The organism is Enterobacter sp. MGH120 (genome assembly GCF_001037725.1).
GTDB classification, from domain to species: Bacteria; Pseudomonadota; Gammaproteobacteria; order Enterobacterales; family Enterobacteriaceae; genus Enterobacter; species Enterobacter hormaechei_C.
Genome location: NZ_KQ089940.1, coordinates 2,092,292 through 2,207,634, shown reverse-complemented (window position 1 = coordinate 2,207,634; position 115,343 = coordinate 2,092,292). Strand labels below are relative to the sequence as shown.

Here is a 115,343-nt window from a genome sequence, read left to right as displayed (position 1 = left end):
CATCTGGCTGTTGGCGCTGAAGCCGCCCGTTGCCACAATCACGCTTTTGGTTGCCACGGTGAGGGTTTCGTTCTCTTCGGTGGTCAGACGCACACCGGTCACTTCGCCGTTCTCGAAGATGATGTCGCTCACGGAGGTATCCAGCATCACCTCGATGTTACGCTTGTTGACGTTACGCACCAGGCCGCTGATCAGATACCCGCCCACTGCGGAACCGTCTTTCGGACGGTGCGTACGGTCGATGCTCATCCCGCCGGTGGTGGTAATGTCGTTCAGCATAATGCCGCGCGTGGCCAGCCATTCGATAGCCTGCGGCGCGTTCTCGACAAAGCGACGCAGCAGTTCAGGGTCGTTCTTGTTGCCACCGCCTTTCAGACTTTCCTGGTAGAACAGCTCTTTGCTGTCCTGAATACCTTTCACGCGCTGGAAGCGGGTCTCCGCCGCGTTCATCCCGGCCGAGGCTTTAATGGTGTTCCCGCCGATGGTGGGCATTTTCTCGACGATCAGCACGCTCGCGCCTTCGTCATGCGCCTGAATCGCCGCCGCCAGACCGGCGCCGCCGCTGCCGACCACCACCACATCCACGCTTTTAGTCTCATTCGGGTCAGCGCCCTCTTCCGCCGCCAGCGCTTTGCTGGATTTCAGCATCGCCTTCGAGACCGCTTTTTTCACCGCCTCGCTCTGGCTGGTCGCGCCCGTAATCGCGTCCACGTGCGGGGTGTTGGCATCCAGAATACGGGTACGGATCTCTTCGAAGCTGGTGACAAACTCGACGTCTTCACTCGGGCCGGAGGCCAGTTCGATATCGGCGATGCGGTCGGTTTCGAGGCTGACGTTAATCACCAGCTCGTTAGCATCGTCCTGCACTTTTTCAATAAAGGTGCCCGGTTTGAATTTAGATTCGCCCATGCTCATGTCGCGGATCATCGCTTCCACCAGCGAGAAGCGCCACAGCGGTTCCGGGATGCTCAGTTCTTCGCGTCGGGTACTGTCCATAAACAGCTCCAGGCTTTCGCCCGCCGCGATGCGATCGGTCCAGTCCGGATAGGCGATGGTGGCGCGGCCAACGGCAATCAGGTCGTAACCGTGATCCAGCGCTTCATTCACATCCGTGGCATTCACCACGCCGCCAACGCCCATCACCGGTACCTGCGCCAGCGTGTCAGAGCGCATGGCGCAGTATTTTTCGATAAGTGGCGTCGGGTCCTGAGTATCGACGATAGAAGGACGCAGGGCGGCGCCAAGGGAGAAGTGGAGATAATCTACCCCGCGCGCGGCCAGTTTTTCCAGCAGATACAGGGTGTCTTCGAAGCGAATGCCCGGGACTTCAAGCTCTTCCGGAGAGAAACGGTAGCCAATGATAAACGCGTCGTCCGCGTACTGGCGCACCATCTTGTGGGTAATGTCCAGCACCGCCAGCGGGAATTTCGCGCGGTTTTCGCGGCTGCCGCCCCACTCGTCGTCGCGCTGGTTAGAGTTCGGGGAGAAGAACTGCTGGATCAGATAGGTATTCGCCCCGTGGATTTCGACGCCGTCGAACCCGGCCTGAATTGCGCGGCGCACGGCTTCGCCGAACTTGCCGATCATGCCTTCTACCTCTTCCGCGGTCAGGGCAACCGGCGTGGCGGCACCGTCACGCGGCGCGGCAACGGCGCTTGGGCCAACCGGCGTGCGGCCCCCAATCAGTTTTGGGTCGACCATGCGGCCGCCGTGGTAGATTTGCAGCAGGGCTTTGGAGCCTTTTGACTTAATGGCGTCAGCGATTTTTGCCAGCCCGGCGATTTTCTCGTCGTTATCAATACCAATTGCGCCCGGGAACGCCAGGCCGAGATCGTCAACAAAACAGCACTCAACGATGATGGTGCCGATGCTGCCCGCGCGGGCGCGGTAGTACTCCACCAGCTCGCTGGTCACGGTGCCATCGTAATAACCGGTACAGGTTGTCATCGGGGCCATTAACAAACGGTTTTTCAGTTCAGTACCATTCGGTAATGTGAAGGGGCTTAAAATACGTTCGTTAGTGCTCATAATAGAAACTCCAAACTTTAAAAATTAAGAATTCGTTATCGGGATGATTTTTTATTTCGTGTTTTTTGCCGATGTCATGATAGTAATATAAAGCTTTTTTAAGTTTCTAAAGTCATTACGTTAGTTAATAAACTATTTAATCCCTTCGATAACATTAATAACACATTGGTGTTAGCAGGAATGTTTCACTCGTTCACAAGAATTTAAAAAAAGTTAAATTATAAAAGGTCAAACCAATACACCAAATCTAGCAAAAAACCCTATAAAACAATGATAAACAAAAACACCAGAATTTAAATGTTATAGTTTTGATACATAAAATGCGTAAAATTAGCGAATAACCACACTACTCAGAGTGGTTATTATAAAAAATATAAAAATAGCCATTCAGTTCCGTTTTTTTGATCGCGATCAATAGTTATGGCATTCAAAAGAGCAATATAAAAACATCATCATTTTTTATTTAGCGCAAACCAAAATGCGTTAAATCGCTATTAGTGAAAACACAAATCCGCACCTTAAATAACTAAAAAAAGCAAAAAGGATATTTCAATCGAATTTGTGTTTTCGCCGGGCGACGAATTTTTGACAACTTAAGACGTGAAACTATGAATACAAAAACTGCTGTAACGCCTCCTGCGGCGAATCTGGCATCAAATGGAACAGCAAAACGACTGCTGATGATGGCTTTGCCCGTCATTGTTGCCGTCCTGCTGTTGTTTGTCCCCGTTCCGGAAGGGCTGCCGCCTTATGCGTGGCACTACTTCGCCATCTTTGTCGGCGTCATCGTCGGCTTAATTTTCGAACCGCTGCCGGGCGCCGTGATCGGTCTTACCGGCGTCGTGGCGATTGCGCTGTGCAGCCAGTGGGTACTCTTTAGCCCGGAACAGCTGGCTGACCCAAAATTCAAGCTGGCGGGCGCCTCCTTTAAATGGGCGGTCAGCGGGTTTGGTAACTCCACCGTCTGGCTGATTTTCGGTGCCTTTATGTTCGCCGCAGGCTACGACAAAACCCGCTTCGGCCGCCGTCTGGCGCTGATTCTGGTGAAGTACCTGGGCCGTCGCAGCCTGACGCTCGGTTACGCCATTACGTTTGCGGACCTGCTGCTGGCCCCGTTCACTCCGTCCAACACCGCGCGCAGCGGCGGGACCATCTACCCGATCATCGCCAACCTGCCGCCGCTGTACGGTTCAAAACCCAATGACCCAAGCGCGCGCAAAATTGGTTCGTATCTGATGTGGGTAGCCATCACCGCGGCCTGTATCACCAGCTCGATGTTCCTTTCCGCTCTGGCACCTAACCTGCTGGCGCTGGCGCTGGTAAAAAGCACGGTTGGAATTGATATCTCCTGGGGGACCTGGTTCCTCGCCTTCCTGCCGCTGGGCATCCTGCTGATCCTGACCATGCCGCTGCTGGCCTACTGGTTCTACCCGCCGGAAGTAAAAGTGAATAACGAAGTACCGCTGTGGGCGACCCGTGAACTGGAAAAACTGGGCAAACTGTCGCGCAATGAGATCCTGCTGCTGGTGTTCGTGTGCTGTGCGCTGCTGATGTGGATCTTCGCCGCGGCGTGGATTGAACCGGCCATGGCTGCCCTGCTGATCGTTGGCCTGATGCTGTGGACCGGCGTGCTGGAGTGGAACGATATCACCGGTAACAAAGCCGCGTGGAATACCTTCGTCTGGTTCGCCACCCTGGTGGCGCTGGCGGATGGCCTCTCCTCCACCGGTTTTATCAGCTGGCTGGGTAAAGAAGGCGGCCTGCTGATGAGCGGTATTTCTCCGGGTGTCGCCACCATCGTGCTGCTGCTGGCGTTCTACCTGCTGCACTACCTGTTCGCCAGCACCACCGCGCACACCACGGCGCTGCTGCCTGCGATGCTGACCATCGCCTCCACCATTCCGGGCATGAATATGGAAGTGTTCGTTCTGCTGATGGTGACCTCGCTGGGCGTGATGGGGATCATCACCCCCTACGGTACGGGTCCAAGCCCGATTTACTACGGTAGCGGCTACCTGCCAACCAAAGACTACTGGCGCCTCGGCACCATCTTCGGCGCCATCTTCCTGGCAGCTCTGCTGCTGATTGGCTACCCGTGGATGTCCATGATGTTCTGATTCCTGACCGCCGGGCTAACCCTCCGGCGGTTTTATTTTTATGGAGCAATACGCTATGTCGAACAAACCCTTTTTCTACCAGAACCCCTTCCCCCTCGCGCATGACGACACCGAATATTATCTGCTGACCAAAGAGCACGTTTCCGTTGCCGAGTTCGACGGTCAGGAAGTGCTGAAAGTCGAGCCAGAGGCGTTGACCCTGCTGGCACAGCAGGCCTTCCACGACGCGGCATTTATGCTGCGCACCTCTCACCAGAAGCAGGTTGCGGCTATTCTGAGCGACCCGGAAGCCAGCGAGAACGATAAGTACGTTGCCCTGCAATTCCTGCGCAACTCCGAGATTGCGGCGAAAGGCGTGCTGCCCACCTGTCAGGATACCGGTACGGCAATCATTATGGGTAAGAAAGGCCAGCGCGTCTGGACCGGCGGCGGAGACGAAGCGGCGCTGAGTCAGGGCGTGTATAACACCTATATTGAAGACAACCTGCGCTACTCGCAGAATGCGGCGCTGGATATGTATAAAGAGGTGAACACCGGCACCAACCTGCCCGCGCAGATCGACCTCTACAGCGTTGATGGTGACGAGTATAAATTCCTGTGCATGGCGAAAGGCGGCGGTTCCGCCAACAAAACTTATCTGTATCAGGAAACTAAAGCGCTGATCACCCCGGCGAAGCTGAAAAATTATCTGGTTGAGAAGATGCGAACTCTGGGTACCGCGGCCTGCCCGCCTTACCATATCGCCTTCGTTATCGGCGGCACCTCAGCGGAAGCCACGCTGAAAACCGTCAAGCTCGCCTCTGCGCGCTACTACGATGGCCTGCCAACCGAAGGCAACGCGCACGGCCAGGCGTTCCGCGACGTCCAGCTTGAGCAGGAACTGCTTCAGGAAGCGCAAAACCTCGGCCTTGGCGCGCAGTTCGGCGGGAAATACTTCGCGCACGATATTCGCGTGATCCGTCTGCCGCGCCACGGTGCCTCCTGCCCAATCGGCATGGGCGTCTCCTGCTCCGCTGACCGCAACATCAAGGCGAAGATTAACCGCGAGGGGATCTGGATTGAGAAGCTGGAGCACAATCCGGGCCAGTATATTCCTGAATCCCTGCGCCAGCAGGGAGAAGGCGACGTGGTAAGCATTGATCTGAACAAGCCGATGCCCGACATTCTGGCGCAGCTTTCCTCGCACCCGGTATCCACCCGCCTGTCGCTGAGCGGCACCATCATCGTGGCGCGCGATATCGCCCACGCGAAGCTGAAAGAGCTGCTCGACAACGGGGAAGAACTGCCGCAGTACGTTAAAGATCACCCGATTTACTACGCAGGCCCGGCGAAAACGCCAGAAGGTTACGCGTCTGGCTCCTTAGGCCCAACCACCGCCGGGCGTATGGACTCCTACGTAGACTTACTGCAATCCCACGGTGCGAGCATGATCATGCTGGCCAAAGGTAACCGCAGCCAGCAGGTCACCGACGCCTGCCATAAGCACGGCGGCTTCTACCTCGGCAGCATCGGCGGCCCGGCGGCGGTGCTGGCGCAAAACAGCATCAAGAGCCTGGAGTGCGTGGCGTATCCTGAACTGGGAATGGAAGCCATCTGGAAAATTGAAGTGGAGAACTTCCCGGCGTTTATCCTGGTGGATGACAAAGGCAACGACTTCTTCCAGCAGATCCAGAATAAACAGTGCAAAGGGTGCTCACAGCGCTGAGCGTTTCCATAACGCCGGAAGCAGCGACAGCGTATCGTTGATCAACCCGCGCTTGTCGCTGCCCGGCTTCCAGATAGTGACCATCGTCTGGCTTATCCCCTGGCTGCCCACTTCGGTGGGCAGCCTTTTTACATTTTTCCACTGCGTTGCCTGAAGATGGGTCGGTAAAAACCCCCAGCCGCAGCCCTGCTCCAGCAGGCCGCGCAGCATCTCCAGTTCGTTAGTGAAAAGCGTGTGCCCTGAAATTTGCAGGCGACGGGCAACCGGCTCGTCTGACGCGGGATGCATAATCACCTGTGGCACCAGAGAGAGATTGAGCAGCGACACCGGCGACGCAACCTCCGCAAAAAGCGCCGTTGCGGCGTAAAAATCCATTTCGATCGCCCCCAGCGCCCGCCACTCCATCTCATTGCCCACGCTGCGGTTGCGCGCCTGGCAGATCCCCAGATCGGCCTGACCGTTTGCCAGCATCGCTTCCGCCTCATCGCGCGATGCGCTGGTCAGGCTCAGGCGGATCTTTTTCGTCGCCAGTGTGGCAATCAGCGCCTGTAAAAAAGCTCTGGGGGTGAACGGATCGTAAGCGAGGGCGATGTCCTGCGTCGCGCTGTCCGGTACCGATCTGGCAAACGCCTCAAACGCTTTGACCTGGCGCATCAGCAGGTGCGCCTGCCGCTGAAGCTGCTCCCCCTCCGGCGTCAGGCGCAGGCTGCGCCCCTCCCGCAGGAACAGAGCATAGCCCAGCCCATCCTCAAGGAAATCGATCAGATCCCGCAGGGTAGTACGATCTTTGCCGAGTTTACTGGCCGCCTTCATCAGGCTGCCGTGTTCAGCGACGGCAGTGAACGCCTCAAGCTGGGCAAAGGAATAGATCAGTGATGCCACGCCATTCTCCACGCAATTTTTACGGGGGATTTTCCCCCATAACGCGTTTTTTATTATAGGCCGCAGGTTCTTAAACTGAAGTCCTTCCTGAGCCAAACGAGATAAATATGAAAATCAAAACAAACCGCACGCTGCTCGCGGCGCTGGTTGTCAGCAGCCTGCTCTCGCCCGCCGTTATGGCGGCCTGCAACGGTACCGACCTCACCACCTGTCCGGCGCCTTTCGATGCCAGACTCCCGGACGCGCATACCATGCTCACCTGGAGCCAGGCCGATCGCGTGGTGGGCTTTCGCAATGACTACCGCAACTACGCAGGGGATGTGTTCCGCCACGGCAACGCTACGCCGCTGCTGCCCGCAGAAAAACCGCTCACCGATGCCCGCTATCAGGTGAAGGGTAAGAGTTACACTCTTCAGGATTACCTGAAACGCCAGAACGTCAGCGGCATGCTGGTGCTGAAAAACGGCAAAGTGGCCTATAAATACCTGGGTGAAGGCAATACCGACTCAACGCTCTGGACGTCGCGTTCCGTGGGCAAATCGGTGGTCTCCGCGCTGGTGGGTGCTGCAATTAAAGAAGGGAAAATCCACTCCCTGGACGACCTTGTCACCCAATACGAACCTGACTTAAAAGGCACCGCCTGGGAGGGCGTAACGCTAAAACAGCTCATCACCCACACCTCTGGCGTGGCGTGGAACGAAGATTACACCAACCCGCAATCTGACTTCGCCCGGCTTACCGAATGCGAAGCGAAGCCGGGCACCTACAACTGCGTGCGCACCCTGGTGAAGGGGTTACACCGTGAACACCCGGCGGGCGAAAACTGGTCCTATTCCTCGGGTGGCGCCTGGCTGCTAGGCGATGTGCTTGAGCGCGCCACCGGCATGACGCTCGCGGCGTATCTGGAGAAGACCATCTGGCAGCCGTACGGCATGGCGAGCGACGGCGTGTGGCATGCCTACAGCAAAGGCCAGCACGACGTGGGTGCGCATGGGTTCAACGCCACGCTGGAAGACTGGGGGCGTTTCGGGGAGTTTATCCTGCATAACGGTACGCTGCCGGACGGGAAGCAGATCCTCCCCGAGGGCTGGGTGAAACAGTCCTCAGCCTGGACACAGGCCAAAGGATCGGTGTCCGACGCGCATCCGAAGGGGTTATACGGCTACCAGTGGTGGAACAACGAAGTACCAGCCACCGCCACACACGTGGAGCCGAAAGTCGAAAATTCGCTGAAGGATTCCCTGTGGGCGCTGGGTATTTTTGGTCAGATGATCATGGTTAATCAGAAAGAAAATCTGGTTATCGTCCAGTGGTCCACCTGGCCGCAGGCAGAGCCGTCATTCAGCGCCCAGCCGCTGGAAGCGTCGCTGATGTTTAGCGCGATTGCGAACGCGCTGCGCTAATAATCCCGAGCCAGGCCCCGCCTGGCTTCTCATCTGCGCGATGTCACAAAACTGATATATCAGCAACTTAGCGAAATCGAGTAAATAAAAGATCACCGAAATGTTAAGTTATTGTTGAATATGTAAATACTGGTCAACGCTTTGTCATTAATGCACCACACGCATCGGTTCATGCGCTATTTGCGCTTATTAATTTCCACTTCCTGATCCAGTTTTCAGAAACAGACGAGCATAACGTCACTATAAAACTGGAGATAATCATGGTTTCCTCAACCTCACCTGCAACGCTTCGTGCCAAAGCGGGCGCGATTTTCCGCGTCACGTCGGGCAACTTTCTTGAGCAATTCGACTTCTTTCTGTTCGGCTTTTATGCCACCTACATCGCCCATACTTTTTTTCCGGCAAGCAGTGAATTTGCGTCCCTGATGATGACCTTCGCCGTCTTTGGCGCGGGCTTCCTGATGCGTCCGATCGGGGCCATTGTGCTGGGGGCTTACATTGATAAAGTGGGTCGCCGTAAAGGGCTGATCGTCACCCTGTCAATTATGGCCGCCGGAACCTTCCTGATCGTGCTGATCCCTTCTTACCAGAGCATTGGCCTGTGGGCGCCGCTGCTGGTGCTGACCGGCCGCCTGTTGCAGGGTTTTTCGGCAGGCGCCGAGCTGGGCGGGGTTTCGGTTTATCTGGCGGAGATCGCCACGCCGGGCCGCAAGGGTTTCTACACCAGCTGGCAGTCGGGTAGCCAGCAGGTCGCCATTATGATCGCGGCGGCGATGGGCTTCGCCCTGAATGTGGTGCTGCAAGAGAGTGCCATTCGCGAATGGGGATGGCGTATTCCGTTCCTGTTTGGCTGTCTGATTGTGCCGTTTATCTTTTTCCTGCGCCGCAAGCTCGAAGAGACCGAGGAATTCAGCGCCCGTCGCCACCATCTGGCAATGCGTCAGGTCTTCACAACGCTGCTCGCCAACTGGCCGGTAGTCGTCGCGGGCATGCTGATGGTGGCGATGACCACCACCGCGTTTTACCTGATCACCGTTTACGCGCCGACCTTCGGTAAAAAAGTCCTGATGCTCAGCGCGTCGGACAGTCTTCTGGTCACGCTGCTGGTGGCGGTGTCCAACTTCATCTGGCTTCCGGTGGGCGGCGCGCTGTCGGATCGCTTCGGGCGTAAACCGGTGCTGATCGCCATGACGCTGCTGGCGCTGGCGACCAGCTATCCGGCGCTGACGATGCTTGCCGCAGCCCCGAGCTTCTCCATGATGCTGACCGTGCTGCTGTGGCTCTCTTTCCTCTACGGCCTGTATAACGGCGCGATGATCCCGGCCCTGACGGAGATCATGCCAGCAGAGGTGCGCGTGGCGGGCTTCTCACTGGCTTACAGCCTGGCAACGGCGGTCTTTGGCGGTTTCACGCCGGTGATTTCGACTGCCTTAATTGAGTACACCGGCGACAAAGCCTCTCCGGGCTACTGGATGAGCTTTGCCGCCGTTTGCGCCCTGCTGGCAACGCTTTATCTCTATCGTCGTCGCACGTTAATCCTGCAAACTGCCGTTAAGGAGTGATCCCTCATGCTTACATTCAGAATGGTGATTGCCGCCCTGACCTTCGCCACCCTCAGCGCGGGCGCGCTTGCGCAGGATGTGACGGTGATGATTTCTGGCGGCTTCAAAGCGGCGCTGGAGAAGCTGACGCCGCAGTACGAAGCGCAAAGCGGCGACAGGCTCATTGTGATCTCCGGCCCGTCGATGGGCAAAACGCCGCAGGCCATTCCGGCCCGGCTCGCCCGGGGCGAAAAAGCGGACGTGGTGATTATGGTGGGCGATGCGCTGGCGAAACTGGAACAGGATCGCAGGACGGTGGCGGGCTCCCGCGTGGAGCTGGCGGATTCGCCCGTCGGGATGGTCGTCAAAGCGGGCGCGCCGGTGCCGGATATCAGTACGGTGCCTGCCCTGCGGCAAACGCTGCTGAAGGCGCATTCCATAGCTTATTCCGACAGCGCCAGCGGCCGGTATGTAGAGAGTCAGCTGTTCCGTAAGCTGGGCATCGACGGCCAGGTTCACGATAAAGCGCACCGGGTTGAGCGCATCCCGGTGGCGTCTGAAGTGGCAAAAGGGAAATACGATCTCGGCTTTCAGCAGGTGAGCGAGCTTCTGCCGGTCCCGGGGGTGACGTTTGTGGGTAAGTTGCCTGACGACATGCAGTACATTACCCGTTTCGCCGGAGCCGTAACGCAGAAGGCTGACCATCCCGAACAGGGAAAAGCGCTGCTGGCCTTTCTCTCTTCGCCACAGGCCGCCAGCGTCATTACGGCAACGGGCTTAACGCCCGTCAGTGCACCTCGCGATACTGCTCGGTAATCAGCGTTTCGAGTTCGGCAGCAATATAGGACTGGATCCGCCCGCGGCGGCGGATCAGCCCCACGGTTCGCCTGACCCCAGGCTCGGTTAAAGGTACCGACGTCAGCAGCGAATGCTCTGCGCGGGGCATTGACATGGCGGGAACGGCCGCAATGCCGATCCCGGCTTCAACCATCCCCAGCATGGTCGTCACGTGCCGCGTTTCGCAGATGCTGGGGCGCTCAGGCCGAATATGCCCGACCCGCTGGTCGAGAAGATTGCGGTTGCCGGAGGTCTTATCCAGACCGATATAATCCTGCTGATAAAAAGCCTGCCACGTCAGGCTTTTTCTTTTTGCAAGCGGGCTGTCGCGCCGGCAGGCAGCCACGTAGACATCCTCCACCAGCGGGACAAACTCGATGTCGGGCTGCAAACTCCGGGCAAAGCAGATACCAAAATCCGCCTGTCCGCGGGTGACGGCCTCGATAACATTTCCGGCGCTGCTGTCGATCAGTTTTATGCGCACGCGGGGGTAACGGGACTGAAAGCGGCGGATAACATCCGGCATAAAGTAACAGGCGGCGGACGGCACCGTCGCCACGGTGATTAGCCCCGTACGCTCCTCGCTGGCCTTATCGATATCCGAAAGCATGGACTCCACATCAGCAAGCAGCTGTCCGCATCGGTCGGCAAAGGTCTGTCCATACAGGGTCAGCGTGACGCGCCGGGTGGTTCTGTCGAACAGTTTTGTCCCCAGTGCCGCCTCGAGCTTTTCAATTCTGCGACTCAACGCCGACTGGGAAAGGCAGATAGACTCCGCCGCAAGACGGAAATTGCCATATTCCAGTAAAGCGCGGAAGGCATAGAGATCGTTGAGGTCAAAATTGACGGGCATACTGACGGGATCCTTAAGCACGGTAGGGTAAGAAGAGATTTATCATAGTCGTGCACGACATACTTCACAAAATGAAGGGGATACCCCTAAAGCGCTATCAACCTGACGGCACATAGTGATAGTTTATGCGGGCTGGATTCCTCTTAAACAGGCTGCCAGTCTGCATGCAGCCGAAGAGGAGTGTCATACTGCTTAACAGAGTATGTTGGCATGCTAACAGCCCCTGACCTTTCCATTTTGTTCACGTGCGAGTAACGAGCAAAGCGATGATTAAGTGGCCCTGGAAAACGAACGACGCTGGTCGAAATATGGCGCTGCCCTGGGATGAGGCTCTGGCGATCCCCGTGCTGGCGAATCTCTTGCCTGAAGAGCAATCAAAGCTGATTCAGCTGGCCGAGCGTTTTTTACAGCAAAAACGGCTGGTACCGCTACAGGGCTTCGAACTGGATCCGCTTAAAAATTCCCGCATCGCCCTGCTCTTCTGCTTGCCGGTGCTGGAGCTGGGTATCGAATGGCTGGATGGCTTCCACGAAGTGCTGATCTACCCGGCGCCGTTTATCGTCGATGATGAGTGGGAGGATGACATCGGGCTGGTGCACAACCAGCGTATGGTGCAGTCCGGGCAAAGCTGGCAGCAAGGGCCAATCATCCTCAACTGGCTGGATATTCAGGACTCGTTCGATGCCTCGGGCTTCAACCTGATCATTCACGAAGTGGCGCATAAGCTGGATACCCGCAACGGCGATCGCGCCAGCGGCGTGCCGCTGATCCCGCTGCGTGAAGTCGCGGGATGGGAGCACGACCTGCACGCGGCGATGGAAAACATTCAGGATGAGATAGACCTGGTGGGTGAAAGCGCGGCCAGCATTGATGCCTATGCCGCGACCGATCCCGCCGAGTGTTTTGCGGTACTGTCCGAGTATTTCTTTAGCGCACCTGAGCTTTTCGCTCCGCGCTTCCCGGCGCTGTGGCAGCGTTTTTGCCAGTTTTATCAGCAGGATCCGCTCCAGCGTCTGCGGCAAAGTGAGGACGCAGCCAGCACATCCTCTCATCCGTTCCACTAATGTTCAGCAGAGGTACGATCGGTCGATCGTACCCACACGCTCACCGCGAGAAACAGCAGCGCCATTCCCCATGCGGCAGTAATCAAAAACTGCTCACCGTAAAAGCGCGTCACCACGGGTACCAGCAGCGCGCTGGCCCCGTACCCCAGCGTATGGCTGGTGGCGATCACCCCTGCGCCTTTGCCCGTCGTCAGCCGATCGTTGAGCAAAAGCTGGTATCCCGGCGTTGCCATGGCGGCCCCCAGCGAAGTGATGACAATTCCCACGTAGAACAGGGCTAAACTGGCGAGACACATCAGCCCAAGACCCGCCACCATCAAGACCGCGGCAATTAAGAGTAAAACTCTCGGGGTAAAATGCTGCGGGCGTACCACCAGAAACTGCGCCGCCAGGGTCGCCAGCGCGGCCAGGCTCAGCAGCAGCGCGACATGATGGCTGATTTGCACGGCATCGCCATTAAATAACGGGTGAAGATGCGGCGATAAACCAAGCTGCATCAGGCTGACCAGCGCCGCCAGCAGCAGTGCCAGCACCAGGAAAGGCAGCATGGAGGCCTGTAACCGCGTCGACTGGTGCGCCACTGGCGGCAGCGGGGGATCGGCGGCTTCGCGCAGCACCAGCAGCAGCGCGATAAACGGCGCCAGCGCCATCAGCCAGAGCGGTGCGACCGGGCTGACGCTGAGCATCAGCGCGGCCAGGGGCGGTCCCAGCAGACGCCCGCAGCTAAGGCCAGAGCTTATCGTCGCCAGCGCCGCCATCCTTTTATCCAGCCCCGCGCGTTGAATGGCCCACGTCTGGGCCGCAGGCACCAGCCCTGATACCGTCAGGCCGTACAGCATGCGCGACAGCACCAGGCCTGCCATTCCCCAGAGAGCATTCAGCGCGCCGTTCGCCATCGCCCACACCACCAGCGCCATCACGACAAAGCTCGCCAGATAGCCTCCCAGCGAGGCCAGCATAACGATCTTACAGCCGTGCCGCTCGCTCTGGCGTCCCCACCAGGGCGATGCGGGTAAAAAGAGCATCGAGCCGAACATCAGCAGCCCGGCCCAGACGGAGAGCGACAGTCCGGTCAGGGAGACCAGCTGCGGCAGCATAACCAGCAAACCGTTTTGCCCAATACCTAATAAACCGGCGCCCAGTGCCAGGGGCCAGTTAGTTTTAGGGGTCACAACGTCAGTGAGATTCTCAGTACGGGTGCGCATAAAATTGTGAAGATAATGTCAATAAATGTGTGGAAATTATGAAGTTTATGAAAACAAATATTGCAAAAATAGTTGCCACTGTAAACAGAATGAATATCATAACGAGAATTATTATCAGTCATGGAATGAGGTACAACTATGCGTACTCTGCCCCGCTCCGCCGGTACAGATGTTGCGGCCCAGTGTTTTTTGAACGCGCTGCTGCGCGAAACGAAGGACTGGCATTATCTTCCCGCAACCCGTGCGGATGAGTTATCACAGATTCATATCCCGCTCTCCCCAACCCAGGCCATTCGGGTTCCGGTACGCTATTTCTCCCCCACGCAGCATCACCAGTATCGTTTTCCGGCAACGCTGATTCAGGCCGACAGCGACGGCGGTGACACGGTCACATTTCATCAACTGATTGATTTCATTCTTCAAAAAGAGACGGTAAAAGGCGAGCTGGATGCCGATACGCTGGCTCGCTTTAAGCAGCGCGTCCTGGAAAGCCATACGCACACCTGGCAGGCCATTGATTTACGCCACAACTGGGCAAACCTGCGCGATAAGCCGCTGACGTTTGCCGAAGCGGAACAGGCGCTGCTGGTCGGCCATGCTTTTCATCCTGCCCCAAAGTCGCACGAGCCGTTCAACGAGGCCGAGGCGCGTCGCTATCTGCCGGATTTCGCCTCCCGCTTCCCGCTGCGCTGGTTTGCGGTTGAGCATGAGCTGATTACCGGCGACAGCCTGAATGTCTCCCTGCGGGAACGTCTGCTGCGCTTTGCAGCGCAGAGCGCGCCGGCCCTTCTCGGTCACTTCACCGACACCTGCTGGCTGCTGCCGATGCACCCGTGGCAGGCCGACTATCTGCTGGAGCAGGACTGGTGCCAGCGTCTGGTAGAAAAAGGCGCCCTGCGCGATCTGGGCGAAGCCGGTGCGCAATGGCTGCCCACCAGCTCTTCCCGCTCGCTGTACAGCGAAACCAACAGCGACATGATTAAGTTTTCCCTGAGCGTGCGGCTGACCAACTCCGTGCGCACGCTGTCGGTGAAAGAGGTTAAGCGCGGCATGCGCCTGGCACGGCTGGCGAAAACGGCACGCTGGCAGGAACTCCAGGCGCGCTACCCGACCATGCGCGTGATGCAGGAGGATGGCTGGGCGGGGCTGCGCGATGAGCACGGCGTCATTCAGGAAGAGAGCCTGATGGCCCTGCGCGTCAACCTGCTGTTCGATACCCCTGAAACGCAAACCAACGTGCTGGTGAGCCTGACCCAGGCCGCGCCGGACGGCGGCGACAGCCTGCTCGCCGCGGCGGTGCGTCGTCTGAGCCAGCGTCTGGATCTCCCGCTCGCCCAGGCCGCGCGCTGCTGGCTGGACGCTTACTGCGACCGGGTATTGCTTCCGCTGTTCAGCGCCGAGGCGGACTACGGTCTGGTCCTGCTGGCGCACCAGCAAAATATCCTCGTTGAGATGCAGCAGGATTTCCCCGTTGGGCTGATCTACCGCGACTGCCAGGGCAGCGCCTGGACCGAAGGGGCCGACGCGTGGCTGAAAGAGGCAGGTGAAACCGAGGTGGAAAACCGCTTCGGTGAGAGCCAGCTGCTGCGCTACTTCCCTTATTACCTGCTGCTGAACTCTACCCTTGCCGTCACCGCCGCGCTCGCCGCCGCCGGTTTCGACAGCGAAGAGAACCTGATGTCCCGCGTGCGTGACGCGCTGGCCGAACTGCGCACCACGGCGAAGCAGACCCGCTGCCTCGATTACGTGCTCGACAGCCCGACCTGGAACTGCAAAGGCAACTTCTTCTGCTACCTGCACGATCGCAACGAAAACACCATCGTCGATCCGGCGGTGATCTATTTCGACTTTAGCAACCCGTTTTATAAGGAGAAGGCGTGATGGCAAACGCGAATATCGTCCATTCCGGCTACGGCTTTCGCTGCACGGTCACGGAACAAAACCTGCCGCTGACGCTGGGTCTCGACGGCAGCGCGGTGCTGGAGCGGCTGACCGGGCTCCCGGACGGCTGGCTGGTGGACGCCCTCGACCAGCTGTTTGTTGCCGCGCCCGCCCTGACCGGCATTACCCTGCCGTGGGCAGCCTGGCAGGATGAACCTCAGGCGCAGGCACTGTTTAGCCTCGTTCACGGGGATTATCTGGCGCGTGAAAACTTCTGGCAGCTGCCGCTGTGGCTGAAAGGCGAACGTCCGCAGGCGAGCGGCGGAATGCAGTTTGACGAAAGCCGTCAGCTGTACTTCCCGCTGCGCCCTCGCCGCCCGCAGGGTGAGGTGTATCGCCGTTACGATCCGCAAATTAAACGCACCCTGAGCTTCCGCGTGGCCGATGTGGCCCAGGACGGCGAGCGCTTTACCCGCTGGATGAATAACCCGCGCGTGAACGCTTTCTGGGAGATGGCGGGACCGCAGGCCGAGCAGGAGAACTACCTGCGTCGCCAGCTCGACTCGACCTATTGTTACCCGGTGATCGGCTGCTTTGACGATCAGCCGTTCGGCTATTTTGAACTCTACTGGGCGGCAGAAGATCGCATTGGCCGCCACTACCGCTGGCAGCCGTTTGACCGCGGGCTGCACATGCTGGTGGGTGAAGAAAACTGGCGCGGCGCGCAATACATCCGCAGCTGGCTGCGCGGCCTGAGCCACTATCTGTATCTCGATGAACCGCGCACCACGCGCATTGTCGCCGAGCCGCGCTTCGACAACCAGCGTCTGTTCCGCCATCTGGCGTCCGCCGGTTTCGACACGGTGAAAGAGTTCGACTTCCCGCACAAACGCTCCCGTCTGATCATGAGCGAGCGTCATCACTTCTTCCACGAGGTGGAACTGTGAACGCACTCTGGCAGAAAGTGAACCGCGAGATGGTGGCGAAGATCCTCGCCGAACTGGAATATGAACGCACCCTGCGCGCCGAGCCGGTTTCGGCGGACAACTGGCGCATCAGTATAGGCAACGCGTGCTGGCAGTTTCGCGCCACGCGTGGGATATGGGGCTGGCTGCATATTGACCCTGATACCCTGACCACCACCAGCGGCGCGGCGGTCGAAGCGGAAAACGCGCTGCTGCAACTGGCCACCGTGCTGGAGATGAGCGACGCGCAAACGGCGGAGCACATGGAAGATCTCTACGCCACGCTGCGGGGTGACATGCAGCTGTTGCAGGCGCGTGAAACGCTGGATGCCGATGCGCTGATCCACCTCGACCCGGACGAACTACAGTGCCTGATGCGCGGTCACCCGAAGTTTATTTTCAACAAGGGACGCCGCGGCTGGGGGCTGGATGCCCTGCGCCTGTACGCGCCGGAATATCGCGGGCGTTTCCGCCTGCACTGGGTCGCCGTGCAGCGCGAGCGTCTGGTCTGGAGCAGCGACGCCGATTGCGATATTAACGCCCTGCTCTCCAGCGCCATGGACGATGCCGAGCGCGAGCGGTTCGACGCCCGCTGGCAGGAGCTGGATCTGGACGACAGCTGGCTGCCGGTGCCGCTGCACCCGTGGCAGTGGCAGCAAAAAATTGCCATTCATTTCCTGGCGCAGCTCGCGCGCGGTGAGATGGTAGAGCTGGGTGAGTTCGGCGATGAGTATCTGGCGCAGCAGTCCCTGCGCACGCTGACCAACGCCAGCCGTCGCGCGCCGTATGACATCAAGCTGCCGCTGACTATCTACAACACCTCCTGCTATCGCGGTATTCCGGGCAAGTATATCGCCGCCGGTCCGCTGGCCTCGCGCTGGCTACAGCAGCAGTTCGCCAGCGATGCCACGCTGATTCACTCCGGGGCGCAGGTGCTTGGCGAACCCGCAGCCGGATATCTGTCGCATCCGGGTTATGCCGCATTGCCTGAGGCGCCGTACCGCTATCAGGAGATGCTGGGGGTGATCTGGCGCGAGAACCCATCCTGCTATTTACAGGATGGCGAACAGGCGGTGCTGATGGCGGCGCTGATGGAAACCGATAACCAGGGGCGCCCGCTGATTGACGCGTGGATAAAACGCTCGGGGTTAACCGCTGACGCATGGCTGGAAAAGCTGTTTGAGGCGACGGTGATCCCCTTCTACCACCTGCTCTGCCGCTACGGGGTGGCGCTCATCGCCCACGGCCAGAACGTCACGCTGGTGATGAAAGATTACGTTCCGCAGCGCATTTTGCTGAAGGATTTCCAGGGCGACATGCGCCTGGTGGATGAAGATTTCCCGCAGATGCAGAGCCTGCCGGAGCAGGTAAAAGCGGTGACGGCGCGCCTCAGCGCGGATTACATCATCCACGACCTGCAAACCGGCAACTTTGTCACGGTACTGCGCTTTATATCCCGCCTCACCCTGCAATGCGGCGTGAGCGAAACCCGCTTCTATCAGATCCTGGCGCTGGTGTTACGTCGCTATATGGCCGCCCATCCGGATCTTGCGGCGCGCTTCGCCAAATTCGACCTGTTTAAGCCGCAGATTATTCGCGTGATCCTCAACCCGGTCAAACTGACCTTCTCTGAACACGACGGCGGCAGCCGCATGCTGCCGAACTACGTCTGCGATCTTGATAACCCTCTTTTTCTGGTCTCCCAGGAGTCAGCGCAATGAAAACCTATGATTTCATCGGCATTGGTATCGGTCCGTTCAACCTCAGTATTGCCGCGCTGGCAGAGGGGCTGGACGGTTTTAGCTCGCTGTTTCTTGAACGCAAGCCGCACTTCTCCTGGCACCCGGGGATGATGGTGCCGGACTGCCATATGCAGACCAGCTTCCTGAAGGATCTGGTCAGCGCCGTGGAGCCTACCAACCGCCACAGCTTTCTGAACTATCTGGTACAGCGCAAAAAGTTCTACCGTTTCCTCACCACCGAGCAGCGCACCGTGTCGCGCGAGGAGTTTGCCGACTACCTGTGCTGGGCGGCGGATAACCTCACTAACCTGGCCTTCAGCCAGCAGGTACAGCAGGTCAGCTTTGATGAGCAAAACGGCCTGTTTGAGGTCGTGACCCAGCGGGATCGCTTCCTGGCGCGCCACGTCTGCGTGGGGATTGGGAAGCAGATCAATCTCCCAGACTGCGTCACCGCGCAGGACGACACCTGCTTCCACGCCAGCGAAATGATGCTGCGCACGCCGGATTTAGCGGGCAAGCGCGTCACCGTCGTCGGCGGCGGCCAGAGCGGTGCGGATCTGTTTTTAAATATCTTCCGTGGGGAATGGGGGCAGCCGCTGAGCCTCAACTGGGTGTCGCGCCGCAACAACTACAACGCGCTGGATGAAGCCGCGTTTGCTAACGAGTATTTCACGCCGGAGTACGTGGACAGCTTCTCGACCTTTGGTGACGACGCCCGACGTCAGATGTTGCAGGAGCAGAAGATGACCTCCGACGGGATCACCACGGAGTCGCTGCTGGCCATCTATCGCGCCATGTATCACCGCTTCGAAGTGCTGCGCGAAAAACCCTGGGCGCATCTGATGCCGTCCCGCTCGGTGACGGCGCTGACGCGCCAGGAAACCGGACATCGCCTCAGCATCCAGCATCACCTGGACGGCGGGCGCGAACAGCTGGAGAGCGACGTGGTGATTTTCGCCACCGGCTACCGCGCCGTGCAGCCCGCGTTTCTCGCCCCGCTCTCTTCCCGACTGCGTCTGGATGAGAATGAAGCCTTCTGCATCAACAACGATTTCACCCTTGAATGGGACGGCCCGCAGAGCAACCGCCTGTTTGCCGTCAATGCCGGGATGCACCGTCTCGGTATTGCCGAACCCCAGCTCAGCCTGATGGCCTGGCGCGCGGCGCGAATTTTGAATCGCGCTCACGATGACGAGCCGTTTGAGCTGGCAACCACCCCCGGCGTGATCCACTGGCGGAGCACCACCAGCCCGGAGAGCAGCCAGGTTTTTAAAACATTAATGAAGACCACCGAGTACTGACACACACATTCAGGATCAACATAACAATGAAACGTTCTCATCTTTGGGTTTTAAATCCGTGCTTGCTTGCCATGCTTTCTACCTCTGCGTGGGCGGAAGAACAAAAGGAAGAAGATATTGTGGTCTCCGCCAGCCGGGCACATCGCAGCGTGGCAGAGATGGCGCAAACCACCTGGGTTATTGAGCGGGCGGAAATTGAGCAGCAGGTTCAGGGCGGGAAAGAGATTAAAGACGTGCTGGCCCAGCTGATCCCCGGCATGGACGTCAGCAGCCAGGGACGTACCAACTACGGCATGAACCTGCGCGGTCGCTCCATGATGGTGATGGTGGACGGCGTACGTCTGAACTCTTCCCGCAGCGACAGCCGCCAGCTCGACTCTATCGATCCGTTCAACATTGACCGCATCGAAGTGATCTCCGGCGCCACCTCGCTGTACGGCGGCGGCAGTACCGGCGGTCTGGTGAACATCGTCACCAAAAAAGGCCAGCCGGAGACCGAAGTGGAATTCCAGACCGGGGCAAAAAGCGGGTTTAACAGCCATAACGACCATGATGAGAACGTCTCCGCAGCCGTGAGCGGCGGCAATGACAACGCCTCTGGCCGTCTGTCGGTCTCCTATCAGCGCTACGGCGGCTGGTATGACGGCAACGGCGACGAGGTGATTATCGATAACACCCAGACCGGCTTGCAGTATTCCGACCGTATCGACGTGATGGGGACAGGCACCATCAACATCGACGATCATCAGCAGCTCCAGTTAACCACGCAGTACTACAAGAGCGAATCCGACGGCAAGCACGGCCTGTTCCTTGGGGAGAATTTCGCTGCGGTCACGGGCGATGCCAAAGCCTATAATAAAGATAACCTGAACTCTGACCGTATCCCGGGCACAGAGCGTCACCTGATCAACCTGCAATACTCGAACACCGATTTCTGGGGTCAGGATCTGGTTGCGCAGATTTACTACCGTGACGAGAGCCTGACCTACTACCCGTTCCCGACGCTGAGCAAAGGCGCGGTGACCAGCATTGGCGCGTCCCAGCAGAAAACCGATTTTTACGGCGGCAAGCTGACGCTAAACAGCAAGCCGATGGACGACCTGACCCTCACCTGGGGTGTGGATGCCGACCACGAAACATTCGATGCCAACCAGCAGTTCTTTGACTTGAGCAAAGCGGCGGCGAGCGGCGGCATGGAGCTGGACAATGCCTACAACGTGGGCCGTTATCCGGGTTACAGCATTACCAACCTCGCGCCGTTCCTGCAAGCCAGCTATGACATTGACGCCATCACCCTGAGCGGCGGCGTGCGTTACCAGTACACCGAAAACAAGGTGGACGATTTTGTCGGCTACGCCCAGCAGCAGGCAATCGCCACGGGCAAAGCGACCTCCGCTGACGCGGTGCCGGGCGGGAAAACCGACTACAACAACTTCCTGTTTAACGCCGGGATCCTTGGACGTCTTACCGAACAGCAGCAGCTGTGGTTTAACTTCTCCCAGGGCTTCGAGATCCCGGACCTGGCGAAGTACTACGGCTCCGGCACCTATCAGCTGGTCGATGGTCACTATCGCCTGCAAAACAGCGTCAACGTGAACGACTCAACGCTGGACGGTATTAAGGTCAATGCCTACGAGCTGGGCTGGCGCTTCACCGGCGATAACCTGCGTACCCAGGTGGCGGCGTACTACTCGCTCTCGGATAAAACCATCACCATCAACAAGAGCGACATGACCATCAACCTGGAGGACGACAAACGTCGTATCTACGGGGTTGAAGGCCAGGTGGACTATTTCTTCACCGACAGCGACTGGAGCACCGGGGCGAACTTTAACGCCATCAAGTCCGAAACGCGTGAAAACGGGAAATGGGAGAAGCTGACGGTCGACAGCGCCAGCCCGTCTAAAGCCAGCGCATGGGTTAACTGGGCGCCGGGCGACTGGGCCCTGCGCGTGCAGAGCACACAAACCTTCGACGTGTCTGACGCCGACGGTAAGAAGATTGATGGCTATAATACCGTTGATTTCCTGGGCAGCTACGCCCTGCCGGTGGGCAAAGTCAGCTTCAGCGTGGAAAACCTGCTGGACAAAGACTACACCACCGCCTGGGGCCAGCGCGCACCGGGGCTGTATAGCCCAACCTATGGCTCACCGGGTCTTTATACTTATAAAGGCCGTGGACGTACGTTTGGCCTGAACTACTCCGTTCTGTTCTGATCCTGCGCGCCGCCTGCGGGCGGCGCATTTTGCTGTGCAATTTGAAAGCAAATTTGCTATTAAATCATCGGTTTGCTGAAATTCTCGGCAAACGAACAAAAACGATGTTTTCCCCTTTGACAAGGCGCACGCAGGTCGATAATATGCGCCTCGTTCACACGATTCCTCTGTAGTTCAGTCGGTAGAACGGCGGACTGTTAATCCGTATGTCACTGGTTCGAGTCCAGTCAGAGGAGCCAAATTTGAAAAGCCTGCTTTTAAAGCAGGCTTTTTGCTTTTCAGCGCATGAGAAATGCAGGACGGCGCCCGTTGCCGTTTTAGTGTTTACCCCCACCTCCTCACCTGTCCCTGTTATATATTCCACTAATAAATAGAATCATTAATATTAATAACACATAACTATCATTCATCAAATATCGATCGGCAAAAACTATTAATTACATTCCGTGTGATATTCATCACAAAACGGGATTGCTCAACGTTTATTATTTACCGCATAGCAAAAGCAAATCGTTAGACCAGGAAAAATAATCTCATCAAGAGCTAAAGTTTTTTACTTATATACCCTATGGAGGTAATTGCTTTGCCATGGAAAGACCCATCATCAAATGCATTTTTTAGCTGGCTTTACATAATATTATTTGGCGCGTGGGGAGGACTTGTCAGATATCTCCTTGACGTTAAGTCTGGCCAGTCGGGAAGAAGTTTATTTTCTGCGTTAGCACAAATTATTGTATCAGGATTTACCGGTGTACTTGCTGGGTTGATGTCACAAAGCCTTGGTTCAGTATTTCATACTTCACTTGCAGTCAGCGGTATATCAGGTGCAATGGGTGTTGTTGCTCTTAATTATTACTGGAAGAAAATCTCTGGAGATAGTAATGATAAATCATGAATTTAGTAGAAAGACTGAAAAGAACCTTAAAGGAGTACATAAAGATCTTTCGGAGGTGATGAGAAAAGCATTGAAATTATCGCCTGTTGACTTCGGTATTTCTGAAGGGGTAAGAAACCAAAAACGACAGCTTGAGCTATTAGCATCAGGGAAATCCTTAACGTCTAAAAGCAGGCATTTAACGGGGCACGCCGTCGATGTATTCGCGGTCATCAACGGTACCGTTTCATGGGATTTTAAACATTATCAGACAATTGCAACGGCTGTTTTTCAGGCCGCTAAGGAGTTATCAGTTGATATTGAGTGGGGTGGCAACTGGACGGAAATAAAGGATGGCGTTCATTTTCAGCTATCACGAAAGATGTATCCTGAATAGAACCTAACACTTTTGACATGTATATTTCCGCAGAGAATACAGCGCATCGTTATTTTCCGGATGATTAACCATGTTCTTTTTACATAAATTTTATAATAGGAGAATGAGAATACAAAATCGCTTTTAATTATCACAGCACAAAATTATCCGTCAGGCGTTTATTTACTCGTTATTTATACAGGCGATGCTTAATTGCGCTGACAAAAAAACCATATATCTTATTGAATGAAATAAAAGGAATACCATCATGACAATTACTTATATTAAAACTGAACTTGCACCAGCCGACAACCAGCTCGCTGCATACCTTTATTTTACCTCAGATACCCCGGTAAGTTATTCTTACACTGTTACAAAAAGGACGACCAGTCCAACCAGCGTAGATTTTACCTATACATCGGATCTCATTTATGGTGTTACTCAAACCATTAAAATCCCTGTTATTGGTCTTTATGCGCAATATGCAAACAGTGTGCAGGTCGTATTTAAGGATGACACGGGTACTGAAGTTTTCAATCAGCCATTTATCATCAGTACAGAAGATCAGGAATATGATACATCTGTCATCTTCCACCTCGATATTGAGCAAACCGATCCTGCACTATTTACCTCTGTATGGGGAAACAGTTGGTTAATGGAATCCACTGGCCGAGGTTATGACCAAAATGGTGACCTGCGTTTTAACTTCTTATCGGTTTATCATCTCCAACCGCTGCGGATCCACAATGGCTACCTCTATACCGGCAGCGACGAAGATATGGCGTGGTACGGCCGTCGCTTTTTCAAAATTGATATCATGGGCAATGTCGTCCTTGAATTCGACATGCGTGATGCTGATGGCAATCACTATGCAAATACTCATGATGTAGTCTGGGACTCCGCGGGCGACATTTATATGTTTGGCACCGATAGCCCTAACCGACTAACCAACACGATGGCGCAAGATGCGCTGGTTCTGAAATTTAACGATCAGACAGGGAAAATGATTTGGGCGAAAAACTATACCAGCGAATATAGTGGTTCTCAAATTCTGAATAACAATACGCCTAATGATGTCCATTTTAACTCTCTTACATGGATTGCAAGCAGCCCAAATAACGAAGAAGCCATTATTGTCCATTCTCGCACAACGAGTACAACTTTTGGTATCTCTATCGTTGATGGCAGTATCTTGTGGGCAATCGACACAGGTAATTTCAACCCTCAGTTCCCGGCAAAACAAGCGACTATTCATATTGATAATTCGGGTATTACTCATTTTGAAAATGGTGCCCATACGGTGTGCATTACGAATAATAGTGCTTTTTCTGCCAGTATCGATCCTACCGCAGGAAAATTTGTCTTATCAGTGTTCGATAACCGATCTTGCGTAGATGAAAATGGCAACCCCGTTATTCGTCCGATAAATGACGCAGCGACGTCGGACCCCTATCAAACAGATCCAGCCCGCATTCTGTTCTATGCGGTCGACTTAGCAGCAGGCACCGCTGTTGAGATTCATGCGCCTGTTGAACTCCCAACGACGCCTATCCTCCAATGGACCGACTTTATGGGAGGCGTGTTTGATCATGGTGATTATTTCACTATTTTTACCTGCCATGCGCGCTCATTCTTTATCAGTGACGTAGACGGTAATATGGTTGCCTCTATCTATGATGTGATTTCTTTATCTGATGGCGCTCCTCAATACCCTGGGGAGGCCTACCGTGCAAGATTATTTAATGAAACGGAGCTTACTGACGTCATCACTGCGGCATCTATTTATGCAAATTAATCAAATGATGTAACAATCTGGAACAGATGCAATTGATCACTGCATATGTTAATAGGGGGTCATGTCGAGCCATGACCCCTTGATGCTATATACGAAGCGCACAGGTCATGACTTCATCGCCGAAAAGATTGAGCCATTATTCATACCTGAAGGCGCTAATGTAAATTTATCGTTATAGTCTTGCGCCAGGGAAAGTAGTATTTGCGTCACCCGCCCTGCGGATAGTTGCGCGCTGCGACTAAAATGCGTTTGTTTATATAGCCAGTTGATAAAGCACCTGCTGGCCGTTAAAGAGAGCCTTTTAGCGTTACTGCTATCCCCCCCTGTTAATGAGCAAACCATCTTACGGTTTCTTCCCTGCTCCCAAAGCTGCCACTGACTTTGCCACCAGCCATGCTGTGACGTTCTCTGAAAATTCCAGGGTATATCACTATCATTATCGTTGATTTCTTCTTCTATAAACCACATTTCACCTTGCCCCAGGCGAAACAAATTTGCCCAGGCGGTAATGACTGCTCCCCGAAGAAAACATTCGTGTGAAATAACATGCATCTTTACCTCAGGAAAGAGGAGATTCAGTATTCGAAAATGCCCGTGAGCCGCTATCACCGGGCGCACAATCGAACCTCTGGCGTTACATTTCAGAGCCGCGCTTCCATACTGTATTTCATCGAACTGGCTCCGGCGCAGAAACTGTGTCTCTCGCATATCAACGCGTTTTACAATATCAGCGTGTTGCAAATCAGGCTCGATATTTCCCTTCCAGTGATAACGTAATGTTTCCCCACTTTGATGCTCAGTAAAATTAGTGGAGAGATGAATAATATTACCGCGAATGGCATCAAAACTGATCAGGACATACAATTTCTGTTCTGCAATTCTCCCCTGGAACGGTACAACCAGTGACACAGTTTCAATACGTTCTGGAGACACTATTTTTCTTTGCTTTTGCTGTTTGGGTGTCCAGACTTTTTTGCAGGCGCGGCACTGAACGCGCTGTGTCCCCCGTGGGTTATAACCATAACAAATAGTTTTCGCGCAATAACATTCAGGGCAAAAATAACCGTTTTCTAAGGCATAGGCGCTTAAGCAAGAAAAAAGCCATTCATTAAATTGTTGTTCATTAAACAGAGGGGGATAACTCCCACATGCCCGGCAGTGCAATGCTGGATATCCCAGCCTGTAGTCTGGCCAACTGTAATCTTCAGATGCTGAGACTGGCAGCCCTAAATTACGGCAACCAAACGATTTACAGGTATTAATCGTAAACAGAATCAATATTAATCACCAACGATTTGAATGGGTCGGTGATTTTGCCGCATAACTCTTGCATAAGTGTGTGAGCAGGTTCGCATAAAAAATCCTTTCAGAACGTAAAGTAGCGAATCTTTATATGACTGAAAGGAACGACTTATGAAGATAAAGTTAATCGCTGCGGGTATTCTGACGACGCTACCATTTTGGGCCTGCGCTAAGGATGTCACCATCCTTTATACCAATGATCTCCATGCTCATGTAGAACCTTATAAAGTGCCATGGATTGCTGACGGCAAACGGGATATTGGTGGCTGGGCGAATATCACTACTCTGGTAAAAGAGGAAAAATCAAAAAGTAAAGCGACATGGTTTTTTGATGCAGGTGACTATTTCACTGGCCCTTATATTAGTAGCTTAACGAAGGGAAAAGCAATTATTGATATTATGAATACCATGTCGTTTGATGTTGTAACGATAGGTAATCATGAATTTGATCATGGCTGGGATAATACATTATTACAGCTAAGCCAGGCGAAATTCCCTGTCGTACAGGGCAACATATTCTATGAGAACAGCAGCAAATTATTCTGGGATAAACCTTATACCATCGTCGAAAAAGATGGCGTGAAAATTGGCGTCATTGGTTTGCACGGCGTGTTTGCCTTCAATGATACCGTCTCCGCGGCAACGCGCGTAGGCATTGAAGCGCGGGATGAAATTAAGTGGTTACAGCGCTATCTGGATGAACTGAAAGGCAAAGTCGACCTGACCGTATTGCTGGTCCATGAAGGTACACCGGCGCGTCAGTCCAGTATGGGAGGGACCGACGTACGACGTGCACTGGATAAAGATATTCAAACTGCAAGCCAGGTGAAAGGTCTGGATATTCTGATTACGGGACATGCGCATGTCGGTACGCCGGAACCGATTAAAGTTGGCAATACGCTGATCCTCTCGACCGACAGCGGCGGCATTGATGTGGGGAAACTGGTACTGGACTACACGAAGCCGCATCAGTTTACGATGAAAAATTTTGAGCTTAAAACCATTTACGCCGATGAGTGGAAGCCCGATCCGCAAACGAAACAGGTTATAGACGGCTGGAATAAGAAACTGGATAAAGTAGTTCAACAAACGGTGGCGCAGTCGCCGGTTGAGTTGACGCGCGCGTATGGTGAATCAGCCCCGCTGGGTAATCTGGCTGCGGACGCTCTACTGGTGGCTGCGGGTAAAAATACTCAGCTAGCCTTGACCAACTCGGGCGGCATTCGCAATGAGATCCCGTCGGGCGCAATTACGATGGGTGACGTCATCAGTACGTTCCCCTTCCCTAACGAGCTGGCCACAATGGATCTTACGGGTAAACAATTACGCACGTTGATGGAACATGCCGCAAGTTTAAGTAATGGCGTCTTGCAGGTTTCAAAAGGCCTGGAGGTGAAGTATGACAGCAGTAAACCAATCGGTCAGCGGGTCGTCGTATTTACCCTTAATGGCAAGCCGATTGAGGATGCGACAGTCTACCACATTGCCACTCAGAGCTTCCTTGCTGACGGCGGCGATGGTTTTACCACCTTTACCGAGGGTAAAGCGCGTAATACAACAGGCGGTTACTACGTTTCTAATGCCGTGATCGATTACTTCAAAGCGGGCAACACTATTACGGATGAGCAGCTCAACGGCATGCGCGTTGCTGATGTGAAAAAGTAAAGGTTCTTACCATACAGGCTTTTGGCGCCGCATTGGTGATGAATGCATTGAAATAAAATAAACGTTTAAGGGTTCATACCTCTACATGGACCCTTTTCAAGCTATTATTTTTTCAAGGGAATTGATTATGAAGAAAAATATAAAGCTGAGCCTGATTACGTTATGTTGGTTCGCAACGTTAACCGCCTCAGTTCATGCAAAAGATGTAACAATTTACTATACCAACGATCTACATGCTCATGTCTCTCCTGGGAAACTACCCACCATTGACAAAGAACGTCTGGTAGGAGGTTTTGCGAATATAGCGACCATCGTCAATGATGCTAAGAAAATAAGTAAAGATGTTTTTTTCTTTGATGCAGGTGATTACTTTACCGGGCCCTATATAAGTACCCTGACCAAAGGCGAAGCCATTATTGATATCATGAACACCATGCCCTTTGATGCTGTGTCAGTGGGAAACCACGAATTTGACTATGGCGTTGATAACATGGTTAAGCAGTTATCAAGAGCACACTTCCCCATTTTGTTAGGTAATGTTTTTTATACCAACAGTGAAAAGCCCGTCTGGAATACCCCCTGGACGGTTGTCGAAAAAGATGGCATCAAAATTGGCGTAATCGGGGTACATCAGAAATTTGCATTTTATGACACGATTGCAGCTAAGGCTTACGCTGGTTCAGAGGCGCGTGATGAAGAGCCTTATATTCAAAAAGGGCTTGATGCCTTAAAAGGTAAAGTGGATATCATCGTGCTGCTTATTCATGAAGGTACGCCAGCGCGCCAGTCAAGCTATGGAAACAAAGACGTAGCCAGAATGCTACAAGCTGATATCGATACCGCGAAGAAATTTAAGGGTATTGATGTATTAATCACAGGCCATGCCCATGTAGGGACGCCAGAACCGATTAAAGTTAATGACACTCTCATTGTTTCAACGGATGCCTATGGTACTGACATTGGTAAATTAGTATTGGATTTTAACCCTCAGACGAAGAAAATTGAGCGTTACAAAGGTGAATTAATCACTGTATTTTCTGATGAATATAAACCTGATCCAAAAGTACAGCTTAAAATTGATGAGTGGAATGCCAGTCTGAAAAAAATCACTGGCCAGGTTATTGGTTCGACAACGGCGCACTTTACGCGTTCATATGGGGAATCATCACCCGTCGGTAATTTGATAATTGATGCCATGATGGCAAAAGTGCCGGATGCCGTCGTTGGATTACAAAACAGCGGAGGGATACGTGCTGATTTCCCACAGGGAAATTTAACCTACGGCGATGTTATTACCACCTTCCCGTTTAATAATGACCTGGTTGAAATGGATCTTACCGGAAAAGATCTCACCGATTTAATGATCCATGCGACTAATCTCACCAATGGTATTTTGCAAGTATCAAAAAGCGTTCATGTTGTCTATGACAGTACAAAACCGCTGGGCAAACGTCTCATTAAATTCACTGTCAATAATCAACCCATAGATCCGACCAGGATATATCGGGTTGCTACACACTCATTTTGTGCGACAGGTGGCGATGGATTTGAAGCATTTTTAAAAGGGAAAAATATTAAAACTATTAACAGCACTACCTCTGCCGATTCAATTATTGATTATGTGAAGGCGCATAGCCCAGTTAAACCCGATCATGAAATGAGGGTGACTGATGTAAGCGCAGCAAAATGAATTAAACAAGAAGTGATTAAATACTGACATGTATTTTAAATACCACTCGCTTTTCAACATACTCCCATTAAAGGAAATACACGCATGAAAAAAATGAAATATCTTTTACCAGGCGCATTGATAATGCTCCCCATGATTGCGTTTGCGGACTCTGGTAATAATGAATATCTATCAGACTGGTGGCATCAAAGCATTAATATAGTCGGCAGCAACTCTACTCGCTTTGGGCCACAAAAAAGGTCCGATCTCTATCCAGAATACCGTGCGTGGGCACATGTGGATTGGTTTGATTTTTACGGCTATGCGGATTTACCTAAATTTTTTGGTTTGGGAAATGACAACGACATTGGTATTTGGGACAATGGCTCGCCATTCTTTACAGAAATAGAGCCACGTTTTAGTATCGGTAAATTAACGGGACTTGATCTGAGCGTTGGTCCATTTAAAGAATGGTATTTTGCTCACAACTATATTTATGATGCGGGTACTAACGAAGGACAGCGTCAAAGTACCTGGTATATGGGAATTGGGACGGATATTGATACGGGATTACCGATGACTTTATCTGCAAACATCTACGCTAAATACCAGGGGAATAATTATAACGTCGCCAACGAAAACGAATGGGATGGATATCGCTTTAAATTAAAATATGCTATTCCTTTAACTACACTGTTTGGCGGCAAGCTAAATTACATCGGTTTCACCAATTTTGATTTTGGCTCAGACTTAAAAGACGAATCAGGTGGCGAGCAACCCTTTTACTCCCGTACTAATGATTCAATAGTTTCTACCCATATCCTCAGCTTAGTTTACTCTCACTGGAGCTATGGCGCCACCCTTCGTTATTTCTATCATGGTGGGCAATTTGAAGAAGGCAGTAAAGCATATAATAGCAAAGGGCAGATCACCCGTATAGACTCTACGGGGTGGGCCTACTATTTAACTGCCGGATACACTTTTTAAATATGTCTAAAAGGAATTAGCCATTAAGAAATAAAATAATAATGCCATTCATTTATGGATGGCATTATTTTATTTAACCCGGTACACGTATCACCCAGGAAGACTTAGAGCCACTCTTACCGTTCCCGGCAGACAATGCGCCGCCGGGCAAAAACTAAATCTGATAATCAATCGCCACCTCTTCCGGCTCCATCACCTGGCGTTTGATCTCATCTACAGAGAGCCCCGCATTGCACAGCTCGATAAAACGCCACACATAGTTACGCTGAAGCTGCCCGCGCTTCAGCCCGAGCCAGACGGTGTTCGCATCGAACAGATGACGTGTATCCAGACGCACCAGATTACCAGCCTCATATTCTCCGCCAGACTGCTCGGCCACCAGGCCAATCCCCAGCCCTAACTCGACGTAGGTTTTGATCACGTCGGAATCCTGCGCGCTCAGCACCACGTCCAGCGTGAGCCCTTTACGCTTGAACGCTTCATCTATGCGCGAACGCCCGGTAATGCCCTGCCGGTAGGTGATAAGCGGCCATTTGACGATCTCTTCCAGCGTCAACGGCGAAACCTGATTCAGCGGGTGATCGGCGGGTAACAGCAGGCTGTGGTGCCAGCGGAACCACGGGAACGCCACCAGCAGCGGGTCGTTGCTCAGACGTTCACTGGCGATACCGATATCGGCCCCGCCGTTATGCAGCAGCACCTCAATTTCCTGCGGCGTGCCCTGGATCAGTTCGAGACGTACGTCAGGGAAGATCTCACGAAATGCTTTGATAACCGTCGGAAGGCTGTAACGCGCCTGCGTATGGGTGGTGGCGATAGTCAGCACACCCGAAGCGTCGTTGGTAAAGAGATCCGCCAGCCGACGAACGTTGCTGGCCTCGTTGAGAATGCGCTCAGCGATGGTCAGCAATGCCTTGCCTGGCTCGGTCATACCCAGCAGGCGCTTGCCGCGACGGATAAAAATCTCAATGCCTAACTCCTCCTCCAGCTCGCGGATATGTCGGCTGACGCCCGACTGAGAGGTGTAAAGCATATTGGCGACTTCGGTCAGGTTGTAATCCCGCCTGGCCGCCTCACGAATAATTTTAAGTTGCTGGAAATTCACAATTCACTCCGGCGCATCTGACATAAGACTATTGTTAGAGTCAGCCGGGCTGGAGAACAAATAATAAAAACCAGCATCTTATGCTTATTTGGAATATCAGCTGACGAGTTGTAGCTCGCGATTTTCCAGGGACGGCTTACTGACCAGAGACATCAGGATCTCTTTCACCGCCTGCGCCTGCGGTGACAGGGAGCCGCGCGCGGACATATTCAACGACAGCGGTAAGCTCATGGATGGCGTGGTGATGCGGGCCATCCAGCCGTTCGCCGCGCTGCACAGTGAACGTGCGGCAGACTCGGGCAGAACCGTTACCCCCATGCCGCTGGCAATGGCGGCAGTCAACGTGGAGATGGAATCAATCTCGCCGATAATTTTCGCCGTCAGACGGCGCAGCGAGAACGCTTCGTCAACGCGCACGCGCACGGCACTGTAGTCGCGCGGCAGGAACAGGTTCATCTCTGCCACAGCGGTTAAATCAATGCTCTGACCGGGACAATCACGGGTACCGACCAGGTAAAGATCTTCCTTCAGCAGCGGCTGGCTGGTGATCCCGGCAACCGGGGAGCGATCGTACAGCACCGCCATATCCAGCTGACCGTTGAGCAGTTTGTCATTGAGCACGGAACCACTGTTCTCATGCAGATAAACCAGCACTTCCGGTAGCTCCGCGCGCACCGCCTGAAGCAGTGGCATGGTGACAGACGATGCGGCCGTTCCCGGCGCCAGGCCAATGGAGACATGGCCGCTCAGGGTCTGACCCACATTGTGCACGGCAAGCTGCGCCTGTTCACACTGACGCAGGATCGTGCGGGCATGGGTATATAAAATTTTTCCCGCTTCGGTAGGCGTTACGCCGCGCTTGGTGCGGATCAACAGTTGCTGGTCCATTTCGCCTTCCAGAGTCGCGACCTGCTGGCTCAGCGCAGGCTGCGCGATATGCAGCACTTCAGCCGCCTGGGTCAGGCTGCCGATATCGACGATTTTTACGAAGTATTTCAGTCGTCTTAAGTTCATGTTGCCCCCTGTTCGAAAATAGCGTGCCGGTAACGGCTGTGTTGTTAAACAGGTTTTGCAATATGGATGCCAGTTTTTTGCAGCGGGTGTATGTCGCTGCTAAGCGGCTGAAAATAAGGAAAGCCAATCACTGGTGCCTGTTTTGAGTCGAGGACAACGGTTTCCGATCTGCCCCATTCGGGGTATATCTGCACAATAATGGTGCATTCCGTTGGCAAAAACGTCACTTTGCTGGTTTTGTCAGCAAACAGTTCAAAGTCGGCGATCCATCCTTTGACAAGGCGTACGCAGGTCGATAATATGCGCCCCGTTCACACGATTCCTCTGTAGTTCAGTCGGTAGAACGGCGGACTGTTAATCCGTATGTCACTGGTTCGAGTCCAGTCAGAGGAGCCAAATTTGAAAAGCCTGCTTTTAAAGCAGGCTTTTTGCTTTTCTGCGTTCGGTCAGTTTGTCGGGTGGCGCTGCGCTTACCCGACCTACATTCTGCGTTCGGTAAAATTGTCGGGTGGCGGCTTCGCCTTACCCGACCTACGGTCCTGTAGGCCCGGTAAGCGCAGCGCCACCGGGCATAGCAAGCTTCACCGGCATCCCCGACCGCCGTTCCAGCTCAGCGCCCGCCCCTTCATTTATCAGCTGCGTCCTTTGCGTGGCCGAAATGGGTAGCGGCACCTTATTTGTCGATTCAAATTCCGCGCGATTGCGTGAAAGCGGCTCGTGAACCTCTACCCAACGGCTACCGTCCGGCTCGGTAGTCACTTTTACGGGCTGATCGATAAGCTGTACCCGCGTCCCCACCGAAACGTTATCGAACAGGTATTTGATATCGTTATTACGCAGGCGAATGCAGCCCTGGCTGACGCGCAGACCAATGCCGAAATTTGAGTTGGTACCGTGGATCGCGTACAGCCTGCCGATATAGAGGGCATACAGCCCCATCGGATTATCCGGCCCGGCGGGAACGAACGCAGGCAACGTTTTCCCCTCTTTCGCGTAAGCGCGTCGCGTATTTGGCGTGGGTGACCAGGTTGGGCCTTCCTGTTTGCGCTCAACGGCGGTTACCCAGTTACGCGGCGTTTCGCGCCCGGCCTGACCGATGCCAATAGGCAGCACCTCAACCGTGTTGCTGCCGGGTGGATAATAGTAAAGTCGCATTTCCGCGACGTTCACCACAATCCCCTCGCGCACCGTTGGCGGCAGAATAAGCTGCTGGGGTACCACCAGCTGTGTTCCGGCTCGCGGTAAAAACGGATCCACCCCCGGGTTGGCTTCCAGCATATTGCTCAACCCCTGTCCGTGCTGCGCTGCAAACGCTTCGAGCGGCAGAGTATTGCCCTCAGGCACGGTGATGGTGATCGGCGCCCCCACCAGACGGCTGCCCTCGGGAGGGAGGGGGTAGGTTACAGCAGATGCAGCGGGAACCAGAATACCAAGCGTAAAAACGAACGAGGCAAATCGAATCATAGTGTTCTGTACTCAGTCAAAGAGAAAGCCTGCCGGTGGGCAGGCTTAGCCTACTCATTCAGTCATCTTTTCGTCGTGCGCCATCTCCGGGTAAGGACTTTTTCTGCTTCAACAATCATGAACATCGCAAACCCAATCAGGAAGGTAATGATCCAGTAGCGGAACGGTAGCGCTTCGGTACCGAACAGCATTTGCATGAACGGCGCATAGATGATCAGAAGCTGAAGGGCCAGAAGTACGCCGCTCACGATCCATATCCCCTTGTTAGCCAGCAGACCTTTACTCAGGGAGAAGCCGTCGGTGACGCGGCAGTTGAGCATGTAAAACCACTGGGCGGTGACCAGCGTTTGCAGCAACACGGTGCGGATGAACTCCGGTGAGTAGCCGCGTGGTTGCAGCCAGGCCTCCAGCACAAAGGCGCTGATGGCAATCATCAGGCCGACAAACACCACTCGCCAGATGGCATAACCGTCCATCACATGCAGGTTAGACTTACGCGGCGGCCGGTTCATGATGTCCTTCTCACCCGCTTCAAACGCCAGGCCAAACGACAGCGTTGCCGAGGTTGCCATGTTCATCCACAGGATCAGTACCGGCGTTAATGGGATCAGGTTCCCCGCCAGCAGGGCAATAATGATCAGTAAGGCCTGGGCGATGTTGCTCGGGATAACGAACAAAATGGTCTTTTTCAGGTTGTCGTAGACCCGACGCCCTTCATGGACCGCCCGGGCAATGGTGGCAAAGTTATCATCCGTTAACACCATATCGGCGGCTTCTTTGGTGACTTCAGTACCTTTGATCCCCATCGCGATGCCGACATCCGCCCGCTTCAGCGCAGGCGCATCGTTCACCCCGTCCCCGGTCATTCCGACCACTTCCTGCTTACTTTGCAGCGCCTGCACCAGGCGGAATTTATCTTCCGGGCTGGTGCGGGCAAAGATATCGTATTTTTGCGCCGCCTCGCTCAGCTGGTGGTCGTCCATCGCCTCCAGTTCGCGCCCGGTAATGGCGCTCACCGCGTTGCCAATACCCAGCATCTGTCCAATGCTCATCGCCGTTTGTGGATGATCCCCGGTAATCATTTTCACGCGAATGCCCGCCTGCAAGCAGTCGGCAATGGCCGAAATGGCTTCCGGGCGCGGGGGATCCATCATGCCCGCAATGCCGAGCAGTATGACCCCTTCTTGCAGATCCGCATGCGTCAGCTCGCGCTGCCCGCTGGCAGCCGGTTTCCAGGCCGCAGCCACCATGCGCAATCCCTCGCGCGCATACTCTTCAATCTTCTCTTCCCAATAGTGCAGGTTGAACGGCTCCAGCCCGTTTTGGGTCTGCTGGTGCTGGCAAAGACGGAAAAGGACGTCCGGCGCACCGGTGATTAACATCACCTCTTCGTCGCCCAGGCGATAGAGGGTGGACATGTATTTATATTGCGAATCAAATGGGATTTTACTGCGCAACTCGGCGTCAATTGCCGGAAGCGGGATTTTGGCCGCCAGCACCTTCAGCGCGCCTTCGGTTGGACCGCCGGTGATTTTCCACAGCCCCTGCTCATCTTTGATCAGCTGGCTGTCATTACAGAGATCGACGGTGCGCAGATAGCGCTCCAGCACAGATCCCGGGGTCACGGTGACCGGTGTCGGATCGTCAACGGGGTGAATAGTACCCACCGGCTCGTAGCTGTCTCCCTCCACGCGGTAGGTGGTGTCCGCGGTAATCACCGCTTTTACCGTCATCTCATTCATGGTCAGGGTGCCGGTTTTATCCGAGCAGATAACTGTCATCGCCCCCAGCGTTTCCACGGTAGGCAGCTTGCGAATAATCGCCTTGCGACGCGCCATCGCCTGCACGCCCAGCGAGAGGATGATCGAGATAATGGCCGGTAATCCTTCCGGCACCGCCGCTACCGCAAGGCTAATCAACGACAGCACCAGCTCTGATACGGGCATATCACGGAAGATAAGACTGAAAACGAACAGCGCCAGCATCATCACCAGAATGGTGATAAAAATGGTCTTGCCGAGCTTGTCCATTTGCACCATCAACGGGGTACGGTGTTTTTCAATGTCTGACATCATCTGGTTGATATGGCCGAGTTCGGTCTCCCCACCAGTCGCCACCACCAGCCCTTTTCCCGCGCCGGAGCTGACGGTGGTGCCAGAATAAAGCAGGTTGTAACGGTCGCCTAACGGCAACTCCCCGTGGAGCGCATCGCTGCTTTTCTCCACTACCGTGGATTCGCCGGTGAGAATAGCTTCTTCCACCCGCAGATTGTGCGCCTCTGTCACGCGAAGATCGGCAGGAATGCGATCCCCGGCTCGTATCACGACGATATCTCCGGGCACCAGCGCTGTCGTCGGGATAGTTTCATGGTTGCCCTGCCGGATGACCACAGCCTCGCTGGAGAGCATATTGCGAATACTTTGCAGCGATTTCTCCGCATTGCTCTCCTGAATATGGCCAATCAGGGCGTTAATGATGGCTACCCCAAGAATGACAAACATATCCACCCAGTGTCCCATTATCAGCTTCAGCAGCGCCGCCGCCAGAAGAACGTAAATGAGAACATCGTTGAAATGGGCCAGAAAGCGCAGCCAGCCAGGTTTACCCGGTTTTTGCGGTAAGGCATTTTCGCCGTATTTTTCCAGCCTGGCGGTCGCTTCTGTACTGCTGAGTCCGTCGAGGCTGGATTGGATATTTGTCAGGGTTTCATCAACGGTCTGTTGATAATACGGGCGGTGAGGCTTTTCTGTTATCATCGTTCCTTCCTCGGGTTCTTTTCAGAAATCACCTTGCTTTCATGACATTAACGAATAACGAAAACAGGAACATGCGCGTAACGAACGATACTCGCCGCCTCTGACCCTAATAAATGAGTTTGAATATTTGGATTACGCGATCCCACAATAATCGCACCGACGTTAAGCTCATCCGCCAGTTTGATTACCTCATCACGTATATTCCCGCTGCGAACATGTAGATGGACATTTGCTTCCGGCAGGTTGATTTTTTTTACCAGCGCAGCCAGTTTTTCTTTAGCATTATTAATCATATATTCATCCATCTTTCTCGCGTCTGCAATAAAACCACGGGTCAGTTCCGCCGAGAACTTTGGCATAACGTACAGCAGATGGACATTACCCGATGCGCTTTGCGCCAGGAATTGGGCATGCTGTAGCGCTTTATCAGACAATGCTGTTTCGTATACATCCACCGGCACCAGAATCGTTTTATACATATCAAGCATCCTTTTTTATAACCAACACAACAGTGAGTGAATCAGGAGAGATCGCATCAAACCCATGGGTACAGGCGTGAATGCCTTTTACGGAAAAAAGGAATGGATGCTATTAAACGTAGCACAGGAATATCAGGATGTTATTCAAAGGGGATACACCATCGTAACGCTTGTTTCGCCTGAGTATGTCACGCCACTAATAATGGTTATTTAACATTTATTTATTCACCGACTATGCTCATAGTCAGGCATGCAACACGTTTATTCTCTTTATCCCGCGCCACCTTCAACCTCATGGAGGAATGCATGTACGGTTTAAGCCTGATTCGCCTTGGTTTGTTTATTGCGCTCGCCATTATCGCCAGCACAGCAATCGGTCTATTTACCTATGTGGTCGTCTCGGCCCTGGCAGAATAGCGCCACCCCAGCATTGATGACGAAATAAATAAAACAATTATTATCAGGGGAATACTGTGAAGCGCTACCTCTCTCTTCTGCCTGCTGTTTTATTGCTGCTGACGGCGTGCGATCCGAAACCCGACCGCGCCGCGCCCCTGCCGAAAATGGTAAAAGTCGCAGAGGTGGTCAAGGCCGGCAACGCGCAGCAGCGCGTGTTTCCCGCCCGTATTGAATCCGGCGACGCCACGGATCTCGCGTTCAAACGAGCCGGGCAGATTGAGACCCTGGACATTCGCCAGGGTGCCGTTGTCAAACAGGGGCAACGACTCGCCAGCCTCAACGCCCGTGAAGCCCGGCAGCGCCTGAACGACAGGCAAACGGCGGCGACCCTGGCTCAGCGGCAATTCGACCGCTTCCAGACCCTGGCGGGACGCCAGGCCGTGTCGAAAGCCGAGATGGATGTCCAGCGCGCCAACCGCGATTCAGCAAACGCCGCGCTACAGATTGCGCGCGAAGAATTAAGCCAGATGACGCTCGTCGCCCCCTTTAGCGGGACAGCGGCCAGCATCCATGTGCGAAATCATCAGGTCGTCTCCGCCGGCCAGCCCGTCGTCACTTTGACCCGTACCGATCTGCTGGACGTGGTGTTCAGCCTTCCAGAGAACCTGTTTAACACCTTCGATATTCGCAATGCGCAGTACAAACCGGTAGTGAGGATCAACGCCCTGCCCGGTCGCGAGTTTACCGCTGTGTACAAAGAGCACTCAGGCAGTAGCGACAGCAACACATTGACCTGGCAGGTGATTTTAACCATGCCCCGCCCGGATGATTTTCCCGTCGTGGGCGGCGTCAGCGGAACGGTCACCATCAATTTAACCAACCTTCCGGCTGGTGTGGGCAGTGAGGCGCTGGTAGTGCCGGTTGAAGCGGTCTTTAACCCGGATAACCGCCCGCGCAATGAGCCACATGTCTGGGTGGTGACGGGCGAAGGCGATACGTTGCAGCTTGAAGATCGTAAGGTCAGCGTGGGGCAAGTCAGCGCTGAGGGGGTCGTCATCGTCGGTGGGCTTAAGGCCGGTGAACGCGTGGTGGCCGCAGGCGTTGGGGAGCTACATCCCAACCAGCCGGTACGTATCTGGACGCGTGAACGGGGACTGTAATGGATATCTCTCGTCAGTTTATCAGCAACCCGGTTCGCGTCTGGCTGACTATTTTGCTGCTGGGCGTAGGCGGCATTATTGCCCTGTTGAACATTGGCAGACTGGAAGATCCGGCGTTTACCATCAAAACGGCGGTGGTGATCACCCATTATCCGGGCGCGTCGGCGCAGCAGGTTGAGGAAGAGGTCACCCTGCCGCTGGAAAATGCGCTTCAGCAGTTACCTTATCTGGATAACGTCAGCTCCATCTCCTCCAGCGGCCTGTCGCAGATCACGGTCAATATAGCCTCGCGCTACCACTCAAATGCACTGCCGCAAATCTGGGATGAACTGCGTCGCCGGGTGGGAGATGCCGCCAGACAGTTTCCACCCGGCGTAGTGACCCCGTTTGTGAATGACGATTTTGGCGATGTGTTCGGCTTTTTCTTTGCCATTTCCGGAGATGAATTCAGCAATCCGGAACTGGTCCGGTATGCCGAGCAGCTGCGCCGGGAGTTGGTCCTCGTGCCAGGCGTGGGCAAAGTGGCCATCGGCGGAGCCCTCACTCAGCAGATTAACGTGGACATTTCTCTGAGCAAAATGGCCGCGCGCGGGATAACGCTGAACCAGCTTTCTGCCCAGCTCAGCAGGCTGAACGTGGTCTCCAGCGCGGGAGAGATCCCCTCCGGTACCGAGTCAATTCGTCTGCATCCTACCGGTGAATTCGAAAGTATTGACGAGCTGGCCGATCTCATCGTGACCCCGCCCGGCGTTGGGGCGGCTACCCGCTTACGGGATATTGCCACCCTGTCACGCGGGCTGGATGCGTCCCCTGCCAGCATCTACCATGCCAACGGCAAAAAAGCCGTCACCATGGGCGTCTCCTTTATCCCCAGCGTTAACGTGATCGACGTGGGACATGCCCTGGAGGCGAAGCTTGAGCAGATGTCAGCCGAGAAACCGGCAGGTATCCATATCGACCTGTTTTACGATCAGGCGGCGGAGGTCGGGCATTCCGTTAACGGATTTATCATTAACTTCCTGATGGCGCTGGCGATTGTCATCGGCGTGTTGTTGATCTTTATGGGCTTACGCAGCGGGATCATTATTGCCTTTTCCCTCGCCCTCAACGTGCTGGGCACGCTGCTGATCATGTATCTCTGGGGTATTGAACTACAGCGCATTTCACTGGGCGCGCTGATCATCGCCCTCAGCATGCTGGTCGACAATGCCATTGTTATTGTCGAAGGGGTACTGATAGCCCGGCAGCAGGGCTCGTCCCTGATGAACGCCATTAGCGACATTATTCGCCGTTCTGCGCTGCCGCTGCTGGGTGCAACGGTCATCGCCATCCTGGCCTTTGCGCCCGTCGGGCTGTCACAGGATTCCACCGGCGAATACTGTAAGTCGCTGTTTCAGGTCCTGCTGATTTCGCTCATGCTGAGTTGGTTCTCAGCCCTCACCATAACGCCAGTGCTGATTAAGTGGTGGCTGTTTAAACGAGATGCTGCACCGCCAAAGGCCGACGAAACGGATCCCTATGACAAACGCATCTATCGGATCTATCAGGGTGTGCTCAACGCGCTGTTACGGCGTAAAGCGCCAACGCTGGTAGTGATGGCCGCACTGCTGGCCGCCGCCATCTGGGGCTTTGGCTCGGTGCGGCAGAACTTCTTCCCCTCCTCCAGTACGCCAATTTTCTTTGTCGACCTCTGGCTCCCTTACGGTACCGACATTAACTGGAGCGAGAAAATGACCGGTGATATCGAGAAAACCATTAACGGCCAGCCAGGCGTGGAAACTACGGTCTCGACGATTGGTCAGGGAAGTATGCGATTTATTTTGACCTACAGCGGACAGCGGCAGTACAGCAACTATGCGCAAATTATGGTGAGAATGGACGACCAGCGTAACATCCCCGCCCTGACCCGCCACGTTGATGAGTACATCGCACGAAACTATCCGCAGGTTAACGCCAGCACGAAGCGGGTGATGTTTGGCCCCTCCGGCGACAGCGCCATTGAAATACGTATTAAAGGCCCCGATCCGGACAGGCTGCGTCTGATCGCCAGCCAGGTAGACAACATCCTTACGCGCGATCCGGCGACGGACAGCGTCAGGAACGACTGGCAAAATCGCAGCAAAGTGATCCGCCCGCAGTACGTCACCGCGCTGGGACGTGAGCTTGGCGTGGATAAGCAGGACGTCGATAACGCACTGGAGATGAATTTCTCCGGCAGTCGGGCAGGACTGTACAGAGAAGGCAGCGACCTGTTGCCCGTGGTGGTGCGCCCGCCGGAAAGCGAGCGGCTGGACGCCAATCACCTGAATAACGTTCTGGTCTGGAGCCAGACCCGGCAGCAGTATATTCCGCTGAGCAACGTCATCAGCGGCTTCTCGCTGGAGTGGGAAGATCCGCTGATCCTGCGCCGTGACCGCTCCCGCGTGCTGACCGTGCAGACCGACCCTGACCCGCTAAGCCAGCAAACCTCCGGCGATATTCTCGCCCGCGTGAAGCCGCAAATAGATGCCCTTCCCCTGCCCCACGGCTACAGCATTGAGTGGGGCGGGGACGCGGAGAACTCCAGCGAAGCGCAGCAGGGGCTATTTACCACGCTGCCGCTCGGCTATCTGGTGATGTTTGTGATCACGGTGCTGATGTTCAGTTCGGTGAAAAACGCCGTCGCCATCTGGCTGACCGTGCCGCTGGCGCTGATCGGCGTGACGCCGGGGTTTTTAATTACCGGCATCCCTTTTGGCTTTATGGCGTTGATTGGCCTGTTGAGCCTGAGCGGGATGCTGATCCGCAACGGCATTGTGTTGGTGGAAGAGATAGAACAGCAGAAAGCGCAGCAGGATCAGCACAGTGCTATCGTGTACGCCGCCACGTCGCGCCTGCGTCCCATCCTGCTCACCGCCTTTACGACCGTACTCGGCCTCGCCCCTCTGTTGCTGGATGTGTTCTTCCAGAGCATGGCCGTTGTGATTATGTTTGGGCTTGGGTTTGCTACAATCCTGACGCTGCTGGTACTCCCCGTAATTTACGCGTGTTTCCATCGTAAGGACAAAGCTGAACAACAATGAATGCGACAGGGCTGAATATCATCAAGACGCTGGGCTGTATGACGGCGGTGACCTTTTTCACCATCTACAACACCTGGGATCATTACGATTATGACTATCACTGGATCCTCGGTTTTTTAACCTTCATTTCGACCATCGCCACGCCGTTATTTTTTGTGGTTGCAGGGTATCTGGACGGGCAATCCCGACACGGCACGCGCTGGCAGCTGGATAAGATCAAAAGCCTGGTGATCGTCTTTCTGTTCTGGGTAACGATTTACTACCTGTGGGAGCCCTATCAGCGCGGATATCTGATCCAGCCCTGGTTCGTGTTCGCGTTTATCGTGATTTACACGTTTCACCCGGTGGTGGAGCGGCTCAGTCAGCGACGAATGCTCTTTTGCGGGGTCATTGCCACCCTGCTGCTTTTCTCATACGGGTACGATTTGCTGTCAGCCCTCTATCCTGATGCCCACGTCCTTTCATTGTCGCCGCAGTATCGCCTGTGGACGTGGCTGCTGTTTTATCTGACGGGGCAGCTCTTTTGCGATCCGCAGATCGCGGCGTGGATCGGCCGCAAAAATGTGGTCAGGGCCGCGGTGATTGCCATACCGTTTATTTATCTCTTCACGTGGTTTTACGAGCGGCACTTCTTTTTTGCGCTATTTAAAGCAGACAGAAACGCCTTTATTCTTACCGGATCGCAAATCTACATTCTGATTATTGCCCTGGTGATTGCGGCCAACGGAGTGCGGTTTCGCCGCAATGCGGAGTTTAAAGAGTCCGTGCTGGCCGCCATTAGCAAAACCATGACCGGGGTCTATATTATGCACTACTCGGTGTTTCACCTGCTGACCGCGCTCATTCCGGTGACGTCTCTGAGCACCAAGCTTGCTCTGATTGTGCTTACCTTTGTTACGTCGGTCCTGTTTTCGCTGCTGATCCTGTCCAACGCAGTGGCCAAAAAAGTGATCACCCTCTAAAAGCCCAGGCGCAGCCAGGCAAACAGCACGTTGCCGTTGTTGTAGGTTCCGGGGATATAGGTGAACTGGACGGTGACGCGCTTATATCCGGCAGAGAAAAGCGGGAAGATAAACGGCAGCGGGACATAGTTGGCAAAGTCGTCGCGTGCCGTGATCCCCGCAGCGGCCCCCAGCCCCAGACGGAAATCTTTTGCGTTATCCAGATACCAGCCTTTCTCCCAGCCGTAGCCCATCGCAGGCTGCCATTCGTTATGTGAATCTTTGAACATCATGGCAAAGAGCGCGCTCCAGTTGCCCTCGTCGTTGTAGCGGGACACGCCCAGCCCCCCGCCCCACGGCATTTCGTTGTAGTTGTCGGTTTTCTCTTTGTCATACATGAATCGAGCATGCCAGCTCAGAAACGGAAGGTAGAGATCGTAACGATCCGGCTGTTCCCAGGTTTGCGCAATATCGTCCGTTACTGCATCCCACCAGCGGTGAATACGCTGTTCGCCATAGACTTTCGGCTCCGCATGCAGCGGAGATACGACTAAAACCAGGACTACCCACAGTGCAGGAAAGAGGCGTTGCATCGTTATACCCTCAGCTTACGTCACGCAGCGATCGTTATTACTGTAAACCATTCAGCCCTAACCGGAGCCAAACAGGCTGATTTATGTTGTCGCCCGATAAGATGAAATTTATTTATTCTGCGCTTTCAGGAAAGATAAAAACGTTTTCTCAGGCCGCCTGTCGCGGTAGTCTCATACATTCCGTCAATATGACGGCCGCGATGTGAGTGACCTTTTCTTATACCAATAATTAAAAATCAGTACAGACAGGACAACTATGGACTCCACCCTTATCTCCGCTCGCCGCAACGAGGAGACACCTTCGCTTAACCGCGCCCGCCGCGCCGCTTTAGGTAGCTTCGCAGGCGCCGTCGTCGACTGGTATGACTTTCTGCTCTACGGTATTACCGCTGCGCTGGTCTTTAACCGTGAATTCTTTCCCCAGATCAGCCCCGCCATGGGCACGCTTGCTGCGTTTGCCACCTTCGGCGTCGGTTTTCTGTTTCGTCCTCTGGGCGGGATAATTTTCGGCCACTTCGGTGACCGCCTTGGCCGGAAACGTATGCTGATGCTCACCGTCTGGATGATGGGCATTGCCACCGCGCTGATCGGTATTTTGCCCTCCTTTGCCTCGATTGGCTGGTGGGCTCCGGTGTTGCTGGTTACGCTGCGCGCCATTCAGGGCTTTGCCGTCGGCGGCGAATGGGGCGGCGCGGCATTGCTGTCCGTGGAAAGCGCGCCGAAGAATAAGAAAGCGTTTTACAGCAGCGGCGTGCAGGTGGGTTATGGCGTGGGTCTGCTGCTCTCCACGGGCCTGGTGTCGCTAATAAGCCAGCTCACGACAGACGAGCAGTTCCTGAGCTGGGGCTGGCGTATTCCGTTTATCTTCAGCATTGTGCTGGTCGTGGTGGCCCTGTGGATCCGTAACGGCATGGAAGAGTCGGCTGAGTTTGAACGGCAGCAGCGCGAAAAACCGGTCGCGAAAAAACGGCTGCCGGTGATGGAAGCGCTGGTGCAGCACCCTGGCGCTTTTCTGAAAATCATTGCCCTGCGCCTGTGCGAACTGCTGACGATGTATATCGTCACCGCCTTTGCCCTGAACTACTCCACGCAAAACCTCGGCCTGCCGCGGGAATTGTTCCTGAATATTGGCCTGGTGGTGGGCGGGATCAGCTGCCTGACCATCCCCTGCTTCGCCTGGCTGGCGGATCGCTTTGGCCGTCGACGGGTGTATATCACCGGGGCGCTCATCGGCACACTCAGCGCCTGGCCGTTCTTTATGGCGCTGGAGGCACAGTCGGTCTTCTGGATTGTCTTCTTCGCGATCATGCTTGCGAACATCGCTCACGATATGGTGGTCTGCGTGCAGCAGCCAATGTTTACCGAGCTGTTTGGCGCAAGCTACCGTTACAGCGGCGCGGGCGTGGGATATCAGGTGGCGAGCGTGGTCGGCGGTGGGTTTACGCCGTTTATCGCCGCCGCGCTGGTGACGTTCTCGGGCGGTAACTGGCATAGCGTGGCGATTTATCTGCTGGCGGGTTGCCTGCTTTCTGCCGCCACCGCCCTGTTGATGAAGGAAACCGTGCACAGCTGATCTCCTCACTTTTGTTTCACAGGCGTGTGACATACTATCGGGTAAAGCCGCACACCTGTGGAACAAGGAGACAGACATGAATAATAAGGGCTCCAGCCTGACCCCGGCTCAGGCGCTGGAAAAACTCGACGCGCTGTATGAACAGTCCGTCAATGCACTGCGCAGCGCCATCAGTGACTATATCGAAACAGGGAAGCTTCCCGATGAAAAGGCCAGAACTCAGGGCCTTTTTGTTTATCCATCGCTCTCTGTCACCTGGGACGGCAGCGCCAGCAGCAATCCGAAAACCCGCGCCTATGCGCGTTTCACCCACTCCGGCTGTTACAGCACGACCATCACGCGACCTGCGCTGTTCCGCCCCTACCTGGAAGAGCAGCTTACCCTGCTGTATCAGGATTACGGCGCGCATATCAGCGTTGAACCGTCCCTGCACGAGATCCCTTACCCGTACGTGATAGACGGTTCAGCGCTGACGCTGGATCGCTCCATGAGCGCGGGGCTGACCCGCCACTTCCCGACCACTGAGCTGTCGCAGATTGGCGATGAGACGGCGGACGGGATCTATCACCCGGCAGAGTTTTCACCGCTGTCGCACTTTGATGCCCGCCGTGTCGATTTCTCGCTGGCACGCCTGCGCCACTACACCGGCACCCCAGCCGAACATTTCCAGCCGTTCGTGTTGTTTACCAATTACACCCGCTATGTGGACGAATTTGTCCGCTGGGGCTGTAGCCAGATCCTCGATCCGGACAGCCCTTACATCGCCCTATCCTGCGCGGGCGGGATATGGATCACCGCCGAAACCGAAGCACCGGAAGAGGCCATCTCCGACCTGGCATGGAAAAAGCACCAGATGCCAGCCTGGCACCTGATCACCGCCGACGGTCAGGGCATTACGCTGATTAACATCGGCGTTGGCCCGTCGAATGCGAAAACCATCTGCGACCATCTGGCGGTACTGCGCCCGGACGTCTGGCTGATGATCGGCCACTGCGGCGGCCTGCGTGAAAGCCAGCTGATTGGCGATTACGTCCTTGCCCACGCTTATCTGCGTGACGACCATGTCCTTGACGCGGTTCTGCCGCCGGATATTCCTATCCCGAGTATCGCTGAAGTGCAGCGCGCCCTGTACGACGCCACCAAAGAGGTGAGCGGCATGCCGGGTGAAGAGGTGAAGCAGCGCCTGCGTACCGGTACGGTCGTTACCACCGACGATCGTAACTGGGAGCTGCGCTATTCCGCCTCCGCCCTGCGTTTCAATCTCAGCCGTGCGGTCGCAATCGATATGGAAAGCGCCACCATTGCCGCGCAGGGCTATCGCTTCCGCGTCCCTTACGGCACGCTGCTGTGCGTGTCCGATAAACCGCTGCACGGCGAGATCAAACTGCCGGGCCAGGCGAACCGTTTTTACGAAGGGGCGATCTCAGAGCATCTTCAGATTGGCATTCGCGCCATCGATTTACTGCGTGCAGAGGGCGACAAACTGCATTCCCGCAAGCTGCGCACCTTCAATGAGCCACCGTTCCGCTGATAACAAGGACCCACTCACCCGGCCTGGGATTCCGTAGGTCGGGTAAGCGGAGCGCCACCCGACAATTTCACGAACGCAGAAAAGCAAAAAGCCTGCTTTAAAAGCAGGCTTTTCAAATTTGGCTCCTCTGACTGGACTCGAACCAGTGACATACGGATTAACAGTCCGCCGTTCTACCGACTGAACTACAGAGGAATCGTGTGAACGGGGCGCATATTATCGATGCGCCCTGAGGATGTCAAAGGGTGAATGCAGATTTTCAATCGTTTGCCGATTTATTCTCCACTTCGCACATTTGTCAGGCACTTGCCGTTTCCGAAACCTCCTGCTCCGGTTTTTTTCGCGGATATTTCCACAGCCAGCGCCCGCTCACCATGCGCCAGTAAAACAGCGCGCCGCGAACGGCCCAGTCAAGGAACATCCCCAGCCAGACGCCGACTACGCCCATACCCAACATTACCCCCAGCGTGTAGCCCGCCACAACGCGACAGCCCCACATGCCGAGCATGGAGACCCACATCGCAAACCGGGCATCGCGCGCCCCTTTCAGCCCGGCAGGAAGTACCCAAGACGCGGCCCAAATTGGCATAAACGCCGCGTTGAGCCAAATGAGCACCTTCACGACCTCTTTCACGTCATTTTCATGCGTATAGAACGAGGCCATCAGCCCGGCAAAAGGCGCAGTTCCCCACGCAATCGCCGTCAGTCCAATGGTTGAAAGCCAGAAGACATGCCGAAGTTGCCGTTCCGCCTGCCCTATCTGCCCCTTTCCGAGACGTCTGCCGGTGATGATCGTCGACGCCGACCCCAGCGCGTTTCCCGGCAGGTTAATGAGTGAGGCGATGGAGAAGGCAATAAAGTTGCCGGCGATGACGTCTGTTCCCATCCCGGCAACAAACATCTGCGTCAGCAGTTTCCCACCGTTAAACAACACGGATTCGATGCTGGCCGGAATCCCGATCCCCATCACTTCCCAGATAATGGCGAAGTTAAGCGGACGGAAATAGCTTTTCAGCGTCAGGCGCAGCGATGGCGTAATTCCCGCCATCAGTACGCCAATTATCGCCGCCGCACCAATATAGCGGGAAATGGTTAGCCCCAAACCCGCGCCGACAAAGCCCAGCCCCTCCCAGGAAAAGACGCCGTAAATCAAAACGCTGCTGATAATGATATTCAGGATGTTCATGCCGCCGTTGATCAGCAGCGGAATTTTGGTATTTCCTGCTCCACGAAGCGCACCGCTACCAATCAGCGCGATGGCAGCCGCCGGATAACTCAGCACCGTCATTTCCAGGTAGGTGAGAGCCAGATCCTTCACCTCGCTGGTCGCTTCTCCCGCGACAATGTCGATAATTTCTTTGCCGTAATAATGGATAACCGCCGCAAGGATGATCGAAAAGAGGGTCATGATCATCAGCGACTGTCTGGCCGCTTCGCGGGCACGCTTCGGATCGAGCTTGCCCAGGCTAAACGCCACCACCACCGTCGTACCGAGATCGATAGCGGCAAAGAAGGACATCACCACCATATTGAAACTGTCCGCCAGCCCTACCCCGGCCATGGCTTCTTTACCGAGCCAGCTCACCAGAAAGGTGCTCAGCACGCCCATCAACAGGACGCAGGTATTCTCCAGGAAAATAGGCACAGCAAGGGGGGTGATTTCACGCCAGAAGAGAACTCGATAACTCTTACGTTTTGCATACCAGGGCGTGCGCATAATCGCCTGGCGTAGGGGTGCGGTGACGTTCAAAAATGGACCTTAGCGAGAAAGTTGAAACTCCATTTCAAATGATGGGGCAGAAATGCGTATCCTGCAAAGTATTTTCCATAAAATTATGTGTGGATTTACAACAAAATGACCACAGAATCATCAAACAAACGCTTTTGCCTGAGATCAGGTTTGACAAAAGTTTTTTCGCCGCTAAGATAAGCCTCCACAACGATTCCTCTGTAGTTCAGTCGGTAGAACGGCGGACTGTTAATCCGTATGTCACTGGTTCGAGTCCAGTCAGAGGAGCCAAATTTAAAAAGCCTGCTTTTAGAGCAGGCTTTTTGCTTTTCTGCGTTCGGTAAAATTATCGGGTGGCGGCTTCGCCTTACCCAACCTACGTGATAACAGTCCTGTAGGCCCGGTAAGCGCAGCGCCACCGGGCAACAGAGTGTGCGATTACTCGCCTTTCGCGTCGACGTTTTTGATTTCGCCCATCACTTTCAGCTTCTTGGAGATGTCGCGACGCTCTTTGGACAGCTCAGCGTTTTTGATGATGTAGTCATCAACGCGATCTTCATAATCGCTCTTCATGCTGGCGATGATGCCCTGAATAGCTTCAACGCTCATGCCTGGCTTGATGTAGTCGCTCAGGTTGTCCAGCAGCAGGACACGTTTCTGGTTGTCACGGATCTTCTTCTCTACGTCCTGGATTTCGCGCTGTAGCTTGTTTTTGCGGCGGAACAGGCGGACGAACTCCAGAACATCCTGGAACGAAGGCTTGGTAGTTTCCATTTTTACACCCCTGATAATGTGAGATTCGGATTCGTTAAAGCAACCGTTTTAACAGACAGCGGCTGCGAATGACAATGAGTATATCGTTTAAAACCATCATAACCCTAATTGTTGCTGAATCGAAGCAGCAGGCATCACATACGCTTTTTATTTGCGCAGTGCCCGGCAAATCAGCTGCGATAACAACTCCAGCTGTCGCGCCAGCTCCATACTCAGCCAGACATAACCATGGATGGGCGTTTCCGCCACATTGTCGCCCTGGCGCTCATTCATCAGCTGTTTGAGCTCGGCGACGATTTCGTTCAGCCGCTCGCTGTTCGCCCGTATCGGCTGCGGGTTACCTTCATAGAGCGCATGAGCGATGGTCAGCAGGGTCTGTTGCGTCATCTGCTGCGTCTCTTTCAGCGTATGCGCGTTGAGCATCAGAAGATGGCTGGGACGTGAGGCCCAGTGGGCATTGATTTGCAGTTCAAGCATACAGACCAGATTACGGCTGACCGTCTGAATAGCTTCAAAAATGGCTTTCTGGATATGGGTTTCTTTGCTTGCTGGCGTAATTAACCCACGCATTTTGACCACATCATTGAGGATTTTTTGCAGGTGCTTTTCCAGCCGCGGGCGCTCAATCAGATTCGGCGAAAACCCGGCCTGGTAGACCCGGTTAAATGCCGTGACGTAGTTTGCCATCTGAATGCGCCAGTGCAGGAAGGCACGCTGCGGCCAGATGCCGGTAAACAGCATGGCGAGCAACGAGCCGAGGATGACGTCCCCGCTTCGCCACAATGCGGTGGTCATATCGCCCGCCGGTGCGCCGACCACAACCGCGAGCGTAATGCCAATCAGCAGCGCCTGATACGGTTTCTTGCCGAGGGCCAGCCATCCGCAAAGAAACATCGCCACCGCGCACCACAGCAGCATGAACGGAAACGAGATCAGCTCCAGCTTCAGGGCGATAAGCCCAAGCGCCGAGCCTAAAACGGTGCCGCCTATGCGTTCGAAAGCGCGAGGGACCACGTTCCCCCAGAATGAGATTGGCCCCATCACCACCACCAGCGTGATCAGCGGCCACGTTCCTTCCGGGATATCCAGCAAACGAACCAGTACGAAGGTCAACACAAACGCCAGCGCAATGCGGCAACCGTGCACTACGCGATAATGTTTGTATAACCGAATTTCAAAAGGGGTTAATGACTTGTCGGGGCGCACACCCGTCTCCAGCTCTGCGGCAAACCACAATTGTACTGTGTTTTCAGCCGGGTGGATCGCGCCCGGCTGAAAAACCCTGCGTTTCGCAGGATTATCCCACTTTGTGCTCTACCGGTACAAACATCTCAATATCCCAGTAGCCGTCCGCATTGCCATCGTTCAGATAGCGTTCGAAGCAGGGTTTTGCCGCGATCTGGAATTTGCTGTCTTCCAGCAGGGAGTTGAAGAACTGATACCACGGAGTGGCGAAATCATGATTTTCGACGCGCGCGGCGGCAATAGCATACTCTCCGGCAGCAATTTCGGTCATCATTACCCCTTCGCTGTTTTCAGGAATAGTGAAATCGTCCGCTACCGTTACGGCGGTAACGCAGCGGAGCTTTTCTGCCGGCACGTCATCCGGATTGTCATAATAAACGGCCACCCACTCCTGCGGCTGAATATGACGCCCGTCTACCCACATGACCAGCTGTTCAAATCCCTTCTTGACCGTCTTTTCCCACGGCCCCACGAGATGAAAGCCAGCGATCGTACGTTTCTGTTGCTGCCTGATGCTGTAGTCCATGCTGCCTCCGTTTATTACTGTATATATATACACTGTAAAGCAGAATCGAGATTATCGGCAAACCGGGAGTGTTTATTATGTGAGCAGACTCGCAACACTGCCAGTCTGCCCGAAAAGGTTAGAGTTTATGATGCAGATAATCGCCGAGGCGGGAGAAAAGGCCGCCCTTTTCAACGCTTTCCAGCGTAACCAAAGGCCAGTGCGCGACCACCTTGTCACGATCGTACAGCTGGATCTCCCCTACCCGCTGATGCGCGGCGATCGGCGCTTCCAGCTCTTTTTTATCCATCACGTATTTCGCCTTGATGTTCGGCACTTCCGTTTTGGGTAATGCCAGCCAGAAGTCCTGATCTGTGCCCAGCGCGATCTGCTCTTTATCGCCGTACCAGATGCGCTCGGTTCCCACTTTTTTACCGTTATGCAGGATCTGCACCGTATCAAAATTTTGCTGTCCCCAGTGCAGCAGCTTGCGCGCCTGATCTTCACGTCCTTTCGGGCTGTCTGCCCCCATCACCACCGCAATCAGTCGACGCTGACCGTCCACCGCGGAGGCAATCAGGTTAAAGCCTGCGCCCGAGGTGTGTCCCGTTTTCAGGCCATCCACGTTCATGGTCTTATCCCACAGCAGGCCGTTGCGGTTCTGCTGGGTGATGCCGTTCCAGGTCAGGCTCTTTTCGCTGTACATGTGATAGAACTCAGGCTCGCCGTGAATGATGGCCCGGGAAAGCACGGCGAGATCGTAAGCGGAACTGTGCTGACCCGGTGCATCCAGCCCGTGTACGGTTTCGAAGTGGGTATCGCGCAGGTTCAGCTTTTCAACGTAGTCATTCATCATCCTGACGAACTGCGGCTGACCGCCCGCCACGTGATCCGCCAGCGCCACGCAGGCGTCATTGCCGGAATCAACAATCAGGCCGCGGCTGAGATCGCGCACCGAAACCCGATCGCCCTCCTTCAGAAACATCAGCGACGAACCGTCAAAGACCGGATTGCCTTTTGCCCAGGCGTCACGTCCGACCGTCACAATGTCATCGGGGCTGATGCGGTGGCTATCAATGGCACGATCGACAACGTACCCCGTCATCAGTTTGGTCAGGCTCGCCGGATTACGCTGCTGATGTTCGTTGCCCGCCGTTAAGATTTGACCCGTGGTGTAATCCATCAATACCCAGGAGCCAGCCTGGATGGCAGGCGGCTGAGGTGAAAAATCCAGCGGCTCGGCAGCCAGCGCGGATGAAATACTCGAAGCGAGTAAAGAAACAGCAATAAACAGACGGCGTTTCAACGGTATATCCTCAGGTCAGTAAAAATCGATGACCTTTTTACGGGAGTTCTGATGTCGTTACCTGCCTTAATTGCAAAAAAATGTGACAACGCGCAGATTTTTTCGGAACAAATCTCGCAAATTTCTTGCCTGACCGTGCTTTTTATTCGGACTGCTCACCCCAATCGTTTACCATAGAGACGTCAATTTTTAACAGGATGAGATTACTGGTGTCTGACTCTGCCGCGCGCCCGACTTTTTTGTTCCACGATTACGAAACCTTTGGCACCCATCCGGCGCTGGACCGCCCGGCGCAGTTTGCGGCTATCCGAACCGATGACGAATTTAACATCATCGGTGAACCCGAGGTGTTTTACTGTAAACCCGCCGATGACTATCTGCCGCAGCCGGGCGCGGTGATGGTGACGGGCATCACGCCTCAGGAAGCGCGGGATAAAGGCGTTAGCGAAGCAGAATTTGCCCGTCGCATCCACGACCTGTTCACGGTGCCCAATACCTGCGTGGTGGGTTACAACAACATCCGTTTTGACGATGAAGTGACGCGCAATATCTTCTACCGCAACTTCTACGATCCGTATGCATGGAGCTGGCAGAACCGTAATTCACGCTGGGATTTGCTGGATATCATGCGCGCCTGCTATGCGCTGCGCCCGGAGGGGATTAACTGGCCGGAGAACGACGACGGCATGCCGAGCTTCAGGCTCGAGCACCTGACGCGGGCCAACGGCATCGAGCACAGCAACGCCCACGACGCGATGGCAGACGTTTACGCGACCATCGCAATGGCGAAACTTGTAAAAACCGCGCAGCCGCGCCTGTTTGAGTATCTGTTGAGCCATCGCAGCAAGCAAAAGCTGATGACGCTGATTGACGTGCCGCAGATGAAACCGCTGGTGCATATTTCAGGGATGTTCGGGGCGTGGCGCGGGAATACAAGCTGGGTGGCGCCGCTTGCCTGGCATCCGGACAACCGTAACGCCGTCATCATGGTGGATCTCGCCGGAGATATCTCCCCGCTGCTTGAGCTTGACAGCGACACCTTACGTGAACGGCTCTATACGCCGAAAGAGGCGCTGGGTGACCTGGCAGCCGTACCGGTAAAACTGGTGCACATCAATAAATGCCCGGTGCTGGCGCAGGCTAACACGCTGCGCCCGGAAGACGCCGACCGGCTGGGGATTAACCGTCAGAACTGCCTCGACAACCTGAAAGTGCTGCGCGACAACCCGCAGGTGCGCGAGAAAGTCGTCGCCATTTTTGCCGAAGCAGAACCGTTCGTGCCGTCTGAGAATGTGGATGCGCAGCTTTATAACGGCTTCTTCAGCGACGCCGATCGCGCGGCGATGAATATCGTGCTGCAAACCGACCCGCGTAACCTGCCCGCGCTGGATATCACCTTCGCAGATAAGCGCATTGAGAAGCTGATGTTTAATTATCGCGCGCGTAACTATCCCGGCACGCTGGATGAAGCAGAGCAGGAACGCTGGTTACAGCATCGGCGCAACGTATTTACACCGGAGTTTCTCAATAGCTACGCCCAGGAGCTGGAGATGCTTTACGGTCAGTATGAAGGGAATGCTGAGAAGCAGGCGCTGCTGAAAGCGCTGTTCCAGTATGCGCAAGAGATTGTCTGAATAGCGGGTACAAAAAAGCCGGAGGCGATGTCTCCGGCTTTTTTTTGCCGGGTGGCGCTAACGCTTACCCGGCCTACGGTTTAGAAGTCCGTAGGTCGGGTGCGTAGCCGCCACCCGACACAGTCTTACGCGACGTCTTCGTACTGAGGAACCGGGTTGCGGAAGCTTCTGGTCACGCAAGCCAGGTAAATCAGGCCGATTGCACCCCAGATCAGCCCCAGAACCATTGAGCTCTCTTCCAGGTTGATCCACAGGGCGCCCACTGTCAGGGCACCACACACTGGCAGCACCAGATAGTTGATGTGGTCCTTCAGCGTCTTGTTGCGCTTCTCACGGATCCAGAACTGCGAAATCACGGAGAGGTTAACGAAGGTGAACGCCACCAGCGCACCAAAGTTAATCAGCGCAGTGGCCGTTACCAGGTCGAATTTAATCGCCAGCAGGGCAATCGCGCCCACCAGCAGCACGTTCCACGCCGGGGTACGCCATTTAGGATGCACGTAACCGAAGAAGCGGGTTGGGAACACACCGTCACGGCCCATCACGTACATCAGACGAGAAACGCCCGCGTGCGCTGCCATACCGGAAGCCAGTACGGTGACGCTGGAGAAGATCAGCACGCCCCACTGGAAGGTTTTACCCGCCACGTACAGCATAATTTCAGGCTGTGATGCATCCGGATCTTTAAAGCGAGAGATATCCGGGAAGTACAGCTGTAAGAAGTAAGACGCACCGATGAAGATCAGGCCGCCAATCAGCGCGGTCAGGAAAATCGCTTTCGGGATCACGCGCTCAGCGTCTTTGGTCTCTTCAGACAGAGAAGAGATACCGTCGAAGCCCAGGAACGAGAAGCACAGGATAGTCGCACCGGTGATCATCGGCACTACGTGCGCGCCTTCAGACCAGAACGGACGGGTGCTGGTCAGCGTACCTGCGCCTTCACCGTGGGAAACGCCGTAGATGATCAGGCCAACGATAACCGCAACAATACCCATCTGAAGGATCACAATCAGGGTGTTGAAGTTAGCCACGGTCTTGATGCTGCGCAGGTTAGAGATGGTCATAAAGGCCACCAGCGCCACAACGAAGATCCACGACGGCACGGAAGGCACCAGCGCTTCGAAGTAAATTTTTGCCAGCAGAATGTTGATCATCGGCATGAACAGGTAGTCCAGCAGTGATGACCAGCCCACCATAAAGCCAACCGCCGGGCTAATGGATTTCTGAGCATAGGTGTACGCAGAGCCTGCGGACGGGAAACGGCGAACCAGTTTACCGTAGCTCAGCGCTGTAAAGAGGATGGCGACCAGCGCAAAGGCGTACGCCGTTGCAACGTGACCGTCAGTAAGGCCTGATACGATACCGAATGTATCGAACAGCGTCATCGGTTGCATATAGGCAAGGCCCATCATAACAACCGGAATCAACGTAAGCGTTTTACGTAATTCCACGCGAGAGGTGTTTGGAGTTGCGTTATGCGACATAGTTATTCTCCTTTACGGTAATAACCGCCACGTAAGCGAAAAATTGCCCCATTTCTTTCTTCCTCAGCGACAACAACTGTCGGATTTTAGTAAATATCTATCCGGTACGAAGCCCGGCCTCTTGGTTTTTAGTTTCGTTTCGTACATGCAAAAAAAAATAACCGACGCCTTTTATATCGTCGATTATTCATTTGTTTGCAGCGGCGGCATTTTGCCCTATTCCAGATACAAAAGGCAATACATTGAGAAACCTGCCCATAAATTAATTTTACTAACTGATTGATTTCCCATCACCTGCCTGAGTGTAAACTGTAGCGATAGCACTATTTGCTAAAATTTCGTCTCGCCACCAGGCGCTGGCAAGCCCGGCGGTCTGTTCATTCCAGCCCACCCATACCGATTCGTTACTGCTCTGCGCTAAAACCTGTTTTTCCACCAGCGCTCCGCTGTCAATAAACCGCTGCGCTAAATAACGGGGAAGGTAACCGCACCCCAGGCCGCTTATTTGCAGCTCCAGCTTGGTTTTAAAATCAAAAACGGTGATGGCCTCCTGCTCATCCAGCAGCTGCGATGAAATGCCGCATTCGGGGCGAGAACTGTCTCCAACCACAATGGCACGATAGTTTTTAATGACGCGTCGGGTAACAGGCTCCGGTTCATTCGCCAGCGGGTGATGAGGCGCAACGGCAAAAACCTGCTCCAGAACGCCCAGCCGCGCAAAACCAAATTCACTTAACTGGGGAGGCTCATGCAGCGCCCCAACGATGATATCCGCCCTGCCCTGCGTCAGGGCCTCCCAGGAACCGCCCAGCACGCCATTAATAAAAACCAGCCGCGTGACGCTATGGCGCTGATAGAACGCCTCAATAAGCGGAGTAAGCAGGGAGAAAGGGAAAGTATCATCAACCCCAATCACCAGCTCATTTTCCCAGCCCTGGTGAAGTTTGACGGCCTGTTTTTCCAGCTCGCGAACCGTATGCAGCACGTCACGCCCTTTTTCCAGCAGCATCTGCCCTGTGCGGGTGAAACGCGCGCGATGCCCGGTGCGGTCAAGGATTTGGATATTAAGATCGCTCTCGAGCTTTTGCACGGTGTAGCTCAGAGCCGAAGGGGTTTTATAGAGCTTCGCCGAGGCGGCGGCAAAGCTCCCCTCTTTTTCCAGCGCATCCAGAATAACAAGAACATCCAGCAGCGGTTTCATCTTCGCCCCCTTGCGGTGTGCGATTGTCTCCGCCGGCGCAATTATTCCATGGGCATAACCAGCGGATCGGGATACTGATATTCAAATCCCAGTTCATGGCAAATACGATTGCCATCAATAATTTTGCCTTTGCGTTCCCCCTGCGCCTCGCTGAATACCGGCGGCGCCAGACCCAGCTGGCGCGCCATCAGCGGATAAAAGGTACTGCGCGGCGGATGCGAAGACGCACATATATTATAGATGTGCCCCCCTTTCGGAGCCTGCAAAAGCAGTTCAATTGCACCGATAACATCCTCAAGATGCACAAGATTCACCCCGTGCTGGCCATCCGGCGCGGATTTACCGGCAAAGAAGCGCCCCGGATGACGGCCCGGCCCCACCAGCCCAGCCAGACGTAAGATATCCACCTGCGTACCAGGCAGATTGTGCAGCCAGTCTTCCAGCTCTTTCAGCACCCGGCCGCTGGCGGTCACCGGACGGCGCTCGGTGTTTTCTTTCGCCGTACCGTCGATATCGCCATAGACGGAGGTGGAGCTGGTGAAAATGATACGCGGGATATGGTGCGCCAGGGCGCTGTCGACGATCTCCTGCACCGCCTGCAAGTAAAAAGACTCACCCGGGCCGCTGCGCCGCGCCGGTAAGGTAATGACCAGCGCGTCCACATTCATCAGTTCATCCAGCTCGTCGGTATCGCAGATAAGCTCGGGTTCGAGACGCAGCTCGACACCATCAATGCCGCACATGCGTGCCGCTTCAACCCCATCCCGGGTGGTCTTACTCCCTGTCACCTGCCAGCCTTTCGCGGCTAATGACATCGCCAGTGGCATTCCTAACCACCCTAACCCGACAATCGCGACCTTTTTCATGACATTCTCCGCTTAACGACGCTTGTTATAAGGCTACGCCAGCCTGGTGGAACGCACAATTCATACCATCAATATGAAATGAATTAATGATCAAAAAAAACCCTTGCTTTATGGCGTACAACTGGTTTAGGTTAAAAGACATCAAATGCATAAGCATTCAACGAGAATTTATATGACACGCGTTCCTTTTAAAAACCACCATCATCACCATCATCCTGACTAGTCTTTCAGGCGATGTGTGCTGGAAGACGTTTGGATCTTCCAGTGGTGCATGAACGCATGAAAAAGCCCCCGGAAGATCTTCTTCCGGGGGCTTTTTTTTGGACCGCATTCAGACAGGTTAAAACAGGTTAACGAGGAACACAGAATGTTAGATAACTCACGTTTACGCATAGCTATTCAAAAATCAGGCCGTTTAAGCGACGATTCACGCGAACTGCTGGCCCGCTGCGGGATTAAAATCAACCTGCACACCCAGCGCCTGATCGCCCTGGCTGAAAATATGCCGATCGACATTCTGCGCGTACGTGATGACGATATCCCGGGCCTGGTGATGGATGGCGTCGTTGATCTCGGCATCATCGGCGAAAACGTACTGGAAGAAGAGTTGTTAACCCGCCGCGCGCAGGGCGAAGATCCGCGCTACTTTACCCTGCGTCGTCTGGACTTCGGCGGCTGCCGCCTGTCGCTGGCTACGCCGGTCGATGAAGCCTGGGACGGCCCGGCCGCGCTGAACGGCAAACGTATCGCCACCTCTTACCCTCACCTGCTGAAGCGTTACCTCGATCAAAAAGGCGTGCAGTTTAAATCCTGTCTGCTGAACGGCTCCGTTGAAGTGGCGCCGCGTGCGGGCCTTGCCGATGCCATCTGTGACCTCGTCTCCACCGGCGCCACGCTCGAAGCGAACGGCCTGCGCGAAGTGGAGGTGATCTACCGCTCCAAAGCCTGCCTGATTCAGCGCGACGGCGAGATGGCCGACGCCAAACAGCAGCTCATCGACAAGCTGCTGACCCGCATTCAGGGCGTGATTCAGGCGCGTGAATCCAAATACATCATGATGCATGCGCCGACCGAGCGCCTGGACGAAGTGATTGCCCTGTTGCCGGGCGCTGAGCGTCCAACCATTCTGCCGCTGGCGGGCGACCAGCAGCGCGTGGCGATGCACATGGTCAGCAGCGAAACCCTGTTCTGGGAAACCATGGAAAAACTGAAGGCGCTGGGCGCAAGTTCCATTCTGGTGCTGCCAATTGAGAAGATGATGGAGTAACGACCATGAGCTTTAACACAATCATCGACTGGAATACCTGTAGCGACGCGCAACAGCGCGAGCTGCTGATGCGCCCGGCAATTTCCGCCTCGGAGAGCATCACCCGCACCGTGGCGGAGATCCTTGATAACGTCAAAGCCCGCGGGGACGACGCGCTGCGCGAGTATAGCGCGAAGTTTGATAAAACTGAGGTCGACGCGTTACAGGTTACCGAGCAGGAAATCATTGATGCCAGCAATCGTCTGGGTGATGACATCAAACAGGCGATGGCCGTCGCGGTGAAAAATATTGATACCTTCCACACCGCGCAGAAATTGCAGGCGGTGGATGTGGAAACCCTGCCCGGCGTACGCTGCCAGCAGGTGACACGCCCGGTGGCGTCCGTCGGCCTCTATATTCCCGGCGGCTCTGCCCCGCTGTTTTCGACCGTCCTGATGCTGGCCACCCCGGCACGTATTGCCGGTTGTCAAAAGGTGGTGCTCTGCTCTCCGCCACCGATCGCCGACGAGATCCTGTACGCGGCGAAGCTGTGCGGCGTGCAGGCGATCTATAAAGTGGGCGGTGCGCAGGCGATTTCCGCCCTGGCGTTCGGGACGGGATCCATTCCGAAGGTCGACAAAATCTTTGGCCCGGGCAATGCCTACGTGACCGAGGCGAAACGCCAGGTCAGCCAGCGTCTGGACGGCGCGGCGATTGATATGCCTGCCGGTCCGTCTGAGGTGCTGGTGATTGCCGACAGCGGCGCTACACCGGATTTCGTGGCCTCTGACCTGCTCTCGCAGGCCGAGCACGGCCCTGACTCGCAGGTGATTTTACTGACGCCAGATGCCGACATGGCAAAACGCGTGGGCGACGCCGTTGAGCGTCAGCTGGCTGACCTGCCGCGGGCGGAAACGGCGCGTCAGGCGCTATCCGCCAGCCGCCTGATTGTGGCCCGCGATCTTGACCAGTGCATCGCCATCTCCAACCAGTACGGTCCTGAGCACCTGATTATTCAGACCCGCAACGCGCGCGAACTGGTCGACAGCATAACCAGCGCAGGCTCGGTGTTCCTCGGGGACTGGTCACCGGAATCCGCCGGGGATTACGCCTCCGGCACCAACCACGTGCTGCCGACGTATGGCTATACCTCAACCTGCTCCAGCCTGGGGCTGGCGGATTTCCAGAAGCGCATGACCGTGCAGGAACTCTCCCGCGAGGGATTTGCCTCGCTGGCGTCGACCATTGAAACCCTTGCCGCCGCCGAGCGCCTGACTGCCCACAAAAATGCCGTGACGCTGCGCGTTGCCGCCCTGAAGGAGCAAGCATGAACATCGAAGAATTAGCCCGCGAAAATGTCCGTCGCCTGACGCCCTATCAGTCTGCGCGTCGTCTGGGCGGGAACGGCGACGTCTGGCTGAATGCCAACGAATATCCCACGGCGGTGGCCTTTGAGCTTTCGCAGCAGACGCTGAACCGCTACCCGGAGTGTCAGCCGAAAGCGGTGATCGAGAACTATGCCCAGTATGCAGGCGTGAAGCCTGAGCAGGTGCTGGTCAGCCGTGGGGCGGATGAAGGGATTGAGCTGCTGATCCGCGCGTTCTGCGAACCGGGTAAAGACGCGGTGATGTACTGCCAGCCCACCTACGGGATGTACAGCGTCAGCGCCGAAACCTTTGGCGTGGCCTGCCGCAACGTACAGGCGCTCGACAACTGGCAGCTGGATTTGCAGGGCATCGCCGATAACCTCGACGGCGTGAAGGTGGTGTTTGTCTGTAGCCCGAACAACCCCACCGGGCAGATTATTCATCCGCAGGATATCCGCACCCTGCTGGAGATGACGCGCGGCAAGGCGCTGGTCGTGGCTGACGAAGCCTATATTGAGTTCTGCCCGCAGGCGACGCTGGCAGGCTGGCTTGAGGAGTATCCGCATCTCGTTGTGCTGCGTACCCTTTCCAAAGCCTTCGCCCTCGCCGGCCTTCGCTGCGGATTTACGCTGGCGAATAAAGCGGTTATCGACCTGCTGCTGAAAGTCATCGCCCCGTATCCGCTCTCAACGCCGGTTGCCGATATTGCGGCACAGGCGCTAACTCCGCAGGGCATCAGCGCGATGCGCGAGCGTGTGGCGCAGATCCTGGAAGAGCGTCAGTATCTTGTCGATGCCCTGAAAACGATTCCGTGCGTGGAGCAGGTGTTCGACTCGGAAACCAACTACATCCTGGTGCGCTTCACCGCCTCAAGCGCGATATTTAAATCGTTGTGGGATCAGGGCATTATCTTACGAGACCAGAATAAACAACCTACCCTGAGCGGCTGCCTGCGTATTACCGTCGGCACCCGTGCAGAGAGCCAGCGCGTGATTGACGCCCTGAAAGCGGAGAAAGTATGAGTCAGAAGTATCTCTTTATCGATCGTGACGGCACCATCATCTCGGAGCCACCCAGCGATTTTCAGGTCGATCGTTTCGACAAGCTGGCGTTTGAACCCGACGTGATCCCGGTGCTGCTGAAGCTTCAGAAAGCAGGCTATAAGCTGGTGATGATCACCAACCAGGACGGTCTGGGCACCGACAGCTTCCCTCAGGCGGACTTTGACGGCCCGCACAACCTGATGATGCAGGTGCTGACCTCGCAGGGCATCGCCTTCGACGAAGTGCTGATCTGCCCGCATATGCCTGCCGACGTGTGCGACTGCCGCAAGCCAAAGGTGAAGCTGGTTGAACGTTATCTGGCGGAAGAGGCGCTGGATAAAGGCAACAGCTATGTGATCGGCGATCGCGTCACGGATATCACGCTGGCGGACAACATGGGCATTGCGGGCCTGCGCTATAACCGCGACACGCTAAACTGGGCGATGATTGGCGAGCAGCTCACCAGACGCGACCGCTATTCCCACGTTGAACGCAACACCAAAGAGACGCAGATCGACGTGAAGGTCTGGCTCGACCGCGAAGGCGGCAGCAAGATCCACACCGGCGTCGGTTTCTTTGACCACATGCTGGATCAAATCGCCACGCACGGCGGCTTCCGCATGGAAATCGCGGTGAAGGGCGACCTGTATATCGACGATCACCACACCGTGGAAGATACCGGCCTGGCGCTGGGCGAAGCCCTGAAGCTGGCGCTCGGCGACAAGCGCGGCATCAACCGCTTCGGCTTTGTTCTGCCGATGGACGAGTGCCTGGCGCGCTGCGCGATGGATATCTCCGGGCGTCCGCATCTGGAATATAAAGCCGACTTTACCTACCAGCGCGTGGGCGATCTCAGCACCGAGATGGTGGAGCATTTCTTCCGCTCGCTTTCTTACACTATGGGTCTGACGCTGCACCTGAAAACCAAAGGCAAAAACGATCACCACCGCGTCGAAAGCCTGTTCAAAGCCTTTGGCCGTACCCTGCGCCAGGCGATCCGCGTGGAAGGTGACGCCCTGCCCTCGTCGAAAGGAGTGCTGTAATGAACGTGGTGATTCTGGACACCGGATGCGCCAACCTGAACTCCGTACAGTCGGCGATTATGCGCCACGGCTACGAGCCGGTGGTGAGCCGCGACCCGGACGTGGTGCTGCGCGCGGATAAACTCTTTCTGCCGGGCGTTGGCACCGCCCAGGCGGCGATGGATCAGATCCATGAGCGCGAGCTGGTGGATCTCATCAAAGCCTGTACTCAACCGGTGCTGGGCATTTGCCTCGGCATGCAGCTGCTTGGCCGCCGCAGCGAAGAGAGCAACGGCGTTAATCTGCTGGGCATTATTGAAGAAGACGTGCCGAAAATGACCGACCACGGCCTGCCGCTGCCGCACATGGGCTGGAACCGCGTTTATCCGAAGGCGGGCAACAGGCTGTTCCAGGGTATCGAAGACGGCGCGTACTTCTATTTCGTTCACAGCTACGCCATGCCAGTGAATACCTATACCATCGCCCAGTGCAATTACGGCGAGGCGTTCACCGCCGCCGTGCAGAAAGATAACTTTTACGGCGTGCAGTTTCACCCGGAACGCTCCGGCGTCGCCGGTGCGCAACTGCTGAAAAATTTCCTGGAGATGTGATGATAATTCCCGCTTTAGATTTGATTGACGGCACGGTTGTTCGTCTCCACCAGGGCGATTACGGGCAGCAGCGCGACTACGGCAACGATCCGCTGCTGCGGTTACAGGCTTACGCCGCCGAGGGCGCTGAGGTGTTGCACCTGGTCGATCTGACCGGCGCGAAAGATCCGGCGAAGCGCCAGATCCCGCTGCTTAAAACACTGGTGGCTGGCGTGGACGTCCCCGTGCAGGTAGGCGGCGGCGTGCGTACGGAAGCCGATGTTGCCGCCTTACTGGACGCGGGCGTGGCGCGCGTGGTGGTCGGTTCGACCGCAGTGAAAGATCCTGAGACGGTCAAGGGCTGGTTCCGCCGCTTCGGTGCGGATGCGCTGGTGCTGGCGCTGGATGTGCGCATTGACGCGCAGGGTAACAAGCAGGTCGCAGTCAGCGGCTGGCAGGAAAATTCCGGCGTAACGCTGGAAGAGCTGGTCGGGATGTATCTTCCGGTAGGGCTGAAGCACGTCCTGTGCACGGATATTTCACGCGATGGTACGCTCGCAGGCTCTAACGTCTCGCTGTATGAAGAGGTTTGCGCCCGTTATCCGCAGGTGGCGTTTCAGTCCTCTGGCGGTATCGGCGACCTGGCGGATATCGCCGCTCTGCGCGGAAGCGGTGTACGCGGCGTGATCGTGGGTCGCGCGCTGCTGGAAGGCAAATTTACGGTGAAGGAGGCGATTCAATGCTGGCAAAACGGATAATTCCCTGCCTGGACGTGCGTGATGGTCAGGTTGTAAAAGGCGTGCAGTTCCGCAACCACGAGATCATTGGCGACATCGTTCCGCTGGCAAAACGCTATGCCGAAGAAGGCGCAGACGAACTGGTATTTTACGATATCACCGCCTCCAGCGATGGCCGCGTGGTGGACAAAAGCTGGGTGGCGCGCGTGGCAGAGGTGATTGATATTCCCTTCTGCGTGGCGGGCGGGATTAAATCTGCTGACGATGCGGCGAAAATTCTCTCTTTCGGTGCGGACAAAATTTCCATTAACTCCCCTGCACTCGCCGATCCAGAATTGATTACGCGTCTGGCGGACCGCTTTGGCGTGCAGTGCATTGTCGTGGGAATTGACACCTGGTTTGATGCCGCAACGGGCAAATATCACGTCAACCAGTACACCGGCGATGAAAGCCGCACGCGCGTCACCCAATGGGAGACGCTGGACTGGGTGCAGGAAGTACAAAAACGCGGTGCGGGTGAAATCGTGCTGAACATGATGAACCAGGACGGCGTACGCAACGGTTACGACCTCGAGCAGCTGAAAAAAGTGCGCGCGGTCTGCCAGGTTCCGCTGATTGCCTCCGGCGGCGCGGGCACCATGGAACACTTCCTTGAAGCCTTCCGCGATGCGAACGTAGACGGCGCGCTGGCCGCTTCCGTGTTCCACAAACAGATTATCAATATTGGTGAGTTAAAAACGTACCTGGCTGACCAGGGCGTGGAGATCAGGGTATGTTAACAGAGCAACAACAGGCGCAGCTGGACTGGGAAAAAACTGACGGATTACTGCCGGTGGTTGTACAACATGCCGTTTCAGGCGAAGTGCTGATGCTGGGATACATGAACCAGGAGGCACTGGCAAAAACGATCGACAGCGGCAAGGTGACGTTTTTCTCGCGCACCAAACAGCGCCTGTGGACGAAAGGGGAAACCTCGGGCCACTTCCTGAACGTGGTCAGCATTACGCCAGACTGCGACAATGACACCCTGCTGGTGCTGGTCAACCCGATTGGCCCGACCTGTCACAAAGGCACCAGCAGCTGCTTTGGCGAGGCGAGCCACCAGTGGCTGTTCCTCTATCAGCTGGAACAGCTGCTGGCAGAGCGTAAATCAGCGGATCCCGAGAGCTCGTACACGGCGAAGCTGTACGCCAGCGGCACCAAGCGTATCGCGCAGAAGGTGGGTGAGGAAGGCGTTGAAACAGCGCTGGCGGCCACCGTGCATGACCGTGAGGAGCTGACGAATGAGGCGTCGGATTTGATGTATCACCTGCTGGTGCTGCTCCAGGATCAGGAGCTGGATTTAACGACGGTGATTGAGAATTTGCGGAAACGACATAAATAAAAAAAGACCGGGGAGACCCGGTCTTTTTTTGTGTGTAAATCAGGCTCTTGGCTTGTAGTTTCTCAGCGCGTTACGGCCGAGGACGACAGCAGAACCGATGATCCCGCCGAGGAGAACGGCAAGGATGAGGGTGATGGCCTTTTTAGGGCTGTCACGACGGATAGGTAGATTAGGTTTCATAACGTAACGATAGACGTGAATAGTGTCTGGGTTAACGTTGAGGTTCTGAATATCAAGTAAGTTTTGTTTGGTCTGGTAGTAAGCGCCTGAGAAGACCAGCGGACGTGACGCTTCGTTATCAATCATTGACTTGAGCGCTACGGTACCCAGCAGGAACATGGTTTCCTGAGTGACATCCTGCGTTTGCTGGAGCTGTGGAGTACTAATTTTAGCTGCTTCCGCATTCTTGTAAGCTTCAGAGATCTGTTTGATACGCAGATCTTTCTGCTCCTGTGCAACTTTCTCCTGGTTCTGAAGCGAGTCGTTCAGGGTTGTGATCTGCTGCTTGAGGTTATCTCTGAGGTCAAGCGTCAGTTCTTTAGCCGTCTGCTCATCAACCTGCTGAATATACTGAGCTAATTGCTTTTGAGCTGCATCAGCGGATTCGCCCTGATAGCTTACGGTTAAAGGTAAACTTTGCCCTTTTACGGTAGGCTCAATAGTCAGTTTTTCCGGATCTTCCTGATTCTCCAGCGCCTGAGCTAATGCCGAGAAGGAGGAATTAAAACGACCAATAGCACGATTCTGAATATCCAGCATGGATGGAGCTGCCCCACCATAGAGGATATTCAACGCATTGGAATAAGTGGCGATTTGTGCCGCATCTGGCTGGGCTATGATGGCGGATGACGTCCATTTCTCTTTAGCAACAGTGATGTAAACAAAGGCGAGAACGATAAAAGCAGCAACGAATGCTCCAATTACCCACTTACCACGCCACAGCTGTAGCACTAAATCCAGTAAATCAATTTGCTCCGGGTCATTGTTGCGTGTGACCAGGTTATTGTTGTTTTGCGTCATACAATCCCTAACAGATGAAAAAGGGCAAAAATAATCTTGTTTCCTTAGTGTATCTGTTGCTGGCGATTTTTCTATAAGAATCCGATGAGTTATATCGGAAAGATGGGTTATGTATGTCGATTCCAACGCGTTATCATAGATGGACTTTGATGCCCAGTGGCATCAACAAGAACACAGACTAAATGAGGAAACTATGAAATTTCTGGTAACGGGCGCGGCGGGCTTTATCGGTTCTCATGTCAGCAAGCGCCTGCTTGATGCAGGGCATGAAGTTGTTGGGATTGATAATCTGAATGATTACTATGACCCTAACCTCAAACTCGCTCGCCTCGAACTGCTCAAATCCGAGAGTTTCACCTTCTACAAGCTGGACTTAGCGGACCGCGAGGGCATGGCAAACCTCTTCGCTGATGAGAAGTTTGACCGCGTAATCCATCTTGCCGCACAGGCGGGCGTGCGTTACTCGCTGGAAAACCCGCATGCCTACGCTGATGCGAACCTGGTAGGTCACCTGAACGTGCTGGAAGGCTGTCGCCACAATAAGGTTCAGCATCTTCTGTATGCTTCATCCAGCTCTGTCTACGGCCTCAACCGTAAGATGCCGTTTTCTACTGACGACTCCGTAGATCATCCGGTATCGCTGTATGCCGCAACCAAAAAAGCTAACGAGCTGATGTCGCATACCTATTCGCATCTGTACAATCTGCCTACCACTGGCCTGCGCTTCTTTACCGTGTATGGCCCATGGGGCCGACCGGACATGGCGCTGTTCAAATTCACCAAAGCCATGATTGAAGGCAACAGCATCGACGTATACAACTACGGCAAGATGAAGCGCGACTTCACCTATATCGATGATATTGCGGAGGCGATTATTCGCCTACAGGACGTTATTCCTCAGGCCGATGCCGACTGGACGGTCGAAGCCGGTTCGCCAGCAACCAGCTCTGCCCCGTATCGCGTGTATAACATCGGTAACAGCTCACCTGTCGAACTAATGGATTACATCACCGCGCTTGAAGAGGCGCTGGGGAAAGAAGCGGTGAAAAATATGATGCCGATCCAGCCGGGGGACGTGCTGGAGACCAGTGCGGACACCAAAGCGCTGTATGACGTTATTGGGTTTAAACCACAAACCTCAGTCAAAGAAGGCGTGAAAAACTTCGTCGACTGGTACCGCAACTTCTATAACGTTTAAAAACAAAAAACCCGGCACAGTGCCGGGTTTTTTTTATCACGATTTTGATCAGTCGCTGCCGAACAAATCGCGGGTATAGACTTTATCTTTCACATCCGCCAGCTCTTCCGCCATACGGTTGGAGATAATTACATCCGCTTCTTTCTTAAACGCATCCAGATCGCGGATCACACGCGAATGGAAGAACTCATCTTCCTGCATCGCCGGTTCATAAATAATGACCTGCACGCCCTTCGCCTTAATACGCTTCATGATCCCCTGAATGGAAGAAGCGCGGAAGTTATCGGAACCGCTCTTCATGATCAGACGATAAACACCCACCACTTTCGGCTGACGCGCCAGAATGGAATCCGAGATAAAGTCTTTACGCGTGCGGTTGGCATCCACAATGGCGGAAATCAGGTTGTTTGGTACCGCCTGATAGTTTGCCAGCAGCTGCTTGGTATCTTTTGGCAGGCAGTAACCACCGTAACCGAAGGACGGGTTGTTGTAATGGTTACCGATACGCGGGTCAAGACACACGCCCTCGATGATCTGACGGGTGTTCAGACCTAAGCTCTCGGCATAGCTGTCCAGCTCGTTGAAGTAAGCCACACGCATCGCCAGATAGGTATTGGCGAAAAGCTTAATGGCCTCTGCCTCGGTGGAATCGGTGAACAGGACAGGAATATCTTTTTTGATTGCGCCTTCCTGAAGCAACGCAGCAAAACGCTCTGCACGCTCGGAACGCTCGCCAATCACGATACGGGATGGGTGCAGGTTATCGTATAACGCCCTGCCCTCGCGGAGAAATTCCGGCGAGAAGAAGACATTATCAATACCCAACTCTTCTTTAATCGATTTGGTGAAACCCACTGGAATTGTCGACTTGATGATCATCACTGCGTTCGGGTTGATTGCCGTAACGTCTTTAATCACCGCTTCAACGGTAGAGGTATTGAAGTAATTGGTTTTAGGATCATAGTCGGTTGGCGTGGCGATGATGACGAAATCCGCATCGCGGTAAGCGTCTTCTTTGTCCGTGGTAGCGCGGAAGTTCAGCGGTTTGGTCGCGAGGTACTCTTCAATCTCTTTATCGACGATCGGGGACTTCTTCTGGTTAAGCATGTCCACTTTTGCCTGCACGATATCCAGCGCAACCACTTCATGGTTTTGTGCAATCAGAATACCGTTTGAGAGACCAACATAGCCTGTTCCGGAGATGGTTATTTTCATTTGTTTGACTTCTACACGTTTGAGTTTTTGATGACCATAACACAGTCACCACAATGATTAACTAAGCGTTTTTTATCGCTAACCTTCATTCGCTGTCAAGGTTTCAGTTTTTTTGAAAAATGTTTTTGCTCAACAAAAAGTCCTGTCGTTACACTAAGCAAAGTACCTGTTTTACAGCGACAATAAGACGTTAAAGAGCAGTCGATAGTAAGCAGAGGAAAACTGCTTACTTCGTCAAATCAGACTAATCCCTTGGTCAGATTCAGCAGATACTGACCATACCCGGTCTTTTTCAATGGATCAGCGAGCACACGAAGTTGTTCGGCATCAATAAAACCTCGTCGGAACGCAATCTCTTCAGGACATGAAACTTTTAGCCCCTGTCGCTCTTCAATTGTGGCGATAAAATTGCTTGCCTCGATCATACTCTGATGCGTTCCGGTATCCAGCCAGGCATAACCGCGTCTCATCATCGCGACAGACAATCGTCCCTGCTGCATATAGATGCGGTTGATGTCGGTAATTTCGAGTTCACCTCGCTCAGACGGCGTTAAACTTTTGGCCATCTCAATCACATCGTTGTCGTAAAAATAAAGACCGGTTATTGCGTAATTACTCTTGGGTTGCTGAGGCTTCTCCTCAAGGCCAATTGCAGTACCGTCTTTATCAAACTCAACGACGCCATAGCGTTCCGGATCGCTGACATGATAGGCGAATACGGTCGCCCCCTCTTGCTGGCTTGCTGCGCCTTCAAGCAGTCTGGGGAGATCGTGTCCGTAGAAAATATTATCGCCTAATACCAGTGCACAATTATCCCCACCGATAAACTCTTCACCCAAAATAAACGCCTGAGCAAGGCCATCCGGGCTCGGCTGCACTTTGTACTGGATATTCAATCCCCACTGGCTACCGTTCCCGAGCAGTTGTTCAAAACGGGGAGTGTCCTGAGGCGTGCTGATAATCAGAATATCCCGTATCCCTGCCAGCATAAGCGTAGAGAGTGGATAATAGATCATTGGCTTATCGTAAATTGGCAACAATTGCTTACTTACGGCCATTGTCACGGGATAAAGACGTGTACCCGATCCGCCAGCTAATATAATCCCTTTACGTTTCGTCATTTACTTACGCTCCCCATAATTCTGCTCAATCCAGCTCTTATAGGCGCCGCTTTTCACATTCGAAACCCACTTCTGGTTATTCAAATACCACTCAACCGTTTTACGGATGCCGCTTTCAAAGGTTTCCAGGGGAGTCCATCCGAGCTCGTCGCTAATTTTATGAGCATTAATTGCATAACGTCTGTCGTGACCTGGTCGGTCCGCGACATAAGTAATTTGTGCGCGATAGGATGTTTCTTTCGGTACCATGTCATCGAGCAGATCACAAATGGTCTGAACGACTTCAATATTTTTCTTCTCGTTATGGCCACCAATATTATAGGTTTCGCCCGGCTTACCCCTGGTCAGAACCGTATACAGTGCACGAGCATGATCTTCAACGTATAACCAGTCACGGATCTGATCGCCCTTTCCGTAAATCGGCAATGGTTTATTATCCAGCGCATTAAGGATAACAAGAGGGATCAGCTTTTCAGGAAAGTGGTATGGGCCATAATTATTCGAACAATTCGTCACAATCCCGGGTAAACCATAGGTGCGTATCCAGGCACGAACTAAATGGTCGCTGGACGCTTTTGACGCTGAGTAAGGGCTACTTGGCTGGTACGCTGTTTTCTCGGTAAACAGCGGTAACGGGGTAGAGTCATAATGTTCATCAGGATGAGGTAGATCGCCGTAAACCTCATCAGTTGAAATGTGATGGAAACGGAAAGTAGATTTTGCTGCCTCATCCAGTGAAGACCAGTAAGCACGACTTGTTTCTAACAGGATATACGTGCCAACAATATTGGTTTCAATAAACGCAGCGGGACCGGTGATAGAACGGTCGACATGGCTCTCGGCAGCCAGGTGCATTACCGCATCAGGCTGATGGGTAGCGAAAATACGCGCCATTGCCTCTTTATCACATATATCGGCATGCTCAAAAACATAGCGTTCGCTATCGCTTACTTCACGCAAGGATTCCAGATTACCGGCATAGGTCAATTTATCAACGTTAACAACGCTATCCCGAGTATTGCTAATAATATGTCGGATAACCGCGGAACCGATAAAACCGGCACCGCCAGTAACTAGAATTTTCACGCAATCAATTCCATTAATCAGTAGGTGGATCGGGCAAGATAAAAAAGCCCGGTATCGCTACCGGGCTTGATGGCATGGCTAACCGTATATTAATCCAGCCATTCGGTGTGGAACACGCCTTCTTTATCCGTACGCTTATAGGTATGCGCACCGAAGTAGTCACGCTGTGCCTGAATCAGGTTCGCTGGCAGAACGGCAGCACGATAGCTGTCATAATATGCCACCGCAGCGGAGAAGGTCGGAACCGGGATACCATTCTGCACGGCGTACGCAACAACATCACGCAGCGCCTGCTGATATTCGTCAGCAATTTGTTTGAAGTAAGGTGCCAGCAGAAGGTTTGCGATACCCGCGTTTTCAGCATAGGCATCGGTGATTTTTTGCAGGAACTGAGCGCGAATGATACAGCCGGCACGGAAGATCTTCGCAATCTCACCGTAGTTCAGATCCCAGTTATTCTCGTCAGATGCCGCGCGCAGTTGAGAGAAGCCCTGCGCGTAAGAGACGATTTTACCCAGATACAGCGCGCGACGGACTTTCTCAACGAACTCCGCTTTATCACCAGCGGGTTTGGCCTGAGGACCAGACAGCACCTTAGATGCCGCAACACGCTGCTCTTTCAGAGAAGAGATATAACGTGCAAATACGGATTCGGTGATCAGGGATAATGGCTCACCCAGATCCAGAGAGCTCTGGCTGGTCCATTTTCCGGTACCTTTATTCGCAGCTTCATCCAGAATCACATCAACCAGGTATTTACCCTCTTCATCTTTCTTGGTGAAGATATCTTTGGTGATGTCGATCAGGTAGCTGTTCAGCTCGCCTTTGTTCCACTCGGTAAAGGTCTCTGCGAGCTCCTCGTTGGAGAGGTTCAGGCCGCCTTTCAGCAGAGAGTAAGCTTCAGCAATCAGCTGCATGTCGCCATATTCAATGCCGTTGTGAACCATTTTCACGTAATGACCAGCGCCATCAGGACCGATATAGGTCACGCACGGCTCGCCGTCTTCAGCTACGGCTGCGATTTTAGTCAGGATAGGCGCGACCAGTTCGTACGCTTCTTTCTGACCGCCAGGCATGATGGATGGACCTTTCAGAGCGCCCTCTTCACCGCCGGATACGCCGGTACCAATGAAATTGAAGCCTTCAGCAGACAGTTCACGGTTACGACGAATGGTGTCCTGGAAGAAGGTGTTGCCGCCATCGATAATGATGTCGCCTTTATCCAGATACGGTTTCAGTGAATCGATAGCGGCATCGGTACCTGCGCCCGCTTTCACCATTAACAGGATACGACGAGGTGTTTCCAGAGACTCAACGAACTCTTTAACCGTATAGAAAGGAACCAGTTTCTTGCCTGGATTCTCAGCGATGACTTCTTCGGTCTTATCACGGGAGCGGTTGAAAACGGAGACGGTATAACCACGGCTTTCGATGTTGAGCGCCAGGTTGCGCCCCATCACTGCCATACCGACAACGCCGATCTGTTGCTTGGACATGCTTTACTCCTATGAAATTTGGTTATCATTAAGAACAACTGTAAATGCTTGAGATGATAACATATCAATAAATAATATGTTAATTAACAGTTTATTATTTCATACCATTAGGGTTTTTAACTTGAAAATTCCATGCGTCCTTCAACATTTCGTCTAGTGTTTTACATGCTCGCCATCCCAGCTCTTGTTGAGCAAGGGCTGGGGAGGACCAGCACTCGGCAATGTCGCCCTCACGTCGGTCAGTTATTATGTATGGAATTGATATACGGTTAATTTTCTCGAAAGTGTGAATAAGGTCGAGTACTGAATATCCTCTTCCAGTACCTAAATTATATATTTTGTATTTGTTTTGTTCTTTTATTCGTTTTAATGCAGCTATATGTCCTAAAGCAAGATCTTGAACATGAATGTAATCTCGCACACCAGTTCCGTCTTTAGTATTGTAATCATCCCCAAAAACAAAGAGCTGCTCTCGTTTTCCTATAGCTACCTGAGTAATATATGGAAGGATATTGTTAGGTATGTCTTGTGGATCTTCTCCAATTAATCCACTAGGGTGAGCACCTACAGGATTGAAATATCTCAAAGAAGTTATATTCCATTCTGAATTAGAACGACATAAATCTTCTAATATATGTTCAACCATTAATTTAGTATAACCGTATGGGTTTTGGACTTCTCCTGTAGGTGAGGACTCCGTCAATGGTAGCATTCTCGGATTTCCATAAACAGTTGCTGATGAACTAAATATTAGATCCCTAATCCCAAAATAATCCATAACCTTAACTAAATTTAGAGTACCAGTTATGTTATTGAGATAATACTTGATAGGTTTACCAACTGACTCACCTACTGATTTTAAAGCGCCTAAATGGATTACCTGATCAATATGATAGTTAGAAAAAAAAGATTTTAACTCATCAAAAGATAATAAATCCCCCTTGTAAAGGAAAGGTTTTCTACCGGTAATCTGATGTATCTTTTCTACAACAATTTCCTTGGAATTTGAAAGATTATCAAATAGAAAAACATTATAACCCTTAAGTAGTAACTCCACTGCTATATGGCTACCAATATATCCAGCACCACCAGTAAGTAAAATATTCATAGGTCACCTTTATAAGATTCTATTAATTAAGCAAACTTTCGTATAAAGATTCTATTTCCTTAATCCTTGATTGAATACAGTGATCTTTTTTAACTATATCCATAGCATTATGACTAATTCTCTTTCTTTCGTCCGCCAATGACATTAATTTTATTTTTGTTAGCAAACTATTCACCGAATCATTCTTAAACAATATACCGTTGATATTATCTTTGATTAAGGATTTGTTACCAGCTATATCAGAAGCGATACAAGGTAAACCCGCAGCTTGCGCCTCAAGTATGGCCAATGGCATACCTTCCCATTTTGAAGGTAAGATAAATACATCGCTTAAAGAAAGAATTTCAGCAATATCATTTCGCCATCCCAATAAAATAATTTTCCCAGCATTTATCTCTTTAGCCGCTAATTCCTCAATTTTAATTCTCAGATCACCATCGCCTACAAGTATAAAGACATCATTTGATTCAGAATTACATCGCAAATACTTTTGTGCCGCTTGAACTAACAAGAGTGGATTTTTTTGATCCCATAATCGACCAACCATTGTAAATATAAGTGAAGCGTGTTGGAGGTTGAAATTCGCCCTTAAAAGTTTTTTTTGTTTTTCTTCTACGGGGTGAAATTTATCTAAATCAACACCGTTAGGCAATATACAAATCTTTTCCTTAGGAACCTTCAGAATATTTATACATTTTTTTTTATCTTCGTTATGTAAACAAATAATTCTGTCACTAAAAAAAGCACTTACAAATTCTACAAACTTATATACGAAAGATATAGCTTTATTATTAGTACTTTCGAAAGAAAATCCATGTACTGTATGTATTACAATTGGTACACCAGCTAATTTTGCTGCAATTCGGCCAAGAACACCAGTCTTAGCAGAATGTGTGTGGACAATGTCTGCTTTAATGTATTTAAATAACGATAATAAATTAATAAAAGATTTAAAATCTTTGAATGGCGATATATTTCTTACAAGCGAGGGCACATAAAAACATTTAACACCAACTTTTTCGGACTCTTTGGTTAAATCGCCGGGTTCTTTGCAAATAAGAATTTTCTCATATCGATCACTATTCAATAATAGGAATTCTTGAAGGGATACCCGTTGTACTCCACTTAATAGCGGAAGCAATTGTACATGCACGATCTTTATCTTTTTACCAACTTTCATCAAGCTTTACCTAAGACTGAATTAATTATTTTCAAAAAATTATCAACATATTTATCATTATCGAATCGGTTATTAACAAAAGCATTGCGAGCTTGTTTTAAATGTTTCTTTTTAGTATATAGAGAAATTTTATTAACTGTAAAATCATCAAAATCATCTAGCCTCGAGTAAATAAAACCTAAATCATCCATTAATATAATATCTTTTATTCCATCAACCGGTCTTGCTATTACATACAATCCTGCCTGCAACGCTTCTATGACTGAACGTGGCAATCCTTCCCTCAATGAAGAAAAAATAAATACGTCATATTCTTCTAATTCATTAATAACATTATTACTATATCCTTTGATCTGTACTTTATCCTTTAATAAACAATCATCTGAAATTTTCTTTTCTAATGTTTTGTAATAATCGTAATCTTCAGGTTCATATGAACCGATAATATCTAATGTACATTTCGAATTAATTTTTTTATCAAGTCGTTTAAATACATTTAAAACTTCGATTTGGTTTTTACGAGCATTAATTGAACCAACAGTGACAAACTTAACTTCATTCAAGATACTTTCTTTGAGCTTAAGATCATGATTTGGAAATCCTGTAAGAAGCTTCTCGGTTTTTGTTCTTTTAGATAAATGTGTAGATTCTTGTAAATCTGAAGATATAAATATAACAGTAGAGAAGAAGTGCGATAGTATATAAACAATTTTTTTCTGTTCTTCACGAATGCGTATATACCATATCATCTTTCTTTGATAAATTATTATCAATGGCAATAGTAAAATACAGGTTCTAATATCATTAATACATATAACATCATATTTTTTTAATTGAAAAATGTACTTAAAAAGTATCTTGCACCATGTCAAGAATAATACACAAAGATACCATATTTTCTTTAAAAAGGTATTGTTAACCGATATAGAACGTAGTAGATAATAGTTTAAATCAAAGCAAAATATATTAAATCCTTTATAACTAGCCTCTTTAAGAAGGTCGCCTTGCGCAACTGACGCAATAACAACTTCTAAATTGCGTTCTTTAAGTTTTTCCGCTAAATTAAGCATGCTTTTCTGCGCGCCATAAAGAGAATTATAATAACTATCGATGAAGAGTATTTTTGTTTCTTTAATCATAATATTTTTATTTCCTTGTATTCGGAAATATGTTTTTGAATTAATATATTATTGCTTGGAATACTTTTCGTCACAATCGAACCAGCGCTAATAATGCAATTATCTCCAATCGTTACACCTCGCAAAATCAGCACATTACTACCAATCCATACATTATGCCCAATATTTACAGGGGAACAAATGAAGGAATCTCTTTTTTCAATATTTCCTTTACGATAGTCATGATCGTGATCATAAATTTTAACACTCTCACCTATTAAGACGTTATCCCCTATTGAAATACTTTGCTGACAATTAATTGAAACGTTATTATTAAAAAAAACTGACTTCCCTATTTTTATCTTTCCGCCTTTACAATTAATACACATACCTCTGCGAGCGCGAAACAGATCCTCTATAACAACCTCTCCTTCTTTTTCAATAGTTAATACGCCAAAAAAATGTGATTTTATAGGATTAACATACAGTCTCTTAAACAAAACCTTGTAAATAGTTGTATTTAAAATTTGCCCAAACTTACGGAAAGCTTTAATTAACATAATTTATTCCATATAATTTTTTAAAATAACACATGTCAATTTCGAGTGAGAATTTCATGTTATCAATTTGGCAATTACTATGGTTATTCTCTTTGTATTCAAGTATAGCCAATTTCCAAATATCCACATCAAGTTTGATAAAATGTGCTAAACCAATATTACATTCCTGTGTTACATTTTTTGATACTAAACATGGAATACGACATTTTTGAGCTTCAACAACACTCAGTGGTAATCCTTCCCATAATGAGGGCAATATAAATAAATCAGCATTAAGTAAAATCTCGTAACTTGGATCTTCAATAAATCCGGGAAAACTTATATTACTTATATTACGTCGAACGGCATCACTATGTATTTTTTCTAATCCGGCACCTAAGCAGTAAAATTGAATATCTTTATTTTCTAATAAACTTTCGGCCAGATCCAAGATAAAGGGATAATTCTTAGCCTCTGAATTACGTCCTATATGGTAAATTTTGTAGCTTGATCTTTTTTGCTTATCTTGCTCTTCTTTAGCGGTAAGTTTTTGGGGTTCTGGCACACCGCAGTGATGGATAAAGTAATTCTCGTCAAATAGTGAATCGCCCGCTTTTTTTGATACAGCTATTCTATAATCGCTGAAGTACCTAATAAAAAACTTCATTATAGCTATATAGCATTTCCGCAACTTGCTAATCTTGAAATCAATACTTCTTCTATCTGAATGGGAATGCACAATTCTTATATTTTTAGAAAAGAATTTAGCAAGTGTTAAATAAATACCTGAAGAATAACCGGGATGGAAGTGTATAACGTCTGGCTCTATACGTCTGATTAATTTTACAAAACTTGAAATTCTCCCAATAATTGAGTTTGAACTTGAAAAGAATATTTTTCCTCTTGGTAATTGTATTTGCGGGACTATTTTATCACGAGAACAATCCAATGAAAATACATAAAAATCAATTTCGTTTTTATTATTTAACTCATAGTTGATCATATTGCAAACCCATTTCTCTATACCACCTACGTCTAACGTCCCAACAATGTGAAGTACTCTACGCTTCATAACTTAAACCTTTATTAATTTTGATAAATCCAAAGTGCGATAAAAACAGAAAAGAAAAGGGTAGGTAATAAAAGCTATACTTGGGATTATCATATATCTAAAGCGATAAAATGCCCATATCGTTACTATAATTTGCAATATAAATAAAGTTAATAATAAAAACCTCTTTGGTAATAAGAACGTGCTTTCTTTTGAGATCAGATAAAATGTTGTTGTTAATATTGTCACATATTGATAACGCTCACTAATAACCCAGAATTGAAAAGTAATTATTGATATACATGAAATGAGAACAGCAGTTATAAAGATAATATTTTTCCGATTAGATATCAATAATATAAAGACTGAAAAAAAGAATGGCAATTGAGTAATAAACTGTGCAATTCTAGTATTTAAATCGAACTCCGCAGAACTACCCCAACGATCACCAACAATATAAATTTTATATATTTGATCAATGTAGGGAATGAATGATAATGATGAAATAATATTTTCAAGGATCGCAAGAACACCAACAAACCCAGATACCACTATGCATGCAATGAGGCATATCTTTAGCATCCGCTTGGAGAAAAATTTATTTAAAAAATTTATAACTATAATGATAAAAAGTAAAGGGGCTACAAAACTATGTACTAATGTTGAAATTATACCCCAAAGAATTGCTTTAAACATTTTTTTATTATAGGCATATTGCAATGCGTAAATAAATAGTGCACTTGACAATCCACTTCTTATTCCATTACTCAAAGATAAAAAGGATATAGTCAAAAACCACAGCAAATATAAATATATTCTAGTGCTATCTCGCAGTGATGCTGGTAAATTTCTTTTCAATGATGTCAATAAAAAAAAGTATCCAAAAAATGTGCTAAAAAACGGTACCCATTCTTTATTGAAGCCGAGATCTCCTAGTGCCTTCATATAAAAATAGAATAAAACATTAATCCCCTCATCAAAGATAAAATAATAGTTGATTCCTTTCAGCGCTTCAAATTTGTAATAATGAGTAGCTAAATCCATTGTTTCATAAGGAACCAGATTATAGGCTGTAATCCCTCCCATTAATGAGATTAAGAAAATACTAATAGATTCAATTCTAGCAAGTACAATAATAGAAGATAATGTACCCAGCATAGGATTTATTATAAATAATGTAAGAGTCAAAAATAAATTAGCGTTCACGAATTTTCCCTATATTTTATTTAGGGTGTGGCGTATATATACGATCATGCTCTTTATTATACATATGTATTTTGCTGCATGATATTTCGGAATTTTATATTTTATAAGGTAGCAATAAAATCTGTTAAATAAATTATTTTTAATAGCTTGCTCCCGCTTAAATTTAATAGTTTTACTATTTATAGCGTTAGCTTTTTTGTCATTTTCTTTAGTTTCTTTCAACTTCGATACTAGCCCAGAATCTATGAAATTACATGCTATTATTTTTCTGATAAGACTGTAATATTCTTTACTAGGTACCCAATCTGTAATTTGCCCTTCAGAAATTCGATACTGCGTAAGGGATTCAGATAAGTTTATCATTTCTCCAAACTTAATCATCCGTGTCCAAAGATAATAATCTTCACATATTCCTGATAATTCATTTGGGTATCCTCCAGCTCTTATAAATATATCTTTCCTAAACATAACCGAAGGATGGGCAAATAAATTTTGCCGTAATAATATTTTTGATGCGCTAAAGCGAAATACGTAAGGGAATGTCCTACCAATAACAGCCTCTTTGGAGTTAATATAATCAACAGCTGTTCCTACCAGACATACTTGTGTATTACTTTTAAGAACATCATATTGTTTTTTAAATCGGTTTGGTAGAGCTACATCATCACCATCAATTCTAGCTACAAATGCAGCATTAGATTTAGAAATGCCATAATTTAAAGCGCTACTTATCCCACTATTTTCTTGGTAAAAATAACGTATGCGCGCATCATCATACTCAGTTATGATTTCAGCACTTCTATCTGTAGAACCATCATCCACGATGATAACTTCGAAATCTATATTTTCCTGAGCAAGAACAGAATCGATGGTTTTTTTTATTGTTGTTTCACAGTTATAAACTGGAATAACAACGGAAATCGAAGTAGTTCTATTTGTCATTGCGCTTTACCCAAAAATATATTGTTTTTACAGTATTTTTATCATACACATAATAAGTCATAAAATATACGCAACAACCGAATAGTAAACCTCCAAGCTTAAGAAATTCATTTGACAAATTATTGATTATTAGATGTGAAACAAAAAAAGAAACCAGCGATATTATAAAAGCCGGACTGATAATACTCAGCAATTTCATGAAAGTTGTATCTAAAAATTTATTTGTATAAATTGAATTTATATAAGTTGCAATAACGGAGTACAAAACCAACCCCCAACACATCCATTCTATACCAAATTTAATAGTAGCTATCATTAACAATGATATAAGTATTTTTTTAAATACTTCTAGTTTCAGGAAAAGATCTGATCTTCCGTATACATTAAGAACATTTAAACTTAGTGCATGAATAGGATAAAAACAATAACAGAAACATAACACGAAAATATAACGGGCAGTAATTATCCATTCTTTACCTAATATTATACTAACTATATTTTCACTAAAAAAGGCCAACCCAAATATTAATGGAAAAAAAATAACAGTTGCGTACTTAACTGTTTCTTCGTATTGTTTGTTCAGCATTGTTCTATTATTCTTGATCTCGCTAAAATAGCGATAAGTAACTCGTTGTATTATTGCCGAATATGTATTAGTTGGTAACAGAGTTAAATTTTTAGCTTGTGTAAAAAAACCAACTTGTGAAGTGTTGAAAAATTTGCCTATAACTAATTGGTACAAATTATCGAAAAATGTGTTCAATAAAGATGCTACTAATAAATTGCCGCTAAATCTCGAAGTAGCATAAAAAAATCTTCTATTAAAAACTAGATTAGGAACCCATTTACATTTATAAAAATACATAATTGTTGATAATAATGAAAAAAGGATATTATTGAATACAATCGACCAAACTCCTCCTCCATTAATAGCTACAACAATACTACCAACACCACTAATTAACACTGATAAAAATGATATTTGTGATTGACTTTTGAAATCTAGATTGATCGTAAGTTTGGTTCTATGAACTATGCATAAGGCATTGATGATGATAACCAAACCTAAAATTTTTATTATCTTTTCTAATTGCGGTTCGTTGAAAAAATGACTAATTTCTTTTGCACTAAAGAAAATTACAATGTATAAAAACAATGCAGTCCCGAAATTAAACCAAAAAATTGTTGAATACTGCTTTTGTGTATTGTTATTGCGCCTTATCAAAGCAGACGAAAAACCGCTGTCAACTAGTGTTTGTGAAACAGCTATAAAAATTGTTAACATACCAACTAAGCCATAAGCTTTAGGTCCTAAGATTCTCGCTAATACTAACAGGACTAATAACTGTGCAAATTGCGTTATAATGCGTTCAATTGCACTCCACTTAAATCCGGCTTTAAGATCATGCTGCTTTTCTTTCAAGTATTTACCTTTTCGAAACAAATGCTACCGCCCCTGGCTTAACAGCTACCAGTGCACTGAGCTAATGTTAATAGTGATTTTGGAATCTAAAAAGAGGAAAAGTTGGTGTTAATTGTCGTCCTAATTGCTTTAAGAAACAAGCACAAATCACCATTCATTTGAATTTGATAACTTTATGTAACTGATAGAAAGCCAATTTTACCTTAGGCGACAATAAAAAACGGCAATGATAATTTGTTTATGATAAACATAACCAAACAACATCTGCCGTTTATGCATTCGAGAGATAAATCAACCGTCAGCCAGCAACTTCTCAATCCGGCTTCTGAACTTCGCCCCTTCCTTCAGATTACGCAGGCCATAGTTCACAAACGCCTGCATATACCCCATTTTCTTACCGCAGTCATAGCTGTCGCCGGTCATCAGCATCGCATCAACCGACTGCTTCTTCGCCAGCTCAGCAATCGCATCAGTCAGCTGGATACGATCCCAGGCGCCCGGCTCGGTTTTTTCCAGCTCAGCCCAGATATCCGCATTCAGCACATAACGGCCGACAGCCATCAGGTCGGAGTCCAGGGTCTGCGGCTGATCGGGTTTTTCGATAAACTCAACGATCCGGCTCACCTGCCCTTCCGACTCCAGCGGCTCTTTAGTCTGAATAACAGAGTACTCAGAGAGATCGCCCTTCATACGTTTCGCCAGCACCTGGCTACGGCCCGTCTCGTTGAAGCGTGCGACCATTGCCGCCAGGTTATAACGCAGCGGATCGGCAGAGGCGTTATCAATGATGATGTCCGGCAGTACCACGATGAACGGGTTATCACCCACTACCGGACGCGCACAGAGGATTGAGTGGCCCAGACCCAACGGCTGCGCCTGACGCACGTTCATGATAGTCACGCCAGGAGGACAAATAGACTGAACTTCAGCCAGAAGCTGACGCTTAACGCGCTGCTCAAGAAGCGCCTCGAGTTCATAAGAGGTGTCGAAGTGGTTCTCGACGGCGTTCTTAGAAGAGTGCGTCACCAGAACGATTTCTTTGATCCCCGCAGCAACAATCTCGTCGACGATGTACTGAATCATCGGCTTGTCAACGATCGGCAGCATCTCTTTAGGAATGGCCTTTGTGGCGGGCAACATGTGCATGCCCAGACCCGCTACCGGTATGACTGCTTTCAAATTAATCATTATTTCTTCCACCTTAAAATGGTTGACGAATTATAGCTTTTAAACCTGTTTTCGCCAGCATGTTTTGCCGTAAATATGAAGTAATCCTAAGTCACCCCACCACAAATTACAGTAGTTGTAATCTGAATAGTTCGCGATTCTGATCCAGAATAGTCGCAAAATAGACTTTATGATTACCTGTGCGGCAGCGCAAAATTCAACCGTTCCGTATTCACCACATGTTGATCGACCCGATCAATATCCACCGAACTCTGTCCTTTTTCATTTACCGCATGAATGTTTGCCAGCGACAACAGCGTCTCGTTTTTGGCCATAAACTTCCCGCGCACGTCTTTGCGCAAGTCGAAGTTCATCGTCAGGGCGGGCCCCGTCGAGGATTCCTGCATCACGTTGATATTACGTAAGAAAAGGTGCTGTGGCTTGTTGTGCAGCTCAAGCGTTGCCCGCTGCATGTTGACGTTGGTAATGGCGACAAACGACGTGGCATTGCCCGAAGAAATCTGTATCCCGCGCAGCTTATACGCCAGCTGTCGGTTATCCAGGCGTATATCGTTAAGTTTGAAGTTTTGCGGTATCGACAGATAATCGCCCTTGATCACGCCATACCCGATTAACATTCCGGCGCTGTTCACCATATCGATATTATCAATAACGAAATTATCACAGCCATAAATAGCTACCGTTGCGTTATCAATTCCGGCCTTTTTACTGAAGTCGGGAGTAATATTGCTGGCCTTGATATTACGGATCACAAAGTGTTTACCGTTTTCAACATGGACCAACTGCCGACAGTTGCTGCCGGTGATATTTGCCACCACGAAGTTTTTAACGGTCTGCTGTTCCGGATAGTCATTGTCGTACGTGCTGCCAGCCAGCCCAATGCCTATCCCCCAGTTGATCTTGCCGTTGGTGCAGTTGATGTTATCGATCACGTGGTTAGAGATCAGGATATTGCGGTCGTTAATCGCCACGTTCCACTCAATCGCGTCACCCTGCAAATGGCTGAATTTACTGTTGGTTATGCGCGCACCGTCCACCTGATTATGAAAACCCTGGCGCAGAATGGCGTAGTTGGCCTGGCTCACGGCAATGCGATCGATAAGCAGGTTACGCATCACTCTCGGCTTTTTACCGCCGATGTAGATCTGGGTGACGGGGCCGAAGCCGCTCATCGCCAGCCCTTTAATGACACAGTCGGAGCCACGCACGTCCAGCGTAATGTTATGCGTGCGCCCCTCTCCTTCCCCAATGACCTTACAGCCTTCCTGGAGCACAAACCGCCCGCGGCCGTTGCCCTTCAGCGCACCGCGGATCAGCAGGGTTTTGCCATCAGGAATGAAAATGCCGGTATTGATGTTTTCACAGGTTAACCCGGCGGGAACAACAACGGTATCGCCCTCGGTAAATGCCTGCTTAAAGGCGGCGATCCAGTCGTTATTGTTGTAGCGATCGACAGAAACCGTCTTCCCGGTTGCCGCCCGCACAGCGCGGGGCGACAGCAGCGGCATGGCAGCCAGGACGGATAAAGAAGAGACAAATCGGCGTCGGGTAATCTTTTTCAGCATACAACCTCAGCGTTACAGCGTTTGCAGCAGGCTCGCTAACTGGCGATTGATCACCTGCTGATTAAATTCTGCTTCAACTTTTTGCCGCGCATTTTGCAGCACAGGGATCAGCGTCTGCTGATCGATATCACTGAACGCAGCCAGACGATCCGCCAGCGCCAGCGCATTGTTTTCAGGGACCAGCCAGCCGGAGTGTTCAGAGGTGATCAGCTCCGGGATACCGCTGTGCAGGGTCGAGACCACCGGAATGCCGACCGCCATCGCCTCCATCAGCGCCACGGGAATGCCTTCCATATCGCCGTCAGCGCCGGTTACGGAAGGCAGCAGGAACACATCCGCGTCATCAAGCATGGCTTTCACTTCGTGGCTCGGCTTGAAGCCCGGCATCTCGACCACGTCTTCCAGCTGATACTGTTCAATCAGCGTGCGCAGGCGACGCTCCCACGGCCCGATACCCAGGATGCGGTAGTGGAAGTCCACGCCGCGCGCCTTCAGCTGGCGACAGGCTTCGATGGCTACGTGCAGCCCTTTCTTTTCGGTCAGGCGGGCAACAGAGATAATTTGCAGCGGCTTGCCCGGCACCTTAACCGGTCGCTGAGTGAAACGTTCCATATCCACGCCCATGCGTGAAACGGTGATTTTCTCGCTCGGGCACCCCATGGTTTTCAGGCGTCGGGCCCACAGGTTGCTTATCGGCAGCATCATGTCGCCGCGGCGAAACAGCTGCTGATATTCCGGCGTGTAGTGGTTCAGTACTTCCCGGCTGGAGATGTCGATACCGTGGAAAATGGTTGCGATTTTGCCGTCAATCACCCTCAGCTCACGCAGTTTTGCCGCAGTTACGCCCGCCGGGCCAAAGTGGGCGATAAAGACATCGGCCCGGTACGGCTGGGCCGTTTGCCCGCAAATGGCGGAAAGGATCAGGTTGCGGGCCTCCGCCCCATAGCGCGACATATTCAGCGCCCGCCACGTCGAGGCGCGATGCAGGCCGCGCAGCGTCTGGCTGGCGCGATGGCGCAGTTTGTTCATTCGTCCGGTGGGTTCGTCCTGCAACCAGCGGGTTTTCGCCTCCAGCCCATACCGGGTATACGCCGCATGGGTGTTTTGCGTATCGCCCTTTTGCAGGGCGATAATCTCCACGTCATATCCCATATCGATAAACGCAGTGATTTGGTTCAGCACAAAGGTTTCAGACGACAGCGGAAATTTCAGTAAGAAGAAACCAACCTTCATTTCCCCTCCCGGACGCGGTCGAGTACGGATTTCACCATGCCAATACCTTTTTCGCGTTCGGCTTTTACCGCCACCGCCAGACGTTCGTTGATCGCAGGCAGCTGGCCGAGCGTGTCGCCCACCATCGCACCCAGCGATCCGTCCAGCAGATGACGAATATCGACGGCCATTTCCGGCATACCGAGCTGCTGCATAATGCCCGCAGACTTGTGCTCGTAGTTAATGGCGATGGCTGGCGTGCCGAAGTTCATCGAGATAATGGCCGAGTGCAGACGCGTGCCCACGGTCAGGTCGCAGGCGGAGAGCAGCTTGCCCATCTCCAGATCGTTCAGCTCGTCCATCACCACGTGATAGCGGGACGGATCGTTCACCAGGTTGCGCAGGTTGAGCGCCACCATACGGTCATCTTTGTTGTAGCTGTCGATACCGGTACAGGTGGAAAGCGCCAGCACCTGGTAACCGCTGTCCAGCACGCGGTTCACCACATCGGCAAAGGCTTTCTCGTACGCCGCCTGGGTCGTGCCGAGGCGTTTATCGAACGGAGCAAGTTCACGCAGGGTAATGGCGACGGTTTTCTGCTTTGCCGCCACGTCGAGCCAGTGCTGTACCGCGTAGCTGGCCTGAAAACTGTCATCCTGATGATCCACCAGCCAGGCGGTGTCTACACCGTGCTCCACTTTGGTGGTGTCGATTTCACTGCGCTTCATCATGTCGAGGCTGACCGATTCACGCAGGATCAGCGCGTCGCAATGGCCGAAGACATAGTTTGCCAGCTGGTTAAACTGTGGATCCTGGAATGGCCCGACGCTGTGGCCGATCATAAACAGCGGTTTTTTCGCCATGAAGGTGCAGAGTGCATGCTCAAACTGCGGCACGCCGTAGAGATCGACGAAGAACGAACCGCCCACCTGAATAATCGCGTCATAGCCGGACAGCAGACGCACAAAATCGGTAAAACCCTGCGCGATGGCGATGTTGCGCAGCTTGCCGGTATCGGTCACGCGAGAAAGCAGCACCTGATGCTGGTAGCGGCGACGCAGCACTTTCTTCACGCGCCCCATCACGCCCGCAGCGTTGTTGTGCTGTTTCATCTGACTGTAGAGCGGGTCGCCCATCACCGGGCGGTTCAGTAACCAGGATGAGCTGACCGGATAACGGCTCATCACATCCACTTCAGTCTCAGGCTTAAGGGTGTTAATTGCATCCAGTAAACCGCGCAGGATGGCGCTGTCGCCACGGTTGCCGCAGGTATGGTTGCCAAGAATAAGTAATTTCATAATGGCCTCGTAAAATTAGCCTGCGCGAAGCAGCGTTTTCATTTTTTCGTTACGGCAAAACTGGCGCTTCATCTCGACCACCAGCGCATTGCGTGACAGCACAATCATCACGCCGAACGCCAGCGCGCCTGCCGCGACCTGCACCGCAAGCAGCGCCGCCAGCGGCAGATGCCCGTTGAGCACCACGCCCAGGCCGTAGCTCACCGCAAGCGTCGGTAAGGAGAGGTAAAACGGCAGCCACAGGCTGAGGATGTACTGACGGTAGCTGGAACCCAGCACCGGTTTGATCATCACGAAGTAGCTCAGCACGGTATTGACGATCTGCACCAGCAGGAAGCCGAGCGTCACGCCAATGGCGCCCGCCATGTGGCCGCCCACAATAATTGCCGGAATAAACAGGAAGGTTTTAAACACGTTGAACTTGAAGCTGATATCCACGCGCGCCTTCGCCATCAGCAGAGAACCAATCGGGTTCCCCACCGAGCGCAGCAGCCCCACGACGCACAGCAGTTGCAGGATCGGGATGATGCTGTTCCACTTCTCGCCAAACACCAGCGGCACGAAATTGCTGGCGACCACCATCAGTCCCAGCAGGACCGGGAAATTGATGATCCCCACCACGGAGAGCAGCTTGTAAAAGTTCACGCGCAGCTTTTCGGTATCGTCCTGAATTTTGGCGAACGCCGGGAACAGCACGCGGGTAATGATAGGGTTGAGCTTCATCGGCGGGACAACCGCGACGTTATACGCCAAGTTGTAGCCACCCGCGACGCTCGCGCCCAGAATGCGCGCCAGCACCAGCGTGGAGAGGTTAGTATTCACGTAATTGATAATGCTGTCTGCCGTCAGCCACGCGCCGAAGCGCAGGTTGGATGAAACAGACGCCAGCGAAAAATGCAGCCCCGGGCGATAAATCTTACGGCCAAAGAAACCGAACAGCAGCGTGCGCACGGCAGAGTTAACCAGGTAGCCGAGGATGGCTGTCATCGCCAGCGGCCAGAAATGGGCGCTAACCACGGTGAAGGTAAAGCCCGCCAGCACGGCGCTGGTTTCAATCATGCCGATTTTGTTGAACTCCAGCTCCTTCTGCATCAGCGCGCGGAACTGCTGCCCGTGCGGGATCACCACGAAAGCGAACGACAGGGTGCGCATCAGCGGCGCCAGGTCCGGGTTATGCAGCACGCCGGCAATCACATCGCTCAGCAGGAACACCAGTACGAACACGAAGATCCCCAGCCCGACGTTCAGCCAGTAGAGGGTGGTCAGCTCCAGATGGCTGATCTCCTTGCGCTGGATAATGGAGTTGGCGATACCAAAGTCCGACAGCGTATCGGCCAGGGCGATAATCACCAGCGAGACGGTCAGCAGACCAAACTGGTGGTTATCGATAATGCGCGCCAGCACCGTCATCTGCACCAGGCCGAGGCCAATAATGACGATGGTGGCCATGGCTGACCATTTCGCGCCGCTGATGGTTTTTTCTCGTAAGCTCATCTTAGTACGCCGCTTTGTTCACGAAGCCTTTGAAAATGGTCAGAAAAACAATCTTGATATCGAACCAGAGGCTCCACTCGCGGATGTACTCCAGATCGAACTCGATACGTTTTTCCATTTTTTCCAGCGTGTCGGTCTCGCCGCGCCAGCCGTTGATCTGCGCCCAGCCGGTGATGCCTGGCTTCACCTTATGGCGCAGCATGTAGCCTTCAATCAGGGTGCGGTACTGCTCGTTATGGGCCACGGCGTGAGGACGAGGCCCGACGATGGACATCCCGCCGGTGAACACGTTGATGAACTGCGGCAGCTCATCGAGCGAGGTACGGCGCAGGAAGTTGCCCACGCGGGTGACGCGCGGATCGTTCTGCGTCGCCTGGGTCACCACCTTGTCGTTCTCCATCACCTTCATAGAGCGGAATTTCCACACCATGATCGGCTTACCGTCCATGCCGTAGCGGGTCTGACGGAAGATGATCGGCCCCGGCGAGCTGAGCTTCACCGCCAGCGCAATGCAGCACAGCACCGGGGAGATGAGCAGCAGGATCAGGGACGAAAGGACGATATCTTCCACGCGCTTCAGCACGCGGTTAATCCCCGACAGCGGCGTGTCGTACAGTGGAACAACCGGTACCCCGTTCACCTCTTCAATACGGGAGTGGAGAATATTGAAGGTGAAGACATCCGGGATGAGGATCACCGAGCAGGTGGTATCCGCCAGCTCGCGCATCAGTTTCTTGATGCGGGATTCATCTTTCATCTGCATGGCGATGTAGACGTTATGAATTTTGCCGGCTTTCGCATCGTCAATAAGCTGTTCGTAGTTACCTGCCCAGTCGGACGGCACGCCGCCGGGCTTCGCGTCGTGATAAATCCCGACCACTTCAAAGCCTAACCACGGCTCTTTGCGGAAGCTGTCGAGCAACACCTGTCCCACCGGCAGGTCGCCCGCCACGGCAACGAAGCGACGGTTATACCCGCGGTTGCGCAGCCAGCCCGCGCCAAAGCGGATCAGCGAGCGGCAGACCACCATGCCAATGCTGGTTAACAGATACCAGCAGAGATAGGTCACAAGACGGTTATCAAAATCATGGCTGAACGCCACCAGCCCTGCGCTGAAAACCAGGCTTAAGGTCCAGTTCTGGAGCAGCAGCATCAGTTCGGTGGTCATTTTGACGCCGCGCCATGAACGATAGAAATCGGTCATGCCGCCGATCATCTGAAACACCACCAGCGCAATCAACGCCATCAGCAAGTGCATGTATAAGAACGACTGCCCGCTGACCCAACACACCGCCCACAGTCCGCCGACCATGATGGTGATATCAGAAAAACGCTGCACCATAGAGATTAACGATGCATTCGTTCTCGCTCGTTCGCGCTTTTTTAGATTTGTCATCGTTGTTCCTTTAGTTCTAAACCTTACCCCTCACCCTACCCCTCTCCCCAAACGGGAGAGGGAACTTGAACACCCTCTCCCCTTTGGGGAGAGGGCTGGGGTGAGGGGCAGTATTTACTGATTCAACAGCGCCAGAATGTCCTTCGTTCGGGCTTCCATCAGCGCGGTATCGGCGCGGGACTCCACGTTCAGGCGCACTACCGGCTCGGTGTTGGAGGAGCGCAGGTTGAAGCGCCACTGCGGGAACGCCATGCTGATACCGTCGGTACGATCAATCTCCAGCGCATGAATGGCAAAGTGGTGTTCTACGCGGGCAATGGCCTCAGCGGGCTGCGCCAGTTTGCTGTTGATCTCGCCGCTCGCCGGGAACGCCGCCATGCGGTCACGCACCAGTTCACCCAGGCTCTGCCCTTTCAGGCACAGCAGCTCAGTCACCAGCAGCCACGGGATCATCCCGCTGTCGCAGTAGGCAAAATCACGGAAATAGTGGTGGGCGCTCATCTCGCCGCCGTAGATGGCGTCTTCCTCACGCATACGCTCTTTGATAAACGCGTGGCCGGTTTTGGACATCACCGGCTCGCCGCCCGCGGCCTTCACCACGTCGACGGTGTTCCAGGAAAGACGCGGATCGTGAATGATTTTCGCCCCCGGGTTTTTCTCGAGGAACGCTTCCGCCAGCAGGCCAACGATGTAGTAGCCTTCGATAAACTGCCCTTTCTCGTCGAACAGGAAGCAGCGGTCGAAATCGCCGTCAAAGGCGATACCCATATCGGCGCCGTGCTCAATCACCGCGTTGCGGGTGTCGTCGCGGCACTCCGGCAGCAGCGGGTTAGGAATACCGTTCGGGAAGTTGCCGTCTGGCGTGTTGTGCACTTTGACGAAGGTCACCGGCACGTTCAGCGCCTTAAAGCGGGCTTCAAGTGCATCGACAACCGGGCCTGCCGCGCCGTTGCCGGAGTTAATCACCAGCTTCAGCGGTTTGAGGTTCGCCACGTTGATGTAGCCCAGCAGGTGGTCGATGTACTCTTTTTGCAGGTTAATCTGCTTATAGCTGCCGCGTGTGGCTTCATTCACCGGCGGGAAGTCGTTGGCCTCGGCCAGACGCTGCACGTCACGCAGGCCGGTGTCACCGCTGATAGGACGCGCGCCCTTGCGCACCAGCTTCATGCCGTTGTAGTCCATCGGGTTATGGCTGGCCGTCACTTCGATACCGCCGTCCACGCCCAGGTGGAAGGTGGCAAAATAGATCTCTTCGGTACCGGAAAGGCCAATGTCCAGCACATCGACGCCCGCGTCCTGTAGCCCTTTCGCCAGCGCCAGCTTCAGGGATTTGCTGGTCAGACGCACGTCGCCGCCCAGCACGATAGTTTGTGGTTTCAGGTATTCGCCGTACGCGCGGCCGATGCGCCACGCAATGTCTTCGTTCAGCTCTTCGCCCAGCTTGCCGCGAATATCGTAGGCTTTAAAACAGGTTAATTTTTCCATGATGACCCCTTTTTCAGGCAACAGTTGGCCCTGACCATGTAATGGCCAAATTTATTTTTGTCATTCGTAGGCCCGGAAAGCGCAGCGCCACCGGGCATGATGCGGAGTGCTACACGCGCCCGTAGCGATCCTGGAAGCGGATGATGTCGTCCTCTTCCAGATAGGAGCCGGAACGCACCTCAATTAAGTCGAGCGGAATTTTCCCCGGGTTTTCCAGACAGTGCGTGGCGCCCAGCGGAATATAAATGGACTCGTTTTCACCGAGCAGCTTCACTTCACCGTCGATGGTCACTTTGGCGGTCCCCGCCACCACCACCCAGTGTTCGGCGCGGTGATGGTGCATCTGCACCGACAGCCCTTCTCCCGGCTTCACGGTGATGCGTTTCACCTGGTAACGCTCGCCGGCGTCGATGGAGTCATATTTGCCCCACGGGCGGTAGACTTCGCGGTGAATATGGTGTTCGTGGCGGCCATCGGCCTTGATCTGCTCCACCACTTTTTTAACGTCCTGCACGGCATTACGGTCGGCAATCAGCACCGCGTCTTTGGTCTGCACGACCACCAGATCTTTCACCCCTACCGTGGTGACGAGGCCAGATTCGGCGTAGACGTAGCTGTTTTCCGTTTTGTGGCTGATCACATCCCCGTGATGGACGTTACCCTCCGGGGTATGCGCGCTGATCTCCCACAGTGACGACCACGAGCCGACGTCGCTCCAGCCCGCATCCATCGGTACCACTACCGCATCTGCCGTACGTTCCATTACCGCATAGTCAATGGACTCTTCCGGACAGGCGAGGAAGGCTTCTTCGTCCACGCGGATAAAATCGAGATCCGGATCCACCACCGCCATCGCTTTTTCGCAGGCGCGCAAGATATCCGGGCGATATTTTTCCAGCTCTTCCAGGTAGCGACCGGCGCGGAACAGGAACATACCGCTGTTCCAGTAGTATTCCCCGCTGGCCACGTACGCCTGCGCGGTTTCCAGATTCGGTTTTTCGACAAACTGCGCCACGTCAAAGGCCACGCTGTCGCCTTCACCAGGCGTAACGCTGCCGCGGCGAATGTAGCCATAGCCGGTTTCCGGGAGATCCGGCACGATGCCGAAGGTCACCAGCTTGCCGTTCTCAGCGTAAGGAATCGCGGCGCGTACCGCATCGCGGAAGGCCTCTTCCTGCTGGATGACGTGGTCAGCCGCCAGCACCAGCATCAGCGGGTCGCAGTCCGGGCTGCTGCGTTTTGCCGCCAGCGCCGCGAGGGCAATGGCAGGCGCCGTGTTGCGTCCGGCAGGCTCCAGAATGATATTTTCGGTCAGTTTGTTCAGCTGGCGCAGCTGCTCGGCAACGATAAAGCGGTGCTGTTCGTTACAGATCACCACCGGGCTTTCACACTCCACGCCGTGCAGACGGTTAACCGTCGTTTGCAGCATGGTGAGGTCGCCTTTCAGGCACAGAAATTGTTTTGGATAAAGCACGCGGGACAGTGGCCACAACCGGCTCCCGGATCCACCCGCCATTACGACCGGATACAAAGTGGTTTGACTCATGATTTATCCCCGTATATCTGCAATAAATTGGCTCAGCACGTTCTCTTTCTCGAGCGTGCGTTCGGCATATTCACGTGCCACCGTGTTCTCTTTTGGCATGGCGAGTGCCTGCTCAATTCCGGTCACCAGCGCAGGAACCGATTCCGGCTCCACACAAACGGCAATGCCCGGGTAGCTGTTGCACAGCTGGCCTAATTCTGTTGCGGCTTCTGCCGTAATCACCGCGTTTCCGCCCACTGCCAGAATGTTGGTCAGCTTGGACGGCAGCACCGCATCCGCCGCGCCGCGTTTTTGCACCACCAGATGGCAATCCGCCATTTTCAGCAGCGCGGGCAGCGCGTCATAAGACTGAAGCGGGAAAAAGCGGATGTTGGTCAGTCCGCGCTCGCTGGCCATTTTTTCCAGCCGCGCTTTACCGCCGCCCTGCCCGACTATCACGAACATCCACGGGTGTTCGCTCAGCTGAAGCGCGGCGTCAATCACGCTCTCCAGCCCCTGTTTTTCGCCGATGTTGCCTGAGTAAAGAATGATTTTTTGCTCAGCAGGCAACCCGAGCTGCGCGCGTAACGCCTGCGCATCCTGGTCTGTCACATCGCGGAAGCGCGCCACTTCGGACCAGTTCGGAAAGAAAATCACTTTTTCCGCCGGGACGCCCTTCTCCTGCGCCTTGTTCATCATCGAGCGCGAAATGGTCGAGACGTAATCCACGTTGTGCAGGCCGCTGCGCTCAAAGGCGCTGGCGAGCTTCGCCACCTTGCCGCCCTTGCCTTTCCCGGCCATCCCCAGCCCGAGCATGGCGTCCACTTCATAATCCTGAATGTGCAGCAGGGTGCGCGCGCCGGAGAGTTTGCCCAGCAGGCGCATGCCTGGCGTGCAGAACAGCGTCGGCACCACGCCGATGATGCGATCCGGCTTCCAGCGACGCTGCGCCATCAGCGGGAAGAAACTGCTCAGGGCAAAGCTACCCAGATGAATTAAACGTTTCAGCGTCGAGGGCTGTTTCGGCACGTAGAGCGGGCAGCGCCAGACGGTCGCGGCGCCCTCTTCGCGGCGGTAGCGCCAGCTGGAATAGCGTTCGCCTACCTTCCACTCCGGGTAGTACGGCGGGGCAGTAATCACCCGCACGTCATGTCCCTGGCTCGCCATCCACTCGACCATCTCGCCGGTGTATTTCCCGATACCGGTAAGCTCCGGCGAGTAGTTAATTCCGTAGACGAGGATTTTCATAGACCTGGCACCTCGGCCTGACGTTCCGCAAGGAAGTACGCCCGACTGTTGTCATGGACGTTGTCGCTTGCCAGCAGCGCCTCTGGCGTTAACCAGCGGTAATCGTCATGCTGAGAATCAGGCAGACGCAGGTCTGCCTCACTCACCTTCAGGCGGAACCCCAGCACGATGTAGTGCGTGGTGAACCCGGTGCCTGAAAAGTTATCGTCATAGAAGTGCTGCCAGACCCCGTAAAACTGGCCCGCTGCCATCGGCAGTTGCAGGCCCAGTTCCGCCAGAGTGAGACGCTCAAACGCATCGGTAAGCGTCTCATCCTTCTGCACGCGCCCGCCGGGCACGAACCAGAAGCCCTGTGCAGGACGATTGGTTCGTTTCCCCAGCAAGAACTCGCCGCGTTCATTCTCCACGATCAAATCGATTGAGATCAGCGGAGTGGAACGCACTACCGTGGCAAAATCTTCCTGACTTAAAAACATCATTACCCCCGGAAGCGGTGCTGGTTTTCCAGGAACCACTGGTAGGTGCTGGCCAGCCCCTGCTCCAGTGAGACCTCGTGATACCAGCCCAGCTGATGCAGACGGGTCACGTCCAGCAGCTTGCGCGGCGTGCCGTCCGGTTTGGTGGCGTCAAACACCACGCGTCCTTTGTAGCCCACCACCTGCGCGATGGTCTGCGCCAGCTCGCGAATGGTGCAGTCCACGCCGGTCCCGACGTTAATGTGCGACAGCATCGGCTCGGTGTTTTCCTGCCACACCTCGCGATCCAGCTCCATGACGTGAATGCTGGCCGCCGCCATGTCGTCCACGTGCAGGAACTCACGCATTGGCGTACCGCTGCCCCACACCACCACGTCCGGGGCGTTTTCGGCAGTCGCCTCGTGGAAACGACGCAGCAGCGCCGGGATCACGTGCGAATTGCTCGGGTGGAAGTTGTCGTGCGGTCCGTACAGGTTGGTCGGCATCACCGAGCGATAGTCGCGGTTATACTGACGGTTGTAGGATTCACACAGCTTGATCCCGGCAATTTTGGCAATCGCATACGGCTCGTTGGTGGCTTCAAGCGTGCCCTGCAACAGTTCGCTCTCGGCGATCGGCTGCTTCGCCATTTTCGGGTAGATACAGGATGAACCGAGGAACAGCAGCTTATTCACGTTGTACAGATGCGCCGCGTGAATGATGTTGCTCTCAATCATCATGTTCTCGTAGATGAAATCCGCCGGGTAGGTGTTGTTAGCGACAATGCCGCCCACCTTCGCCGCCGCCAGATACACCTGGTCGATACGTTCGCTGGCGAAGAAGTCCTGCACCGCTTTGCTGTCAAGCAGGTTCAGCTCGTCGCGGGTGCGAACAATCACCTCAACGTCGCCGCGCTGTTCCAGCTGGCGAACAATCGCGGAACCCACCATTCCGCGATGACCGGCGACAAAAATACGTTGTTTTGTCATTCTCAGGACTCCAGCGCGATGGCAACCTCGTAGCCATGAGACTTGAGCAGGGAGTGTTTTTTCGCTGCTTCAAGATCTTTGGCCACCATCTCGGATACCATTTCTTGCAGGGTGGTTTCTGGTTTCCAGCCCAGCTTCTCGTGCGCTTTGGTTGGGTCGCCCAGCAGGGTTTCCACTTCAGCAGGACGGAAGTAACGCGGATCAACCTGGACAATCACGTCGCCTGGCTTCACGCCCGGTGCGTCGTGGCCGGTCACGGAAACAACGATACCCTTCTCTTCCACGCCGGTGCCTTCGAAGCGCAGCTTGATGCCCAGCTGTGCCGCAGCCATCTCAACGAACTGACGCACGGAGTACTGCACGCCGGTCGCGATCACGAAGTCTTCTGGCTGTTCCTGCTGCAACATCATCCACTGCATTTTCACGTAGTCTTTCGCATGGCCCCAGTCACGCAGGGAATCCATGTTGCCGAGGTGCAGGCAAGACTCCAGGCCCTGAGCGATGTTGGCGATCGCGCGGGTGATTTTGCGGGTCACGAAGGTTTCGCCGCGACGCGGAGATTCGTGGTTGAACAGAATGCCGTTACAGGCGTACATGCCGTAGGATTCACGGTAGTTCACGGTGATCCAGTAAGCGTACAGTTTCGCCACAGCGTACGGAGAACGTGGGTAGAACGGCGTGGTCTCTTTCTGCGGAATTTCCTGCACCAGACCGTACAGCTCAGAGGTAGATGCCTGGTAGAAGCGGGTTTTCTTCTCAAGACCAAGGAAGCGAATCGCTTCCAGCAGACGCAGCGTACCCATCGCATCCACGTCAGCGGTGTACTCCGGGGACTCGAAGGAAACCGCAACGTGGCTCATTGCCCCCAGGTTGTACACTTCGTCCGGCTGTACTTCTTGCAGGATGCGGGTCAGGTTGGAGGTATCGGTCAGGTCGCCGTAGTGCAGATGGAATTTCGGGTTTGCCGCATGCGGATCCTGGTAAATGTGATCGACACGCTCGGTGTTGAATGAAGAGGCACGACGCTTAATACCGTGAACTTCATACCCTTTTTCCAGCAGCAATTCTGCCAGGTAAGAACCATCTTGTCCGGTAACGCCGGTGATGAGAGCGACTTTAGACATGTTTATATTCCTCTGTACTTATCAAAGTTTTTCAGTTTCAACGCGTTCGCGTATCACCACTGCGGGGTTGCCACGGCAAATTTTATTTGCCGGTAGCGATTTAAAAACGCTGCTGCGGGCACCGACTACCGTGCCATCGCCAACAGAAACACCGGGTGCAACAAAGACATCTGTTGCCAGCCAGCATTTTTCACCAATCACAATTGGCGAAGCGGTAATATCAAAATGCGGGCTCATAAAATCGTGGCTGCCGGTGCACAAATAACACTTCTGTGAAACCACCGAATTTGCGCCAATCGTAATCTCGCCAAGGGTATATAACACCGCGTCATCCCCAACCCAGGCGTAATCCCCAAGCGTTAATTTCCAGGGATAAGTAATTTTCACCGAAGGTCGAATGACTACGTTTTTTCCTATTTTTGCGCCAAACAGACGCAGTAAAAATGCGCGCCAGCGGTACAGTATTTGCGGCGACCAGGCAAATAACGTTGCCTGTACAGCCCACCACAGTTGAACTTTAATACCGCTCCCGCCCCGAAAACCTTTCGGCACGGAGAATCCATTTAATTCCTGCATTACGTTTCCTTATATCTCAGGCTTTGTTATATAAGGCTTTCGCTTTACCCGTCGTTTTCAGACGTAAGAAATAAGATAATTCCGCCCAGAACCCCGGCACGCGTAATATTTTACGCTGCACGTTTTTGGCATCCTGGCACAGTTCCAGATTATTCGAGGTTGACACGCCACCCATTGAAAATTCAGATACCAGTCCTTTAATTCGACGGAACGGGTAGCCAGATTTGTACAGGCTGGCGGCCAGGGCATAATCTGATGACACTTTATAGCGCAAATCGTAAGGCTGTTTTTTCAGGCCGCTCATTGGGAAGAAAATAGCCTGATGGCTGGCCGGCAGGCTGTGGTAGATATACCAGCCTGGTTTCGCGCCGCGCAGCACTTTTTTCCCCTCGCCGAAATCAAGCAGCGCATCACCAATAAACATGGCATCTTCTTTCTGGCGCGCCAGCTGACGGGCAAACAGCGCCACATCTTCATGGAACACATCGCCGGAATTGAGGAAGATGGCGTAACGCCCCTGCGCCATGTTGATGCCTTTATTCATGGCATCGTAAATGCCTTTATCTTTCTCGCTGATGTAACGTAAGTTGAACTCACCGTTGAGTTTTTCCAGGAACTCCGCCGTGCCGTCGTTCGAGCCGCCATCGACCACGATCCACTCAAAGGTGAGGCTCGGATCGCGCGCCAGGTTGCGCAGCGAGCGCCAGGTTTTTACCACCCCTTCGTAGTTACGAAAGGCGACAGTAATGACGCTAAGAAACATAAATCACCTCATTTCTTCATACGCTCGTAATATTCAGCGCTTTGCGCAAAATAAACGGACATACAATTAAGAATGCATATTCCGGGCTAAATATTGACCCGGTAAAAAACAACGACACCGGTGTGAACAGATAAAGTTGCACGCGAAAGTTCTGGTTATCACCAAACGCGTTAATCATCATTTTGAAAACTTTAAACAGATACCACAGTGTCAACAGTACGGCGAACCAGGAAAAATAGATAATTAACAGATACAGACCATTGTCTATGGTTTTACCGACATCCGCACCGTTAAAGATTCCGAATGATGCAACATATTCGTAAAGTGAGCCGAATCTTACTACGCCATCAATATGGGTTAAGGAATAACCCACCATCACCAGTGGACCAATGATGCGATAATAGGACGACGAACCTTCCGTTCCCAAATCACCCAGACGTTCAGAAATGTACGGAAACGCAAATATTACGCCCACTAAAAATACCGTCAGAGAGATTATCGCCAGCGGCAGTTTTTTCTTAATCGCCTCTTTGTTCAGGTACTGGAACGCCCACTCCAGCAGGTAAAACAGAATAAACGTCATTACCCCGGAGAACGACCCTGACAGAACGATTCCTGCAAGAATCATAGCATCGGTCTTGGGGGTTTTGATACCGAACTGTTTGATGCTGAGCCAAATTGAGATTAATGCCAGAGCAAAAAACGCCGGTTCAAAATAGAGCGCGGTTGTACGCTTGCCACCAAACTTAATGAAGTTCAGTACATAGCTGTTACTGTATATAAGATATTTCGAAATTATTTCCATCAGGCTACTGCCGCCTGTGAGAATAATTTGCGCCATCTCCATTGCCGCAAGCACAACAATCAGCCCGACGACAATATAAAAGAACCTGAGGATTTTCCTATAATTGTGCGGAGAAATAGTTTTAAAGCGAATACTCCACACCATGCCAATAATGATAACGATATAAACAAACAGCATGGTGGAGGTGACATATTTGCTGGCGTCCAGCGACTGACCAAAGATGTAGTTAAACGCCGTCAGACCAAACCCGATGCCCAGTGAAATCATCAGCTTTTTGAGGTTAAGCTTGTCAACGTAAAGCAACAGCAGAACCGGCAGGAAGGTGACGATAGTGATCGGGAAGCTTTCACCGAGCTGGGCAATCTTGACGTTGACCAGCAGGTAGATCAGCGGCAGCAGCAGATAACTACAGATTCTGATAGAACGAGACATACTCCTCCAGCATCTGTTGTCCACTGTACGCTTTGCGGCTACGGTTGCGGAACGATTCCAGGTCCGTGCCAAAAACAGCCTGCGCGATATCGGCCTTCGACAACTGCACCAGCGGCAGCACCTCGTTTTCACTTAAGGTTTTACCGCCGGATTTCTCCAGCACTTCCCGCGCGGCGTCGCTGTGGGTGGCAATCACCGGCACGCCGATGGAGAGCGCTTCGCACAGGATCAGCGGGTAGTTGTCCACGCGGGAACTGAACACCAGCGCGTCCATACCGTTGAGCGCGCTCATCAGTTTACGCTTGTCGGTTTCAAACCCGTGGTTCACCACGTTAGCGCCTTCGAACGGCGAGAATTTGCCAAAGGTATGCAGCTCAATTTTGTCGCCGAGCGCCATCATGTCGCGCACCAGCTGCTGGTTGGTTTTGCCGTCGTAGCGCAGGTCATGGGCGACGACCGCAATTTTCGGCTTACCGGGGGTAACGGCTACGGGCGTCAGTTCGGCCAGGATCGCTTCCGTCGCCACATCAATACCGTTGTTGATGATCTGGCAGCGCCCTGCCCCGTACAGGCTATTAAAAGCATCCGCCACGTGCTGGCTTGGGGAGATAAAGGTGCAACCGAGCGAGAGCATATCGCGGAACAGCTGACGCTTACCCTCAACCAGCTGATGCGCGCGATCGACCTTCACCGGCGGGTAGTTGCTGAGCGTAGGGCATTTCTGGCAGTTATCTTTCCAGCCTTCGCAGCCGTCGGTAAAGGCGCAACGTCCGGTCACGCTCCAGTGGTCGTGCAGCGTCCAGACGAATCGGGTATCCGGCTTGTGCGCCTTGACCTTGCCACAAAACGCCACCACCTCTTCCAGATTCAGCCAGTAGCTGTGCAGCACGTGGAAGTGCAACACCACCGGGCCGCGGGTGCGGGTGACGGTGCGGTAGAGATTATTCAGGTTGCCGAACAGGTCGCGGTTAAACAGGCGGAACAGCGCAATATTGGCGATGGAGGTCAGACGTGGCGTCTGCTTCAGCACCTGCGGAAAGTTATCATGGCTGACGCTTTTCTTGCCGCCTTTGCCGTAACCGTAAACAAAGCGCGACTGGAGTCCTTTTTGCAGCGCGCGCTGGTGCAGATCCAGCGCTACGCCTGCCGCCCCGCCCTCTGCGAGGCGTACGTTAAATTGCAGAATGTTCATTTAATCACCTTCACGCGGGCTTTCTCGCCCACCACCAGCGCGTTGTCCGGAATGCTGTCCAGCACCACGCTGCCTGCGCCAATCGTCACGTTATTGCCCACGGTAATGTCCCCGATCATCACCACGTTGGCGCCCAGCTCGACGTTATTGCCAATCACCGGGCAGGCCAGGCTGTCCGGCCCGCGGTTGCCGATTGTCACCCCGTGGCGAATGGTGAAATCATCACCCGCGACGACGAACTTGTTGATGACCACCGCATAGCCGTGATGAATGGTAAAGCGGCGGCCAATGGTGGCTGCGGCCTGAATTTCATAGCCAAAAAAGCATTCGGTGATGATGCGGTACAGCACCAGCACCGGCGCGGCCCAGATATTGTTCAGCACATTTTTTTTGCGCCACACCGAGCAAAAATGCGCAATACGGTAGGCCAGAACCATGCAGCACGGGCGCAGGCTCCAACTGTTAGCGCGGCAATCTTCCAGAAACATTATTTCCCCCGAAGCCCGTCAGCCAGACGCTTGCCGTTACGTACCGACAGCAGCGTCAGCAGCGTGCGCCAGTTCATGCGCTTGTTACGGATCTGATACAGGGTGAAGAGCTGATACTTCCGGCTGGCACGGTCAAACTTGTCCTTGTGCTTGCGGTAAAAATGGAAGTAGCCCGAGAATTTCTTCGGCGACGAGGTGATTTGCATCTCCCCGTGATTGATGTGCAGGATCTGCGTGGCCTCTTCCACTTTCCACGGCTCGCCGTACTCCACCACCATCCGCAGGAAGATGTCGTAATCCTGCGCGGCCTTCAGCTCGGTGTCGAACAGGCACTCCTTAAAGCGCCATGCCCAGGTAAACACCTGGTTGCCAATAATGTTGCGCTTGTAGAACAGGCGGCGGGAATACGGTGATTTCGGATACAGCGGCAGGCTGGCCGGCTGCGAATAGACCTCGCCCTGGCAGACATAGTCATTGGCATACAGAAACGCGTGGGTCACCAGCTGCGCTTTGTGCGACAGGAAGATCGACAGACGGTTTGGCGTCCATTCGTCATCGTCGTCGATACCGGTCAGATACTGCCCTTTCGCCTGCATAATCGCCTGGTTGCGCACCGCACACGCCCCGGAGTTGATGGCGTTGTGGGTGTACACCACGCGCGGGTCGTTCAGGTCTTCAACAAACTTTTGCAGTTGTTCGTAAGAGGAGGAACAGTCATCCACGATAATCAGTTCCCAGTTATCGTAATCCTGACGCAGGACCGATTTAATCGCGCGGATCGCCAGCTGCTGACGATTCCATGTCGGCATATAGATAGAAATCAAAGGGCGTTGTGTGGTCATGGTCTTCCCCTTATCCCTCACCCCGACCCTCTCCCGGAGGGAGAGGGAGAAAAGCTGCACCATGCAGTCCTCTCTCCCCCCTGGGGAGAGGGTTAGGATGAGGGGGATTATTATTTACTGTCAGACTTGTATTCGTACTCGTAGTAGCCGTAATCCTGATACCCGGTCGCGCGGCGGAAGATGGAGTTCAGAATGACCCCCTTCACCTCAATACCGTTCTGCTCAAAGCGGCTCAGGCTGGTTTCCACTTCCTTCAGGGTGTTCACCGCATAGCGTGCGACCATCAGCGTGGTGCCCGCATGACGCCCTACCACGGCGGCGTCGGTGACCGCCAGAATTGGTGGGGTATCGATCAGCACCAGGTCGTAGTTTTTGCTCGCCCACTCAATCAGCTGCGTGAAGCGCTCGCTCATCAGCAGTTCAGACGGGTTCGGCGGCACCTGGCCACGCGGGATCAGGTCAAATTTCGGAATCGACGTCGGCTTGGCGCTCTCGCTGATTTCCCCTTTACCGAGCAGGATTTCCGACAGACCGTTAACGTTGTTGGTCCCCAGCAGCTCATGGGTGTAGCCCTTACGCATATCGCAGTCGATCAACAGCACGCGCTTGTTGGTCTGGCTCACCACCGCCGCCAGGTTGGCGCAGACGAAGGTTTTACCGATTGACGGGCTGACACCGGTCATCATCAGGACGTTGTTTTTGGCCTGCATCATGGCGAAGTGGAGGCTGGTACGCAGGCTGCGCACCGCTTCAATCGCCAGGTCAGTCGGGTTACCCACGGCCAGCAGCTGGCTCTGTTTGTAACGCTTGACGCCCTTAACGGTTTTCACGCTGTCACGGGACTTCTGCCACTCGGAGAGCGGGATGCTGGCGTACACGCTGATCCCGTTCTCTTCCAGCACCTGCGGGCTTTCGATACCGCGGTTGAACAGCGAGCGCAGCAGCACGCCGACGATGGAAAGCATCAGGCCGAGAATAATACTGCCGAGGATAATCAGCGCTTTCTTCGGCTTCAGCACGCCCGGCTGGGTAATCGCCGGGTCAACGATACGCACGTCGCCGACGGTGCTGGCTTCGGTGATTTTCAGCTCCTGCTGTTTGTTCAGCAGCTGCATGTAAACCTGCTGGCCGGATTCCACATCACGCGTCAGGCGTACAATTTCCTGCTGCGTCTTCGGCATCGCGGTCACGCGGTCATTCAGCTTCGCCTTCTCTTCTTCCAGGGTACGACGTTTCTCCAGCAGCGTGCGGTACGCCGGGTGACGTTTGGTATAGAGCTTGGAAATCTCCGCCTCTTTGAAGGTCAGCTCGTTCAGCTGCGCATCAATATTCACCATGGAGTCGAGAACCGATTTCGCCTCCAGCGGCAGATCGACGGAATCCTTATCCTGACGGTACGCGTTCAGCTTGTTCTCAGCGTCATCCAGACGGGCGCGCACCTCCGGCAGCTGTTTACTGAGGAACGCCAGGCTTTTTGCGGCTTCCGCTGACTTGCGCTCAACGTTCTGCTCAAGATAGTTGCGGGTAATGCTATTAAGGATGTCGCGGATTTGATCCTTGTCTTCACCGGTGAAGGTCATGCTCAGAACGCCGGTGTCCTTGCCGTTTTCGGTGACGGTCAGGTTGTTTTGCAGGTTGTTGATCATCCCGAGCGTCGAGAATTTGGTGACCGTAAACTCCCCGCCCTCATGCGCCTGAATTGCGCTGACCTTGATGCTGACGCCCTCTTTGGTCAGCATCTGCCCCACCTCGCCGCGTGCGCTGAAGCCCGCGTCGCTGGTCAGCTGATACTGTTTTGGTCCCAGCACGGTCAGGGTAAAGGTTTGGTCCCCTGCCCCTTTTGGGATCACGAAGTCAGTCACTTTTACCGTATCGTTACTGCGACCCATCAGGCGATCCCAGCCTGCGCCAAACACCGGGAAGGTATTTTTGGTGACCGCGATATCCAGCCCCAGATCGTGAACCGTTTTGCCCAGTACCAGGCGCGACTGAATCAGCTGAATTTCGGCTTCCGATGCCGGCGGCTTGTTGGCCAGCGCCGAGCCGATATCCTGAACCAGCGAGTTTCCGGTATTTTGTTCGATCTGCACCAGCGCGTCGGCGCTGTAAATAGGCGTCGCGAACAGCGTATAAACGATCGCCGCCACGGCAAAGATGGCGGTAATACCCAGCACCCACCATTTCGCTTCAATAACGGTCCCGACCAGGCGACCGATATCGATTTCATCACTGCCCGACGTCGGGGCGGCAGAAGGTCTTGTTTTTTCTGTCATTGTTATCCCTGCTGAGCTTTCAGTGCCTGCGCCCACTGACGGGCAGACTGATCTAGTAAGGTGTATACCGCCTCAAAGGCCTCGCGGCTCTTGCGATACGGATCGGGAATTTCGCGCTCACCATCCCAGTGACCAAACAGCATCACCTTGCCGCGCATCTCCGGTGCGATATCGCACAGCGCGTGAATGTGGCGTTTTTCCATCGCGAGGATCAGGTCATATTCCCGGCACATCCGGCCAGAGACCTGACGGGCAACGTGCCCGTCGAGTGAGAGGTTATGCTCAAGGGCAACGCTTGCGGCACGTTCGTCGGCACCTTTTCCTACCAGCGCGCCCAGCCCTGCGGAGTCGACCGTTAACGCAGGCTGGTAATTTTTCAACAGCCTTTCAGCCGTGGGGGAACGGCAAATGTTCCCCACGCACACCACCAGAATTTTGTTAAACATCGCGGCTTACCAGTTATGAACGTCGCTCGCCGTATCCGTCATGTAGCGAACGCCACTGATGGTAGGCAGCAACTGGTTGATCAGACGGTTCCAGCGGGCAACCGGCGCGGTGGTGACATAGACCACATCGTACGGCTGGAGACGGAACGACGTTGCCATGACCAGCGACGTCGCGTCGGACATATCCAGCTGGTAGATGTTGGCAATTTTGCCCTTCGCGTTCTCGCCTTTGATAGGACGGATCACGAAGATACCGCTGGCGTTGGAGGCGGTCAGATCGATGCCTTCCGCATTGCCCAGCGCTTCGGTCAGGGTCATACCGCTGAAGTCCATCTTGAGGGTGCTCTGTTTCTTCACTTCACCCATCACGAACACTTTCAGATCGTCGTTGCGCGGCACGTACAGAATATCGCCCGGATAAAGGAGGCGGTTCTGGGTCAGGTCACCGTTTTGCATCAGCGCCTGAAGCGAAATGCGCTGCTCTTTGCCGTTGTGGGTCAGCACCACGTTGCGCCAGTCAGCGCCGTCGGTTAAGCCGCCTGCGGCATTGATCGCATCGAGAACGGTGAGCGGGACGTTGGTGATCGCCTGCTGGCCGGATTTATTGACCTGGCCAGAGATATAGGCTTTCTGGGATCGGAACGCGGCGATATTAACGTCCACCTGCGGGTCAGCAATGTACTGCGCCAGGCGGCCGGTAATATCACTACGGATCTCAGCAAGCGTTTTGCCCGCGACGTGCACTTTGCCAATGTAGGGATAGAACATGGTGCCATCGGACTGTACCCAGTTACCGGTGTCACTTGAGCTGCGGTACTGGCCCGCAGGCGTGGTCAGTTCAGGGTGATCCCAGACGGTCACGTTAATGACGTCACCCGGACCCACGCGATACTGGTAAGAGGCAATTTCCTGGTCCAGAGACATATTTGGCTGAGCAACATTTGGACGTGGGCGTAATTGTTCCACCAGACGTGGGGTTAATGGATACACATTCACCATTTTGTCGAGATCAAAATCAGCATCCTGCTGTTTAATCACATCCTTGCCCATTGTCGACATATTGCTGCCGGGAAAGACCGTGCAACCACTCATCAAGGTCACAGACACCAATAATGGCATCAATTTCATTTTGGATTTCATCATTGATTATTTATCACTTTGGCAGAGTAATTATCCTGTGCAATTAAAATAAGCGCGGGTCGTGGTGACAATCAGAAAGCAGTTAATCATTTAGCAATATAACTGGCATCAGTCCTAAAAAAAGCTTATTCATCCATTGGCTATTGACAGAATAATTGAGGCTGATTCACACGCTTTCAGGCACGCTACCGCCCTTGGCTTTCAGTTACCAATCCACTGACTAAACAATGCGTTATGGTTAGACACCCTCTTGGATAAGGCCTTTTGCGAAATATATCAAACGCCTCACAGGGGCGATTGATAATGTATAACCTTCACCAAAGACCGAAACAAAAATAGCAACAAGGAGATTTAACATTTGATGCTGGAAGAATTGTTGCAGCTAACCTAATAGCAGGCAAGGAGACAACCGTCCTAATATTCGTTTTTAAGATTAATATTAAGAGCAAAGTTTTAAGGTTTTCGGATTTTCTTTATATTGACAAAATAGATCGCCGGACCATTTATTGCGATATATCCTAAATATCGTCTTATGTAATTAAATCTTCGCAATTAACTTATTTACACCGCCCGGCAAATGGGGTTTACCTGAGTGTAGCATTAAGAGAAATCTCACCCCGGCATTGCAATTTCCGTCGGCTTTATCCATGATCGAAGTGTGACATTAGTCATATAACAGAAGGTATTGCATTTACTATGGAATGGATTGCCGATCCATCAATCTGGGCCGGGCTGGTGACGCTGGTCGTCATCGAATTAGTGCTCGGCATTGATAACCTGGTGTTTATCGCCATCCTTGCCGATAAATTACCCCCTTCACAACGCGACCGCGCCCGCGTGACGGGTCTTCTGCTCGCCATGGTGATGCGTTTGCTGTTACTGGCCTCAATCTCCTGGCTGGTGACGCTGACCAAACCCTTATTCAGCGTGCAGGGTCTGAGCTTTAGCGCCCGCGACCTGATCATGCTTTTCGGCGGATTGTTCCTGCTGTTCAAAGCCACGGTTGAGCTTAATGAGCGGCTGGAAGGAAAAGACAGTGAAAACCCCACCCAGCGACGCGGTGCAAAATTCTGGCCAGTGGTCGCGCAGATAGTGGTGCTGGATGCCGTCTTTTCTCTCGACTCCGTGATCACGGCCGTCGGGATGGTTGACCATCTGGCGGTGATGATGGCCGCGGTGATCATCGCCATCACCCTGATGGTGCTCGCCAGTAAAGCCCTGACGCGCTTCGTGAACAGTCACCCGACTATCGTCATCCTCTGTCTGAGCTTCCTGCTGATGATTGGCTTTAGCCTGGTGGCGGATGGTTTTGGCTTCCATATCCCGAAAGGGTATCTGTACGCCGCCATTGGTTTCTCGGTGCTGATTGAGTTTCTCAACCAGCTGGCCATTTTCAACCGTCGCCGTTTTCTCTCCGCGAACCAGACATTACGACAGCGCACCGCAGATACGGTGATGCGCCTGCTGAGCGGCAAAAAAGAGGATGCCGAGCTGGATGCTGAATCCGCGGCGATGCTTGCCGACCACAGCGACGGGCAGATCTTCAACCCGCAGGAACGCCGGATGATAGAGCGCGTGCTTAACCTCAACCAGCGCTCGGTGAGCAGTATCATGACCTCCCGCCATGACATTGAGCATATTGACCTGACGGCGCCGGAAGAGCAGATCCGCGCCCTGCTGGATAAAAACCAGCACACCCGCGTGGTCGTGACCGGCGGTGAAGAGGAAGAAGAGCTGCTGGGCGTGGTACACGTGATTGACCTCCTGCAACAGCAGCTCCACGGCGAGCCGCTCAACCTGCGGGCGCTGGTGCGCCAGCCGCTGGTCTTCCCGGAAGCGCTGCCGCTGCTCTCCGCGCTGGAGCAGTTCCGCAACGCTCGTACCCACTTCGCGTTTGTCGTTGATGAGTTTGGTTCTGTGGAAGGGCTGGTAACGCTCAGCGACGTGATGGAAACCATCGCCGGTAATCTGCCTAATGAGGTGGATGAGATCGATGCGCGTCACGATATTCAGAAAAACGCCGACGGCAGCTGGACCGCCAACGGCCATATGCCGCTCGAAGATCTGGTGCAGTTCGTTCCGCTTCCGCTGGATGAGAAGCGCGAATACCACACCATCGCCGGTTTGCTGATGGAATATCTGCAACGTATTCCGCAGCCGGGCGAAGAGGTCCAGGTGGGGGATTACATGATCAAAACCTTGCAGGTAGAGAGCCATCGCGTGCAGAAGGTGCAGCTGATACCGCTGCGCGGTGAAGATGAGATGGATTTTGAGGTGTAAAAAAGCCGGGTGGCGCTTCGCTTACCCGGCCTACGGTGTCTGGCTTTTATAGGCCGGGTAAGACAAAGCCGCCACCCGGCACAACAGGCATCACAGCTTATCGAGCAGCTTTTTCACGTCCTTACCTGACTGAGACTCTTTATTGCGGTCCGCCCAGTCATTCAGCCGACGTTTCGCTTCATCCTGAAGGTGCTTCCGAAGGATCTGATCGACCTGCAAACTGTAATTCAACTCCTGCCATTTTCCGTACACGCGCAGCGGTATCGGCGTCTCTTTCAGGAACTCCACAAGCTGGCCTTCGCCTTCCCAGCCAGCCTTCACGCGGACGTTGAAGCGGGTGTCTGCCGTCTCTTTCACCAGATCCAGCGCGCCGGTTCCGGTCAGCGCCAGCAGTGACGAAGTCCCCTGCATGTCGTCCAGCGAGAGCTGACCGTTGTCGAGGGCAAGCTCGCTGGTAAAGCTGTCCAGACGGGTTGCGCTGTCGTAGTTTTCATTCGCTTTCACGCTGCTGCTGCGCTCTACCGCCTGCTGCACCAGCTGCTGGAAGTTCAGCCCTTCCATGCGCGAATCTTTCAGCTCAACGTGCGCCTGCCCCTGCCAGCTACGACGGAAAGCGTCCGCATCAATCTTCGTACCAGAGAAATCCCCTGCCAGCGACAGCTGCCCCGTGAGGGCAATCGGGTAATTAAAGGCTTTCAGGATGGTGCCAATCTCAACGTTTTCCAGACGCGGCTGGAACGCGGCGCTGGCAACGTCTTTGCGTACATCCAGCGTGCCCGGCAGGGAGAGGTTCCCTGCTCCCATTTTTCCGCTGAGCTCGGAGATGACCAGCAGGCCGTTGTGGTTGAACATCTGGCTGCTGACGTCAGTAAAATCAATCCCACGCCAGCGCACGCTGTTCGCTTTCAGCAGAATGTCGGCGGTGAATCCGCGCAGGCCGTTGTAGTCAGGCTGATCGAGATTTGAGGAGATCACCGGACGCGACTGCGTGACCTGGCTTTGCCCCACCTGCGTGGCTCCCTCATCGGTCGCGTTCACCGGCTGGGGCGGAAGCAGGTTCTCGAGGTTCAGCTTGTCGAATTGCAGATCCAGCACCCACTTAGGTTTCTCATCAAGCGTGACGCTCGCCTGCCCCTTCAGGGCACTGTCGTTGGCCTGGAGGTTGAGCGCGTTCAGTTCGAGCTGTTTGCGCTCTTCATGCCACACCGCCTGCATCGTGCCCTGGCCGGCAATCCCCTTCGCGGGTAAATCCGCGCCGGTCAGCTGCCAGTTAAGCTGCTGAACGTCCGCCGTCAGCTGGTGCGGATAATCAGAGGCGTTCACGTTCGCGTTCATCGACAGGTTGAGATCGCGCTGATTGCGGTTGATCCGCCCGGAGAACTCCATGGTGGCTTGATGGTTGGCATCCTGCTCCATCCTGAGGTTGATATTGCGTACGGTGATCTGTTCGTCATCTTCATGCTGGAAAACCAGCACGCTGTCAGCAACTTTCAGATTACCAATATCGAACGACCAGCCGGTGTCAGACGGGACGTCAGGCAAGGTGTTTTCACGCGGTGCGACCGGAGCATCCGCCTGACGAACGGCTTCGGTTTGCGGCGTAAGCTGAATCACCGCCCCTTTCAGCATCACCTGTTCAACCTGGAGCTGATGGGATAAGAGCGGGATGAGCGCGACATCAAGACGCATGTTATCCGCCGTGACCAGCGGCTGCGCGGCACCCGGCGCGATGAGGGACATACGTCCGGAGAGAATGCTGAGCTGAGGCCAGACGTGCCAGCGCAGCGGCCCGTCCAGCTTGAGTTCATACCCGCTGCGCGCTTCCACCTGCCGCACCATGTAGGCCCGGAAGTCATTCGGGTTAACCAGCAGCACCAACGCTGAAAGGCCAGCCACCAGCACCACCAGCAAAATCATCAGCGTTGTCAGAACTCTTCTCATGGCTTCCTCAGTGAACTCACAGATCAGTCTTTATCGATACGACTGGCAACCGCACCCTGCTGGTCGCGATATTTTGCGTCCTGACGGCGGTTATAAGGACGGTCTGCCGGGCCGGTCAGCGGTTCAAAGCTCAACGCACCAATCATCATTCCCGGACGAAGCGCCAGCGGCAATTTACCGGCGTTAAAGAACTCCAGCACGATACGGCCAGACCAGCCCGGATCGATACGGTGCGCGGTGACGTGCACCATCAGGCCCAGACGCGCCAGGGAAGAGCGTCCGTCAAGCCAGCCGACCAGGTCCGCAGGCAGCGTGACCGATTCAAAGGTCACCGCCAGCGCCAGTTCGCCAGGATGGAGATAAAACGCCTCTCCTTCTTCGATGACGATTTCGTCGCTCATGACGCGATCCAGCGCCGCACTGACTTCGTCTTTTGGCCCGCTGAGGTCGATAAACGGTGCCGTGTGGCCGCTGAAGGTGCGGAATTTATTCCCCAGACGCACATCGACGGTCACGCCGTTAATACGCTCAACCGGCGGACGCGGGGTGATAGACAGGCGGCCTTCATCCAGCCAGGCTTCTATATCGCGGTCACAAAGACGCATGGCACTTTCTCCTTTCGTGCATCGCGCCCTGAAGCCTTACGGCGTCAGGGCAAAACCAGGTTATCTCTGAACGGTACACAATTCACACGGCTTATTCAAAAAACTGACTGATTTTCGCTTTTAAGATATCAATGGCAATACGGTTTTTACCGCCGCGAGGCACGATAATATCGGCGTATTGTTTCGAAGGCTCAATAAATTGCAGGAACATCGGGCGAACGGTTTTCTGATATTGCGCCATCACGGAGTCCATGGAGCGGCCGCGTTCGTTAACGTCGCGTTTAATACGCCGCATCAGACAGATATCCAGCGGAGTGTCGACGAAAATCGAGAAGTTCATAGATTCGCGCAGACGGGCGTCGGTGAGCAGCAAAATCCCTTCAAGGATAATCACCTTCTTGGGCTCGATACGGATCGTTTCCTGGGTGCGGGTATGTTCCACGTAGCTGTAGACGGGCAGCTCAATCGCCTCGCCGCGCTTCAGCGCTTCCAGATGCTGGAACAGCAGGCTGTGATCCATCGCACTGGGGTGGTCGTAGTTGGTTTTTACGCGCTCTTCCATCGAAAGATGGGATTGATCTTTGTAATAGCTATCTTCGGGAATCACACCGATATGCTCATCACCCACTTGTTCACGCAGTTCGCGATAAAGCGTACTGGCAATAAGACTTTTACCTGAAGCCGATGCGCCGGCGATGCCTATGATGACGCACTGATGAGACTTATCAGTCATAAATTTAGCGACCTGATTAACCTGGATGTAAGGAAGGACGACGCCGGAGCGTCAAACGCGGCAATTATAGGGATTTCGGGGGCGTGATACCAGTCGAATGCGCAGGTTATGCGAGGCGGGCTGAAAAGCGCTGTTTCACGCCTTTAGCAAAATTTTTACGCGCGGTTTTTCGCCATTTCATCACCCTTCTTCGCAGAGTAACTATTTTATAAGTCTATGAAGTCAAAATCTGACCACTCAGCATATGAATTGTAAAATGTTTGTACTAGCATAAACCAAATTATTAATTTCACGCGTCCGGACCTGGCTCCTGACAACATGGCGTCCCTGGATAGAGCGGTAATGAATAAACAATACCAGCGGGTTTTGGTTACTACCCCACATCCTTTACTGCGGCTTGTCTGTCTGGGTCTGGTCACGTTCATCTTCACCTTATTTTCCCTCGAGCTGACTCGCTTCGGTACGCTGCTGGCGCCACTATGGTTCCCGACTTCAATTATGATGGTGGCGTTTTACCGCCATGCGGGAAAAATGTGGCCCGGCATTGCGCTCGCCTGCTCCTTTGGCAATATTTTTGCCTCGTGGATGCTCTTCTCATGGGCATCGATCAACATCACCTACACGGCGATCAATATCATTGAGGCCACGGTTGGCGCGCTGTTACTGCGTAAGCTGCTCCCCTGGTATAATCCGCTGCAAAACCTCAACGACTGGGTCCGGCTTGCCCTCGGCAGTGCCCTGGTGCCGCCGCTGGTGGGGGGCGTTCTGGTTCATTTTCTGGTGCCGAGCGCGGAGCCGCTGCGTAATTTCCTTGTCTGGGTACTTTCAGAAGCCATTGGCGCACTGGCGCTGGTGCCGTTAGGTCTGCTGTTTAAGCCGCATTACCTGCTGCGCCACCGCAACCCGAAACTGCTGCTGGAAACGCTGGTGACCCTGGTCGTCACGCTGGTTCTTAGCTGGACGGCAATCACCTGGCTGCCGTGGCCATTCACCTGCATTATCGTTCTGCTGATGTGGAGCGCGGTACGTCTGCCGCGTATGGAAGCGTTCCTGATATTTTTATTCACCATCATGATGGTGTCCCTGATGATGGCGCGAAATCCGCTCTCCATGACGCCCTCCAGCATGATCGTCACCTTCAACGCGCCGTGGCTCCCCTTCCTGATGATGCTGCTCCCCGCCAACATTATGACGATGGTGATGTATGCCTTCAGGGCCGAGCGTAAACATATTACGGAAAGCGAAGAACGTTTTCGCAATGCGATGGAGTATTCCGCGATTGGTATGGCGCTGGTGGGCATTGAGGGCCAGTGGCTCCAGGCCAACAAGGCTCTGTGCAATTTCCTCGGTTACAGCCAGTCTGAGCTTCAGTCGCTCACGTTCCAGCAGTTAACCTGGCCGGAAGATTTAAATACCGACCTGGAGCAGCTGCAACAGCTGATTCACGGCGAGATCAACACCTACACCCTCGAAAAACGCTACTACACCCGCAGCGGCGAGGTAGTGTGGGCGCTGCTGGCCGTCTCCGTTGTGCGCCATGCCGACGGCACCCCGCTCTACTTTATTGCCCAGATTGAAGACATCAACGATCTGAAACAGACCGAGTGGGTGAATAAGCGTCTGATGGAGCGTATCACTCTCGCTAACGAAGCCGGCGGAATCGGGATTTGGGAGTGGGATCTCGAGCCGGACGTAATCAGCTGGGATAAACGGATGTTTGAGCTGTACGAGATCCCCTCGCACATTAAACCCACCTGGCAGCTCTGGCATGCGGCCATGGTGCCTGAAGATCGTACGCACGCCGAACAGGTCCTGCGTGAGTCACTCCAGGCCAGGGTACCTTTCAAGCTGGAATTTCGCATTCGCGTCAAGGATGGCATTCGCCACATTCGTTCGCTGGCGAACCGGGTGCTGAACAAACAGGGCGAAGTGGAGCGGCTGTTAGGGATCAACATGGATATGACCGAGGTGAAGCAGCTGAACGAGGCGCTGTTCCAGGAAAAAGAGCGCCTGCATATCACCCTCGACTCCATCGGCGAAGCGGTGCTGTGTACCGACATCGACATGAACATCACCTTTATGAACCCGGTCGCCGAGAAGATGAGCGGCTGGTCGCAAAGCGAAGCGCTGGGTCAGCCCGTTCTGAAGGTGCTGCACATTACCTTCGGCGAGAACGGTCCGTTAATGGAAAACATCCACAGCGGCGATATGTCCCGTACCGATATCGAACAGGATGTGGTGCTTAACTGCCGCAATGGCGGCAGTTTCGACATTCATTACAGCATTACCCCCCTCAGCACTCTGGAAGGGCACACCATCGGCTCGGTGCTGGTGATTCAGGACGTCACCGAGTCGCGCAAAATGCTGCGCCAGCTGAGCTACAGCGCTTCCCATGACGCCCTTACCCACCTGGCGAACCGCGTCAGCTTTGAAAACCACCTTAAGCGCCTGTTGCAGACGGTACAGGAGACCCATCAGCGTCACGCGCTGGTCTTTATCGATCTTGACCGTTTCAAGGCGGTGAACGATACGGCAGGCCACGCGGCGGGCGACGCTCTCCTGCGCGAACTCTCTTCGCTAATGCTGACCATGCTGCGCTCCAGCGACGTGCTGGCGCGTCTGGGCGGCGACGAGTTTGGCCTGCTGCTGCCGGACTGCAACGTCGAAAGCGCACGCTATATTGCGGGCCGGTTGATCGACGCCATCAACAACTATCATTTTTCCTGGGAAGGACGCCTGCACCGCATTGGCGCCAGCGCGGGGATTACGCTGATTGACGACACCAATTACCAGGCTGCGGAAGTGATGTCTCAGGCCGATATCGCCTGCTACGCCTCGAAAAACAGCGGGCGCGGCGTGGTCACCGTCTACGAACCCCAGCAGGAGCGGATCCACAGCACGCGCAGCATGATGTCGCTGGACGAGCAGTGGCACATGATTAAAGATAACCATCTGCTGATGATCGCCCGCAGCGTCGCCTCGCCGCGCATTCCCGAGAGCAGTAGCTTCTGGCTGATTTCCTTGCGGCTGTGGACCAGCCAGGGGGAAGTGCTGGAAGAGCATGCCTTCCGCGCCGGGCTGGCGGAGCCGGAGCTGCTGCACGCCCTGGACCGACGGATATTCAGCGAATTTTTCCGTACCTATGCCGCACAGGTGGCGGCCAAAGGAATGGGCGTCGCGCTGCCGCTCTCAGAAGCGGGTTTAGCCAGCGTCACGCTGGTGGATGAGCTGCTCGACCTGATCACCAGAGGTCCGCTGCCGGCGCGGCTGCTGCATCTGGCGATCGCCGTTGATGTGCTGAGCAATACGGATGAAAACGTGCAGCAGGGTCTGCAAAAGCTTCGTCAGGCCGGCTGTCGCGTGGTGCTGACCCGGGTCGGACGCGATATGAACGTCTTCAGCCAGCTCAGCGCCAACACCGCCGATTATCTGCTGCTGGATACAGACATGGTGACCAACGTCCACGGCAATCTGATGGATGAGATGATGGTGACAATCATTCAGGGCCACGCCCAGCGTCTGGGCATAAAAACCATTGCCGGGCCATGCCATCAGTCGATCATGATGGATACGCTGTCGGGCATCGGCGTTGATTTTATTTACGGCGACACCATCGGGGAAGCGCAGCCGCTCGATCTACTGCTGAATACCAGCTATTTCGCCATCAACTGACGGCGACCAGCCGTCGGTGTACCAGATATGTAACAGCGCATACGAGCGCCACGGCTGCCAGCGTTCGGCATAGCGACGGATCTGCGCGGGCGTCATACCGGCAAAGCGCTGTTTAATCAGATAGTCATCCGGCAGGAAAACATCCTTCGCCTGCCAGCCGCGCAGGGCCAGATAATTCGCGGTCCAGCGCCCGATGCCGGGGCGCTGCTGTAGCGCCTTCATCCCGGCCTCAACGTTCGCAGGCGGGAACAGCGGGAATTCACCGTCCACCACCGACTGCGCCAGATGAATCAACGACTCCGCACGCCTGAGCGGCATCCCGAGGGCTTTCAACGCCAGCGGATCTGCCGCGGCCAGCACCTCTGGCGGAGGAAAGCAGAGATAGCCCGGCGCATCCTCAATGGGTTCACCGCACAGCGCCACCACCCGTGACGCCAGTTTTGCCGCCATCGCCACGCTCACCAGTTGCCCGAGAATGGCGCGCACGCCCTGCTCGTATGCATCCATCGCGCCGGGCAAACGTAAGCCCGGCCGCGCCGCGCCGAGCTCGCCGAGAGTCTGCGCAATGTGCAGCGGGTCGCAATCGAGGTCAAACAGGCGGGAGATGCGGTCGAGGCAGATATCCGCCACCGGGATCAGGCCAGGGCTGAGCGACACCGCCAGCGTAGGGGTTGCGCTGTCTGGCGTAACCCGGAAAACGCCCTGGTGCCCGGCATAGCCAAAACTGCGCTCGTAGTAATCCTCCGTAACGGTTTCAACCCCCGTGACCGCACGCGCGGCAAGAAAGCCAAACATCCACGACCAGTCGTAGGGCGGTTGCCAGTTCAGGGTGTACATCGTCTCTCCTTTTGTATTTACCTCAGCATAAACCGAAAGATCGCCTTGCGCCTTGCTTTCATATTCCTGTTGTCGCCTGGCAGACATTTCGCTAAAGTCTCGCCCCTTCTCACCGGCATGGGGATTTATTGTGTTTATTGGATTCGACTACGGCACCGCAAACTGCTCGGTTGCGATAATGCAAAACGGACAACCGCAGCTCCTGAAAATGGAAAACGGCAGTACGCTGTTGCCGTCAATGCTTTGTGCGCCCACGCGTGAAGCGGTGAGCGAGTGGCTGTTCCGCCACCATCAGGTTCCGGCCACGGCGGCGGAGACCCAGGCGCTGCTGCGCCGTGCGGTCAGCTTTAACCGCGAGGAAGATATCGACGTTACCCCGTCCAGCGTGCAGTTCGGCCTCTCTTCCCTCGGGCAGTACATTGAAGACCCGGAAGAGGTCTACTTCGTTAAATCGCCGAAATCCTTCCTCGGCGCCAGCGGCCTGAAGCCGCAGCAGGTGGCGATGTTTGAAGATCTGGTCTGCGCGATGATGCTGCACATCCGCAATCAGGCGCAGTCCCAGGTGCCGGATGCCATCACCCAGGCGGTGATTGGCCGTCCGATTAACTTTCAGGGGCTGGGCGGCGACGAAGCCAACCAGCAGGCGCAGGGGATCCTTGAGCGTGCAGCGCACCGGGCAGGCTTCCGTGACGTGGTGTTCCAGTATGAGCCGGTTGCGGCGGGGCTGGATTTTGAAGCCACGCTGACGGAAGAGAAACGGGTGCTGGTGGTGGACATCGGCGGCGGTACGACGGACTGTTCATTACTGCTGATGGGTCCCCAGTGGCATCACCGTCGCGATCGTGAAAATAGTCTGCTGGGGCACAGCGGCTGCCGCGTGGGCGGTAACGATCTTGATATTGCCCTGGCCTTCAAGAGCCTGATGCCGCTGCTCGGTATGGGCGGTCAAACCGAGAAAGGCATCGCCCTGCCGATCCTGCCGTGGTGGAACGCGATTGCCATCAACGACGTCCCTGCC

At 53.1% G+C, this 115,343-nt stretch carries 94 protein-coding genes, 4 tRNA genes and 1 other annotated feature (2 of these 99 running past the window's edge); of the genes, 39 read left to right on the top strand and 59 right to left on the bottom strand.

The annotated features are described in order from the left end of the window. Positions 1–2,028 carry the 5' portion of a flavocytochrome c gene (locus SK54_RS10330; protein ID WP_048247131.1) on the bottom strand. It extends 753 nt beyond the left edge of the window, so 2,028 of the gene's 2,781 nt are visible here — the first part of the coding sequence; it begins with the start codon at positions 2,026–2,028; its stop codon lies beyond the left edge, outside the window. A 608-nt stretch (positions 2,029–2,636) separates the two neighbouring features. On the opposite strand from SK54_RS10330, the gene SK54_RS10325 reads away from it, so the two are divergent. Then, the gene (locus tag SK54_RS10325) at positions 2,637–4,145 is read left to right on the top strand and encodes an anion permease (protein ID WP_017383327.1); all 1,509 of its coding nucleotides are present in this window, start codon (positions 2,637–2,639) and stop codon (positions 4,143–4,145) included. Positions 4,146–4,200: 55 nt separating this feature from the next. After that, complete coding sequence (gene fumA, locus SK54_RS10320) at positions 4,201–5,850, top strand: class I fumarate hydratase FumA (RefSeq protein WP_032648818.1); 1,650 nt, start codon at positions 4,201–4,203, stop codon at positions 5,848–5,850. On the opposite strand, the gene SK54_RS10315 is transcribed toward fumA, so the two are convergent. Next, complete coding sequence (locus SK54_RS10315; protein WP_017693131.1) at positions 5,839–6,744, bottom strand: LysR family transcriptional regulator; 906 nt, start codon at positions 6,742–6,744, stop codon at positions 5,839–5,841. The two genes, fumA and SK54_RS10315, sit on opposite strands and share 12 nt — an antisense overlap. A gap of 95 nt (positions 6,745–6,839) precedes the next feature. On the opposite strand from SK54_RS10315, the gene SK54_RS10310 reads away from it, so the two are divergent. From SK54_RS10310 to SK54_RS10300, 3 genes are all read left to right on the top strand, one after another. Beyond that, on the top strand, positions 6,840–8,135 hold the full coding sequence (locus SK54_RS10310; protein WP_032654133.1) for a serine hydrolase domain-containing protein: 1,296 nt from the start codon (positions 6,840–6,842) through the stop codon (positions 8,133–8,135). A gap of 260 nt (positions 8,136–8,395) precedes the next feature. After that, on the top strand, positions 8,396–9,697 hold the full coding sequence (locus SK54_RS10305) for an MFS transporter (RefSeq protein ID WP_047056225.1): 1,302 nt from the start codon (positions 8,396–8,398) through the stop codon (positions 9,695–9,697). Between the two features lie 6 nt (positions 9,698–9,703). Next, complete coding sequence (locus SK54_RS10300; RefSeq protein ID WP_047728038.1) at positions 9,704–10,492, top strand: substrate-binding domain-containing protein; 789 nt, start codon at positions 9,704–9,706, stop codon at positions 10,490–10,492. Here SK54_RS10300 and SK54_RS10295 read toward each other — a convergent pair. After that, positions 10,464–11,366, bottom strand: coding sequence for an L-proline-binding transcription factor PsrA (locus SK54_RS10295; protein WP_047728037.1), 903 nt, complete (start codon positions 11,364–11,366; stop codon positions 10,464–10,466). The genes SK54_RS10300 and SK54_RS10295 overlap by 29 nt on opposite strands. A gap of 266 nt (positions 11,367–11,632) precedes the next feature. On the opposite strand from SK54_RS10295, the gene mtfA reads away from it, so the two are divergent. Beyond that, positions 11,633–12,430 (top strand): DgsA anti-repressor MtfA, encoded by a 798-nt coding sequence (gene mtfA, locus SK54_RS10290; RefSeq protein WP_003859539.1) that lies wholly within the window; start codon positions 11,633–11,635, stop codon positions 12,428–12,430. Here the strand turns inward: mtfA and SK54_RS10285 are convergent. Continuing rightward, the gene (locus SK54_RS10285; RefSeq protein ID WP_047728036.1) at positions 12,427–13,635 is read right to left on the bottom strand and encodes an MFS transporter; all 1,209 of its coding nucleotides are present in this window, start codon (positions 13,633–13,635) and stop codon (positions 12,427–12,429) included. The genes mtfA and SK54_RS10285 overlap by 4 nt on opposite strands. 138 nt (positions 13,636–13,773) lie before the next feature. Here SK54_RS10285 and SK54_RS10280 point away from each other — a divergent pair, with 138 nt between their 5' ends. From SK54_RS10280 to SK54_RS10245, 9 genes are all read left to right on the top strand, one after another. Beyond that, complete coding sequence (locus tag SK54_RS10280) at positions 13,774–15,516, top strand: IucA/IucC family protein (RefSeq protein WP_047728034.1); 1,743 nt, start codon at positions 13,774–13,776, stop codon at positions 15,514–15,516. Then, on the top strand, positions 15,516–16,463 hold the full coding sequence (locus SK54_RS10275; RefSeq protein ID WP_047728033.1) for a GNAT family N-acetyltransferase: 948 nt from the start codon (positions 15,516–15,518) through the stop codon (positions 16,461–16,463). The genes SK54_RS10280 and SK54_RS10275 overlap by 1 nt, the downstream gene beginning before the upstream one ends. Beyond that, the gene (gene iucC / locus SK54_RS10270) at positions 16,460–18,202 is read left to right on the top strand and encodes an IucA/IucC family protein (RefSeq protein WP_048219835.1); all 1,743 of its coding nucleotides are present in this window, start codon (positions 16,460–16,462) and stop codon (positions 18,200–18,202) included. Before SK54_RS10275 ends, iucC begins: the two co-directional genes overlap by 4 nt. Continuing rightward, entirely contained in the window at positions 18,199–19,524 is a 1,326-nt protein-coding gene (locus SK54_RS10265; RefSeq protein ID WP_048247129.1) for a lysine N(6)-hydroxylase/L-ornithine N(5)-oxygenase family protein, read from the top strand. Before iucC ends, SK54_RS10265 begins: the two co-directional genes overlap by 4 nt. 26 nt (positions 19,525–19,550) lie before the next feature. Further along, positions 19,551–21,740: a TonB-dependent siderophore receptor gene (locus SK54_RS10260; protein WP_032654151.1), complete on the top strand. Its 2,190-nt coding sequence runs from the start codon at positions 19,551–19,553 to the stop codon at positions 21,738–21,740. Positions 21,741–21,903: 163 nt separating this feature from the next. After that, positions 21,904–21,979, top strand: a tRNA-Asn gene (locus tag SK54_RS10255). 329 nt (positions 21,980–22,308) lie between these two features. Then, entirely contained in the window at positions 22,309–22,635 is a 327-nt protein-coding gene (locus tag SK54_RS21910; protein ID WP_017693121.1) for a phage holin family protein, read from the top strand. Further along, positions 22,622–23,011, top strand: coding sequence for a M15 family metallopeptidase (locus SK54_RS10250; protein WP_032654154.1), 390 nt, complete (start codon positions 22,622–22,624; stop codon positions 23,009–23,011). Before SK54_RS21910 ends, SK54_RS10250 begins: the two co-directional genes overlap by 14 nt. A gap of 247 nt (positions 23,012–23,258) precedes the next feature. After that, entirely contained in the window at positions 23,259–24,785 is a 1,527-nt protein-coding gene (locus SK54_RS10245) for an aryl-sulfate sulfotransferase (RefSeq protein ID WP_023294976.1), read from the top strand. Between the two features lie 105 nt (positions 24,786–24,890). On the opposite strand, the gene SK54_RS10240 is transcribed toward SK54_RS10245, so the two are convergent. Continuing rightward, complete coding sequence (locus SK54_RS10240) at positions 24,891–26,066, bottom strand: cytoplasmic protein (RefSeq protein ID WP_127341046.1); 1,176 nt, start codon at positions 26,064–26,066, stop codon at positions 24,891–24,893. A gap of 132 nt (positions 26,067–26,198) precedes the next feature. Between SK54_RS10240 and SK54_RS10235 the strand changes: the two genes are divergently transcribed. The 3 genes from SK54_RS10235 (at position 26,199) to SK54_RS10225 (ending at position 30,408) form a co-directional block, all read left to right on the top strand. Continuing rightward, positions 26,199–27,752: a bifunctional metallophosphatase/5'-nucleotidase gene (locus SK54_RS10235; protein WP_032648835.1), complete on the top strand. Its 1,554-nt coding sequence runs from the start codon at positions 26,199–26,201 to the stop codon at positions 27,750–27,752. A 127-nt stretch (positions 27,753–27,879) separates the two neighbouring features. Next, on the top strand, positions 27,880–29,442 hold the full coding sequence (locus SK54_RS10230) for a bifunctional metallophosphatase/5'-nucleotidase (protein WP_048247126.1): 1,563 nt from the start codon (positions 27,880–27,882) through the stop codon (positions 29,440–29,442). 84 nt (positions 29,443–29,526) lie between these two features. After that, positions 29,527–30,408 carry a nucleoside-specific channel-forming protein Tsx gene (locus SK54_RS10225; RefSeq protein WP_048247124.1) on the top strand — a complete coding sequence of 294 codons (882 nt, stop codon included), beginning with the start codon at positions 29,527–29,529 and terminating at the stop codon, positions 30,406–30,408. Positions 30,409–30,562: 154 nt separating this feature from the next. Here the strand turns inward: SK54_RS10225 and cbl are convergent, their stop codons facing one another. Continuing rightward, the gene (cbl, locus tag SK54_RS10220) at positions 30,563–31,513 is read right to left on the bottom strand and encodes an HTH-type transcriptional regulator Cbl (RefSeq protein ID WP_048247119.1); all 951 of its coding nucleotides are present in this window, start codon (positions 31,511–31,513) and stop codon (positions 30,563–30,565) included. A gap of 96 nt (positions 31,514–31,609) precedes the next feature. Then, positions 31,610–32,527, bottom strand: coding sequence for a nitrogen assimilation transcriptional regulator NAC (gene nac, locus SK54_RS10215; RefSeq protein ID WP_003859531.1), 918 nt, complete (start codon positions 32,525–32,527; stop codon positions 31,610–31,612). A gap of 320 nt (positions 32,528–32,847) precedes the next feature. Between nac and SK54_RS10210 the strand changes: the two genes are divergently transcribed. Next, a tRNA-Asn gene (locus SK54_RS10210) sits at positions 32,848–32,923 on the top strand. A gap of 135 nt (positions 32,924–33,058) precedes the next feature. Here SK54_RS10210 and ldtA read toward each other — a convergent pair. The 3 genes from ldtA to SK54_RS10195 form a co-directional block, all read right to left on the bottom strand. Beyond that, on the bottom strand, positions 33,059–33,991 hold the full coding sequence (ldtA, locus tag SK54_RS10205; protein ID WP_045341307.1) for a L,D-transpeptidase: 933 nt from the start codon (positions 33,989–33,991) through the stop codon (positions 33,059–33,061). 62 nt (positions 33,992–34,053) lie between these two features. After that, the gene (locus tag SK54_RS10200; RefSeq protein ID WP_048219822.1) at positions 34,054–36,747 is read right to left on the bottom strand and encodes a cation-transporting P-type ATPase; all 2,694 of its coding nucleotides are present in this window, start codon (positions 36,745–36,747) and stop codon (positions 34,054–34,056) included. A 47-nt stretch (positions 36,748–36,794) separates the two neighbouring features. Next, positions 36,795–37,226 carry a universal stress protein gene (locus SK54_RS10195; protein ID WP_003859525.1) on the bottom strand — a complete coding sequence of 144 codons (432 nt, stop codon included), beginning with the start codon at positions 37,224–37,226 and terminating at the stop codon, positions 36,795–36,797. A gap of 473 nt (positions 37,227–37,699) precedes the next feature. On the opposite strand from SK54_RS10195, the gene SK54_RS10190 reads away from it, so the two are divergent. The 3 genes from SK54_RS10190 to SK54_RS10180 are packed head-to-tail and all read left to right on the top strand — an operon-like array spanning position 37,700 to position 42,809. After that, on the top strand, positions 37,700–38,785 hold the full coding sequence (locus SK54_RS10190) for an efflux RND transporter periplasmic adaptor subunit (RefSeq protein WP_048247117.1): 1,086 nt from the start codon (positions 37,700–37,702) through the stop codon (positions 38,783–38,785). After that, positions 38,785–41,847: an efflux RND transporter permease subunit gene (locus SK54_RS10185; protein WP_048247115.1), complete on the top strand. Its 3,063-nt coding sequence runs from the start codon at positions 38,785–38,787 to the stop codon at positions 41,845–41,847. The genes SK54_RS10190 and SK54_RS10185 overlap by 1 nt, the downstream gene beginning before the upstream one ends. 38 nt (positions 41,848–41,885) lie before the next feature. Continuing rightward, positions 41,886–42,809 (top strand): acyltransferase, encoded by a 924-nt coding sequence (locus SK54_RS10180; RefSeq protein ID WP_162184642.1) that lies wholly within the window; start codon positions 41,886–41,888, stop codon positions 42,807–42,809. Here the strand turns inward: SK54_RS10180 and pagP are convergent. Further along, positions 42,806–43,381, bottom strand: coding sequence for a lipid IV(A) palmitoyltransferase PagP (gene pagP, locus SK54_RS10175; RefSeq protein WP_032104792.1), 576 nt, complete (start codon positions 43,379–43,381; stop codon positions 42,806–42,808). The two genes, SK54_RS10180 and pagP, sit on opposite strands and share 4 nt — an antisense overlap. Before the next feature lie 256 nt (positions 43,382–43,637). Here pagP and shiA point away from each other — a divergent pair, with 256 nt between their 5' ends. Together shiA and SK54_RS10165 are read left to right on the top strand one after the other, a co-directional pair. Continuing rightward, positions 43,638–44,954, top strand: a complete 1,317-nt coding sequence (gene shiA, locus SK54_RS10170; protein ID WP_045338624.1) for a shikimate transporter — start codon at positions 43,638–43,640, stop codon at positions 44,952–44,954. A 76-nt stretch (positions 44,955–45,030) separates the two neighbouring features. Continuing rightward, positions 45,031–46,485: an AMP nucleosidase gene (locus SK54_RS10165; protein WP_015572404.1), complete on the top strand. Its 1,455-nt coding sequence runs from the start codon at positions 45,031–45,033 to the stop codon at positions 46,483–46,485. A gap of 119 nt (positions 46,486–46,604) precedes the next feature. Here the strand turns inward: SK54_RS10165 and SK54_RS10160 are convergent. Together SK54_RS10160 and emmdR are read right to left on the bottom strand one after the other, a co-directional pair. Then, positions 46,605–46,680 (bottom strand) — tRNA-Asn (locus SK54_RS10160). A 103-nt stretch (positions 46,681–46,783) separates the two neighbouring features. Continuing rightward, positions 46,784–48,202, bottom strand: coding sequence for a multidrug efflux MATE transporter EmmdR (emmdR, locus tag SK54_RS10155; protein WP_023294986.1), 1,419 nt, complete (start codon positions 48,200–48,202; stop codon positions 46,784–46,786). A 227-nt stretch (positions 48,203–48,429) separates the two neighbouring features. On the opposite strand from emmdR, the gene SK54_RS10150 reads away from it, so the two are divergent. Further along, positions 48,430–48,505: transfer RNA gene (locus SK54_RS10150), tRNA-Asn, on the top strand. A gap of 147 nt (positions 48,506–48,652) precedes the next feature. Here the strand turns inward: SK54_RS10150 and SK54_RS10145 are convergent. From SK54_RS10145 to dacD, 4 genes are all read right to left on the bottom strand, one after another. Then, positions 48,653–48,988 (bottom strand): DUF496 family protein, encoded by a 336-nt coding sequence (locus SK54_RS10145; RefSeq protein WP_000450410.1) that lies wholly within the window; start codon positions 48,986–48,988, stop codon positions 48,653–48,655. 147 nt (positions 48,989–49,135) lie between these two features. Further along, a complete protein-coding gene (locus SK54_RS10140) occupies positions 49,136–50,194 on the bottom strand; it encodes an FUSC family protein (protein ID WP_003859506.1) in 1,059 nt (352 codons plus the stop codon). A gap of 91 nt (positions 50,195–50,285) precedes the next feature. Next, positions 50,286–50,759, bottom strand: a complete 474-nt coding sequence (gene sbmC / locus SK54_RS10135; RefSeq protein ID WP_047728937.1) for a DNA gyrase inhibitor SbmC — start codon at positions 50,757–50,759, stop codon at positions 50,286–50,288. 118 nt (positions 50,760–50,877) lie between these two features. Continuing rightward, the gene (gene dacD, locus SK54_RS10130) at positions 50,878–52,050 is read right to left on the bottom strand and encodes a serine-type D-Ala-D-Ala carboxypeptidase DacD (RefSeq protein WP_146024376.1); all 1,173 of its coding nucleotides are present in this window, start codon (positions 52,048–52,050) and stop codon (positions 50,878–50,880) included. A gap of 191 nt (positions 52,051–52,241) precedes the next feature. Between dacD and sbcB the strand changes: the two genes are divergently transcribed. Beyond that, positions 52,242–53,678 carry an exodeoxyribonuclease I gene (gene sbcB, locus SK54_RS10125; RefSeq protein ID WP_369793769.1) on the top strand — a complete coding sequence of 479 codons (1,437 nt, stop codon included), beginning with the start codon at positions 52,242–52,244 and terminating at the stop codon, positions 53,676–53,678. 125 nt (positions 53,679–53,803) lie between these two features. Here sbcB and SK54_RS10120 read toward each other — a convergent pair whose 3' ends face one another. From SK54_RS10120 to SK54_RS10110, 4 genes are all read right to left on the bottom strand, one after another. Further along, a complete protein-coding gene (locus tag SK54_RS10120) occupies positions 53,804–55,162 on the bottom strand; it encodes an APC family permease (protein WP_006811203.1) in 1,359 nt (452 codons plus the stop codon). Further along, positions 55,152–55,214, bottom strand: a complete 63-nt coding sequence (gene yoeI / locus SK54_RS22505) for a membrane protein YoeI (protein ID WP_099458931.1) — start codon at positions 55,212–55,214, stop codon at positions 55,152–55,154. Before yoeI ends, SK54_RS10120 begins: the two co-directional genes overlap by 11 nt. Positions 55,215–55,433: 219 nt before the next feature. After that, complete coding sequence (locus SK54_RS10115; protein WP_047728942.1) at positions 55,434–56,363, bottom strand: LysR substrate-binding domain-containing protein; 930 nt, start codon at positions 56,361–56,363, stop codon at positions 55,434–55,436. 41 nt (positions 56,364–56,404) lie between these two features. Beyond that, entirely contained in the window at positions 56,405–57,229 is an 825-nt protein-coding gene (locus tag SK54_RS10110) for an SDR family oxidoreductase (protein WP_047728943.1), read from the bottom strand. Positions 57,230–57,401: 172 nt separating this feature from the next. On the opposite strand from SK54_RS10110, the gene hisL reads away from it, so the two are divergent. The 9 genes from hisL (at position 57,402) to hisIE (ending at position 64,618) form a co-directional block, all read left to right on the top strand. Next, complete coding sequence (gene hisL / locus SK54_RS22500) at positions 57,402–57,452, top strand: his operon leader peptide (RefSeq protein ID WP_099516347.1); 51 nt, start codon at positions 57,402–57,404, stop codon at positions 57,450–57,452. Next, positions 57,428–57,551 (top strand) — a sequence feature (His leader region). Its footprint overlaps the gene before it by 25 nt. Positions 57,552–57,596: 45 nt before the next feature. After that, entirely contained in the window at positions 57,597–58,496 is a 900-nt protein-coding gene (gene hisG, locus SK54_RS10105) for an ATP phosphoribosyltransferase (protein WP_000886595.1), read from the top strand. A 5-nt stretch (positions 58,497–58,501) separates the two neighbouring features. Beyond that, positions 58,502–59,806: a histidinol dehydrogenase gene (hisD, locus tag SK54_RS10100; protein WP_017693108.1), complete on the top strand. Its 1,305-nt coding sequence runs from the start codon at positions 58,502–58,504 to the stop codon at positions 59,804–59,806. Continuing rightward, the gene (gene hisC / locus SK54_RS10095; RefSeq protein ID WP_047728947.1) at positions 59,803–60,864 is read left to right on the top strand and encodes a histidinol-phosphate transaminase; all 1,062 of its coding nucleotides are present in this window, start codon (positions 59,803–59,805) and stop codon (positions 60,862–60,864) included. Before hisD ends, hisC begins: the two co-directional genes overlap by 4 nt. Beyond that, complete coding sequence (gene hisB, locus SK54_RS10090; protein ID WP_047728948.1) at positions 60,861–61,928, top strand: bifunctional histidinol-phosphatase/imidazoleglycerol-phosphate dehydratase HisB; 1,068 nt, start codon at positions 60,861–60,863, stop codon at positions 61,926–61,928. Before hisC ends, hisB begins: the two co-directional genes overlap by 4 nt. Next, on the top strand, positions 61,928–62,518 hold the full coding sequence (hisH, locus tag SK54_RS10085; protein WP_047728950.1) for an imidazole glycerol phosphate synthase subunit HisH: 591 nt from the start codon (positions 61,928–61,930) through the stop codon (positions 62,516–62,518). The genes hisB and hisH overlap by 1 nt, the downstream gene beginning before the upstream one ends. Next, on the top strand, positions 62,518–63,255 hold the full coding sequence (hisA, locus tag SK54_RS10080; RefSeq protein ID WP_047728951.1) for a 1-(5-phosphoribosyl)-5-[(5-phosphoribosylamino)methylideneamino]imidazole-4-carboxamide isomerase: 738 nt from the start codon (positions 62,518–62,520) through the stop codon (positions 63,253–63,255). Before hisH ends, hisA begins: the two co-directional genes overlap by 1 nt. Beyond that, positions 63,237–64,013 (top strand): imidazole glycerol phosphate synthase subunit HisF, encoded by a 777-nt coding sequence (gene hisF / locus SK54_RS10075; RefSeq protein ID WP_017383296.1) that lies wholly within the window; start codon positions 63,237–63,239, stop codon positions 64,011–64,013. The genes hisA and hisF overlap by 19 nt, the downstream gene beginning before the upstream one ends. Continuing rightward, on the top strand, positions 64,007–64,618 hold the full coding sequence (gene hisIE, locus SK54_RS10070; RefSeq protein ID WP_017693103.1) for a bifunctional phosphoribosyl-AMP cyclohydrolase/phosphoribosyl-ATP diphosphatase HisIE: 612 nt from the start codon (positions 64,007–64,009) through the stop codon (positions 64,616–64,618). The genes hisF and hisIE overlap by 7 nt, the downstream gene beginning before the upstream one ends. Positions 64,619–64,657: 39 nt before the next feature. Here the strand turns inward: hisIE and wzzB are convergent, their stop codons facing one another. Next, positions 64,658–65,638, bottom strand: a complete 981-nt coding sequence (gene wzzB / locus SK54_RS10065; protein ID WP_047728952.1) for an LPS O-antigen chain length determinant protein WzzB — start codon at positions 65,636–65,638, stop codon at positions 64,658–64,660. Between the two features lie 193 nt (positions 65,639–65,831). Between wzzB and SK54_RS10060 the strand changes: the two genes are divergently transcribed. Beyond that, on the top strand, positions 65,832–66,836 hold the full coding sequence (locus SK54_RS10060) for an NAD-dependent epimerase (RefSeq protein ID WP_047728953.1): 1,005 nt from the start codon (positions 65,832–65,834) through the stop codon (positions 66,834–66,836). 48 nt (positions 66,837–66,884) lie between these two features. Here the strand turns inward: SK54_RS10060 and ugd are convergent, their stop codons facing one another. From ugd to SK54_RS09900, 33 genes are all read right to left on the bottom strand, one after another. Beyond that, positions 66,885–68,051, bottom strand: a complete 1,167-nt coding sequence (gene ugd, locus SK54_RS10055) for a UDP-glucose 6-dehydrogenase (protein ID WP_003859477.1) — start codon at positions 68,049–68,051, stop codon at positions 66,885–66,887. Positions 68,052–68,290: 239 nt separating this feature from the next. Then, positions 68,291–69,172, bottom strand: coding sequence for a glucose-1-phosphate thymidylyltransferase RfbA (rfbA, locus tag SK54_RS10050; protein WP_047728955.1), 882 nt, complete (start codon positions 69,170–69,172; stop codon positions 68,291–68,293). Then, positions 69,173–70,258, bottom strand: a complete 1,086-nt coding sequence (rfbB, locus tag SK54_RS10045) for a dTDP-glucose 4,6-dehydratase (RefSeq protein ID WP_047728958.1) — start codon at positions 70,256–70,258, stop codon at positions 69,173–69,175. Between the two features lie 89 nt (positions 70,259–70,347). Next, on the bottom strand, positions 70,348–71,754 hold the full coding sequence (gndA, locus tag SK54_RS10040) for an NADP-dependent phosphogluconate dehydrogenase (RefSeq protein WP_023303973.1): 1,407 nt from the start codon (positions 71,752–71,754) through the stop codon (positions 70,348–70,350). A gap of 94 nt (positions 71,755–71,848) precedes the next feature. Then, entirely contained in the window at positions 71,849–72,862 is a 1,014-nt protein-coding gene (gene galE / locus SK54_RS10035; RefSeq protein WP_047728960.1) for a UDP-glucose 4-epimerase GalE, read from the bottom strand. Positions 72,863–72,884: 22 nt separating this feature from the next. After that, positions 72,885–74,042 (bottom strand): glycosyltransferase family 4 protein, encoded by a 1,158-nt coding sequence (locus SK54_RS10030; protein WP_047728961.1) that lies wholly within the window; start codon positions 74,040–74,042, stop codon positions 72,885–72,887. After that, positions 74,042–75,181 carry a glycosyltransferase family 4 protein gene (locus SK54_RS10025; protein WP_047728963.1) on the bottom strand — a complete coding sequence of 380 codons (1,140 nt, stop codon included), beginning with the start codon at positions 75,179–75,181 and terminating at the stop codon, positions 74,042–74,044. Before SK54_RS10025 ends, SK54_RS10030 begins: the two co-directional genes overlap by 1 nt. Beyond that, the gene (locus tag SK54_RS10020) at positions 75,178–75,720 is read right to left on the bottom strand and encodes an acyltransferase (protein ID WP_052952172.1); all 543 of its coding nucleotides are present in this window, start codon (positions 75,718–75,720) and stop codon (positions 75,178–75,180) included. The genes SK54_RS10025 and SK54_RS10020 overlap by 4 nt, the downstream gene beginning before the upstream one ends. Continuing rightward, complete coding sequence (locus SK54_RS10015) at positions 75,710–76,771, bottom strand: glycosyltransferase (protein WP_047728964.1); 1,062 nt, start codon at positions 76,769–76,771, stop codon at positions 75,710–75,712. The genes SK54_RS10020 and SK54_RS10015 overlap by 11 nt, the downstream gene beginning before the upstream one ends. Before the next feature lie 3 nt (positions 76,772–76,774). Next, positions 76,775–77,956 (bottom strand): EpsG family protein, encoded by a 1,182-nt coding sequence (locus SK54_RS10010; protein WP_072059006.1) that lies wholly within the window; start codon positions 77,954–77,956, stop codon positions 76,775–76,777. A 9-nt stretch (positions 77,957–77,965) separates the two neighbouring features. Then, positions 77,966–78,898 (bottom strand): glycosyltransferase family 2 protein, encoded by a 933-nt coding sequence (locus SK54_RS10005; protein ID WP_047728968.1) that lies wholly within the window; start codon positions 78,896–78,898, stop codon positions 77,966–77,968. Beyond that, positions 78,888–80,321, bottom strand: a complete 1,434-nt coding sequence (locus tag SK54_RS21905; protein ID WP_181007811.1) for a lipopolysaccharide biosynthesis protein — start codon at positions 80,319–80,321, stop codon at positions 78,888–78,890. Before SK54_RS21905 ends, SK54_RS10005 begins: the two co-directional genes overlap by 11 nt. 291 nt (positions 80,322–80,612) lie before the next feature. Then, entirely contained in the window at positions 80,613–81,509 is an 897-nt protein-coding gene (gene galF / locus SK54_RS10000) for a GalU regulator GalF (protein ID WP_047728970.1), read from the bottom strand. Positions 81,510–81,682: 173 nt separating this feature from the next. Next, the gene (gene wcaM / locus SK54_RS09995; RefSeq protein WP_047728971.1) at positions 81,683–83,074 is read right to left on the bottom strand and encodes a colanic acid biosynthesis protein WcaM; all 1,392 of its coding nucleotides are present in this window, start codon (positions 83,072–83,074) and stop codon (positions 81,683–81,685) included. 12 nt (positions 83,075–83,086) lie between these two features. Beyond that, a complete protein-coding gene (gene wcaL, locus SK54_RS09990; RefSeq protein WP_047728972.1) occupies positions 83,087–84,307 on the bottom strand; it encodes a colanic acid biosynthesis glycosyltransferase WcaL in 1,221 nt (406 codons plus the stop codon). After that, positions 84,304–85,584 (bottom strand): colanic acid biosynthesis pyruvyl transferase WcaK, encoded by a 1,281-nt coding sequence (gene wcaK, locus SK54_RS09985; protein WP_006811234.1) that lies wholly within the window; start codon positions 85,582–85,584, stop codon positions 84,304–84,306. The genes wcaL and wcaK overlap by 4 nt, the downstream gene beginning before the upstream one ends. Positions 85,585–85,599: 15 nt before the next feature. Continuing rightward, complete coding sequence (gene wzxC / locus SK54_RS09980) at positions 85,600–87,078, bottom strand: colanic acid undecaprenyl disphosphate flippase WzxC (RefSeq protein ID WP_003863527.1); 1,479 nt, start codon at positions 87,076–87,078, stop codon at positions 85,600–85,602. A gap of 1 nt (position 87,079) precedes the next feature. Further along, positions 87,080–88,474, bottom strand: a complete 1,395-nt coding sequence (gene wcaJ / locus SK54_RS09975; RefSeq protein ID WP_006811236.1) for an undecaprenyl-phosphate glucose phosphotransferase — start codon at positions 88,472–88,474, stop codon at positions 87,080–87,082. A gap of 114 nt (positions 88,475–88,588) precedes the next feature. Beyond that, complete coding sequence (gene cpsG, locus SK54_RS09970; protein WP_045338360.1) at positions 88,589–89,959, bottom strand: colanic acid biosynthesis phosphomannomutase CpsG; 1,371 nt, start codon at positions 89,957–89,959, stop codon at positions 88,589–88,591. A 109-nt stretch (positions 89,960–90,068) separates the two neighbouring features. Then, positions 90,069–91,505: a mannose-1-phosphate guanyltransferase gene (cpsB, locus tag SK54_RS09965; protein WP_017693088.1), complete on the bottom strand. Its 1,437-nt coding sequence runs from the start codon at positions 91,503–91,505 to the stop codon at positions 90,069–90,071. A 3-nt stretch (positions 91,506–91,508) separates the two neighbouring features. Beyond that, entirely contained in the window at positions 91,509–92,732 is a 1,224-nt protein-coding gene (gene wcaI / locus SK54_RS09960; protein ID WP_022651482.1) for a colanic acid biosynthesis fucosyltransferase WcaI, read from the bottom strand. Continuing rightward, the gene (locus tag SK54_RS09955) at positions 92,729–93,208 is read right to left on the bottom strand and encodes a GDP-mannose mannosyl hydrolase (protein ID WP_065186924.1); all 480 of its coding nucleotides are present in this window, start codon (positions 93,206–93,208) and stop codon (positions 92,729–92,731) included. The genes wcaI and SK54_RS09955 overlap by 4 nt, the downstream gene beginning before the upstream one ends. A 2-nt stretch (positions 93,209–93,210) precedes the next feature. Then, on the bottom strand, positions 93,211–94,176 hold the full coding sequence (locus SK54_RS09950; protein ID WP_023303988.1) for a GDP-L-fucose synthase: 966 nt from the start codon (positions 94,174–94,176) through the stop codon (positions 93,211–93,213). A gap of 2 nt (positions 94,177–94,178) precedes the next feature. Then, positions 94,179–95,300 (bottom strand): GDP-mannose 4,6-dehydratase, encoded by a 1,122-nt coding sequence (gene gmd, locus SK54_RS09945; protein ID WP_003863514.1) that lies wholly within the window; start codon positions 95,298–95,300, stop codon positions 94,179–94,181. 21 nt (positions 95,301–95,321) lie between these two features. Beyond that, on the bottom strand, positions 95,322–95,876 hold the full coding sequence (wcaF, locus tag SK54_RS09940; protein ID WP_032671738.1) for a colanic acid biosynthesis acetyltransferase WcaF: 555 nt from the start codon (positions 95,874–95,876) through the stop codon (positions 95,322–95,324). 16 nt (positions 95,877–95,892) lie between these two features. Further along, positions 95,893–96,639 carry a colanic acid biosynthesis glycosyltransferase WcaE gene (wcaE, locus tag SK54_RS09935; RefSeq protein ID WP_003863510.1) on the bottom strand — a complete coding sequence of 249 codons (747 nt, stop codon included), beginning with the start codon at positions 96,637–96,639 and terminating at the stop codon, positions 95,893–95,895. 16 nt (positions 96,640–96,655) lie between these two features. Beyond that, the gene (gene wcaD, locus SK54_RS09930) at positions 96,656–97,876 is read right to left on the bottom strand and encodes a colanic acid polymerase WcaD (RefSeq protein WP_015572375.1); all 1,221 of its coding nucleotides are present in this window, start codon (positions 97,874–97,876) and stop codon (positions 96,656–96,658) included. Beyond that, entirely contained in the window at positions 97,851–99,068 is a 1,218-nt protein-coding gene (gene wcaC, locus SK54_RS09925) for a colanic acid biosynthesis glycosyltransferase WcaC (protein WP_048247110.1), read from the bottom strand. The genes wcaD and wcaC overlap by 26 nt, the downstream gene beginning before the upstream one ends. After that, positions 99,065–99,556, bottom strand: coding sequence for a colanic acid biosynthesis acetyltransferase WcaB (gene wcaB / locus SK54_RS09920; RefSeq protein WP_003863505.1), 492 nt, complete (start codon positions 99,554–99,556; stop codon positions 99,065–99,067). The genes wcaC and wcaB overlap by 4 nt, the downstream gene beginning before the upstream one ends. Continuing rightward, entirely contained in the window at positions 99,556–100,398 is an 843-nt protein-coding gene (wcaA, locus tag SK54_RS09915; RefSeq protein WP_017383272.1) for a colanic acid biosynthesis glycosyltransferase WcaA, read from the bottom strand. Before wcaA ends, wcaB begins: the two co-directional genes overlap by 1 nt. Before the next feature lie 110 nt (positions 100,399–100,508). After that, on the bottom strand, positions 100,509–102,671 hold the full coding sequence (gene wzc / locus SK54_RS09910) for a tyrosine-protein kinase Wzc (protein ID WP_015572374.1): 2,163 nt from the start codon (positions 102,669–102,671) through the stop codon (positions 100,509–100,511). A 2-nt stretch (positions 102,672–102,673) separates the two neighbouring features. Next, positions 102,674–103,117: a low molecular weight protein-tyrosine-phosphatase Wzb gene (gene wzb / locus SK54_RS09905; protein ID WP_003862078.1), complete on the bottom strand. Its 444-nt coding sequence runs from the start codon at positions 103,115–103,117 to the stop codon at positions 102,674–102,676. 6 nt (positions 103,118–103,123) lie between these two features. Continuing rightward, on the bottom strand, positions 103,124–104,260 hold the full coding sequence (locus SK54_RS09900) for a polysaccharide export protein (RefSeq protein WP_003862079.1): 1,137 nt from the start codon (positions 104,258–104,260) through the stop codon (positions 103,124–103,126). 693 nt (positions 104,261–104,953) lie between these two features. On the opposite strand from SK54_RS09900, the gene SK54_RS09895 reads away from it, so the two are divergent. Next, complete coding sequence (locus tag SK54_RS09895) at positions 104,954–106,537, top strand: TerC family protein (RefSeq protein WP_015572372.1); 1,584 nt, start codon at positions 104,954–104,956, stop codon at positions 106,535–106,537. A 90-nt stretch (positions 106,538–106,627) separates the two neighbouring features. Here SK54_RS09895 and asmA read toward each other — a convergent pair whose 3' ends face one another. From asmA to udk, 3 genes are all read right to left on the bottom strand, one after another. Beyond that, complete coding sequence (gene asmA, locus SK54_RS09890; protein ID WP_048247108.1) at positions 106,628–108,478, bottom strand: outer membrane assembly protein AsmA; 1,851 nt, start codon at positions 108,476–108,478, stop codon at positions 106,628–106,630. A 23-nt stretch (positions 108,479–108,501) separates the two neighbouring features. After that, entirely contained in the window at positions 108,502–109,083 is a 582-nt protein-coding gene (dcd, locus tag SK54_RS09885) for a dCTP deaminase (RefSeq protein ID WP_006811250.1), read from the bottom strand. 91 nt (positions 109,084–109,174) lie between these two features. Further along, complete coding sequence (gene udk, locus SK54_RS09880) at positions 109,175–109,816, bottom strand: uridine kinase (protein ID WP_000130320.1); 642 nt, start codon at positions 109,814–109,816, stop codon at positions 109,175–109,177. A 342-nt stretch (positions 109,817–110,158) separates the two neighbouring features. Here udk and SK54_RS09875 point away from each other — a divergent pair, with 342 nt between their 5' ends. Next, positions 110,159–113,488 (top strand): diguanylate cyclase, encoded by a 3,330-nt coding sequence (locus SK54_RS09875; RefSeq protein ID WP_048247106.1) that lies wholly within the window; start codon positions 110,159–110,161, stop codon positions 113,486–113,488. Here the strand turns inward: SK54_RS09875 and alkA are convergent. Then, a complete protein-coding gene (gene alkA, locus SK54_RS09870; protein WP_017693082.1) occupies positions 113,453–114,325 on the bottom strand; it encodes a DNA-3-methyladenine glycosylase 2 in 873 nt (290 codons plus the stop codon). The two genes, SK54_RS09875 and alkA, sit on opposite strands and share 36 nt — an antisense overlap. Before the next feature lie 130 nt (positions 114,326–114,455). Between alkA and yegD the strand changes: the two genes are divergently transcribed. Beyond that, positions 114,456–115,343, top strand: partial view of a molecular chaperone gene (yegD, locus tag SK54_RS09865; RefSeq protein WP_017383266.1) — the 5' portion only. 465 nt of this gene lie beyond the right edge of the window; 888 of the gene's 1,353 nt are visible here — the first part of the coding sequence; the start codon lies at positions 114,456–114,458; its stop codon lies beyond the right edge, outside the window.

Bases quoted from the DNA above. Each gene is read 5' to 3' on its own strand.
- SK54_RS10325 (WP_017383327.1), top strand. From the start codon at position 2,637: ATGAATACAAAAACTGCTGTAACGCCTCCTGCGGCGAATCTGGCATCA.
- fumA (WP_032648818.1), top strand. From the start codon at position 4,201: ATGTCGAACAAACCCTTTTTCTACCAGAACCCCTTCCCCCTCGCGCAT.
- SK54_RS10310 (WP_032654133.1), top strand. From the start codon at position 6,840: ATGAAAATCAAAACAAACCGCACGCTGCTCGCGGCGCTGGTTGTCAGC.
- SK54_RS10305 (WP_047056225.1), top strand. From the start codon at position 8,396: ATGGTTTCCTCAACCTCACCTGCAACGCTTCGTGCCAAAGCGGGCGCG.
- SK54_RS10300 (WP_047728038.1), top strand. From the start codon at position 9,704: ATGCTTACATTCAGAATGGTGATTGCCGCCCTGACCTTCGCCACCCTC.
- SK54_RS10295 (WP_047728037.1), bottom strand. From the start codon at position 11,366: ATGCCCGTCAATTTTGACCTCAACGATCTCTATGCCTTCCGCGCTTTA.
- mtfA (WP_003859539.1), top strand. From the start codon at position 11,633: ATGATTAAGTGGCCCTGGAAAACGAACGACGCTGGTCGAAATATGGCG.
- SK54_RS10285 (WP_047728036.1), bottom strand. From the start codon at position 13,635: ATGCGCACCCGTACTGAGAATCTCACTGACGTTGTGACCCCTAAAACT.
- SK54_RS10280 (WP_047728034.1), top strand. From the start codon at position 13,774: ATGCGTACTCTGCCCCGCTCCGCCGGTACAGATGTTGCGGCCCAGTGT.
- SK54_RS10275 (WP_047728033.1), top strand. From the start codon at position 15,516: ATGGCAAACGCGAATATCGTCCATTCCGGCTACGGCTTTCGCTGCACG.
- SK54_RS10265 (WP_048247129.1), top strand. From the start codon at position 18,199: ATGAAAACCTATGATTTCATCGGCATTGGTATCGGTCCGTTCAACCTC.
- SK54_RS10260 (WP_032654151.1), top strand. From the start codon at position 19,551: ATGAAACGTTCTCATCTTTGGGTTTTAAATCCGTGCTTGCTTGCCATG.
- SK54_RS21910 (WP_017693121.1), top strand. From the start codon at position 22,309: ATGGAGGTAATTGCTTTGCCATGGAAAGACCCATCATCAAATGCATTT.
- SK54_RS10250 (WP_032654154.1), top strand. From the start codon at position 22,622: ATGATAAATCATGAATTTAGTAGAAAGACTGAAAAGAACCTTAAAGGA.
- SK54_RS10245 (WP_023294976.1), top strand. From the start codon at position 23,259: ATGACAATTACTTATATTAAAACTGAACTTGCACCAGCCGACAACCAG.
- SK54_RS10235 (WP_032648835.1), top strand. From the start codon at position 26,199: ATGAAGATAAAGTTAATCGCTGCGGGTATTCTGACGACGCTACCATTT.
- SK54_RS10230 (WP_048247126.1), top strand. From the start codon at position 27,880: ATGAAGAAAAATATAAAGCTGAGCCTGATTACGTTATGTTGGTTCGCA.
- SK54_RS10225 (WP_048247124.1), top strand. From the start codon at position 29,527: ATGAAAAAAATGAAATATCTTTTACCAGGCGCATTGATAATGCTCCCC.
- nac (WP_003859531.1), bottom strand. From the start codon at position 32,527: ATGAACTTAAGACGACTGAAATACTTCGTAAAAATCGTCGATATCGGC.
- ldtA (WP_045341307.1), bottom strand. From the start codon at position 33,991: ATGATTCGATTTGCCTCGTTCGTTTTTACGCTTGGTATTCTGGTTCCC.
- SK54_RS10200 (WP_048219822.1), bottom strand. From the start codon at position 36,747: ATGATAACAGAAAAGCCTCACCGCCCGTATTATCAACAGACCGTTGAT.
- SK54_RS10195 (WP_003859525.1), bottom strand. From the start codon at position 37,226: ATGTATAAAACGATTCTGGTGCCGGTGGATGTATACGAAACAGCATTG.
- SK54_RS10185 (WP_048247115.1), top strand. From the start codon at position 38,785: ATGGATATCTCTCGTCAGTTTATCAGCAACCCGGTTCGCGTCTGGCTG.
- SK54_RS10180 (WP_162184642.1), top strand. From the start codon at position 41,886: ATGACGGCGGTGACCTTTTTCACCATCTACAACACCTGGGATCATTAC.
- pagP (WP_032104792.1), bottom strand. From the start codon at position 43,381: ATGCAACGCCTCTTTCCTGCACTGTGGGTAGTCCTGGTTTTAGTCGTA.
- shiA (WP_045338624.1), top strand. From the start codon at position 43,638: ATGGACTCCACCCTTATCTCCGCTCGCCGCAACGAGGAGACACCTTCG.
- SK54_RS10165 (WP_015572404.1), top strand. From the start codon at position 45,031: ATGAATAATAAGGGCTCCAGCCTGACCCCGGCTCAGGCGCTGGAAAAA.
- emmdR (WP_023294986.1), bottom strand. From the start codon at position 48,202: ATGCGCACGCCCTGGTATGCAAAACGTAAGAGTTATCGAGTTCTCTTC.
- SK54_RS10145 (WP_000450410.1), bottom strand. From the start codon at position 48,988: ATGGAAACTACCAAGCCTTCGTTCCAGGATGTTCTGGAGTTCGTCCGC.
- sbmC (WP_047728937.1), bottom strand. From the start codon at position 50,759: ATGGACTACAGCATCAGGCAGCAACAGAAACGTACGATCGCTGGCTTT.
- sbcB (WP_369793769.1), top strand. From the start codon at position 52,242: ATGAGATTACTGGTGTCTGACTCTGCCGCGCGCCCGACTTTTTTGTTC.
- SK54_RS10120 (WP_006811203.1), bottom strand. From the start codon at position 55,162: ATGTCGCATAACGCAACTCCAAACACCTCTCGCGTGGAATTACGTAAA.
- SK54_RS10115 (WP_047728942.1), bottom strand. From the start codon at position 56,363: ATGAAACCGCTGCTGGATGTTCTTGTTATTCTGGATGCGCTGGAAAAA.
- SK54_RS10110 (WP_047728943.1), bottom strand. From the start codon at position 57,229: ATGAAAAAGGTCGCGATTGTCGGGTTAGGGTGGTTAGGAATGCCACTG.
- hisG (WP_000886595.1), top strand. From the start codon at position 57,597: ATGTTAGATAACTCACGTTTACGCATAGCTATTCAAAAATCAGGCCGT.
- hisD (WP_017693108.1), top strand. From the start codon at position 58,502: ATGAGCTTTAACACAATCATCGACTGGAATACCTGTAGCGACGCGCAA.
- hisC (WP_047728947.1), top strand. From the start codon at position 59,803: ATGAACATCGAAGAATTAGCCCGCGAAAATGTCCGTCGCCTGACGCCC.
- hisB (WP_047728948.1), top strand. From the start codon at position 60,861: ATGAGTCAGAAGTATCTCTTTATCGATCGTGACGGCACCATCATCTCG.
- hisH (WP_047728950.1), top strand. From the start codon at position 61,928: ATGAACGTGGTGATTCTGGACACCGGATGCGCCAACCTGAACTCCGTA.
- hisA (WP_047728951.1), top strand. From the start codon at position 62,518: ATGATAATTCCCGCTTTAGATTTGATTGACGGCACGGTTGTTCGTCTC.
- hisF (WP_017383296.1), top strand. From the start codon at position 63,237: ATGCTGGCAAAACGGATAATTCCCTGCCTGGACGTGCGTGATGGTCAG.
- hisIE (WP_017693103.1), top strand. From the start codon at position 64,007: ATGTTAACAGAGCAACAACAGGCGCAGCTGGACTGGGAAAAAACTGAC.
- wzzB (WP_047728952.1), bottom strand. From the start codon at position 65,638: ATGACGCAAAACAACAATAACCTGGTCACACGCAACAATGACCCGGAG.
- SK54_RS10060 (WP_047728953.1), top strand. From the start codon at position 65,832: ATGAAATTTCTGGTAACGGGCGCGGCGGGCTTTATCGGTTCTCATGTC.
- ugd (WP_003859477.1), bottom strand. From the start codon at position 68,051: ATGAAAATAACCATCTCCGGAACAGGCTATGTTGGTCTCTCAAACGGT.
- rfbA (WP_047728955.1), bottom strand. From the start codon at position 69,172: ATGACGAAACGTAAAGGGATTATATTAGCTGGCGGATCGGGTACACGT.
- gndA (WP_023303973.1), bottom strand. From the start codon at position 71,754: ATGTCCAAGCAACAGATCGGCGTTGTCGGTATGGCAGTGATGGGGCGC.
- galE (WP_047728960.1), bottom strand. From the start codon at position 72,862: ATGAATATTTTACTTACTGGTGGTGCTGGATATATTGGTAGCCATATA.
- SK54_RS10030 (WP_047728961.1), bottom strand. From the start codon at position 74,042: ATGAAAGTTGGTAAAAAGATAAAGATCGTGCATGTACAATTGCTTCCG.
- SK54_RS10025 (WP_047728963.1), bottom strand. From the start codon at position 75,181: ATGATTAAAGAAACAAAAATACTCTTCATCGATAGTTATTATAATTCT.
- SK54_RS10020 (WP_052952172.1), bottom strand. From the start codon at position 75,720: ATGTTAATTAAAGCTTTCCGTAAGTTTGGGCAAATTTTAAATACAACT.
- SK54_RS10015 (WP_047728964.1), bottom strand. From the start codon at position 76,771: ATGAAGCGTAGAGTACTTCACATTGTTGGGACGTTAGACGTAGGTGGT.
- SK54_RS10005 (WP_047728968.1), bottom strand. From the start codon at position 78,898: ATGACAAATAGAACTACTTCGATTTCCGTTGTTATTCCAGTTTATAAC.
- galF (WP_047728970.1), bottom strand. From the start codon at position 81,509: ATGATTAATTTGAAAGCAGTCATACCGGTAGCGGGTCTGGGCATGCAC.
- wcaM (WP_047728971.1), bottom strand. From the start codon at position 83,074: ATGCTGAAAAAGATTACCCGACGCCGATTTGTCTCTTCTTTATCCGTC.
- wcaL (WP_047728972.1), bottom strand. From the start codon at position 84,307: ATGAAGGTTGGTTTCTTCTTACTGAAATTTCCGCTGTCGTCTGAAACC.
- wcaK (WP_006811234.1), bottom strand. From the start codon at position 85,584: ATGAAATTACTTATTCTTGGCAACCATACCTGCGGCAACCGTGGCGAC.
- wzxC (WP_003863527.1), bottom strand. From the start codon at position 87,078: ATGAGCTTACGAGAAAAAACCATCAGCGGCGCGAAATGGTCAGCCATG.
- wcaJ (WP_006811236.1), bottom strand. From the start codon at position 88,474: ATGACAAATCTAAAAAAGCGCGAACGAGCGAGAACGAATGCATCGTTA.
- cpsG (WP_045338360.1), bottom strand. From the start codon at position 89,959: ATGGAAAAATTAACCTGTTTTAAAGCCTACGATATTCGCGGCAAGCTG.
- cpsB (WP_017693088.1), bottom strand. From the start codon at position 91,505: ATGAGTCAAACCACTTTGTATCCGGTCGTAATGGCGGGTGGATCCGGG.
- wcaI (WP_022651482.1), bottom strand. From the start codon at position 92,732: ATGAAAATCCTCGTCTACGGAATTAACTACTCGCCGGAGCTTACCGGT.
- SK54_RS09955 (WP_065186924.1), bottom strand. From the start codon at position 93,208: ATGTTTTTAAGTCAGGAAGATTTTGCCACGGTAGTGCGTTCCACTCCG.
- SK54_RS09950 (WP_023303988.1), bottom strand. From the start codon at position 94,176: ATGACAAAACAACGTATTTTTGTCGCCGGTCATCGCGGAATGGTGGGT.
- gmd (WP_003863514.1), bottom strand. From the start codon at position 95,300: ATGTCTAAAGTCGCTCTCATCACCGGCGTTACCGGACAAGATGGTTCT.
- wcaF (WP_032671738.1), bottom strand. From the start codon at position 95,876: ATGCAGGAATTAAATGGATTCTCCGTGCCGAAAGGTTTTCGGGGCGGG.
- wcaE (WP_003863510.1), bottom strand. From the start codon at position 96,639: ATGTTTCTTAGCGTCATTACTGTCGCCTTTCGTAACTACGAAGGGGTG.
- wcaD (WP_015572375.1), bottom strand. From the start codon at position 97,876: ATGTCTCGTTCTATCAGAATCTGTAGTTATCTGCTGCTGCCGCTGATC.
- wcaC (WP_048247110.1), bottom strand. From the start codon at position 99,068: ATGAACATTCTGCAATTTAACGTACGCCTCGCAGAGGGCGGGGCGGCA.
- wcaB (WP_003863505.1), bottom strand. From the start codon at position 99,556: ATGTTTCTGGAAGATTGCCGCGCTAACAGTTGGAGCCTGCGCCCGTGC.
- wcaA (WP_017383272.1), bottom strand. From the start codon at position 100,398: ATGACCACACAACGCCCTTTGATTTCTATCTATATGCCGACATGGAAT.
- wzc (WP_015572374.1), bottom strand. From the start codon at position 102,671: ATGACAGAAAAAACAAGACCTTCTGCCGCCCCGACGTCGGGCAGTGAT.
- wzb (WP_003862078.1), bottom strand. From the start codon at position 103,117: ATGTTTAACAAAATTCTGGTGGTGTGCGTGGGGAACATTTGCCGTTCC.
- SK54_RS09900 (WP_003862079.1), bottom strand. From the start codon at position 104,260: ATGATGAAATCCAAAATGAAATTGATGCCATTATTGGTGTCTGTGACC.
- SK54_RS09895 (WP_015572372.1), top strand. From the start codon at position 104,954: ATGGAATGGATTGCCGATCCATCAATCTGGGCCGGGCTGGTGACGCTG.
- asmA (WP_048247108.1), bottom strand. From the start codon at position 108,478: ATGAGAAGAGTTCTGACAACGCTGATGATTTTGCTGGTGGTGCTGGTG.
- dcd (WP_006811250.1), bottom strand. From the start codon at position 109,083: ATGCGTCTTTGTGACCGCGATATAGAAGCCTGGCTGGATGAAGGCCGC.
- udk (WP_000130320.1), bottom strand. From the start codon at position 109,816: ATGACTGATAAGTCTCATCAGTGCGTCATCATAGGCATCGCCGGCGCA.
- SK54_RS09875 (WP_048247106.1), top strand. From the start codon at position 110,159: ATGAATAAACAATACCAGCGGGTTTTGGTTACTACCCCACATCCTTTA.
- alkA (WP_017693082.1), bottom strand. From the start codon at position 114,325: ATGTACACCCTGAACTGGCAACCGCCCTACGACTGGTCGTGGATGTTT.